The following is a 110842-nucleotide window of genomic DNA, read 5'->3' as shown; positions in this document are numbered from 1 at the left end:
CACTCAGGATTGATGTTTTGCGAGGAATATGCGACTCAATTGCCATTGGGTAATGTAATCTAGGCTTACATATGAATTGGATGACAATGCCACCCCTTGCATCGCTGAAGGCTTTTCATGCCTTTGCAGAAGCAGGAAATGTGGTGCAGGCCGGGGTCCTGTTAAATGTCAGCCACGCTGCCATCAGCCAGCAATTGCGCGCGTTGGAAAAACACCTTGGGGTGACCCTGCTGGACCGCAGCGGTAAGTCCATGACGTTGACGGTTGAGGGTGAAAAGCTGGCCCGCGCCTTACATCTGGGTTTTGGTGCGATCGGGGCAGCCGTAGCGGATCTGACGCATATCGCTGAAGATCGCCCGGTTCATGTATCCTTGACGGCATCTTTTGCCGCGTCCTGGCTGATGCCCCGATTGCCGGAGTTTCAGACCGAGTATCCTGATATACCCCTGGCACTGGACCCTTCGCCTGACCTTGCCAGTCTGCGTCCGGGTGGTGTGGATGTGGCGATCCGATACGGGGATGGATACTGGCAGGGGGTGAATGCAGAGCCTCTGTTGCAAAGTCCGATCGTGATAGTTGCTGCGCCGTCGCTACTGGGAGGCCGGGAAACCATTACGCCGGATGAGCTTAGCCAACTGCCTTGGTTGGAAGAGCTTGGAACTACAGAGGCAACATCGTGGCTGGCCCGCCGCGGGGTTGAACACGGCCCGCGGGCTGGGCGAATCTTGTTGCCCGGCAATCTGGTGCTTGAGGGGCTGCGCGCTGGTCAGGGTGTGACATTCACGGCGCGACATTTTGTCGAAGCTGATATTCAGGCGGGTCGCATCATCGAGTTGTTTCGCGAACCTGGCGCGCGTGGATACCACATTGTGACAGGGGATGGGCCACTGCGCCCGGCTGTCAAAATTTTTGTTAGCTGGCTCAGGCGGCAAGCTGGTATGGTGTGACAAAAGGTGTCTGCGCGATGCGCTTTTGACCCATGTCAAAGTGACTGCTTTTGTGATCTGGAAAAAGACGCCTAAAAGACAGCCACATCTGGAGCCTGCTTGTGAGCGATTCCGACCCTGCCCCCAGCCTTTACGCTGCAAGGGAGCCGATCTTTCCCCGGCGCGTGTCCGGGCCATTTCGAAACCTGAAATGGATCATCCTCGCGGTTACGCTTGGCATCTATTATGTAACGCCCTGGATCAGATGGGACCGCGGCCCCAGCCTGCCGGATCAGGCGGTGCTGCTGGACCTGGCAAACCGGCGTTTTTATTTTTTCTGGATCGAAATCTGGCCGCATGAGTTTTATTTCGTGGCTGGCCTGTTGATCATGGCCGGTCTGGGCCTGTTTCTGTTTACCTCTGCGCTGGGGCGCGTGTGGTGCGGCTATGCCTGCCCGCAGACGGTGTGGACGGACCTGTTCATTCTGGTCGAGCGCTGGATCGAAGGCGATCGCAACGCCCGTTTGCGACTGCACCGGCAGGAAAAGCTGGATTTCCGCAAGGCGCGCCTGCGTATCACGAAATGGACGGCGTGGTTTCTGATCGGTCTGGCAACCGGCGGGGCCTGGGTGTTCTATTTTGCCGATGCCCCTACGCTGATGCGGGATCTGGTCACTGGAAACGCTCATCCGGTTGCCTATACAACGGTCCTGATCTTAACAGGTACGACGTTCTTTTTCGGCGGCTTCGCCCGCGAGCAGATTTGCATTTATGCTTGCCCGTGGCCGCGTATTCAGGCCGCTATGATGGATGAGGACACTCTGGTCGTCGGGTACCGCGAATGGCGGGGCGAACCGCGCGGCAAGGGTAAGCGTACTACCGATTCTGAGCTGGGCGACTGCATCGACTGCATGGCTTGCGTGAATGTTTGCCCGGTTGGGATCGACATTCGCGACGGGCAGCAGATGGAATGCATCACCTGCGCGCTGTGCATCGACGCTTGCGATGACATGATGGCCAAGATCGGCAAGCCGCGTGGCCTGATCGACTATATGGCGCTGAGCGACGAAGCTCATGAACGGGCAGGCGAGCAACCCATCAACGTCTGGAAACACATCCTGCGTCCGCGGACGATCCTGTATACGGCTTTGTGGACCCTGGTTGGCCTTGCGCTGTTGTTTGCACTGTTTATCCGGTCCGATATTGATCTGACCGTGGCGCCCGTGCGCAACCCGACATTTGTCACTTTGTCCGACGGAACAATCCGCAATACCTATGATGTGCGCCTGCGCAACAAGCATGGTGAAGACCGGGCGTTCCAATTGTCCCTCGCGGGTGATCCGGCCTTGCAGATCCAGATCGAGGGCGTCGAAGGTGAGATTGTCAATGTCACGGCAGATACGGCACAATTGACCCGCGTCTACATCGTTTCTGCGGGCGACACCGGGCCGGCGGCTGCGGATGCAACTTCGGTGCGCATCTGGGTCGAGGATCTGGAAAGCGGTGAACGCGCCTATAAAGACACCACTTTCAACGGACGAGGGAACTAGTATGGCCGAGCGTCAATTTACCGGTAAGCACGCTCTGGCCATTTTCGTCGCCGCGTTTGGCGTGATTATCGCCGTAAACCTCGTACTGGCCTATAGCGCGGTCAAAACCTTTCCGGGGCTTGAGGTCAAAAACTCTTATGTCGCCAGTCAGGAGTTCAACGACCGTCTGAAGGAACATCAGGCGCTGGGCTGGACCATTCGTGCCGAAATGTCTGGCGGCTTGTTGATCCTGCATATCACTGACAAAACCGGAGCTCCGGTCGAAGTGTCCGAGTTGCAGGCGGTTGTGGGTCGTGCCACCCATGTCGAAGATGATTTCTCGCCCGAATTTATCTTTGACGGTCAGGCCTATGCAGCGCCGGTATCGTTGGGCAAAGGCAACTGGAACATACGGCTGGTTGCCAAGGATAGCGCGGGTGCAGAGTTTGCCCAGCGTGTGCCGTTGTACGTAAAAGGGTGATGGGATGACGACGCAGTTCACATCCGGCACTGCGGCCTGCCCCGGTTGTATCGCCAGCCCGGCGGAACCGGCACGGCCCATCCCGCAGGATGCTCAGATTGCGTTGTCGCTGCCGGGCATTCATTGCTCGGCCTGTATTTCTACGGTCGAACGGGAACTGAACGCCTATCCGGGGGTCGAGGACGCGCGGGTGAACCTGACACTCAAGCGGGCGATGATCAAAGCGTCGTCTGATCTGCGTGCGGCCGATCTGATTCCGGTGTTGGAACGGGCGGGCTATGAGGCGCACGAGCTGGACCCCGGTTCGTTGTCAGCGACGCAGGCGAATAAGGCCGGTCGCGATCTGCTGATGCGGCTGGCGGTGGCCGGTTTCGCTTCGATGAACGTGATGCTGCTGTCGGTGTCGGTCTGGTCGGGCGCATCGGATGCCACGCGCGATATGTTCCACTGGATTTCCGCGGCCATTGCGTTGCCAGCCATAGCCTTTTCGGCGCAGCCTTTCTTTACCAACGCCTGGAGCGCCCTGCGGGTCAAACGCCTGAACATGGATGTTCCGATTGTTTTGGCCATCCTGTTGGCGTTGATCACATCGCTTTGGGAAACCGCGCTCAGTGGCAAGCACGCTTATTTCGATGCCGCGCTGACGCTGACCTTCTTCCTGCTGGCGGGGCGGTATCTGGATTACCGCACCCGCGATGCCGCCCGATCTGCGGCCGAAGAGCTGACCGCACTTGAAGTCCCGCGTGCCATCCGGCTGGTCGACGGTGCTGAAGAAGAAGTGGCTGTAGCCACCCTTGCAGTTGGCGATCTGATCCTTGTCCGGCCCGGTGGGCGTATGCCGGTGGACGGCGAAATTGTGTCGGGGCAGTCAGAGCTTGATCGGTCCCTGTTGACCGGGGAAACCCTACCTGTTTTTGCGCAAGCGGGCATGGCAGTCAGCGCTGGTGAGGTTAATCTGACTGGCCCCCTGACCATTCGGGCGACAGCGGTGGGTGAGGATACGTCGCTGCACCGTATGGCCGATCTGGTCGCCATCGCTGAATCGGGCCGGTCGCGCTATACCTCATTGGCGGACAAGGCGGCCAAGCTTTATGCGCCGGGTGTACACATCCTAGCGGCGCTCAGCTTTCTGGGTTGGTACATCTATTCCGGCGATATCCGCACCGCGCTGAACATTGCAGCTGCGGTGTTGATCATCACCTGCCCCTGTGCGTTGGGGCTGGCGGTGCCTGCGGTGACAACGGCAGCCTCGGGGCGGTTGTTCCGCAAGGGGATGCTGATCAAACATTCCACCGCCCTGGAACGTCTGGCCGAGGTGGATACGGTGGTGTTCGACAAAACCGGTACGCTGACCTCAGGCACGCCCGAACTGATCAACCTGGGCGATCATGCCCGCGCTGATCTTGAAGTGGCCTTGGCGCTGTCCGAGGCATCCTCGCACCCGCTGTCCGTTGCATTGACCACCGCGGCACGCGATGCGGGGGTCAAACCGGCCTGTCTGAAAGATATCACCGAAGTTCCGGGTTACGGCACCGAAGGCACCTATCGAGATCAGCGCGTGCGTCTGGGCCGGGCAGCGTGGACGGGTGCGCAAGAGGGTGATCAGACCGCAGCATGGTTGTCCGTCGCAGGGCAGGCGCCTGTGTGCTTCCAGTATTCGGACAGTCTGCGCCCCGGCGCGGCCGAGGCGGTTCAAGCCTTCCGCGACGCAGGCAAAGAGGTCATCCTGATTTCGGGTGACACAGAAGGCGCGGTTCAGGCGCTGGCTGAAAAGTTGGGGATCGAACACTGGGTCGCGCAGGCTTTGCCGCAAGAAAAAGCCGCCCGTGTGCAGGAGCTGAGCGATCAGGGCCGACATGTTCTAATGGTCGGCGACGGTCTGAACGATACCGCCGCGCTGGCAGCGGCGCATGTGTCGATCTCGCCCGCATCGGCGCTGGACGCGGCACGGGTGGCCTCGGATATCGTGCTGTTGGGTAATGATCTGGCCCCAATTGCCGATGCCTGTGATACGGCCGTGAAGGCGACCAAACGGATTCGCGAGAACTTTCGTATTGCCACCGTTTACAATATCATCGCGGTGCCGCTGGCGGTGGCCGGTCTGGCCACGCCCTTGATTGCGGCGCTGGCGATGTCGACCTCGTCCATCACCGTGTCCCTGAACGCCCTGCGTCTGAGGTAGCTGCTATGGAAGTTTTGGCCTATCTGATTCCGATTTCCCTGTTTTTGGGCGGGGTTGGACTTGTGGCCTTTGTGTATACCGTCCGCTCGAACCAATATGACGACCCCGAGGGTGACTCTCGGCGCATCCTGAGTGATGAATGGGACGACAAGCCCAAGCCTTGACACATGGCAATCAAGCGCTCTTGAAATTGCCGCAATGCCCGGTTATGTCCGGCTCATCCGCTAGCAGAGAGAACCAAGCCAAATGGCAACTATGAATCCGATCCAGTTCATTCAGCAAGTCCGCGCCGAAGTTGCAAAGGTCGTTTGGCCGACCCGGCGTGAGGTGCTGCTGACCACGGTCATGGTGTTCATCATGGCGGCGCTGACTGCCGTGTTCTTTGCGTTGGTTGATCTGGGCATTCGCGGCGGATTGCAACTGATCCTGGGTGCATTCAGTTAAACCGGTTTGGGCGGGCTGAAACGCCACTGCCCCCTTGCACAGCGCGCAATGTCAGAGTAGTTGACGCGGTACTATTCGGAATGGGCGTGCGGCGATTCGGGCTGCGCGCCGCTTTTTATTCCGGGTGACGTGACAGAATTTCAATGACGGTGCTTGCGGCATTGCCAGCGCACCGAAGGCAAACAAGGACGACAGGTTCATGGCGAAACGGTGGTACTCGGTCAGCGTTCTTTCGAATTTCGAAAAGAAGATCGCAGAGCAGATCCGCACGTCGGTGGCCGAGCAGGGCCTTGAGGACGATATCGACGAAGTTCTGGTGCCCACCGAAGAGGTGATCGAAGTGCGCCGGGGCAAGAAGGTCACGACCGAACGCCGCTTTATGCCCGGTTATGTGCTGGTGCACATGGAAATGTCCGATCAGGGCTATCACCTTGTGAACTCGATCAACCGCGTCACCGGCTTTCTGGGCCCGCAAGGCCGCCCGATGCCGATGCGCGATGCCGAAGTGAACCAGATCCTCAACCGCGTTCAGGAAGGTGAAGAAGCGCCCAAGCTGATGATCACCTTCGAAGTGGGCGAGAAGGTCAAGGTCAACGACGGCCCGTTCGAGGATTTCGACGGTATGGTCGAAGGTGTCGACGACGAAGCTCAGAAGCTGAAGGTTTCTGTCTCGATCTTCGGTCGGGAAACCCCGGTCGAGCTGGACTTCACGCAGGTTACAAAGCAGAGCTGATAGCTATTTCAGCAAGATTTTAGCGCCGCGATGCCACGAGCACTGCGGCGTTTTGTTTTGGCGAACCAGTTGTCAGTTCAGAAGTCCAAGGTGGTTTTCTCAACGACAAGGATCACCTTGCAGTTACGGCGGGCCGGGGATCAGTTCTTGCCGTTGAAGGACCGTCAGAATATCGAGAATGGTCGAAGGGCTGACATCCACCGATCCTTCAAGGAAGACACCAAGCCCACCTTCTCCGATCTCTTTGGGTCCGCCATTGTCATAAACCGGGTCAAGTGACGCGAGTTCTGCCGGTAACTTCGGACACAAAGGGGTATCGTTCAATACAAGATCTACAGCGGCCAGCATCAGTTCCTTTACAGAGTCCAGCGTATCATCATCCAGAAGTTGCTCTCGCTGTTCTTCGGGGGCCGTCAGTGTAAGATCAATGAGTTTGAAATAGGCACAATTGTCACGCAGTTCGACTGTCGCTTCGGTGGACATGTTCGCCAGGATAGCCTTTTTTTGCTCACCCCGTTGAAAATTGCGCTCACTGGTTCGGCTGCATTCAAAGATCGTGATGGTTACATCCCCATCCAGATCAATTGCATCGCCTTGGGCCCCAAAACTCAAGTCATCCAGCCGGACTTGCAGGCCGCAATTGTCGACTATTGCGTTGTCAGCCAGTCGCTCAGGCACAGTCTTCTGTATTTCACGCAGATCAAGAAGCGCGCCCACCCCGATCCGTGTCGGCGCAACAGCGGCGAGGTTCAGATCAAGCGTATAGGGCAGCTCTGTATCACGAACTGGCAATGTCGCGTCGACGACAAAGTCCACTTGTTGCGCGCTTGGTGCCCGGGCGTCCAGAACGGCTGCCATTAAGACCGGGAAAATCAACCAGTGTCTCATTCAGCAAACTCCAATACGCCAAGTTCCTTCAGCCCAACCAGGACTTTGACGATTGTCCCGGCGCTGACATCGGCAGATCCGACAACAGCCGCCCCCATCCCGCCCGGAGCGATTTCGCGGGTGCCTCCTGATTCGTAGACCGGTTCGAGAACAGAGAATTCGTCGGGCAGTGGCGGGCAAACCGGATGGGCTGCCAGAAACTCACCACCCTTTTCCAGAACTGCGTCGTTGATGCGGTTGGTCAAACCAAAGAGGTTGGAAACAGCGCCGATGAACCCGCGCGGGCTGAGGTCGGCGCTTTCAATGCTGAATGTTAGGCATTGGCCTTTCACCTCAGCCTTGGCGACAGCGACCGCGTCCACGGTTGCTCCAAAATAACGAAAGCCCGGTTCTTCACGCCGGTTGCACCTTGTAAACTGCGCGCGGGCGGAACCTTCGACCTTTACGGTGTCACCTATGGCGGTAACGTCTCGGATCTCAAGGTAAATCTGACGTTTGCAGGTTTCTTCCAAAGGGCCAGTCAGGATTTGAGGGGCCTTTTCCTGTAGCCCACGCAGATCCATGAAGGCCTTCAACCGCAATCGGGTTGGGCTGGATTCTTCTAGACCGCCGTAAACGGTAAAGGGAACCGGAATGTCGCGCAGGGGTACTTCTTTTGTTAGCTTGATTTGAAAGCGACCGGCATAGGTGGCTGGATCAATCCCTGTCGTTACGGACGAATTGGATTTTGTGACCGCGTTGGTTTCGGCATCCAGAGCTTTTTGGTCTTCGGCCTTGCTGCCACAACCCGGCAGCATAGCGACCAGTACACAGATCAGCAGTCCTTTGTTAAGTCGAGATGACCCCATCCCTGACCACCTCATTTGTGTCCAAGTTGCACCAAGATACCCGCCTTCGTTTCTTAAGCAACTCAAGTATTAGGATTAATTGATTTGTTCCGCAAATCTCGACCTTCGCTGAGGCGTTATTGGGCCTCAATCAGGTAATTGGGAACATAGGGGCAATCGTTTGTCTTCTCTGGACCTCCGTCAATGATGGCCCTTTCGTGGGTTTCGACGAGGTGGTGCCAGTGATGCTCTTATTTTCCGAAGGCTAGCCAATTGCTGCATTCCGGCCCGAGCTCCGCCAAGGCTCTAGCCTCATAGCGGGCTTTGTCCTCTTCAGGGAGAATCTCACGCCAACGACCGTTCACGCCGCGGTGGATGAATGTCTCTGCTCCGCCATCCCAAAAAATACCGCCTCCAGGGACGGATTTACTTGCATGTGCTTTCATGTAGTCAAAGGAACAGTGCGTGAGGATCGCATCCCAACGAGTTTCGTCAATCTCGATGTCCAGGAAATTTGCGATGCGGCGAATTTCCCCGGGCATGTCGCGTTTGAGCGCTTCGAAATGGATAAGTTGCACGTTGGGCTGATCGCGAATCTCCCACCAGGTTCGAATATTTTCCCAGAAAGGCCACATCGGGTAACCATCATTCTCCAGCCATTCCCTGAAGTATTGAACGGTATCTCGTGTTGGTCGTTCGATCGGTGGGCCTACCCGGCCGGGCGTATCATTCAGAGTTTCATACCAAGTGTCATTCGCGTTCGAATGATGGTTGTGGAAGCTCCATACTACGTCACGCCCATCGCGCCCAATGTATATGTATTTGGCTTGTTCTGAGAAAACGAGCGCATCCACCGGTAAATGCGTTTTCAAGAAGCGTCGGTGCGTTTGCGACGCGACTGCTGGTAACTTGACCTCTTTGGGCGGGACCCGAAGGTCAAGCCACGGCGACATCTCGGCGACGTCGAGGTCTTCAGCGCCGTTGAATATCAGCTGGGCGACGATTTGCTGCACCCATGTCGTTCCAGACTTTGCATAGGTAGCGATGATGATATCGTCATTACGAAATTCGAAATCGTTCCACATGGAGGAGTCAAAGTGGTGGTTGTGAAACTCCCGTGTTTTCTTCGGCGACCCAAACCCGTTCATTTTCCGATCCCTCCTGCGCCTTGAAAGTGCCAGTCTGCCACAGAACGCCAGTCCGAGGAAGAATTTGTGGCGCTAATAAGCCTTGCAGTTGAGGAGACAGGCAGAGACGAGTACGCGTGTTTCGGGCCCAAAGCGGTGATGCCAAACTGTAACGCCAACCTCTTGCCAACCCCACCATTCCCCTATACATGCCGCCTCTATCGTCTTCGGGCGAGATTCTCTCGTGGGAGGTTGCTGGGATCGCGATCCCGGGTCGGACCACGCAACATAAACCGGGTGGGACGCGTCCTGCCTACGTTGAAAGGAAAACCAAATGGCCAAGAAGCTTGCTGGTACAATGAAACTGCAGGTTCCTGCAGGTCAGGCGAACCCGTCGCCGCCAGTTGGTCCGGCGCTGGGTCAGCGCGGCATCAACATCATGGAATTCTGCAAGGCGTTCAACGCCAAGACCGCAGATATGGAGCAGGGCGCACCTTGCCCGACCGTGATCACCTATTATCAGGACAAGTCCTTCACCATGGACATCAAGACGCCGCCCGCGTCTTACTACCTGAAAAAAGCAGCTGGCCTGAAGCCGGTCGGCAAGCGTAACCGCCCTCGTGGCGCGGAAAACCCAGGTCGCGAGACCGTGGCAACCGTGACCAGTAAGCAGGTTCGCGAAATCGCCGAAGCCAAAATGAAAGATCTCAACGCCAACGACGTCGAAGGCGCAATGCAGATCATCCTGGGCTCGGCCCGCTCTATGGGCATCGAGGTGAAGTAAGATGGCAAAACTTGGTAAACGTACCCGCGCTGCGCGCGAAGCTGTCGCTGGCAAGGAAAACCTGTCGGTCGAAGAAGCTGTTTCCCTGGTCAAAGGCAACGCCACTTCGAAGTTCGACGAGACCATCGAAATCGCTCTGAACCTGGGCGTTGACACCCGTCACGCGGACCAAATGGTTCGTGGCGTTGTCGGCCTGCCGAACGGCACCGGCAAAGCGATGCGCGTTGCTGTATTCGCACGTGGCCCCAAGGCTGACGAAGCGAAAGAAGCAGGCGCGGACATCATCGGCGCAGAGGACCTGATGGAAACCATTCAGGGCGGCACCATCGAATTCGATCGCTGCATTGCCACCCCGGACATGATGCCGATCGTTGGCCGTCTGGGTAAAGTTCTGGGCCCCCGCAACCTGATGCCGAACCCCAAGGTCGGCACTGTTACCATGGACGTGAAAGCGGCCGTTGAAGCAGCCAAGGGTGGTGAAGTTCAGTTCAAGGCGGAAAAAGGCGGCGTTGTACACGCCGGCGTTGGCAAAGCGTCGTTCGACGAAGCCAAGCTGGTCGAAAACGTCCGTGCCTTCATCTCGGCCGTGGCCAAGGCCAAGCCGTCGGGCGCCAAAGGCACCTACATGAAGAAAATCGCGCTGAGCTCGACCATGGGCCCCGGCGTGACTCTGGATGTGGCGGCTGCGGCCGGCGAATAAGCCCCAGCCAAGCGCTTAGAAAAAGAACCCGGGTTGCATATGCGACCCGGGTTTTTCATTTTTGCGGTCCGCGTGATCAGAGGTATGTGCGCAATACGCGGGCTTCATGCGCCCCGATTGTCTTGACGGCCGTGTGCTGGAACGCATTTCCGATCTCTTCAACCGATGGGAAAAGCGCGAGGATTTCCGCCCTTTGCGGGGATGATAGGGAATATTTGGCAGTATCGCCGTAATAGTAGCTTTCCGTCAGCGCGCCGTTTGATCGCACAATGTGGTGCCGGTCGAACATGAAATGCGTATAGGTGATGCGGTCCGTCTCACGGATCGAAACGCCGGGAAGGCCGCACAGGTGCTTGGCGGCCACGAACACTTCGGACGAGCCAAACAGCATGTCGGTTGCGGGTGACTGTATCAGGACCCTGTGCTGTTGCGAGACCACAAGCTCATGCGTGTTTCCGATGGCGCCAGCTTCGATCACGACCGGAGCGAACGCGCCGTGGCCATGAACCTCGGTCGTTCCGATCCACAGGATCGGTTGCAGCCCGCCATCCCGGGTCCAGACGCGCTGACCCTTTTTCAGGGTCTGCACTTCGACGTCACCATCTTCGGTTTCGATCAAGGTTCCTAGGCCAAAGCAGGTAATGAAATCCGTATAGAGCGACGACCCCGCGTTTGAGCCGCTGATTTTGACATAAGAGGTTCCCGGCACCAAGGGGGCCGACGTGCTATAGCCCCAAACGTCCTGCGTGACCCCGTTCTGGGAAAACACGTAGATGTCAATCGCGGGTCCGGTTGGGTTTCCGTTAATGTCCAGAGCCCGCACGGTGATCACGGACTCAGATTCAACCTGTGTGCCATTTGTGACGATGCCACCGCCATCGGTAATTACATGGCCCGTTTCCTGATCGTCGTCGAATACATCCGGGCTGCCGCTGGTGTCGTCCAGCGTGACAGTAGTGCCAAATCCACCCGAATAGGCAAAAATGGTGCCGTCAGGTGTGTCTGAGTTGTTGATAATAGATCCACCGACGACAATGTCATTGGCATCGCCTCCGGCCGGAACAAATGTGGCGATGAGACTGGCACTGTCCTGAGCGAAAAAACTGCGGAGAACCATCTGCGCGATTATTCCTCTTTTGTACTTGTTATGTTGGGCCAAAGGCGACGAAGGCCACGCGAAATTATGCTGAAAGATAAGAAATTGGTTGGGTGGGTGCGTCAACCGGGTTCTTCAAAATACCGCACAAATAATTGTCAACTGGGACGGTTACCGCAACAGTCTCATTATCCTTGAAACACAACTTTCAAACGATTGCCCAACCGCTGTCGTTTGTCTTCCTCAAACGGGCTACAGTCGTGGTTGGGTTGCCACAACGCCAGCCAGTCCTTCAACAACCGGCCCCGGATGCAGTAATCCAGAATTTCCATGTTGATGGGATGTCGATAACGGCGAAAGAACATATCCTTGTTTTTTCTGAGAATACCGCTGCGATCCACATCGGGTCCGGCCCCGTCGCGAAAAATATCTGCCTTTAGAAAGTCGACGATATCGTACACGGCCAGCTTTTCGCGGGATTCAGTAAAATCCAGGCCAATCGTTTTTCCCTGCCCGACAATCAGGTTCTGCCCGTGAAAATCTCCATGCGAAAAGACCCGGATATCCTGAATGCCCTTCAGGCGAGCAGCTTCGGCCAGCATGACGTTTACCATTTTCCGACTTGTGCCCGCGATATCATAGGGCACCGTGGTTGAAAGGTCGCGAATGCTGTCTGTCATCCATTTTGGCCGAAATGCATAGCTCGCCGGGGGGTGGCGGTCGTGAAGATCATTCAGCCACGACCCGGCACGACGAAAGACCTGAGCAACCTGATCTTCGTTCTTGCTGTTATAGATCAGGTCGACCGCGGTTGGCCGGTTGATAAATTCGGTGACAAAGAAGGTTTCAGATGGCGACAGGTAAATCGGGCGGATAACCTGCGATGACGGGTTGTTTTCAAAATGCTGGTAAAGATCAGATAGCAGGCTGAACTCATCCCGCAGCCTTCCGGTGGTGGGAGAGTTGCTGTCGATTTTCAGTGCAAAGCTTTCAATTCCGGTTGTGATTTTCAAGACCAGACGCGAATCCGGAAACGCGTGCGAGCGATAGACGCATTCGACTTTCTTCACAGGCCCGACAGGATTGCGCCGTGAAAACTCGGCCACACACTCTGAAGCGAATGTCTGTTCAGTATCGGAAAGATCCAGCATTCAAATGCGTCGTTCTATGTGGCTTTTCACTGTGCGGATCGAATGGACCTCAGGGCTGGTGTCATGTCAATGCTGTGATGGCTGGCTTTGGGTTTTGCACGACGGATCTGGGCGGTGAAGCAATCCGGTTGGAACGGTCAATTTACCCCTTGGAAACCCCTGCCATCTGGCCTAAATAGAGCTGCGGAATAAAGCGTGCGATTCGTCGTGCGCTTTATTTTGTTTCGTCCAAGACGGTGGGTGGGTCCATTCGGCCCCTTAATTCCCTGCCTGAGACGGGTAAGACCAAAGAATTCTGAGGGTCACGATCCTCGGGCGAGTTTTGGCCAATCCCGTAACAACGGACCTGAACGCCGGGGTTAACCCTTCGGCAAATATGAGCCGGGGTGAGGTATCACCCCTAACTTGGAGAGAACTGTGGATAGAGCCCAGAAAGAGAAAGTGGTCGAGGAACTCGGCCAAATCTTCGAAAGCTCTGGCGTCGTAGTGGTTTCGCACTACGCCGGTCTGACAGTTGCCGAGATGCAGGACCTTCGCGCACGTGCTCGTGACGCGGGTGGTGCCGTGCGTGTTGCCAAGAACAGGCTCGCCAAAATCGCCCTTGAGGGTAAGCCGTGTGCAAGCATGGCCGACCTGCTGACAGGGATGACCGTTCTGACCTATTCCGAGGACCCCGTGGCAGCAGCCAAGGTGGCCGAGGACTTCGCCAAGGATAACAAGAATTTTGAGATTCTTGGTGGTGCAATGGGTGAGAACGCTCTGGACCGCAAAGGCGTCGAAACAGTTTCGAAAATGCCGTCTCGCGAGGAGCTCATTGCTTCGATCGTGGGCTGCATTGGCGCACCTGCTTCGAACATCGCCGGCGCGATTGGCGCACCTGCAAGCAACATCGCAAGCATCCTTTCCACCATCGAAGAGAAGGCGGAAGCTGCGTAAGCGGTTGGCACTGAATGATCTGCGTAGGGTTAACACCCTGACGTTGGAACACACACTGTAAACGGAAAGAGCTGATAAAATGGCTGATCTGAAAGCACTCGCAGAAAGCATCGTGGGTCTGACCCTGCTGGAAGCACAAGAACTGAAAACCATCCTCAAAGACGAATACGGCATCGAGCCCGCAGCTGGCGGTGCCGTAATGGTCGCAGCTGGTGGCGACGCCGGTGGCGCAGCTGAGGAAGAAAAAACCGAATTTGACGTCGTTCTGAAGAACGCCGGCGCTTCGAAAATCAACGTGATCAAAGAAGTTCGCGGCATCACCGGTCTGGGCCTGAAAGAAGCCAAAGAGCTGGTCGAAGCTGGCGGCAAGATCAAAGAAGCTGTGTCGAAAGACGAAGCCGAAGAGATCAAAGGCAAGCTGGAAGCAGCTGGCGCCGAGGTCGAACTGGCCTAAGCCCGTTGTCTGGCGCATCGCTGATGCGCCGCAATATTTGGCTGGGCCCGGAGAAATCCGGGTCCAGCCGAACCTGTCTTAGAAAGGGCCTCATGAACGGGGGCGTTTTCTAAGACGCGGTTTTCGGATCGGGAGGCTGCCTTCGGGACGGTGGCCACGAATTGATCCGGACGTGTCGTCTCGAATGTGCAAGGCGCCGGGGCCCGACGGTGTCTTTGCCCGCTGAGAACATCGAAAGGTGACATCTGACATGGCTCAAACGTTCCTTGGCCAGAAACGTCTTCGGAAATATTACGGCAAAATCCGCGAAGTGCTGGAGATGCCGAACCTCATTGAGGTCCAGAAATCTTCTTATGATCTTTTCCTGCGCTCCGGCGATGCAGAGCAGCCCACTGACGGCGAAGGCATCAAAGGTGTGTTCCAGTCGGTTTTCCCGATCAAGGATTTCAACGAAACCTCCGTTCTGGAGTTCGTGAAATACGATCTGGAAAAACCCAAATACGACGTCGAAGAGTGCATGCAGCGCGACATGACCTACAGCGCGCCGCTGAAGGTCACTCTGCGTCTGATCGTGTTTGATGTCGACGAAGATACCGGCGCCAAGTCGGTAAAAGACATCAAGGAACAGGACGTGTTCATGGGCGATATGCCTCTGATGACGCCGAACGGGACCTTCATCGTGAATGGTACCGAGCGTGTGATCGTGTCCCAGATGCACCGCTCGCCCGGTGTGTTCTTTGATCACGACAAGGGCAAAACCCATTCCTCGGGCAAGCTGCTGTTTGCCTGCCGCATCATCCCGTATCGCGGCAGCTGGCTGGACTTTGAGTTCGACGCCAAGGACATCGTTTTCGCCCGTATCGACCGCCGCCGCAAACTGCCTGTGACAACCCTGCTGTATGCGCTGGGTCTGGATCAAGAAGCGATCATGGACGCGTATTACAACACCGTGTCCTACAAGCTGGACAAGAAAAAGGGCTGGATCGCGCCGTTCTTCCCCGAGCGAGTGCGCGGCACCCGCCCGACCTATGATCTGGTCGACGCCAAATCCGGTGAAGTGATTGCTGAAGCAGGTAAGAAAGTCACTCCGCGCGCGGTCAAGAAGCTGATCGAAGAAGGCGTCGTCACCAACCTGTTGGTTCCTTTTGATCACATCGTCGGCAAGTTCGTCGCCAAGGACATCATCAACGAAGAAAACGGCGCGATCTATGTCGAAGCCGGTGATGAGCTGACCCTGGAATACGACAAGGACGGCGAGCTGATCGGCGGCACAGTTAAAGAGCTGATCGACGCAGGTATCACCGACATCCCGGTTCTGGACATCGACAACGTCAATGTTGGCCCCTACATGCGCAATACCATGGCGCAGGACAAGAACATGGGCCGCGAAAGTGCGCTGATGGACATCTATCGTGTCATGCGCCCGGGCGAGCCGCCCACCGTCGAAGCGGCCTCGACCCTGTTCGACACGCTGTTCTTCGACAGCGAGCGTTATGACCTGTCCGCCGTTGGCCGTGTGAAGATGAACATGCGTTTGGCTCTGGACGCGCCGGACACCCTGCGCACCCTGCGCCGCGAAGACATTGTGGCCTGCATCAAGGCGCTGGTGGAGCTGCGTGACGGTAAAGGCGACATCGACGACATCGACCACCTCGGCAACCGCCGTGTCCGTTCGGTCGGCGAGTTGATGGAAAACCAGTACCGCGTCGGCTTGCTGCGCATGGAGCGCGCAATCAAAGAGCGTATGTCGTCGGTCGAGATCGACACCGTCATGCCGCAGGACCTGATTAACGCTAAGCCGGCTGCTGCTGCTGTCCGCGAATTCTTCGGCTCGTCGCAGCTGTCGCAGTTCATGGACCAGACCAACCCGCTGTCGGAAGTCACCCACAAACGCCGTCTCTCGGCGCTTGGCCCCGGTGGTCTGACGCGCGAACGTGCGGGCTTTGAGGTGCGTGACGTTCACCCGACCCACTATGGTCGGATGTGCCCGATTGAAACGCCGGAAGGTCCGAACATCGGTCTGATCAACTCGCTGGCCACCTTTGCCCGCGTGAACAAGTATGGCTTCATCGAAACACCCTACCGCGTTGTCAAAGACGCCGAGGTGACCGATGAGGTTCACTACATGTCCGCGACCGAGGAAATGCGTCACACCGTGGCGCAGGCGAACGCGACGCTGGATCAGAACGGCAAGTTCATCAACGATCTGGTGTCGACCCGTCAGGCCGGTGACTACACCCTCGCTCCGCGCGAGAATGTGGACCTGATCGACGTGTCGCCGAAACAGTTGGTTTCGGTTGCCGCATCGCTGATCCCGTTCCTTGAAAATGACGACGCCAACCGCGCTCTGATGGGCTCGAACATGCAACGTCAGGCGGTTCCGCTGCTGCGGGCCGAGGCACCGCTGGTCGGTACCGGGATCGAGGAAAAGGTTGCGATCGACTCGGGCGCTGCGATCCAGGCGAAACGCGCCGGCATCATCGACCAGGTCGATGCCCAGCGTATCGTTATCCGTGCCACCGAAGATCTGGAACTGGGCGACGCTGGCGTTGACATCTATCGTCTGCGCAAATTCCAGCGATCGAACCAGAACACCTGCATCAACCAGCGTCCGCTGGTGAAAGTGGGCGACACCGTCATGAAAGGCGAGGTTGTTGCCGATGGTCCGTCCACCGATATCGGTGAACTGGCGCTTGGTAAAAACGTGGTCGTCGCGTTCATGCCGTGGAACGGCTACAACTACGAAGACTCGATCCTGATCAGTGAACGTATCGCGCGTGATGACGTCTTTACCTCGGTTCATATCGAGGAATTCGAAGTCGCCGCCCGTGATACAAAGCTGGGCCCGGAAGAGATCACCCGCGACATTCCGAACGTCGGTGAAGAAGCGCTGCGTAACCTCGACGAGGCTGGCATCGTTTACATCGGTGCGGATGTTGAGCCGGGCGATATTCTGGTCGGCAAGATCACTCCGAAGGGCGAAAGCCCGATGACCCCGGAAGAAAAGCTGCTGCGCGCCATCTTTGGTGAAAAAGCATCTGACGTGCGCGACACCTCGCTGCGCGTGAAGCCGGGCGATTACGGTACAGTGGTCGAAGTTCGCGTCTTCAACCGTCACGGCGTCGAGAAGGACGAGCGTGCGCTGCAGATCGAGCGTGAAGAAGTCGAGCGTCTGGCCCGTGACCGGGACGACGAGCTGGCGATCCTGGACCGCAACATCTATGCGCGTCTGCAAGGCCTGATCCTGGGTAAAACTGCTGTCAAAGGCCCGAAAGGCGTCAAGGCAGGCTCGGCAATCACCGAGGATCTGCTGGAAACCCTGACCCGTGGTCAGTGGTGGCAACTGGCGCTGGAAGACGAGAAGGACGCACAGATCGTCGAAGCGCTGAACGAGCAGTACGAAGTGCTCAAGCGTGCTCTGGACGCCCGTTTCGAAGACAAGGTCGAGAAGGTCCGCCGTGGCGACGACCTGCCGCCGGGTGTGATGAAGATGGTCAAAGTCTTTATCGCCGTGAAGCGTAAGCTGCAGCCGGGCGACAAGATGGCCGGTCGTCACGGGAACAAAGGTGTGATTTCCAAGGTTGTTCCGATGGAAGACATGCCGTTCCTGGCCGATGGTACTCCGGTTGACTTCTGTCTGAACCCGCTGGGCGTGCCTTCGCGTATGAACGTTGGTCAGATCCTTGAAACCCATATGGGTTGGGCCGCGCGCGGTCTGGGTCTGAACATCGACGAAGCTCTGGGTGAATACCGCCGTTCCGGCGACCTGACCCCGGTGCGCGAAGCGATGAAGCTGGCCTATGGCGAGAATGTCTATGAAGAAGGCATTGCCAACATGGACGAGGGTCACCTGATCGAGGCGGCGGGCAACGTGACCCGCGGTGTTCCGATCGCGACCCCGGTCTTTGATGGTGCCAAAGAGGCTGACGTCAACGATGCGCTGGTGCGTGCGGGCTTCTCGGAAAGCGGTCAGTCGATCCTGTTCGACGGTCGCACCGGTGAGCAATTCGCACGTCCGGTGACCGTGGGCATCAAATACCTGCTGAAACTGCACCACCTGGTGGACGACAAGATCCACGCGCGTTCGACCGGGCCGTACAGCCTGGTTACCCAGCAGCCGCTGGGTGGTAAGGCGCAGTTCGGTGGTCAGCGCTTTGGTGAGATGGAGGTCTGGGCTCTGGAAGCTTACGGTGCCGCCTACACCCTGCAGGAGATGCTCACCGTGAAATCGGATGACGTCGCCGGCCGGACCAAGGTCTATGAGTCGATCGTCAAGGGCGAGGATAACTTTGAAGCGGGCGTACCGGAATCGTTCAACGTTCTGGTTAAAGAAGTCCGTGGCCTCGGCCTGAATATGGAACTCCTGGATGCGGAGGTTGAGGAGTAAGGGCCTCGGCTCTTCCTCCCGTCCCCCCTTCCGCAAAATTTGAGGTATCAAAATGAACCAGGAAATCACCAACAACCCGTTCAACCCGCTGACGCCGCCGAAGGTTTTCGACGAGATCAAGGTCTCGCTGGCCAGCCCTGAACGGATCCTGTCTTGGTCCTATGGTGAGATCAAGAAACCCGAAACCATCAACTACCGGACGTTCAAGCCTGAACGTGACGGCCTGTTCTGCGCGCGTATCTTTGGCCCGATCAAAGATTACGAATGTCTGTGCGGCAAATATAAGCGGATGAAGTATCGCGGCGTTGTCTGCGAGAAATGCGGTGTGGAAGTCACCCTGCAGAAAGTCCGCCGCGAGCGTATGGGCCACATCGAACTGGCCGCGCCCGTCGCACATATCTGGTTCCTGAAATCGCTGCCGTCCCGCATCGGTCTGATGCTGGACATGACGCTGCGCGATCTGGAACGCGTTCTGTACTTTGAAAACTATGTCGTCATCGAGCCCGGTCTGACCGACCTGACCTACGGCCAGATGCTGACCGAGGAAGAGTACATGGATGCGCAGGATGCTTATGGCATGGACGCGTTCACCGCGAACATCGGTGCTGAAGCCATTCGAGAGATGCTGGCCCAGATCGACCTGGAAGCCGAAGCCGAGCAGCTGCGCGCTGATCTGGCCGAAGCAACCGGCGAACTGAAGCCCAAGAAGATCATCAAGCGTCTGAAGGTTGTCGAATCCTTCCTCGAGTCGGGCAACCGGCCTGAGTGGATGGTGATGACCGTGATCCCGGTTATTCCGCCGGAACTGCGCCCGCTGGTTCCGCTGGATGGTGGCCGTTTCGCGACGTCGGATCTGAACGATCTGTATCGCCGCGTCATCAACCGGAACAACCGTCTGAAGCGTCTGATTGAGCTGCGCGCGCCTGACATCATCGTCCGCAACGAAAAGCGGATGCTGCAGGAATCCGTTGACGCTCTGTTCGACAACGGCCGTCGTGGCCGCGTGATCACCGGTGCCAACAAGCGTCCGCTGAAATCGCTGTCAGACATGCTGAAAGGTAAGCAGGGCCGCTTCCGTCAGAACCTTCTGGGTAAGCGCGTCGACTTCTCGGGCCGTTCGGTCATTGTGACCGGTCCCGAGCTGAAGCTGCACCAGTGTGGTCTGCCCAAGAAGATGGCGCTGGAACTGTTCAAGCCGTTCATCTATTCGCGCCTTGAAGCCAAGGGTCTGTCTTCGACTGTTAAGCAGGCGAAGAAACTGGTCGAGAAAGAACGTCCCGAAGTGTGGGATATCCTCGACGAGGTGATCCGCGAACACCCTGTCATGCTGAACCGTGCGCCGACGCTGCACCGTCTTGGCATTCAGGCGTTCGAGCCGGTCCTGATCGAAGGTAAAGCCATCCAGCTGCACCCGCTGGTCTGTTCGGCCTTTAACGCCGACTTCGACGGTGACCAGATGGCGGTTCACGTCCCGCTGAGCCTTGAGGCACAGCTGGAAGCGCGTGTTCTGATGATGTCGACGAACAACGTTCTGTCGCCTGCAAACGGTGCGCCGATCATCGTTCCGTCGCAGGATATGATCCTGGGTCTGTACTATGTGACCCTGGAACGCGAAGGCATGCCGGGCGAAGGCAAAGTCTTTGGTTCGATCGAAGAAGTCCAGCACGCGCTGGACGCGGGTGAGGTGCATCTGCACTCCAAAATCACCGCGCGGATCACGCAGATCGACGACGAAGGCAACGAAGTTCAGAAGCGTTACGAGACCACTCCGGGCCGTCTGCGTCTGGGTGCCTTGCTGCCGATGAACAACAAAGCGCCGTTCGAACTGGTAAACCGCCTGCTGCGGAAGAAAGAAGTGCAGCAGGTCATCGACACCGTCTATCGCTACTGCGGTCAGAAAGAGTCGGTTATCTTCTGTGACCAGATCATGTCGATGGGCTTCAAAGAAGCGTTCAAGGCGGGCATCTCGTTCGGCAAGGACGACATGGTTATTCCGGATGACAAATGGGGCATCGTTGATGACACCCGCGGTCAGGTGAAGGACTTTGAACAGCAGTACATGGATGGCCTGATCACTCAGGGCGAAAAGTACAACAAGGTTGTCGATGCCTGGTCGAAGTGTAACGACCGCGTGACCGAAGCGATGATGAGCACGATCTCATCCTCGGATCGGGCAGAGGACGGATCCGAGCAGGAACCGAACTCAGTCTACATGATGGCCCACTCCGGTGCGCGTGGCTCGGTCACTCAGATGAAACAGCTGGGCGGTATGCGCGGCCTGATGGCCAAACCGAACGGTGACATCATCGAGACGCCGATCATCTCGAACTTCAAGGAAGGCCTGACCGTTCTTGAATACTTCAACTCGACCCACGGCGCCCGTAAGGGTCTGTCGGATACCGCTCTGAAGACGGCGAACTCAGGTTATCTGACCCGTCGTCTGGTAGACGTGGCGCAGGATTGCATCGTTCGTGAGATCGACTGTGGCACTGAGCGCGCGATCACCGCCGAAGCTGCGGTGAACGACGGTGAGGTTGTTGCCTCGCTGGCCGAACGTGTGCTGGGCCGAGTCTCTGCCGATGACGTTCTGCGTCCGGGTACGGATGAGGTGATCGTGGCCGCTGGTCAGTTGATCGACGAACGTATGGCCGACACCATTGACGAAGCCGGTGTTGCGTCCATGCGCATCCGCTCGCCTCTGACCTGTGAGTCTGAGGAAGGCGTCTGTGCGACCTGCTACGGTCGTGACCTTGCGCGCGGTACCATGGTGAACACGGGTGAGGCTGTCGGCATCATCGCCGCCCAGTCCATCGGTGAGCCCGGTACACAGCTGACGATGCGGACCTTCCACATTGGAGGTGTTGCGCAAGGTGGTCAGCAGTCGTTCCAAGAAGCCAGCCAGGACGGTGTCGTTTCCTTCGAGAACCCGCAGATTCTGGTCAATGCCGCAGGCGAAAGTCTGGTCATGGGCCGGAACATGAAGTTGGTGATCAAGGACGAACACGGCGAAGAGCGTGCCAGCCACAAGCTGGGCTACGGTTCCAAGCTGTTCGTCAAGGATGGCACCAAAGTGGCCCGTGGCGACAAGTTGTTCGAGTGGGATCCCTACACCCTGCCGATCATCGCCGAGAAAGCCGGTACTGCGAAATACGTTGACCTCGTTTCGGGCATCGCTGTCCGCGATGAGACCGACGACGCAACCGGCATGACTCAGAAGATCGTGATCGACTGGCGTGCGGCCCCCAAAGGCAGCGATCTGAAGCCCGAGATCATTCTGGTCGGTGAAGATGGCGAGCCGGTCCGCAACGATGCGGGCAACCCGGTTCACTATCCGATGTCGGTGGATGCGATCCTGTCGGTCGAAGATGGCCAGCAGATCGAAGCCGGTGACGTTGTCGCGCGTATCCCGCGCGAAGGTGCCAAGACCAAGGACATCACCGGTGGTCTGCCGCGTGTGGCCGAACTGTTCGAAGCCCGACGTCCGAAAGATCACGCGATCATCGCAGAAGCCGATGGTTACGTGCGCTTTGGCCGCGACTACAAAAACAAGCGCCGCATCAGCATCGAACCGGCGGATGAGTCGATGGAAACGATCGAGTATATGGTTCCCAAGGGCAAACATATCCCGGTCGCGGAAGGTGACTTTATCCAAAAGGGTGAATACCTGATGGATGGTAACCCGGCCCCGCATGACATCCTATCCATCATGGGTGTCGAAGCGCTGGCGGATTACATGATCGACGAGGTGCAGGACGTCTATCGTCTGCAGGGCGTGAAGATCAACGACAAGCACATCGAGGTCATCGTGCGCCAGATGCTGCAGAAGTGGGAGATCCTGGATTCAGGCGACACCACCCTGTTGAAAGGCGAACATGTCGACAAGCAGGAGTTTGACGCAGCCAACGAGAAGACCCTCTCGCGCGGTGGCCGTCCGGCTCAGGGCGAACCGATCCTCTTGGGGATCACCAAAGCCTCGCTGCAGACGCGTTCGTTCATCTCGGCGGCGTCGTTCCAGGAAACCACCCGCGTGCTGACCGAAGCGTCAGTACAGGGCAAAAAGGACAAGCTGGTTGGCCTGAAAGAGAACGTCATCGTCGGTCGCCTGATCCCTGCCGGTACAGGTGGTGCAACCCAGGCTGTGCGTCAGGTTGCCCAGTCGCGCGACAACGTCGTGATCGAAGCCCGCCGGGAAGAGGCCGAAGCGGCCGCTGCCTTGGCTGCCCCTATTGTCGAAGACGACATGGTTGGAGACGAGCTGGACGTTCTGGTGGAAACCCCGGAAAGCCGCGAGTAAGCGACTACGATAATCCAAAGATCAGGCCCCGCGATTTCGCGGGGCCTTTTTCTTTGGGTGGCCGCCTGTGCCCTTTGCCTAGATTGAAGCGCTGACAATGGCAAGGGATGGGTCGCAGACTGTGCGGCTCGGTTCGGCGCAAATTAATATGAGCAGTTTTATTCTAGAAAAACCCTTTTCATGGTATGGTTTTTTACGTCTCGCGCACAAATCCACCGGAGATTTGAATTATGAGAGCTGTATTGAAATTGTCTCGTGCATTATCGGTTTTGGGGATTGGCCTGCTGGCGGCATGCAGTGATTACGCCTATGTCGGGATGCCGCAGGGGCAGCCGTCTCGGGAAGTAAAAATTCCCGATGGCACCACGCGGCTTATTCCAGTTTCCGCTTCGATAGTGGGTCTTGCCTATGACCAGCCGCGGCGACGGATTTTCCTGCGCAATCTCCCCGGTACACAGTTGCAGGAACTTGATCGAAATGGCCGCGTTCTACGCACCTTTTCGGCGCAGCGCGTACCGGCCGGTTGCGGAGGGGTTACTCCTGACGACTTCCCGATCAAGGAATGCGGGCTCGCTATTCGGGGTGCAGACGGCCATCTTTTCCTGGATCATCCAAACGGTCTGATGATTTCAGAATTGACGCGCGACGGGCAGTTCGTGCGCCATATCAGGCTTGCGCAACCGCAAGGACCGATAGGCGGGCTGGCCTTCGACAAAAATACCGGCACCCTTTACGTGTTGTTTATTCGGAATCGTCTGATTGCCGAGATTGATCTGAACGGCACCACCAAAAGGGTCATTCGCCCAACCAACCCCTCGGTTGGTGCGGCATTGCAGATTGAGCGCTTTGGCCTCGGGATCAACGCTGAACGCCGTGAGCTTTACGTTGCACTTCAAAACGGCAACCGGCTTGGGGTTTTAAACATGTCCGGAGGGCTGATCGCGACGCATAACCTAAGTGCCGGGGTGACCGTCGAAGGTATCGGCGGCGGGCGCGTCTTTGGATTTTGATGACGATTAGATTGTGTCCGGCAAATTGAGATGTAATTTTCCTGTTCGCCCACTAAGTTGCGTTGACAATAAGTCGATCGATTGAGCCAATGCAGCAATCGACTTTCGACCGGATTCTTTAACCATGACTCCAAACGTGAAAGGCGCGCTGCTGATGATGGGCAGCATGGCCGCCTTTACCATCAATGATGCTCTGATCAAGGCGGCAGGCGCCGAAGTGCCGTTGTTTCAGATGGTAGCAATGCGCGGATTTTTGGCGACGGTTTTGGTGTTTCTGCTGGCGCGTCATCTGGGGGCGATGCATCTGAATTTCCCGCGTCACGACAAATGGCTGGTGGTGATCCGGTGTCTGGCCGAGCTGTCGGCCACGTTCTTTTTTCTGACCGCGTTGCTGCATATGCCGCTGGCCAACGTGACCGCAGTGCTGCAGGCTCTGCCGCTGACGGTCACGCTGGGCGCAGTGCTGTTTTTCCGCGAACAGATCGGGTGGCGACGAGTTCTGGCGATTGTGTTGGGCTTTGCCGGGATGCTGTTGATTGTGCGGCCCGGCCCCGAGGGATTCAGCATATACGCGATCTATGCCTTGATTGCGGTGGCCTCGGTCACGGCGCGGGATTTGATTACGCGGCGGATGTCAGTGCATGTGCCCTCGCTGGCGGTTACCTTGGCGACGTCCCTGACGATTACCGTGTCGGCGGGGATTGCCACGGTGGCAACAGGTTGGGAACCGGTACCGGTCGGTGCTGGTTTGATGGTGGCATCGGCAGCGGTGTTCGTACTTGGGGGCTATCTTTTCAGCGTCATGGTCATGCGCGTAGGCGAGGTCGGGTTCGTCGCGCCCTTCCGATACTCCAGCCTGATCTGGGCTCTGGGGCTGGGGTGGCTCATTTTCGGGGAATGGCCGGACACGATTACCATGTTCGGGGCAACGCTGGTCGTTGGCGCAGGGCTGTTCACATTATTCCGCGAACGTCAGACGCAGCCCGCCGAGTGAACTTGGCGCACAAGGTTCTGATCTATCGCAAAGCGGGCGATGAATTCACCTTCTTGTTCGGGTGTCAGAGGCAACAGCTCAGTCTTAGTGTCACGCGCATTGCGTGAATCGTTAAACTGGTTGAGCGTGCGCACCCACATCGGCGCGTCAGGATAACTGATGACCGGCATGAAATTCCCGATCCGGTGATGGGCGAAATTCATAATTGTCTGCTCGCAATTTCCACGCACATGCATCGCAAAGCCTATCCCCAACAGGGGGCGCATAACCTGGGCAGCCTGAATGCCATCTGTCCCGAATTCGGCCAGAAAGCCCTTGTTATAGTCGATGGCGACCGTTCGGTTGTTCTCCATCAGACCTTTACTCTCGTCGACGGCAAGGCGCAGACGTTCGACAAAATCCACTGACACGGCATCATCGTCGTCATGGCGGAATTGAACGCAAGGGTCGCTGGGGTCGTTGCGGGCGGCATTCAGAATCTCTTTCATCACCTTGCGATGTCGACCCGGAGCGCGGGCGATGATCTGAACCTGTGGCATGCCGGCGGTTAGATCGCGCAATCGATCCAGAGCGGGTTTGGGAAAGCAATCACCGATCACGATGAGAAACTGAAAATCCTCGTTGGTCTGTTCTCGAATGCAGGGCAGTGTAGTGGTTTCGAACAGGCGAAAGCGTTCTTCTAGGCGGGCGGGGTTGTAAAGGTACCGCCGACGTTCTTCGATCGTTTCATGTTCGACCTGAAAGCCGCCATAGGCAGGATAGGAAAAGCGGCACAGGCCGATGATTTGCATATTTGATCCGTGGGGCAGCGTGTTGCACAGACTATGCCTGCCCGAAAAGGGTGTCGCAACGGCTGCGGTGCTGGAAATTCCGGAAGGGGCCTGATATTCCCGCATAAACAGGCCGGTGAGACACCCATACGGGTGCACTGTTGACACTTGCTCCGACTCCCCCTATTACGCGCGCTATCTCGGTACCGGGGGCCGCCCCATAACCGATTTCAGTAATGGACTGGTCAAGGCCTGAACAATTTTGCAGTTCGCGCCCTCTGATAACCAACCGCGACGTTCACCTCGGAATGGGAACGCTCGCGGGTTTTGCGCTTGTGGACGCATAAGTGCAGCAAGTTTAACCGCACGCAACGCGCGTGCATGTCATGTGTGTTGCAAAACGGGGAAGAAACCGGAATGCCAACTATTCAACAGCTGATCCGCAAACCGCGGCAGCCCAAAGTAAAACGCTCGAAGTCCATGCACCTGGAGCAGTGCCCGCAGAAACGCGGCGTCTGCACCCGCGTGTACACCACCACACCTAAAAAGCCGAACTCGGCTATGCGTAAGGTTGCCAAGGTGCGCCTGACCAACGGGTTCGAGGTCATCTCGTACATCCCCGGTGAAAGCCACAACCTGCAGGAACACTCGGTTGTTCTGATCCGTGGCGGCCGTGTAAAAGACCTTCCCGGTGTGCGTTACCACATCCTGCGCGGTGTTCTGGATACTCAGGGCGTCAAAGACCGTAAGCAGCGTCGTTCGAAATACGGCGCGAAGCGTCCCAAGTAAGAAGGAGAGGCTGATATGTCACGTCGTCACGCCGCCGAAAAACGCGAAGTCCTGCCTGACGCCAAATTTGGCGACAAGGTACTGACCAAATTCATGAACAACCTGATGATCGACGGCAAGAAGTCGGTCGCAGAGCGCATCGTCTACAACGCGTTTGATCGCGTTGAAGGCAAGATCAAGCGCGCACCGGTCGAAGTGTTCCACGAAGCGCTCGACAACATCAAACCGTCGGTCGAGGTTCGCTCGCGCCGGGTTGGTGGTGCAACCTACCAGGTTCCGGTTGAAGTGCGCCCCGAGCGCCGCGAAGCCCTGGCCATCCGCTGGCTGATCTCGGCTGCACGCGCCCGCAACGAAAACACCATGGAAGAACGCCTTGCCGGTGAACTGCTGGACGCTGTACAGTCCCGCGGTACTGCCGTGAAAAAGCGTGAAGACACCCACAAGATGGCCGAGGCGAACAAAGCCTTCAGCCATTATCGTTGGTAATCCAAGAGGCTTAGACCAATGGCACGCGAATATCCGCTCGAACTGTACCGTAACTTCGGTATCATGGCGCACATCGACGCAGGTAAGACCACCTGCTCGGAGCGTATCCTGTATTACACTGGTAAATCCCACAACATCGGTGAGGTGCACGATGGTGCAGCCACCATGGACTGGATGGAGCAGGAGCAGGAACGCGGCATCACCATCACTTCGGCTGCGACCACCACTTTCTGGGAACGCACCGAGGACGGTCAGACCGCAGAAACGCCTAAGCACCGCCTGAACATCATCGACACTCCCGGCCACGTTGACTTCACCATCGAAGTTGAACGTTCGCTGGCAGTTCTCGACGGTGCCGTCTGCGTTCTGGACGCAAACGCCGGTGTTGAACCCCAGACCGAAACCGTGTGGCGTCAGGCTGACCGCTACAAGGTTCCGCGTATGGTTTTCGTCAACAAGATGGACAAGATCGGCGCTGACTTCTTCAACTGCGTCAACATGATCGAAGACCGCACCGGCGCACGTGCTGTTCCGGTTGGTATTCCGATCGGCGCCGAGTCCGAGCTGGAAGGCCTGATCGACCTGGTCACCATGGAAGAGTGGCTGTGGCAGGGCGAAGATCTGGGCGCAAGCTGGATCAAAGCTCCGATCCGCGACAGCCTGAAAGACATGGCTGACGAATGGCGCGGCAAGATGATCGAAGCGGCCGTCGAAATGGACGACGACGCGATGATGGAATACCTGGAAGGCAATGAGCCCGACGTTCCGACCCTGCGCGCCCTGCTGCGCAAAGGTACTCTGGAAATCGCGTTCGTTCCGGTTCTGGGTGGTTCGGCGTTCAAGAACAAAGGCGTTCAGCCGCTGCTCAACGCTGTGATCGACTATCTGCCTAGCCCGCTGGACGTTGTTGATTACATGGGCTTCAAGCCCGGCGACGAGGAAGAAGTTCGTGACATCGCCCGTCGTGCAGACGATGACATGGCCTTCTCGGGCCTGGCATTCAAAATCATGAACGACCCCTTCGTTGGCTCGCTGACCTTCACTCGGATCTACTCGGGCACCATGAACAAGGGTGACTCGATCCTGAACTCGACCAAAGGTAAGAAAGAGCGCATCGGTCGTATGATGATGATGCACTCGAACAACCGGGAAGAGATCGAAGAAGCGTTTGCAGGCGACATCATCGCGCTGGCGGGTCTGAAAGACACCACCACCGGTGACACCCTGTGTGACGCGAAGGATCCGGTGGTTCTGGAAACCATGACCTTCCCCGATCCGGTGATCGAGATCGCGGTTGAGCCCAAAACCAAGGGCGACCAAGAGAAGATGTCCCAGGGTCTGGCCCGTCTGGCCGCCGAAGACCCGTCCTTCCGTGTGGAAACCGACCTGGAATCGGGTCAGACCATCATGAAGGGCATGGGCGAACTTCACCTGGACATCCTGGTGGACCGTCTGAAGCGCGAATTCAAGGTCGAGGCGAACATTGGTGCGCCGCAGGTGGCCTACCGTGAGACCATCTCGATGCCGGTCGAACACACCTACACCCACAAGAAACAGTCTGGTGGTTCGGGTCAGTTCGCGGAAGTCAAGCTGGAGATTCAGCCGACCGAGCCGGGCGAAGGTTATTCCTTCGAAAGCCGCATCGTTGGTGGTGCCGTTCCGAAGGAATACATCCCTGGTGTTGAAAAAGGCATCAACTCGGTCATGGATAGCGGCCCGCTGGCTGGCTTCCCCGTGATCGACTTCAAGGTTGCTCTGCTGGACGGTAAGTTCCACGACGTTGACTCGAGCGTACTGGCGTTCGAAATCGCATCGCGGATGTGTATGCGTGAAGGCATGCGCAAAGCTGGCGCGAAGCTGCTGGAACCGATCATGAAAGTCGAAGTGATCACCCCGGAAGAATACACCGGCGGTATCATCGGCGACCTGACTTCGCGTCGGGGCCAGGTGTCTGGACAAGAGCCGCGCGGCAACGCGATCGCCATCGATGCGTTTGTTCCGCTGGCCAACATGTTCGGCTACATCAACACTCTGCGTTCGATGTCGTCGGGTCGTGCCCAGTTCACCATGCAGTTCGACCACTACGATCCGGTTCCGCAGAACATCTCGGACGAGATTCAGGCGAAATACGCATAAGCGAAGATTTGAGGGAGCGCGGCTAACGCGCTCCCTTCATTACCGAAAAAGGAGGCCATCATGGCAAAGGAAAAGTTTGAGCGTACAAAACCGCACGTCAACATCGGCACGATTGGGCACGTTGACCACGGTAAAACCACGCTGACCGCAGCAATCACCAAGTATTTCGGTGACTTCAAAGCGTATGACCAAATCGACGGCGCGCCTGAAGAGAAGGCTCGTGGCATCACCATCTCGACCGCCCACGTGGAATACGAGACCGACAACCGCCACTATGCACACGTCGACTGCCCCGGCCACGCCGACTACGTCAAGAACATGATCACCGGTGCCGCTCAGATGGACGGCGCGATCCTAGTTGTGAACGCTGCTGACGGCCCGATGCCGCAGACCCGCGAGCACATCCTGCTGGGCCGCCAGGTTGGCATCCCGAAGATGGTCGTGTTCATGAACAAAGTTGACCAGGTTGACGACGAAGAGCTGCTGGAACTGGTTGAGATGGAAGTTCGCGAACTGCTGTCCAGCTACGAATACCCTGGCGACGATATTCCGATCATCGCAGGTTCGGCTCTGGCCGCGATGGAAGGCAACAACCCGGAAATCGGCGAAGAGAAGATCAAGGAACTGATGGCGGCTGTTGATGACTACATCGACACCCCTGAGCGTGAAGTTGACAAGCCGTTCCTGATGCCGGTCGAAGACGTGTTCTCGATCTCGGGCCGCGGTACCGTTGTGACCGGTCGTGTTGAGCGTGGCGTGATTAATGTTGGCGACGAGATCGAAATCGTCGGCATCCGCGACACTCAGAAAACCACCTGCACCGGCGTTGAAATGTTCCGCAAGCTGCTGGACCGCGGTGAAGCAGGCGACAACATCGGCGCCCTGCTGCGCGGTATCGACCGTGACGGCGTTGAGCGTGGTCAGGTTCTGTGTAAGCCGGGTTCGGTTACACCGCACACCAAGTTCGAAGCCGAAGCCTATATCCTGACCAAGGAAGAAGGCGGTCGTCACACCCCGTTCTTCGCGAACTACCGTCCGCAGTTCTACTTCCGTACAACGGACGTGACCGGCACCGTGACCCTGGCCGAAGGCACCGAGATGGTCATGCCCGGCGACAACGTCGGCTTCACCGTCGAACTGATCGCCCCGATCGCGATGGAAGACGGCCTGCGTTTCGCCATCCGCGAAGGCGGCCGCACCGTCGGCGCCGGCGTTGTGTCGAAAATCATCGAGTAAGGCGCTTAAGCCAATACTCAAAGAAAGGGCGCCCCTTAGGGCGCCCTTTTTGCTTGGATACCGGTTCCAAGGCACGCAAAATTGTGCTGCTTGTGTAAGATAGCTGCACAAGCAATATTTGAACCTATATGGAAAACTATCTTTTTCTATCTTTCATTCTTCTCGGGACGGGCATTGCTATTGTTCCGGTCGCCGTATGGCTTGGCCTTGGGTCGGTTCTGGGTTTCCTGATTGCCGGAATGCTGCTTGGCCCTGTCTTGTCGGCGCTGAGTGTTGATGTCGGCAGTCTTGAGCGGTTTGCCGAATTTGGCGTTGTCATGATGCTGTTTCTGATTGGTCTGGAACTGGCGCCCAAAAAGCTTTGGGATTTGCGCAAAAGGCTTTTGGGGTTGGGCGGTTTGCAACTGGTTTGTACCTCTCTTGCCGTAATGGGGTTGGCGATGGCGCTTGGGCAGCCGTGGCAGTCGGCCTTGACCATCGGGTTGATATTTTCACTGTCGTCCACGGCTATAGTGTTGCAAACACTGCATGAAAAAGGGCTGCTGATGGGAGCCGGAGGGCAATCCAGCTTTTCGGTTCTGTTGATGCAGGACATTGTGGTGATCCCAATTCTGGCGCTTCTGCCGCTACTGGCTCTGCCAGAGCTTGCCGCGATAGGGGGCGGGTCCGTCAGTCACGGGCCCACGACAAACACCGGACTTTCACTGAATCTTGTGCAAGGCATGCCGGGCTGGCTCAGGGCCCTTGTCACGCTTGGCTCGATCATTCTGGTGATTGTTGGCGGTGCTTATCTGACCGGGCCAGTGTTCCGATATGTTGAGTCTGCTAATCTGCCTGAACTGTTCACGGCCATGGCCCTGACCCTTGTGGTCGGTGTGGCCGTGTTGATGATGGCCGTGGGACTGACACCGGCATTGGGGGCGTTCATCGCCGGGGTGGTTTTGGCCAACAGCGAATATCGCAATGCGCTGGAAAAAGAGATCACTCCGTTCAAAGGGCTGTTTCTGGGGTTGTTTTTTGTCAGCGTCGGAGCCTCGGTGAATTTCCGATTGATGGTCGATAACATGGGGCTGGTTGTCTCGCTGACCCTTGGCGTGATGGCCATCAAGGCCGTGGTGCTTTTTGCGCTTGGCCGATTGTTTGGTGTGACTGGTGCAAGTAATTGGCTATTCGCGTTGGGAATGGCGCAGGCCGGTGAGTTCGGCTTTGTGCTGCTGTCCTTCTCGGTCGCAACCCATGTGCTGAGTGCCGATCTGGCAAATACGCTGATCATTGTCGTTGCGCTTTCGATGGTGCTGACGCCGTTGCTGTTTTTGATTTACGAACGGGTTGTTGCGCCCGGTACGCACAGGCTCAACCGTCGGAGAGTTAGGGACCAATAGCAGGGACGAAGTTTTGGAACTTTATGGCTGTTGAAATTCTCTCAAAGATTGTGGATGGTTCGCGCGCACAATCTTGAGGGTGCATAGACTATGTTTTTGAAGATTCTCACATTTCTCGGCTTTGGATTGGCAAGTGTTTCAGCGCTGCATGCAGAAGAAGAAATTGTCGTTCAGTTGAATACACGCACATTCTATGCAGGTGAGGACTTTTCGGGGCGGGACTCTGACGCGAAATTTCTTCCGATCAATAGGCTTGATTGGTTGAACGAAATGTTGAAGGAAATCCACTTCTGGACAATACTGTCATTCACATTAAGCAATTAAACCCGGGGTCCGATTCGCTTGGTCGCCAACAGGCCCGGTGGAGGTACCCATACCCTGAGCCAGTACCTAATCACCTGAGGTTGCCGGGCTACACTGTGCATTCTAGCGGGCAAGATGGTTTCAGGTTGTTGTATCTGACCCCAAATCTTCGCGAAACAGTACGCAATTGGCTGCACCGCAGAAAGGGATTCCAATACTTACGAGTGGTGTGGGCTACGCGCTCGATATCCACTTGACCCGCTGGTAATGGTACTGACTCGTATCTATAATCCGCCGCCGATGGATCAAATGGACGAGTTTTTCAAGAGGTCGCCGAGATTACCGTTGGTATTGCGCTGTGTTTGGATGTTACGGATCATCTGGAAAACGACGCAAAACGATCGGTGGATGAGTACCTAGCCAAAGGTTCAGAAAGCTTCTGTGCCGATGGGTTATCATCCTGAACTCAAGCGCTTTGCCAATCTTCGCATCAAAGTACTAAGGTTTGGCCAAAGGCGCCGATATTGTTCTGACTCATTTCCCTTGCCAAACCCCATCAACCCCTGTAGATCGCGCGGGTTCTCATCAAGAACATCAAGGCGGGGTGATTCCCGCCTTTTGGGTTCGAAGAGGGTTGGCGATGCGCGTCTGTCCTCCTCTCAACCTCAACGCCTGATAAAAGGCTGTTAATATGCAAAGCCAAAACATCCGTATTCGGCTGAAGGCATTTGACTATCGCGTTCTGGATGCCAGCACGCAAGAGATCGTCAACACTGCCAAGCGGACCGGCGCGAACGTGCGCGGCCCGATCCCGCTGCCGAACAAGATTGAGAAGTTCACGGTTCTCCGTGGCCCTCACGTTGACAAGAAATCCCGCGACCAGTTCGAGATACGTACGCACAAGCGTCTGCTCGACATCGTTGATCCGACCCCCCAGACCGTTGACGCGCTGATGAAGCTCGACCTCGCTGCTGGTGTGGACGTCGAGATCAAGCTGCAGTCGTAAGATCGGAGGGTATAGATTATGCGCTCTGGTATTATCGCAAAAAAAGTTGGCATGACCCGCCTGTTCATGGAAGACGGTAAGCAGATTCCTGTGACCGTTCTTCACCTGGACAACCTGCAGGTCGTTGCACAGCGTACGGCTGACAAAGACGGCTACACCGCCGTTCAGCTGGGCGCCGGTGCTGCCAAAGCAAAACGCACCTCGAAAGCCATGCGCGGCCACTATGCCGCTGCAAAGGTTGAGCCCAAGCGTAAGCTGGCCGAGTTCCGCGTCTCCGAAGATGGCCTGATTGAAGTGGGTGCTGAGATTTCGGCAGAACACTTCCTGGAAGGTCAGAAGGTTGACGTTTCGGGTACCTCGATCGGTAAAGGCTTTGCCGGTGCGATGAAGCGCCACAACTTCGGTGGTCTGCGCGCCTCGCACGGTGTTTCGATCAGCCACCGTTCGCACGGTTCGACCGGTCAGTGTCAGGACCCGGGCAAGGTGTTCAAAGGCAAGAAGATGGCCGGTCACATGGGTGCTGCCCGTGTTACCACCCAGAACCTGGAAGTCGTCAAAACCGACGCCGACCGTGGTCTGGTCTTCATCAAAGGCGCCGTTCCCGGACCGAAATCGGGCTGGGTCACCGTCAAGGACGCCGTCAAGAAGAAAGCACCGGAAGGCCTGCCTTTCCCGGCTGCTGTTAAATCGGCTGCAACCGAAGCACCTGCGGAAGAAGCACCCGCGGAAGGTGGTGAAGCATGAAACTTGATGTAATCAATCTGGACGGCGGCAAAGCCGGCAACATCGAGCTGGATGCAGACCTGTTCGGCCTGGAGCCGCGCGCGGACATCCTGCACCGTGTGGTCCGTTGGCAGCGCAACAACGCGCAGGCCGGCACCCACAAGGTGAAGACCCGCTCGGAAACCAGCTACTCGACCAAGAAGATCTATCGCCAGAAGGGCACCGGTGGCGCTCGTCACGGTGACCGCAACGCGCCGATCTTCCGCAAGGGTGGTATCTACAAGGGCCCGACCCCTCGTTCGCACGGCCACGACCTGCCGAAGAAGTTCCGCAAGCTTGGCCTGCGCCACGCTCTGTCGGCCAAAGCCAAGGCAGGTGAACTGGTTGTGATCGAGAACGCCGAAGCCGAAGGCAAGACCGCCGCTCTGGCCAAACAGGTTGCAAACCTGGGCTGGAAACGCGCTCTGGTCATCGACGGCGCGACCGTGAACGAAGGTTTCCTGAAGGCGTCGCGCAACATCGAAGGTCTGGATATCCTGCCGTCGATGGGTGCAAACGTTTATGACATCCTCAAGCGTGACACCCTGGTGCTCACCAAAGCGGCTGTCGAAGCACTGGAGGCTCGTCTGAAATGAGCGCGAAGGCAGAACACTACGACGTAATCCGCAAGCCGATCATCACCGAAAAGTCGACCATGGCGTCCGAGAACGGCGCGATTGTCTTTGAAGTGGCGATCGACAGCAACAAACCGCAGATCAAAGAAGCGGTTGAATCGCTGTTTGGTGTCAAGGTGAAGGCGGTGAACACCACCATCACCAAAGGCAAGGTCAAGCGGTTCCGTGGCCAGTTGGGCAAGCGGAAAGACGTGAAAAAAGCATATGTAACCCTGGAAGAGGGTAACACCATCGACGTGTCGACCGGTCTCTGATCCGGTTACACCAAACGGTGAGAACATGATCAGGCTTCGCCCCCGAATGGTGGGCGGAGCCTTTTTACGTTTGGGTCAGGAAGCTGCCATGTCCAAGGCAGGAACGGGTGTCTGACGGCAAGCCGTTAGCGTTTTGTTACCGGCGTTCTTTCGCCGCTAACCCGTGACAGGGGAGCGGACTGCGTTATCTTCAGTAGTGAACGGGGCAAAAGGTTGAAGATCATTCTGTTGATTGGGCGGTGACTATGGGGTGGTACGCCCAAGCGTTTTGACTGATGCGCCGAATGCTTCGGAAATTATAGGTACGGTCAAATGAACAAACGTGGAGCAAACAAATCAATCTCTGTGAATTCGGACCGTTTTGCGCGCAAGCAGGGGTTCGTTACCCAGCGCTTACTGCGGCTTTTTATGGGGTCAGTGGACCCTGCCGATGACGCGGTTTCAGGGTCCCAAACCGAAGCCAAACGCAATCAGTTACTGGGGCAGATGCGGGCTTTCAGCGCCGAGCCATACTTTCAGATCGCTGATGAAAATCTCGGGCTTTTGTCCGTATTCGATGATCTGAAATATGACAGGGCGGATGTTGACATGGTTTCTCCGGCGATGCGGAGACATGTTATCGGCAAGCTTGGGCCGCTGGGGTTTTGTCAGATCTCGGGCACGGTACTAGAACATCCGCAGGCTGATATGCGCGTGTACATCCCCAAGTTCCACGCCCTTGGGGCGTCGCCCTTCGATATCATCCGCTATACCGACAAACGGCCGCAGGATTTTTGCCTGCTAACGCCGACCCAGGTGGCCTGTCAGTTTATCGACCATTACGAGTTGGATGACGCAGTGCAGAGGGTCGAAGCGCTGATTGTGAAGCATCCGATCAACCTGCTCAAGCTGGCGGATTATCTTGAGGGGAAACCCAGGCACCGCGCTTTTCGCGAGGTGTTGGGCCATATCAAACTAAAGCAGCGCATTGCGGTTGAATCTGAACCACTGTGTCGCAGGCGGTCATTGGGGTGATCGTCGATCTGGGTCTTTGATGTTTCGTTCAATCCGCCTGACGTCCTGCGGACGCAAGGAACGCCTGCCAACCCTCGGCACCGCCAAGTGCGCGCATCTTTTCATGCAGCAGCGGTCCGTAGATTTTCCACATACGTTTACGCAGCTCTTTGCCCTTGTCTGTAATCTGCAGCATTTTACCGCGCCTGTCTCCGGCATAAGATACGAATTCGATTAGCCCCTCAGAAACCATTCGTCTGCTGAGATGAGACAGGTTCGACTGCTCAAAAATGGTGTCTTGAGCAAGTTCAAAAGGGCGCAGCCTTCCTCCGTGCCGCTCAAGCGACCATAGCAAGTCATACCATTTCAGAGGCGGCAGGCCCGCATCTTTCAAGGCTGCACTGATTTCTGATTGGATAAGCCGGGTTGTCCGGTTCATGGCCACCCAGATGTCTGTTTCCAATGGGGTTGGCAGATCGTTCTTCACAACTTTGTGTTTGCTCCAAATCTTATTGCTGTTGGCTGCAAATTCAACTAGATGAAAATTCATCTAAAAACCAGCCCCATTGCAGATGAAAGGAACATAACGATGACTTTCAAATCTATGATCGCAGCCGTTGCAGTAGCTGTCGCCGTCACCCCGGCCTTTGCGCAGACTTACAAAACCGACCAGGGGCATACCGAGGTGCGCTTTGGCTGGAGCCATGCAGGCGTGTCCAACCAGCATGCCGAGTTCACCAAGGCCGAAGGCGTGCTGGACCTGAACGCGGATGATGTCGAGGCATCGACCCTGAACGTGACAATTGACACAAACAGCCTGTCGTCGGGCTTTGGCCCGCTGGACGACCACCTGAAGTCGGCGGATTTCTTTGAGGTCGAAACCTACCCCGAGATCACCTTTGTCAGCACCGGGATCGCGCGGACCGGAGACACCACAGCGGATGTGACCGGTGACCTGACCATCCACGGCGTGACCAAACCCGTGACCTTGAAGGCGACTCTGACCCATCAGGGCGAGCACCCGCTGGGCAGCGCCATCGAATATTACGCGGGCGATTGGGTGGCCTTCACGGCAGAGGGCGAGATTGACCACATGGAGTTCGGTGTGGGGCCCTTCTCGACCGGGCCGATCAGCATCATAATTGCAACCGAGATGAAGGCGGACGGCTAATATTACGGTCGACCGAGCCGTTGGGCTGGCGTCAAAAACACATATGTACGTGGAACGGATGACGCCATCGGCGATTTCACTTGCCAAGATCTGACCCGACATCGGACAATCGAACAAGGCCCCCGTGACTTCGGAGGCCTTTTTTTGAGCGGCAGCACCATAAATTGAACGCCAAACATCGCGATTGGTCCAGAATCAGGTTGCTATGTCGGTGTGGTCGTCTATCCGGTGTGCTGAAAGAAAAAGATATGGCAGGCACATGACGGAAACCAATCTATCGACCTTGGCAAAGCCGGATGTGACCGCCGCGCGTGACTGGGTGACGACGCTTGCCAAATATCGCGAACCGAACCAGTTGCGCAGTTGGTTCGAGCTTGGCGTCAGCATCATTCCATTCATCGCATTGTGGGCAGTGTCGTGGATGTTCCTGTCCGTCAGCTATTGGCTTGCTTTTGCAGTCTCAGTCCTCAACGCGGCATTCCTGTTGCGCCTGTTTGCCATTCAGCACGATTGCGGGCACGGGGCTTTCTTCACGAACCGAACGGTCAGTGACTGGGTCGGGCGGGTGATCGGAGTGCTGACTCTGACGCCCTATGATGTTTGGCGCCGTACGCATTCCACGCACCACAACTCTTCGGGCAATCTGGACAAGCGGGGGATGGGTGACATCCACACGCTGACGGTGGCCGAATACCGTGCGATGACGTCGATGAACCGTTTTTGGTATCGGGTGTATCGGCACCCAATTACCCTGTTTGGCTTTGGTCCCGGGTATCTGTTCCTGTTTCAGAACCGGCTGCCGCTTGGCCTGACGGGTATTCCGAAATTCTGGGTCAGTGCAATGGTTACAAATCTTGCCATTATGATCGTGCTGGGAGGCATCTACTATTTTGGTGGCGTGATGCCGATGTTGCTGATTTTCCTGCCCTCGACCCTGATTGCCGCGGCGGCCGGCGTCTGGCTGTTCTACGTCCAGCACCAATTCGAAGAGACGCAATGGGATCCCGATAAGGATTGGCAGCTGCACGAGGCTGCCCTGCACGGAAGCTCTCATTACATCCTGCCATCCGTATTGCAGTGGTTCAGCGCCAATATCGGCATCCACCACGTGCACCACCTCTACAGCCGCATTCCGTTCTATCGCCTGACCGAAGTGCTGCGCGATCATGATGAGCTGGCCAACAGCAACCAGATGACCATCCGAGAGAGCCTCGCCAACGCGCGCCTGCACCTGTGGGATGAGAAGAGCCGTCGTTTGCTGTCCTTCGCCGAGGCCCGCGCGCTTTATGGGTGAAGGCATTGCCCATCACTGATCGGACCCACCCGTGCGGAGCGATGAGCAGCTCCAGCGACTGCCCGTGGGATGGCGCAGCTACGCCTGATCAATGTGCTTTATGGTGCCAGATACATCCGAATTCCTAGCGAGACGTAAACGTCCCCAGCGCCAGCCCGCCGGGACGGGCAGTCGCTGGCGCGGCGGGCTCCGGCCTTGTTCCGCGCCTAGAAGAATAAGCGGAAAGACGTCGAGAAAGCATATGTGATCCTGGAAGAGGGGGACACTGTTTACGTTAGCTCCGTCTTTGAGTCTGAAGGCGGACAACAACTCGAATAAGCCCAGCTATTTAGTGGAAGCTACTTTAGGTGGCTGCTTGTTGAGTTCACCTTGCTCTTCTAAATCTAAATTAGCAGGATCGAGGTTGGTATGGCGCGCGTTACTCTTGGAAGGGCCTTAGTCTCTTCAAGTCCTGAAGGTCCAGATCCGGCGGATGTGCTTGAGTGGTATCGCCGCCGACTGGATGAGTATGATCAGGTTCAGCGCGAGAAGGGGGCTGCCGCGCCGTGGTGTGGCGTGTGCAATATCTTAAGAACCCGTATCTTCTTTGTGCTCAGATGAAGAGCTTCGGGAGCGTTGATGTGTATGCGAACACGACAACTCTAACTGAAGAGGGCAAAATTGGTATGGACCCCGAAGAGATAAGGAAGCCGGGGTCCATGACTGAGGCATTCACTCACATGCTTGAAGCATGCAATGCGCGTGGCGGTGTTGAAGGCGACTACATTGCTATGGGAAACGCTGAAATCCAGAAATACTTTGAGCACGGCGAACCGCCGGGCGTTGGGATGTTCAGAGATATGCCGGTGCGGCTGAAAAACTGCATCGTCAAGTTTTCTCGCCGCGAGTTTTGGAGCCAATGCTTCGAAAGGGTCGGTTAGGCTCGCCCCGGCAAGCTACTACGCTCGCGGAGGTCACCTAAAGTCCATACATGACCTTGAAACGCAGAAGACTCTTAGGATTCCGGCTGTCAAAGATGCTCTCTCGGGAAAGACACATATTAACTACCAAGGAGCAAACCTTCCAATTGAAGGTGGTGCCATTTCGATGCCCGTAGTTGTACCGGACTATTTCCTTTCTCAGCGTGCCTTAATCTTGATCGTCGGATGCCCACCGATTTCGAGGCCAATGCAGCGCTCATCATTCGTGACGCCGAGGGCTTTTCGCGTAAGGTAAAAAAGGCCTTCAAAAGGAAGTATGGTCAGTCGGAGGTGTACTGTGGACCAGTAACCTATTTCGATCCCTTCAGATGGCGCCCCAATGGGCGTGTTCACCCGAAATGATGAAGCATTTTGCTTTTTCCTATCAGAAAGAATATCGAATTGTTGCCCGGCCTGTCGGCAAGAGCATCGACGCAGAACCAATTTTCTTGGAGATTGGATCAATGCAAGACTATGCAGAGATTGTTCCGAGGCTATGAGGTTTTGTAAGGCCGTTCCCGGTGTGCACGCGGCAAGGCTTATGCGCGGCAATTTCGATAGCGCGAGCATGCCTAAGAAAATAGGCTCACACCCTATAGACACCCCCCCCCAACACTGCTAAATGCACCCAATCTTACGGCCTCGGATTCGTTCCGGGGCCTCTGATATTTGTAACCGGGGACCTTCGGGGCCCTATACCCTTGGCACCTACGGGGGCCTATCACATAGCGGGGAAAACCCCTGCACTTGCTAAACGGAAGACAGAAAGCATGGCACTCAAGTCGTACAAGCCGACGACGCCGGGCCAGCGCGGGCTGGTGCTGATCGACCGTTCGGAGCTTTGGAAAGGACGTCCGGTCAAGTCTCTCACAGAGGGTTTGACCAAATCGGGCGGCCGGAACAACACCGGACGGATCACTTCACGCCGCCGCGGCGGTGGCGCAAAGCGTCTCTACCGGATCGTTGACTTCAAACGGAATAAATTTGATGTCGCGGCAACCGTCGAACGGATCGAATATGACCCGAACCGGACCGCATTCATCGCACTGGTAAAATACGAAGACGGCGAGCAGGCGTATATCCTGGCTCCGCAGCGTCTGGCTGTTGGTGATAAAGTCGTGGCATCCGCCAAGGCCGACATCAAGCCAGGCAACGCAATGCCGTTCTCGGGCATGCCCATTGGTACCATCGTCCACAACATCGAGATGAAGCCTGGTAAAGGCGGTCAGATCGCACGTGCGGCCGGTACTTACGCTCAGTTCGTTGGCCGCGATGGCGGCTACGCTCAGATCCGTCTGAGCTCGGGCGAGCTGCGCATGGTCCGTCAGGAATGCATGGCCACCGTCGGTGCCGTGTCCAACCCCGACAACAGCAACCAAAACCTCGGTAAAGCCGGTCGTATGCGCCACAAGGGCGTTCGTCCGTCGGTTCGTGGTGTTGCAATGAACCCGATCGATCACCCGCACGGTGGTGGTGAAGGTCGTACCTCGGGTGGCCGTACGCCGGTTACTCCGTGGGGTAAGGACACCAAGGGTAAGCGTACCCGCAACAAGAACAAAGCGTCCCAGAAGCTGATCATCCGCTCGCGGCACGCCAAGAAGAAGGGACGTTAATCTATGTCTCGCTCTGTTTGGAAGGGTCCTTTCGTCGATGCTTACGTGCTGAAAAAAGCCGAAGCAGCGCGCGAGTCGGGCCGCAACGAAGTCATCAAAATCTGGTCGCGTCGTTCCACCATTCTGCCCCAATTCGTGGGTCTGACCTTTGGTGTGTACAACGGCCAGAAGCATATCCCGGTAAACGTCTCGGAAGACATGATCGGTCAGAAGTTCGGTGAATACTCGCCGACTCGCACCTATTACGGTCACGCCGCAGACAAAAAAGCGAAGCGGAAGTAAGTCATGGGCAAGGAAAAGAACCCCCGCCGCGTGGCTGAAAACGAAGCAATGGCGAAAACGCGCATGCTTCGCACCAGCCCGCAGAAACTGAACCTGGTTGCGCAAATGATCCGCGGCAAGAAAGTTGAGAAGGCTCTGACCGACCTGACTTTCTCGAACAAGCGTGTCGCGCAGGACGTCAAGAAGTGCCTGCAGTCCGCAATCGCGAATGCCGAAAACAACCACAACCTGGACGTTGACGAGCTGATCGTCGCCGAAGCTTGGGTTGGCAAGAACCTGGTCATGAAGCGCGGTCGTCCGCGTGCCCGTGGCCGTTTCGGCAAGATCATGAAGCCGTTCTCGGAGATCACCATCAAGGTGCGTCAAGTTGAGGAGCAAGCCTAATGGGTCATAAAGTAAATCCGATCGGCATGCGCCTGCAGGTCAACCGCACCTGGGACAGCCGCTGGTACGCCGACACCAAGGACTACGGTGATCTTCTGCTGGAAGACCTCAAGATCCGTGAGTTCATCAACAAAGAGTGCAAGCAGGCCGGTGTTGCTCGTGTGATCATCGAACGTCCGCACAAGAAGTGCCGCGTTACGATCCACACTGCACGTCCCGGTGTCATCATCGGCAAGAAAGGTGCAGACATCGAAGTTCTGCGCAAAAAGCTTGCTCGTATGACCGACAGCGAACTGCACCTGAACATCGTCGAAGTGCGCAAGCCCGAGCTTGACGCGCAGCTGGTTGCCGAGTCCATCGCTCAGCAGCTGGAGCGCCGCGTCTCGTTCCGCCGCGCGATGAAGCGGTCGGTTCAGAACGCCATGCGCATGGGCGCCCTGGGTATCCGTGTGAACGTCGCTGGCCGTCTGGGCGGTGCCGAAATCGCACGGACCGAGTGGTACCGCGAAGGCCGCGTGCCTCTGCACACCCTGCGTGCCGACATCGATTACGCACATGCCGAAGCGATGACTCCTTACGGGATCATCGGGATCAAGGTCTGGATCTTCAAAGGTGAGATCATGGAGCACGATCCGCAGGCACGTGACCGTAAAGCACAGGAACTCCAGGACGGCCCTGCACCTCGTGGTGCTGGTGGCGGTCGTCGCTAAGGAGGAAAAGATATGCTTCAACCAAAGCGTACTAAATTCCGCAAGATGCACAAAGGCCGGATCAAGGGTCTCGCCAAGGGCGGCTCTGATCTGAACTTTGGCACCTACGGCCTGAAAGCTCTTGAGCCTGAGCGTGTAACTGCACGCCAGATCGAAGCTGCACGTCGTGCCATGACGCGTCACATGAAGCGTCAGGGTCGTGTCTGGATCCGCATCTTCCCTGACACTCCGGTCACTGCAAAGCCGATCGAAGTTCGTATGGGTAAAGGTAAAGGTTCGGTCGACCGCTGGGCATGCAAAGTCAAGCCTGGCCGCGTGATGTTCGAGATTGACGGCGTCAATGACGACATCGCCCGCGAGGCCCTGCGCCTGGCCGCGATGAAGCTGCCGATCAAGACTCGCGTCGTGGTTCGCGAAGACTGGTAAGCGATTGGAGGGCTACCCCGTTCGCTAAAAGATTGACCCCCGTCGGGATACCGGCGGGGGTTTTGCGTTCTCGGTGTCAGACGCAGGTTATGGGACTTAAACTATCAATGGCCACATGCCGGTCTACAGACTCGTGACTGGCAATCGGCAGACAGGCGTGGCTAAAGTCGGACGAACCCTCTCTGCCATCGAGTAGGATACTGATGCCAAGTTTTATCCTCCGCCATTTCGTTCTGTTGTTTCTGATGGCCGTTGGTACCGTGGTCGCCCCCGCAAAAACCTGGGCCGCGTCGCCCGAGGTGAACCTAGGGTATTTCAACAAGCTTGCGATGAACGGATATGACGTCATGACTTATTGGCAAGGCGGTGATCCGCAAAAGGGCGATCCTGAAATCACGGCTCAGCACAATGGCGCCACCTGGGTGTTTCAGAGTGAAGAAAACCGTCAGGCTTTTCTGTCTGACCCGGCGAAGTATGCTCCTCAATATGGCGGATATTGCGCTTATGCGGCCAGCCAGAATGCGGTGGCCGATGTCGACCCGTTCGCATGGCGCATCTGGGACGAAAAACTGTATCTGAATTACAGCCCGCAGGTGCGGCGCATCTGGGCCAGCGATATTGATGCCAATATTGAAAAAGCAAACGAGTTCTGGCCCGAATTGCTGAAGAAATAGGGCGTGTCCTGATCCGCATCTTCCAAGATACTCCGGTCACCGCAAAGCCGGTCATAGTACGTCTGGGTAGAGTTTCAGTCGATCGCTGGGCATGCAAGCTCAAGTCGGATCACTATAAAGCTGCCGATCAAGACCTGTGTTTAGGTTCCCTAAGACTGGTAAGAGACTGGGGACCACTCGTTCGTGACAAGATTGACCCCTGTCAGGACACCGGCAGGGGGTATTGTGTTAGTCTTTTGCGATCCATCCCACTGATGAGTGAAAAAAGTCGACCTTTGTCCATAGCCCCCATAATCTGCCCAGAGTGAGTGGGAGGGTTGTATGTTTCAGCTACGCAAGAAGGTTTTTGTCAAAGAGGTCATAACCACCGACCAGTTTGGGCAACCATGCGCTCCAGTCTGCAGAGTTGCGGCTTTGGCTGTCATACAAAACCCGCTGGCCGGTAAATTCTCGGAAGACTTGTCCGAGCTGTTTGAAATTGGAGGAATGCTTGGGGCAGACCTAGCGTCCGAGGCTGTTTCTCAACTCGACCGAGCGCCGATTTCCTACGGTAAAGCAGCGATTGTGGGTGCGAATGGCGATCTCGAACAAGGTGGCGCATTGATCCATCCGAAACTCGGCGCTCCAATGCGCGCATCAGCAGGTGGAGGTGAAGCCGTCATCCCGTCGAATGCCAAACTTGGGGCACCGGGATGTGCGATTGATCTGCCCCTCGGACACAAGGACAATCCGTGGTCCTTTGACCATTTCGATACCATGACGCTGAGCATTCCCGACGCGCCTAAACCGGATGAGATTGTCATGTGTCTTGCCTACGCGGATGGCGGGCGTCCGATCCCGCGCTGCGGCTCGGGGCCAATCAAAAACTAAGGGTTGGCTGGGGCTGGCCTTGGATCAGAGCTTGGGCTATGCCCAGCCTATGGCCCAGATTGAATCACTCTTCGTTACCCGTCTTTATCGCGCAGCTTTGTCCGAGTTTGGTCCCAAGATCGACCCAGAAGAGCTGGAAAACTCTTGCCTTGTCATTGCCGAGGATGATGAGGCCGGGCAGGAATGGTGTGAGGAGAACGGCTATCCTGGTTACACCAGCTATGCCTCGCTGACCGATCTGCCATGGCGGTTCCCGATCTTTGCCGATTTGGTCAAGGCTCTGGACAGCCACGTCGCGGCTTTTGCCAAGGATCTGGAGTTTGATCTGGGCGAAGGTGAGTTAAAGCTCGAGGATCTGTGGATCAACATCCTGCCCGAGGGTGGAATGCATTCCAGCCATCTGCACCCGCACAGTGTGATCTCGGGTACGACCTATGTGGCGATGCCCGAGGGGGCCAGCGCGTTGAAGCTGGAAGATCCCCGATCGTGCCGCATGATGGCCGCGCCGACACGGCTGAAGGGCGGGCGGCGGGACTTACAGCCGTTCATCTATATGAAGCCGCAGGTGGGCGATGTCCTGCTGTGGGAAAGCTGGCTGCGCCACGAGGTGCCGATGAACATGGCCGAGGAAGAGCGGATTAGTGTTAGCTTTAACTACAAGTGGGAATGAGCCCCGGTTCCCCGTACGGTAATTGGACCAGCAGAGCAATTGCGCGGCGAACAGGCGGTGTTCCTGCCAATCACTTTTCACCTCGCGTTGTCGAAAAACCTTGCAATATGAGCGGCCATGAACCATGTGGGGCACGCTTACGTTTTTCTTTTTCGACCACTGTCTCCTGAATTTTGGCGTTCAGTCTCTCGATCCAGACCGACCACGCCGCGCTGTCGCAATCCCGCGGACAGCAATTTAATAGGAGAATACGGATATGGCCAATGGCACCGTAAAATGGTTCAACGCAACTAAAGGTTTTGGCTTCATCGCACCGGAGACTGGTGGCAAAGACGTGTTTGTGCACATCTCGGCTGTTGAGCGCTCGGGTCTGACTGGCCTGGCCGACGACCAGAAAGTAACTTTCGACATCGAGCCCGGCCGTGACGGTCGTGAGGCAGCTGTGAACATCGCTCTGGCGTAAGTCACTCAGACTTAGACAGTTGCAGACGCGGTCTCGTGTAAACGAGGCCGCGTTTTGTGTTTCCAACCAAAATACAAAAAATTCTGGATAGTGTTACGAAACTTCTCCGGATGAATTCGTCAAACTCAATGTGAGAAAACCTGAAGCCAACTCATATACAATCCTGTATGTTCCATGGATCACAGAGGTATCCAGTATGAAAGAAACTGAACGGGTGGTTCGCCAATTCCATGAAAGTTGGGGGATGCGGGATCCTGATCGCGGGGCCGAGGTGATTGCCGAAGATTGTCAGTTCGAAGATGTTGCTCGTGAGGAAAAGCAACTTGGCAAGCTGGCCTATAAAGAGGATTACGAGCGTTGGCGAAAGGCATTCCCGGATGGAGAATGCATCGTGGATAATGTGATCGTCAGCGAGTGCGGTGAATGGGCGATCGTAGAGTTCCACAATACCGGAACCCACACTGGTGTTCTGCATTCAAGCCTCGGTGATTTCGAACCAACCGGAAAGCGATACGAAGTGCGCTATTGCTCAGTAATGCGGGTAATAGGTGGCATGGTTGTTGAAGGACGAGACTATTATGACAGCGCCACTATCGTACGACATCTAGGCTTGGTGAAGTAAGCAGCGACTAGCCTGTTAGTGTAGGCAGAGGATTCCTAAACTTTCCCTTGCTACCTACCCGCTAACCCCCTATAGAGCGGCATCTTGCGTTCCCCCGGCTGAGTCGGGGGATTCGTATGTCTATCATTCATCCACCAGGTCAAAGGTGACCCTGATACGGGGCCTTCTGGTGTTTTGAGCAAAGGAAAAAGGCGATGAACGCCCAAGAACTGCGTGACAAGACCCCGGACCAGCTCCGCGAGGAACTGGCCAACCTGAAGAAAGAAAGCTTTAACCTGCGCTTTCAACAGGCAACCGGTCAGCTGGAAAACACTGCCGGCATCAAAGCGGCCCGCCGCAATGCTGCCCGCGTCAAAACCATTCTGAACGAAAAGGCCGCTGCCGCGGCATCGGAGGAGTAATCCTATGCCCAAGCGTATCCTGTCCGGCACCGTAACCAGCGACGCCAACGAACAGACCGTAACCGTTTCCGTCGAGCGCCGCTTTACGCATCCGGTTCTGAAGAAAACCATCCGTAAGTCCAAGAAATACCGGGCTCACGATGAAAAGAACGCCTTCAAGGTCGGCGACTCTGTACGCATCATCGAATGCGCGCCGAAATCGAAGACGAAACGTTGGGAAGTTCTGGAGGCGTAAGCTTCCGGGATTTTTCCATTTGTCGAAACCCTGGGGGATCTAACGAGACCAGCCCCCACAGGTCGGGAGAAACCACATGATCCAGATGCAGACCAATCTGGATGTCGCTGACAACTCCGGCGCTCGCCGAGTTCAGTGCATCAAGGTCCTGGGTGGTTCCAAGCGTAAATACGCCTCCGTCGGCGACATCATTGTCGTCTCGGTGAAGGAAGCCATCCCACGCGGCCGCGTAAAGAAAGGTGACGTCCGCAAGGCCGTCGTCGTACGCACCGCTAAAGAAGTCCGTCGCGAAGACGGCACCGCGATCCGTTTCGATCGCAACGCCGCCGTCATCCTGAACAACAACAACGAGCCCGTAGGTACCCGTATCTTTGGCCCCGTTGTTCGCGAACTGCGTGGCAAGAACTTCATGAAAATCATCTCGCTGGCTCCGGAGGTGCTGTAATCATGGCTGCTAAACTCCGCAAAGGCGACAAGGTCGTCGTGCTGGCCGGCAAGGACAAGGGCAAAGAGGGAACGATTACCTCGGTTGACCCGAAAGCCGGTAAAGCTGTTGTCGACGGCATCAACATCGCCATCCGCCACACCCGCCAGACCCAGAACAGCCAAGGCGGCCGTTTGCCCCAGGCAAACCCGATCGAGCTGTCGAACCTGGCACTGCTGGACGCAAACGGCAAAGCCACCCGCGTTGGCTTCCGCATGGAAGGTGACAAGAAGGTTCGCTTCGCCAAGACCACAGGGGACGTGATCGATGCTTGATAACGCAACCTATACTCCGCGTCTGAAGGCTCAGTACGCTGAAACCATCCGCCCCGTTCTGAAAGAAGAGTTCGGTTACAAGAACGACATGCAGCTGCCCAAGCTGGAAAAAATCGTTCTGAACATCGGCTGTGGTGCAGAAGCTGTCAAAGATTCCAAGAAAGCCAAAGCGGCTGTCGAGGATCTGACTGCGATTGCCGGTCAGCAGGCCGTTGCAACCAAGGCGAAAAAGTCGATCGCGGGTTTCCGCGTCCGTGAAGACATGCCGCTGGGTGCGAAAGTGACCCTGCGCGGTGACCGGATGTACGAATTCCTGGATCGTCTGATCACCATCGCGATGCCGCGCGTTCGTGACTTCCGCGGTGTTAAGCCGTCTTTCGATGGTCAGGGCAACTTTGCCATGGGCATGAAAGAGCACATCGTGTTCCCCGAAATCGACTTCGACAAAGTCGACGAAGTCTGGGGCATGGACATCGTAATTGCCACCACAGCGAAAACCGACGCTGAAGCAAAGGCACTGTTGAAAGCATTCAACATGCCCTTCAACGCATAAGCGCCGGGAGGATTAAGACATGGCTAAAAAAGCAATGATCGAACGCGAAAAGAAGCGCGAACGCCTGGTGGCCAAATATGCCGCAAAGCGTGCCGAGCTGAAAGAAATCGCGAATGACGAGAGCAAGCCGATGGAAGAGCGTTTCAAAGCGCGTCTGAAACTGGCGAAACTGCCGCGCAACAGCTCGGCTACTCGTTTGCACAACCGCTGTCAGCTGACCGGTCGTCCTCATGCTTACTACCGTAAGCTGAAGGTCAGCCGTATCGCGCTGCGCGAGCTGGGTTCTGCTGGTCAGATCCCCGGCATGGTGAAATCGAGCTGGTAAGGGAGACATAGATATGAATGATCCTATCGGCGATATGCTCACCCGTATCCGCAACGCGCAAATGCGCGGCAAGTCCACCGTTTCCACCCCGGCTTCCAAGCTGCGCGGTTGGGTTCTGGACGTGCTGGCGGACGAAGGTTATATCCGTGGCTACGAAGCGACGACCGGTGAAAACGGTCATCCGGCCATCGAAATCAGCCTGAAATACTACGAAGGCACCCCTGTTATTCGCGAGCTGAAGCGGGTCTCGAAACCCGGTCGCCGCGTATACATGGGCGTCAATGACATCCCACAGGTCCGTCAGGGTCTGGGCGTGTCGATTGTCAGCACTCCGAAAGGTGTGATGTCGGACGCAAACGCTCGCTCCAACAATGTTGGCGGCGAAGTGCTCTGCACCGTCTTCTAAGGAGGTCTGTCAATGTCTCGTATTGGTAAAAAACCGGTCGAGCTGCCCAGCGGCGTTACCGCCACTGTGTCCGGCCAGACCATCGAAGTGAAAGGTCCGAAAGGCACCCGCAGCTTCACCGCAACCGATGACGTAACGCTGTCGGTCGAAGACAATGTTGTGCAAATCAACCCCCGTGGCATGTCCAAGCGTGCCCGCCAGCAGTGGGGCATGAGCCGCACCATGGTTGCCAACCTGGTAACCGGTGTGACCCAGGGCTTCAAAAAAGAGCTGGAGATCCAGGGTGTTGGTTACCGGGCTCAGATGCAGGGCAACACCCTGAAGCTGAACCTGGGCTACAGCCACGACGTTGATTTCACCGCTCCGGAAGGTGTCACCATCACCGCGCCGAAGCAGACCGAGATCGTTGTGGAAGGTATCGACCAGCAGCAGGTGGGCGAAGTCGCGGCCAAAATCCGCGATTGGCGCCGTCCCGAGCCGTACAAAGGCAAGGGCATCCGCTATAAGGGCGAGTTCATCTTCCGCAAAGAAGGCAAGAAGAAGTAAGGACGCAAACCATGGCAAACAGCAAAAGAACCCTGTTTCTGAAGCGCCGCCTGCGCGTTCGGAACAAACTTCGCAAGGTCAACGCGGGTCGTCCGCGTCTGTCCGTACACCGTTCGAACAAGAACATCTCTGTTCAGCTGATCGACGACGTGCGTGGCGTGACCCTGGCCTCGGCCTCGACCCTGGAAAAAGATCTGGGTGTCGTTGGCAAGAACAACGTCGAAGCGGCCACCAAAGTGGGCGCGGCCATCGCCGAGCGTGCCAAGAAGGCAGGCGTCGAAGAGGCCTATTTCGATCGTGGCGGCTTCCTGTTCCACGGCAAAGTGAAGGCTCTGGCCGACGCTGCGCGTGAAGGCGGCCTGAAGATCTAAGACTTGCGGGCAGCTTTGCGGCTGCCCCGATGATCCGGGGGCCTCGGCAACAGTCGGGGCTCACTTGGATTGAACAAACGGCGCCGATTGCGCCATGTGAGAGAAGGGATGCCAAAATGGCAGAACGTGAAAACCGCCGGGGCCGTGGTCGTGACCGCGACGAAGCACCGGAATTCGCCGATCGTCTGGTTGCGATCAACCGTGTGTCGAAAACCGTAAAAGGTGGTAAGCGCTTTGGCTTCGCCGCTCTGGTGGTTGTCGGCGATCAGAAAGGCCGCGTCGGCTTTGGCAAAGGTAAAGCGAAAGAAGTACCTGAAGCCATCCGTAAGGCGACCGAGCAAGCCAAGCGTCAGATGATCCGCGTGCAACTGCGCGAAGGTCGGACCCTGCACCACGACATCGAAGGCCGTCACGGCGCCGGTAAAGTGGTAATGCGTACCGCACCTGAAGGTACTGGTATCATCGCCGGTGGTCCGATGCGTGCCGTGTTCGAAATGCTGGGCGTCAAGGACGTTGTGTCCAAGTCGCTGGGCTCGCAGAACCCGTACAACATGATCCGCGCCACCATCAACGGCCTGCAGAAAGAGCAGAGCCCGCGTTCGGTTGCACAGCGTCGTGGCAAAAAGGTTGCTGACATCCTGCCCAAGCGGGACGAAGCACCGGCAGCTGCTGAAGCAGAAGCATAAGGAGAGCGACCCATGGCAAAAACCATCGTCGTCAAGCAGATCGGTTCCCCGATCCGCCGCCCCGCTGAACAGCGCGCGACCCTGATCGGTCTGGGCCTGAACAAGATGCACAAGACCCGTGAGCTAGAGGATACTCCTTCGGTCCGCGGCATGGTCAACAAGATCCCGCATCTGGTTGAGATCATCGAAGAACGCGGCTAAGCGCGACATATTCGAAAAGTTAGAAACGCCTCCGATATTTCGGGGGCGTTTTATCATTTAAGGGTTATGACGGTCTCTTAGTTTAATCGATATGGTGTCAGTTCAATCTGAACGCATTTTTTCTATTATACGGCGCATATAGTCCATGAAGCGTGCCTGTTCAGTTTCACTCAACACCTGTAGGGCTTCGGCATTTACGCTTTGAGCAGACTCATAGGCGCTGTTTCGAATTGCTGTGGCCTTCTCAGTTAACCAAATCAGTTGGGCTCTGGCGTCAGCGGGGTTCTTTGTTCTTTTGATCAAGCCGTCGCGTTCCATTCGGTTGAGCGTGTTCGCTAGGGTCGCTTGTTCGACATCTATTTTGCCCAGCAATTCTTTTTGCGTCACGCCGTCTTTGAGCCAAAGCTGCAGTAAAATTGGAAATTGCCCAACAACGATCCCCAAGGGCGCAATGCGCTGCTGCAATTCCTTCGCAAACAACCGCGCCATGTGATTGACCAGGTATCCGGCCGAGTTTTCTTTTTCAAAGTTCATGTTCAAGATTTACACTTGCATAGCAAGCTATGCAATATTATATAGCTTGCTATGGAAAAGAATTGAGAGGAATCGAAATGGCTCGTATTGAAGAGTTGGACAATATCGTCACGCTGGCAGATCAGATGCAGACCGAAGAAGGTCCGGTAGTTCTGATCAACCTGTTCACAGTGGACGCCAAAGACAAAGAGGCGCTGCTGAAGGCCTGGGCGCATGATGCTGATTTCATGAAATCTCAGCCAGGATATATTTCTACACAACTCCATCAGGGCATCGCTGGCAGTTCGACCTTTGTGAACTACGCGATCTGGCAGGACGTCCAAAGTTTTCGCGACGCATTTACCAATCCCGAGTTTCAGCGACGGATCGCGGACTATCCAGATAGTGCTGTGGCGCGGCCACATCTTGTTCGAAAGCTCGCAGTTGAAAACCACTGCGTCGCCTGATGCGATAACCGGAGTAGCAACATGTTAAGAACCATCCACCCCATCGCCGGCGTATTGGGTTTTCTTACAATCCTCGTTTTCTGGATATCCACCTTGTACAGCGAGTTATTTGCAACCCATGCGACCGTCGCCGCGGTAAAATCCATGATCGTCAGCGGACTGTTTATTCTGGTGCCAGCAATGGTGATTGTCGGTGCATCCGGCATGTCTCTTGGGCGTCGCCGCAAAGATGTCCAGGCGCTCGCCAAGAAGAAACGGATGCCGATCATAGCGATGAACGGACTTCTCATCCTTGTTCCCGCCGCCATCTACCTTAGCGCAAAAGCAAACGCAGGATCATTCGACACCAGCTTTTATATTGTGCAAGTCGTTGAACTGATCGCTGGCGCCACCAATCTGACGTTGATGGGGCTTAGTATTCGGGATGGCCGGGCGATGACCGCCCGCAGAAGAAGTGCGCGAAAGCAGAGAAGCCAGTAAAGGTCCCAATTAAGCACAGCGCCCCGCATAGCTATTCAATGCACGCATAGCGGCTAGACCGAAATCTTCGTTGTTAGCGATACCGAACACTCCTATCTGAACCCTGTCCAAACAAGGAACACACAAGAAAACATCGGGGAATACGCCCCGATCAGGAAAGGAATTCAGATATGGCTTATACAGCAACAACCACTCACGGCATCACCGTTTTTGCTCGCATCGCTGACTTTGCAGCAAAGGTAAAAGAGGCTTACGCCCTGCGCGCAGAATTCAATCGCACCTATTCGGAACTACAAAGCCTGACCGACCGCGAACTGAACGATATCGGTGTGCGCCGCTGCGATATCAAAGACATCGCGCATGATCACGTTTACTGCTCGTAAACTCATAGTTTGAACCACTCACCCAGAGGCGCTTTTTGGCGCCTCTTTTGGTTTGGGATGTGCAACGACGGCACATTTCGCGGGAATTCCCCGTGTCCTGGTTGAAAGAGTTGGCGTTATCGGTCAAGGGATGAGTGGCTTGCCACTGATGTTTCAAGAAAGGGCGTATTAGGTGCGGGAATACCAAATCGGGATGCTTTGGATCGACGGCGCGCTGAGCTTTCTCGAACAACTGTGTATCAAATCCTTTCTGGATGTGGGGCAGCACGTACGTTTGTATACATATGGCCCGGTTGCAAATATCCCCGACGGCGTAGAAAGGCGTGATGCGCGTGAAATTCTGCCGGACAATGAAATTATCCTGCATCAGCGAACGGGCAGCCCGGCCTTACATTCGGATAAATTTCGTGTGCGGATGCTGGCGCAGGAGGATGACATTATCTGGGCGGATACCGATGCGTATTGTGTCAAACCGTTCACAACCGATCAGGGGCATCTTCACGGCTGGCTGGCGCCGCATGAAATCAACGGTGGGGTATTGGCATTGCCAAAAGACAGCCCAACCCTCTATGACCTGATCGAGTATACCAACGACCCGTACCGCCTTCCGCATTGGTTGCCGCCGAAACATCGTGCCGTGCTGGTCCAAAGCGCGCTGGCTGGTGACCAAAAGCACGCCAGCGAGATGCCTTGGGGAATCTGGGGGCCGCGTGCTTTGACGTGGCTGTTACAGCAGAACAAGGAAGCCCGGTTTTCCAAACCGCAAGAGGTTTTGTATCCCGTTGGGTATAAAGATCGCCGCACCATGATGCGGGCATCAGGCGGCGCAGAACGTTTCATCACGGATAACACCATGTCAATCCATTTCTATGGGCGGCGTATGCGTGCGTTCATCCGCACCAGATTTGGTGGTATTCCACATCCCAATAGCCTGGTAGGCATACTGGCAGAGAAGCACGGTATCGACCCTCATGCGGCGCCGCTCGTCCCTAGGGTCGTTTCCGAAGAAAATATGCCCCAGGACGACGCATGATCCAAGACCCGGGCGTGGGCTTGCCAAGAGAGGTCAACGGGCCTATACGCCTGCGGTGGCCTTGCGCCATACGAATCAAAACCAAGAAATGCCGTGGTTGGCCCATCACGCTTCGGGGGTCACATCCGGCTAAGGAGAAGCGATATGAAACTGCACGAATTGCGCGACAATCCTGGCGCCACACCGAAACGCACCCGCGTTGGCCGTGGTCCCGGTTCCGGCAAAGGTAAAATGGGTGGCCGTGGTATCAAAGGCCAGAAATCCCGTTCGGGTGTGGCCATCAATGGCTATGAAGGCGGCCAGATGCCGTTGTACCAGCGCCTGCCCAAGCGTGGCTTCAACAAGCCGAACCGCAAGGAATTCGCCGTTATCAACCTGGGTTTGATCCAGAAATTCGTCGACGCCGGCAAGCTGGACGCCAAAGCTGCGATTACCGAAGACGCTCTGGTTGCGTCGGGTCTGGTGCGTCGCAAGCTGGACGGGATCCGCGTTCTGGCCAAAGGCGAAATCAGCGCCAAGCTGAACCTGGAAGTCACCGGTGCTTCGAAAGCTGCCGTTGAGGCAGTCGAAAAAGCGGGCGGTTCACTGACGGTCACAAAAGCTGCTGCGGCAGAGTAAGCGCTTGTGAGCGGGCAAAGACCCGCTTACATAGTCCTCAGAGTTTTCCCAGACGCCGCCCGAGCCGGAAAACGGTTCCGGGCGGTGTTTTCATAAGAGAGACCGATTTATGGTATCAGCAGCAGAACAAATGGCAGCCAACACAAGCTGGTCTGCCCTTGGCAAAGCCACCGATCTGCGCAACCGCATCCTGTTTACGCTGGGTTTGTTGATCGTTTATCGCCTGGGCACCTTTATTCCGGTGCCGGGGATCGACGGGCAGGCCCTGCGCGAGTTCATGGAGCAGGCGGGGCAGGGCATCGGCGGCATGGTTTCGATGTTTACTGGCGGGGCGCTGGGGCGGATGGGTATCTTTGCCCTCGGCATCATGCCCTACATTTCAGCCTCGATCATTGTGCAGCTGCTGACATCTATGGTTCCCGCGCTCGAACAGCTCAAGAAAGAGGGCGAGCAGGGACGCAAGAAAATCAACCAGTATACCCGTTTCGGCACCGTGGCTCTGGCCACCGTTCAGGCCTATGGTCTGGCCGTATCGCTGGAATCGGGTGATCTGGCGACCGATCCGGGCATGTTCTTCCGTATGTCGACCATGATTACGCTGGTTGGCGGCACCATGTTCCTGATGTGGCTGGGTGAGCAGATTACCGCACGTGGCATCGGTAACGGTATCTCTCTGATCATCTTCGTCGGCATCATTGCCGAGGTTCCGGCCGCATTGGCGCAGTTCTTTGCCAGCGGACGCAGCGGTGCGATCAGCCCTGCAGTGATCGTGGGTGTGATCGTGATGGTTATCGCCGTGATCACCTTTGTGGTGTTCATGGAGCGAGCCTTGCGCAAGATCCACATCCAATATCCGCGCCGTCAGGCCGGTATGAAGATCTATGAAGGTGGTTCCAGCCACCTGCCGGTCAAAGTGAACCCGGCGGGCGTTATCCCGGCGATCTTTGCAAGCTCGCTGCTTCTGTTGCCGGTGACGATCTCGACCTTCTCGTCGGGTGCGACCAACGGGCCGGTGATGTCGTGGCTGCTGGCCAACTTTGGCCCCGGACAGCCGTTGTACCTGCTGTTTTTCGCCTCGATGATCGTGTTCTTTGCCTATTTCTATACGTTCAACGTGTCGTTCAAACCGGACGATGTGGCGGACAACCTGAAAAAGCAGAACGGTTTTGTGCCGGGTATCCGTCCGGGCAAGAAAACCGCCGAGTATCTGGAATACGTGGTCAACCGCGTGCTGGTTCTGGGTTCGGCCTATCTGGCGGCGGTCTGTCTGCTACCTGAAATCCTTCGGGGCCAGTTTGCCATCCCGTTCTATTTCGGAGGCACCTCGGTTCTGATTATCGTCTCTGTGACCATGGACACGATCCAACAGGTTCAGAGCCACCTGCTTGCGCACCAATACGAAGGGCTGATTGAAAAGTCCCAACTGCGCGGCAAAGGTAAGAAACGCGGCAGGAAGGGACCCTCTCGTCGATGAACATCATTCTTCTTGGGCCCCCGGGGGCCGGTAAAGGGACGCAGGCGCGCCACCTGGTTGAAACACGCGGCATGGTTCAGTTAAGCACTGGCGACATGCTGCGCGAGGCCAAGACCTCGGGCACCGAGATGGGGCAGAAGGTTGCGGCGATCATGGATGCGGGCAAGCTGGTCACCGATGAGATCGTGATCGGCCTGATCGAAGAGAAGCTGACCACCGAAACAGGCGCCGGTTTCATCTTTGACGGCTTCCCCCGTACGCTGGCGCAGGCCGATGCACTGGCGGCGTTGCTGACCAAGCTGGGTCAGTCGTTGCACACAGTAATCGAAATGCGCGTCGATGATGATGCGTTGGTGGGCCGTATTACGGCGCGTTCGACCTGTGGCGGGTGTGGTGAGGTTTATAACGACATCACCAAACCGATTCCGGCAGACGGCAAGTGCACCAATTGCGGTAAGGAAAATGACTTCCAGCGTCGTGCAGATGACAACGAAGACAGCCTGCGTACGCGTCTGATGGAATATTACAAGAAGACCTCGCCGCTGATCGGCTATTACTACGCCAAGGGCGATCTGCGCCCCGTGAACGGACTGGCGGATATCAAGGAAGTCACCGCGTCGATTGAGGCGATCCTTGGCTGATTTCAATATGGGCTTGACGGCGTTGCCAAAAGCCCATATCGACCCCCATCCCTAAAGGGAATCAAGACCGCATGCGGGATTCGTCCCAATTGCCCCGACCACCTCGAATAATGCTGAACCCTCTGGCCTCACTGCCACGGTAAAGCGTTGTGAAAAAAGGTTCTGGAGTTACGGAACCGCAACGAAAAGGAAAGTGACACGTGGCACGTATTGCCGGCGTAAACATCCCGACTGCAAAGCGGGTACCTATCGCCCTCACATATATCACCGGTATCGGAAACACCTCGGCCAAAGCGATCTGCGAAGCCGTAGGTATCGACGCGACCCGTCGCGTTAACGAACTGTCCGACGCCGAAGTTCTGGCCATCCGCGAGCACATCGACGCCAACTTCACCGTCGAAGGTGACCTGCGTCGTGAAGTTCAGATGAACGTCAAACGCTTGATGGACCTGGGCTGCTATCGCGGTCTGCGTCACCGCCGCAACCTGCCGGTTCGCGGTCAGCGTACCCACACCAATGCTCGTACCCGCAAAGGCCCCGCAAAGGCCATCGCTGGTAAGAAGAAATAAGGGAGGGTCTGACTGATGGCACGTGATAAGACTCGCGTTAAGCGCAAAGAGCGTAAGAACATCGCATCGGGCGTCGCCCATGTGAATTCGACCTTCAACAACACCAAGATCCTGATCTCGGACGTACAGGGCAACGCCATCTCGTGGTCGTCTGCCGGTACTATGGGCTTCAAGGGATCGCGGAAATCGACACCCTACGCCGCTCAGATGGCTGCAGAAGACGCAGGCAAGAAGGCGCAGGAACATGGCGTCAAGACGCTGGAAGTCGAAGTTCAGGGCCCCGGTTCGGGTCGTGAATCGGCTCTGCGCGCGCTGGCTGCTGTGGGCTTCAACATCACGTCGATCCGTGACGTGACTCCGATCGCTCACAACGGCTGCCGTCCGCCGAAGCGTCGTCGCGTCTAAGCGATTTTGAATTGAGCTGGGGCTGTGTTTTTTGCACGGCCCCAGCACGTCATTTTGAACCTCGGGCGTCTGCACCTTGTTGGTCATGGGGCGCGGACAGGAATGGAGGGATTACATGATCCATAAGAATTGGGCTGAATTGATCAAGCCGACCCAGCTGGAAGGCAAGCCGGGCAACGATCCTGCACGTCAGGCAACTCTGGTTGCCGAGCCTCTGGAGCGTGGCTTTGGTCTGACTTTGGGCAACGCGCTGCGCCGCGTTCTGATGAGCTCGCTGCAAGGCGCGGCCATCACCAGCGTCCAGATCGACAACGTCCTGCACGAGTTCTCCTCGGTCGCAGGCGTTCGTGAAGACGTCACCGACATCATCCTGAACCTCAAGCAGGTTGCCCTGCGCATGGAAGTCGAAGGCCCCAAACGCCTGTCGATTAATGCCAAAGGCCCCGCCGTTGTCACCGCTGGTGACATCAGCGAAAGCGCTGGCATCGAGGTTCTGAACCGCGATCACGTCATCTGCCACCTGGACGATGGCGCTGACCTGTTCATGGAACTGACCGTCAACACCGGCAAGGGCTATGTCTCGGCTGAGAAGAACAAGCCAGAAGACGCACCTATCGGCCTGATCCCGATCGATGCGATCTATTCGCCGGTCAAAAAGGTTGCCTATGACGTTCAGCCGACCCGTGAAGGTCAGGTTCTGGACTATGACAAGCTGACCCTGAAGATCGAAACAGATGGCTCGATCACACCGGAAGACGCGCTGGCCTTTGCCGCTCGTATCCTGCAGGACCAGCTGTCGATCTTCGTCAACTTCGACGAGCCGGAATCGGCTGGCCGTCAGGACGAAGACGATGGTCTTGAGTTCAACCCGCTGCTGCTGAAGAAAGTAGACGAGCTGGAACTGTCGGTCCGTTCGGCAAACTGCCTGAAGAACGACAACATCGTTTACATCGGCGACCTGATCCAGAAAACCGAAGCCGAGATGCTGCGCACCCCGAACTTCGGCCGCAAGTCGCTGAACGAGATCAAAGAAGTGCTGTCCGGCATGGGTCTGCACCTCGGCATGGATGTCGAGGACTGGCCGCCCGACAACATCGAAGATCTGGCGAAGAAATTCGAAGACGCGTTCTAAGCGCGTCTTCCCAAATGCCCGGGACTGCCGGGGACGAAACGGGCACTTCCGCCCCAAGGAGAGCCGGTGACACGCATCGCCGGCCAGACAAAGCAAAACGCGAAAGAAGGAACTAGAAAATGCGTCACGCACGTGGTTACCGCCGCCTAAACCGTACACATGAGCACCGTAAGGCGCTGTTTGCGAACATGGCTGGCTCGCTCATCGAGCATGAGCAGATCAAAACGACTCTGCCGAAGGCAAAAGAACTGCGCCCGATCGTTGAAAAACTGATCACCCTGGGCAAGCGCGGAGACCTGCACGCCCGCCGCCAGGCCGCATCGCAGCTGAAAGAAGACCAATACGTCGCAAAGCTGTTCGAAGTTCTGGGCCCCCGCTATGCCGAGCGTCAGGGCGGTTACGTCCGCATTCTGAAAGCTGGCTTCCGCTATGGCGACATGGCCCCGATGGCGATCATCGAATTCGTAGATCGCGACGTCGACGCCAAAGGCGCGGCCGACAAAGCCCGCGTTGCCGCCGAAGAGGCAGCAGACGAAGAATAAGAAGGCCCTGCTTTCTGAATTCTAACCCCCGTGTCTCCGGACGCGGGGTTTTGATTCCGCGGACCAAGCGGCCAACTGGTCCTCCTGTTGCCAGAATCGCAATCTTGGGTGATCCTTTAAGAAATTAAAGGATCGCAATATGTTTAGGTATCTGATTTTTGTGCTCGGTATTGGCGCATCAACCGCGCTTTATGCTCAGGAAACATCCAATGATCCCGCGGCCGAAGAAACGTCAACTGATCAATCCGATCTGTTGACAGATGCCGAGCTGCAAACATTGGTTGCACCGGTCGCTCTTTATCCAGACACGTTGCTTATCCAGATATTTGTCGCCGCTACCCAGCCGTTGGAAATTGTGAAGGCCGAGCGTTTTTTGCTGGACAACGCCGACCGTGACCCCGCTGAGTTGGAGCCGGAAATCGATGCCATGGGCTGGGATCCTTCGGTCAGTGTTCTTGCTACGGCGTTTCCCGAAGTTGTCGGGCAGATGGCCACCCATATTGACTGGACCGAAACCATGGGCACCGCGATGCTGGCCCAGTCCGACGATGTGATGGACGCTGTTCAGGTGATGCGGGACCAGGCGATCGACAGTGGCGCATTAGTTTCAGGCCCTGAACAAACAGTTGAAGTGGCCGAAGACGAAACGGTAGTCATCACGCCCACAAACACCGAGACGGTATATGTGCCGCAATACAACCCCGAAACAGTTTATACCGGTCCATCGACAGGGGATGTGGTTGGTGCGGCGTTACTGACCTTTGGAACGGTCGCACTAATTGACGAAATTTTTGACGACGATGATGATTGGTACGACTATTGGGGCTGTCGGAATTGTGGCGGATGGAATGGTCAACCCATCATCAGGAACCCCGATATCGACATTGATGTCGACCGCAACGTCAATATCGACAGGGACATTGATCTTGGGGACCGGACGGACATCGGATGGCAACCCGATCCTGACCGCAAAAAACAGGCACAGGATAAAATCTCGAACCACAAAAGGCCCGAAAGTGGCCGTGGCGATCTGCCAGTGAACCGTCCCGAAGGACGCACAGATGAGTTGCGCGCGAAACTGAGCCGCGAATCTGGTGCTGCCGATATCAGTCGGGATGGCGCCTCGCGCGAGCGGGCAGCAGCGGTTGCCGCCGGAGCGGGCGCAGGAGCCGTCGCTGGCGGTGCGCTTGCCAACCGGGACGGTGGAAAGAAAGACCTGCCACAGGTGAACCGGGGCAATGTCGACCGAGATAAGGCCGCAGCCAAGCAGCAAGCCGTCGAGCGTACCAAGCAAAGACCGGAGACTGCGAAAAAGCCTGTCCAACAAAGACCCCAAGCTGCCAAGAAGCCTCAGGCCAAGAAAGCGGCTCAGCGCAAGCCACAGGCCTCCAAGGGGCAGGCGATGAAGAAAAAGGCGTCAGGGAAAAGAACCCACAGCGCGTCCAATCGCGGCCATGCCGCCAAAGGCAAGCGGAGACGGTAAGATGCGTAATTCGGTGTTTTCCATTTTTTTTCTAGCCGCAACTGCGGGTGCGGCACTTTCAGATGGGGCTCGGTTCGACACGCCGCAAACTGCCCTTGATGCCTTTGTTGATGCCCTGAGGGCGGATGACCAAGGCAAGTTGCTGGAGATTTTTGGGCCCGAGGCGGAAGACCTGATCGGGACAGGTGATCCTGTCGAGGATCAGGAAAGGCGGCAGGAAGTACTTGCCATGTACGCCGAGGGTTACCTATTTCAACCCGACGAGGACGGCGTCGTTCTTTTGTTGGGCGAAGACAGCTGGCCATTCCCGATCCCCATTTCACGAGGCGAAGACGGCTGGCAATTCGATCTCGAAGCCGGCGTCGAGGAACTCTCTGCCCGCGAGATTGGCTTGAACGAACTGGACGTGATCGAACTGCTTGAGGCTTACGTCGATCTTCAGGCTGCGTTCAGGCTGGTCGATCACAATGGTGATGGCGTTATGGAATTTGCTCAGACGATTATTGCGGATCCAGGTGTCAGAAACGGGTTGTTCTGGCCCGAAGAAGACAGCTTTGTCGGTGCAGCACTGGCCCGCGCTGCCGCTTCGGGTTGGAGTGATGGCGAGGTTGATTACGAGGCCGAGCCCTTCCTGGGGTATTACTATACTATCCTACAAGAGCAGGGTCCAAATGCACCGGGTGGCGCTTATTCCTATTTTGTCGGTGATAGGTTTGTCGCCGGGCACGCCCTGTTGGCAGTTCCAGCCGAATATGGTGAAACCGGTATCCATTCATTCCTTGTGGGCGAAAACGGAATTGTTTTCGAGGCGGATTTTGGCCCCGAAACACTGGAAACAACTGCGGATTTTACGTCCTACGATCCCGGTCAGGATTGGTCGCCGATTGAATGATGCGTGCGCCACCTGTTTGCAGGCGGACAGTACAGGTCTATCGTCTAACTAACGTCATTTCCGGCGATTTACGGCAATGAAAAACCATCTGTCCCGCGTTATCCTGAAAAATATGTGTGGAGTACAGATGATGACGGAAATATCCGAGATCCCCAGTGAATTCACAGGACCTTCCGCTTGGACCGGACAACAGATGAGCGCTCGCGAGCATGAATGGATTGTCGACCTGTCGCCCAAGGACATCGCCGATCTTGAACAAGCTGCCCGTCACTATCTGAGCTTGGGGCGCGACATCGGGGAAATTTCAAAAGCGGATTTTCCGTTACAACGGTTTGACGGCCATCTGCAACATCTGCGCGACAAATTGATCAATGGGATCGGATTTGAGGTAATCCGGGGCCTTCCGGTGCAATCGTACACGCAAGAGATGGCAGCGGCTATTTTCTGCGGGGCGGGGGCACATCTGGGGTCTGCCCGCTCACAGAACGCTCAGGGCCACATTCTAGGGCATGTACGTGACATTGGCGCGGATGCCAATGACCCGAACACGCGGATTTACCAGACCCACGAGCGGCAGACCTTTCACACGGACAGCGCCGATATCGTCGGGCTGCTATGTTTGCGTGAGGCCAAAGAGGGCGGGGATTCACTGTTGGTCAGTGCCGAAACCATCTATAATCGAATGCGTGCCGAGTGCCCCGACCTGCTGCAGCGTTTGTTCGACCCCATCGCGACCGATCGCCGTGGCGAAGTGCCGGAAGGCATGCAACCATTCATGACGATCCCTCCATTTTGCTGGCACGACGGCAAGCTCACCGTGTTCTACCAGCGCCAGTATATCGATAGCGCGCAAAGGTTTCCTAATGCCATGCGCCTGACACCGGACCACGTCGCGGCTTTGGACAGGTTTGATGCGTTAGCAAATGATCCAGAAATGTACCTGACCATGCGGCTGCAACCCGGAGACATGCAGTTCGTTTATAATCATTCCCAGCTGCATGACCGGACAGGGTTCACCGACTGGCCGAACCCGGACGAGCGGCGTCATCTGTTCCGACTTTGGTTATCCCCCGAGGGAGACCGCGAATTGCCTGAGGTGTTCAAGCAGCGCTACGGAACCATTGATGTTGGCAATCGCGGCGGGATCATTACCAAGGGTACGCGGTTGAACGCTCCTCTTAACTGACTGTCACCGGAAGCTTGCATTACGTTTCGCGCGGGCGCATATCCAACGCAACTCTGCAAGTTGAGGTCTATATGTTCCGCGCGACACTTATCGCTCTTTCCTTCGCATGCGCCTCGGTAGCCACTGCGGACACCCGCGTGCCGCAATCACAAGCCGAGATATCGTTGGGTTTCGCCCCGGTGGTCAAAGAGGCCTCACCTGCGGTCGTCAACATCTATGCTAAGATCGTGCGGCAGGGGCGGGCCAACCCGTTTTTCTCGGACCCGTTCTTTCGGGATTTCTTTGGCGGCGGCTCGGCCGAGCCGCGCCCGCGAGTGCAGAACTCGCTGGGGTCCGGCGTAATCCTTTCGCAGGATGGTTACGTCGTTTCGAACTACCATGTGGTTGGTACTGCCACGGAAATTCGCGTGGTGACGACGGATCGGCGAGAGTATTCGGCCCAGGTGGTACTGGGTGACAAGGAAAGCGATATCGCCATTTTGCGCCTGCAAGAGGCTGACGATCTGCCGTTCCTGGAACTGCGCGATTCCGATCAAGTCGCGGTGGGGGAACTGGCGCTGGCCATCGGCAACCCGTTCGGGGTGGGACAGACCGTGTCGTCGGGCATCATCTCAGGGCTGGCCCGGACCGGGGCTGCGACCGGCAACGCGCGCGGTTATTTCATCCAGACGGATGCGGCGATCAATCCGGGAAACTCGGGTGGGGCGCTGATTGACGTGAACGGGGATCTGATCGGGATAAATACGGCCATTCTGACCCGCTCGGGCGGATCAAACGGCATTGGATTTGCGATCCCGGCCAATTTGGTGGCCGAGTTCCTGCGGCAAGCGCAGGAGGGTAATGACCATTTCGTCAGCCCTTGGGCGGGAATGGCAGGTCAGCATATGAGCGCTGATATCGCCGAGTCGCTGGGTCTGGTGATCCCGTTGGGCGTGGTAATCTCAGACCTGCACCCCCTTAGCCCGCTTGCCGATGCAGGTCTGCGTGTCGGTGACGTGGTAACCCACGTAGACGGGGATGAAGTGAACTCTCCGGCCGAGATGAAGTTCCGCATGTCGGTGGCGGGTGTCGGCGGCACATCGGTTTTGACCCGGTTGCGCGGCGAGGAAAGCTCGGATCTGGAAGTAGCCCTTGTCCGGGCACCTGAGACCCCGTCAGCCGACGAGACCACGCTGGATGACCAGACGGTCATGCCTGGATTGACGGTCTCACGCGTTAATCCGGCGGTCATCACGCGGCTGGGGCTGGTGCTGTCGCAAACCGGCGTTGTTGTGGTGGACGCAGACCGATACGGAGGGCGGTCTGGGCTGCGTGTGGGTGATGTGGTTAATGGCATCAACGGCGCGCAGATCGACCACCCGCAAGACATAGTCGATGCGCTGACCGATCCGGGGCGCAGGTTGAATTTTGACATCCTGCGCGGTGGCCGTTCGGTTTCCCTGCGGTTCCGGTTGTAAAGTATGAGCGATCTGTTCGGCACCGGGGCCGCCGCGCCAGCACCGCCCGCACATCGACCGCTGGCGGATCGGTTGCGCCCGCAAACACTTGCTGAGGTGATTGGGCAGGAACAGGTTCTGGGCCCAGATGCGCCGCTAGGGGTCATGCTAGCCTCGGGCAGCTTATCCAGTCTGGTGTTCTGGGGGCCGCCGGGGGTGGGAAAAACAACCATCGCGCGGCTGCTGGCGCAGGAAACCGATCTGCATTTCGTTCAGATCAGCGCAATTTTCACTGGCGTGCCGGACCTCAAGAAAGTGTTCGAAGCCGCCAAGATCCGCCGCCAGAACGGGCAGGGCACGCTGCTGTTCGTGGATGAGATTCACCGCTTCAACAAAGCCCAGCAGGACGGGTTCCTGCCCCATATGGAGGACGGGACGATCCTGCTGGTCGGGGCCACGACCGAAAATCCGTCCTTTGAGCTGAACGCCGCTGTGCTCAGCCGGGCGCAAGTGCTGGTGCTGGAACGGCTCAGCCTGACTGATCTGGAACGGTTGACCCAAAGGGCGGAAAAAGAGCTGGACCGCGCATTGCCTCTGACCGGCCCCGCCCGTGAGGCGCTGCAGGAAATGGCCGACGGCGACGGGCGAGCGCTGTTGAACCTGATCGAGCAGATCGCGGCGTGGAAGGTCGATGCGCCGCTGGACCCGGATGCGCTGTCGACCCGGTTGATGCGGCGTGCAGCAAAATACGACAAATCGGGGGATGAGCATTACAACCTGATCTCAGCCTTGCACAAATCGGTCCGCGGGTCTGATCCGGACGCTGCCCTTTATTGGTTCGCGCGGATGCTGACGGGGGGCGAAGACCCGCGATATTTGGCGCGGCGGATCACCCGGATGGCGGTTGAGGATATCGGTCTGGCCGACCCGCAGGCACAGGCGATCTGCGTGCAGTCATGGCAGACCTATGAACGGCTGGGCAGCCCCGAGGGGGAACTGGCCTTGGCACAGGCGCTGGTCTACCTGGCCCTGGCCCCCAAATCGAACGGCGCTTACGTCGGTTACAAGGCGGCGATGCGGCTGGCCAAGCAATCGGGCAGCGAACCACCTCCCAAGCATATCCTGAATGCGCCGACCTCGTTGATGAAGGACCAGGGATATGGCGCGGGCTATGCCTATGACCACGATGCCGAGGATGGGTTTTCAGGTCAGAACTATTTCCCTGACGGTATGGACCGGCCTGAACTGTATCAGCCGGTCGAACGTGGGTTCGAACGCGAGTTGAAAAAGCGGCTGGATTATTTTGCCAAGCTGCGGGCCCAGCGCAACGGGTAAGGTCGGCTTGACTCTTGCGGTGCAGCAGGCCACAGACGCGCATGTTTTCTAGGACACGTACAGACAGGCTTAGCGCGCGGACACGTCGCGCGACGCAGGGGATATCGGCATGAGCGGCGTACAGATGATCACCGTGGCAGAAGGTGATGGCGACCAGCGGTTGGACCGGTGGCTGCGCCGCCTGTTTCCCCATGTCAGCCAGGGGCGCATCGAAAAGATGTGCCGCAAGGGCGAGCTGCGGGTTGAAGGCGGGCGGGTGAAAGCCTCGACCCGGCTTGAGGCCGGTCAGGTCGTTCGTGTACCGCCTTTGCCCGATGCCGATCACAAACCTGCCGAGGTCAAACATCGTATTTCGGATGCCGACGCCAAGATGATTCAGTCCTGCGTCATCTATCGCGATGATCACGTTCTGGCGCTGAACAAACCCCAAGGCCTGCCGGTGCAGGGCGGCAGTGGCCAGTCGCGCCACGTTGACAGCCTGTCCGAGGCGCTGCGGTTTGGATATGACGAGAGTCCCCGCCTTGTGCATCGGCTGGACAAAGACACCTCGGGCGTATTGCTGATGGCGCGCACGCGCGAGGCGGCCAAAGGGCTGACTACCGCCTTCCGTCACCGCGATACGCGCAAGATTTATTGGGCGCTGGTCGCCGGGGTGCCGACGCCCTATCTGGGTGAGATCAAGACCGGGCTGGTTAAAGCCGCGGGCCACGGCAAGCACGGTGAGGGTGAAAAGATGATCCCCGTGCATCTGAACGAAATCAACGACACGCCGGGCGCGAAACGGGCGCACACGCTCTATGCCACGCTTTACCGGGTGGCTGGACGCGCTGCATGGGTGGCGATGGAGCCGATCACGGGCCGCACACATCAGCTGCGCGCGCATATGGCCGCAATTGGGCATCCCATCATCGGCGATGGCAAATACGGCGGCTCGGGTCAGGAAAACCTTGGTGACGGGTGGGGCGCGCAACTGGGCGGTATCATCAGCAAGAAATTGCATCTGCACGCACGGCAGGCCTCGTTCCAGCATCCCACCACGCGCAAGACCATCACCATTACTGCGCCATTGCCGGATCACATGAAACACAGCTGGGACACCTTTGGCTGGACAGAGGATCTGGCCGCCGATGATCCCTTCGAGGAACTGCAATGAGCGCACCGCTGCGTTTGGTGCTGTTCGATGTGGATGGCACCCTTGTCGATAGCCAGGGCAGCATCGTCGCGGCGATGACCGCCAGTTTTCGGGCGCTGTCCCTGCCGGTGCCTGACCGCAACGCAATTCTGTCCATTGTTGGTCTGTCCCTGCCCAACGCGATGGCACAACTGGCGCCAGAACATTCGGACAGCGATCAGCAGTGCCTGGTCGAGGGGTATAAACAAGCCTATCACGCGCACCGTCTTAAAAAGGGCGCTGCAAGCTCTCCTCTCTATCCTGGTGCGCGGGATGCCATTGAGGCGCTGCACGCAGTGCCTGAAGTATTGTTGGGCGTGGCCACCGGTAAGTCCCAGCGCGGGCTGGACGCACTGATCGAGGCGCATGGGCTGGAGCGGTATTTCGTGACCCGGCAGGTTGCGGATCACCACCCGTCGAAACCGCACCCTTCGATGATCGACACCGCGCGCAGTGAAACCGGGGTGGACGCGGCCAACACGGTCATGATTGGCGACACAAGATTCGACATGGACATGGCCCGCGCCGCCGGGGTGACGGGCATCGGTGTCAGTTGGGGCTATCACGACCGGTCCGCTCTGGACGGTGCGACCTGTGTAATTGAAACCTTTGACCAGCTGCCGCAAGCGCTGGACGATATCTGGACCTGACAACATGAGCGATTGGAAACCCAAGCGATTTTGGACCGAAAGTGCCGTGGTCGATGCCGAAGGGGGATTCACTGTCGAATTGGACGGACGCCGGGTGAAAACTCCGGCTAAGGCAACCTTGATCCTGCCCACACATGCTATGGCCGAACAGGTTGCCGCTGAATGGGACGCGCAAGAAAAAGAGATCGACCCGCGAGTCATGCCATTCACACGGTCGGCCAACGCCGCCATCGACAAGGTCCACCATCAACACGCCGAGGTTGCGGACATGTTGGCCGATTATGGGGATTCGGATTTGCTGTGCTACCGCGCGGCACACCCGCAAGAGTTGCAAAAACGTCAGGCCGAGCGATGGGACCCGGCCCTGGACTGGGCGGCCGAGGTGCTATCTGCGCGGCTGTTGCCCGTGGCTGGTGTGTTGCATCAGCCGCAATCGGAAACGGCTTTGAACACCCTAAAGCTGCGTGTTCATCAGCTTAACGATTTTCAACTGGCCGCATTCCATGATCTTGTCAGCTTGTCAGGCTCGCTTGTCCTTGGTTTTGCGACTGCTCTGAACTGGCGCAATGTTGAAGAAATCTGGCAAATGTCCAGGCTGGATGAAATTTGGCAGATTGAGCAATGGGGCCACGACGATGAGGCATTTGACGTAGCGGAAACCAAAAAGGCGGCCTTTTTGCACGCAAAAAGATTTTTTGACCTCTCGATTTGATCCCTTACAGCCTGATTTTCCAACGTGGAACGAGTCATCTTTGAATTGACTCATCGTTTTCCCTGATCCGGGCCTTGACGTTTGTTTATGAATACGCCCAAACTCGTGCCCACTAAAGGGGAGACACCTTTGGGGAAACCTTTCTGGTGCCAAAGGTGCCGGACAGAGCCGTCTCTGGATAGGGACGGGAAATCAGGAAGAGGTAAAAATGAAAAAATCCGTAATCTTGGGCGTGGCAACCATCGCCGGCCTGGCTGCTGGTGCGGCTGCGGCGGGGACTGCTGATGATGTCAAGGCGCGCGGCAAACTGAACTGTGGCGTGGCGACCGGTGTTCCCGGCTTTGCCAGCCCGGACGCCAATGGCGAATGGCAGGGCTTTGACGTGGCCGTGTGCCGCGCCGTTGCAGCCGCCGTTCTGGACGATCCGACCGCTGTAGAATTCATTCCGACCACCGGTAAGACACGCTTTACCGCGCTGGCTTCGGGCGAGATCGACATGCTGGCCCGTAACACCACTTGGACCTTCAGCCGCGACGTCGACCTGAAGTTCGAATTCGTCGGTATCAACTACTACGATGGTCAGGGTTTCATGGTTCCCAAGGCTCTGGGCGTCAGCTCGGCCAAGGAACTGGACGGCGCGACGGTCTGCATCCAGACCGGCACCACGACAGAGCTCAACCTGGCGGATTTCTTCCGCATCAACAACATGAGCTATGAGCCGGTTCCGATCGAAACCAACGCCGAAGCGCAGCAGCAGTATCTGGCTGGTGCCTGTGACGTCTACACCACCGACGCATCCGGCCTGGCGGCAACTCGTGCCACCTTTGAAAATGCTGGTGATCACGTGATCCTGCCCGAAATCATCTCGAAAGAGCCGCTGGGCCCGCTGGTTCGTCATGGCGATCACGAATGGGGCGATGTGGTCCGCTGGACCCTCAACGCACTGATCGCGGCGGAAGAGCTGGGTGTAACCTCGGCCAACATCGACGAGATGTCCAGTGGTGCCACCGACAACCCAGAGGTAAACCGCCTGTTGGGTACCGAAGGTACGCTGGGTGAGATGCTGGGTCTGGACGCGAACTGGGCACAGCGCGCGATCAAAGTTGGCGGCAACTATGGTGAAGTGTTTGCCAAGAACATCGGTGAGGAAACCCCGATCGGTCTGGCACGCGGCCTGAACGCACAGTGGACCGATGGCGGCCTGCTGTACGCACCGCCGTTCCGCTAAAAGCCACGGAAAAGGGCGCAGGGCAACCTGCGCCCTTTTTCCTTCCATAAGAAACACGCCCGGAAAGTTAGGAGCAGAGAAAAACTCTGCCGGCTAAACCGGGATTGACGGGGAAATACATAGGTCATGACGACACTCACTGACCCGCCGAAGGAGCACTTCCGGCTGTCCATGCTCCTTTATGATACGCGGTACCGATCTGCGACCATTCAGGTCATAGCGATGATCGGTTTCATGCTTCTGGCAGCCTGGATTATTAACAACACTATTCAGAACCTCGAAACGCTTGGCAGAACGGTCGGGTTCGACTTTTTTGCCGAACCGGCCAGCTATGACATCAACCAACGCCTGCTGGAATACGACTCGCGCGATACCCATCTACGTGCGGCGTTTATAGGCCTGCTAAACACGCTGGTTGTTGCAGTTCTGGGCTGTATCACGGCAACGATCATCGGCGTTATGGTCGGTGTTTTGCGTCTGTCGAATAACTGGCTGATCGCGCGGATCATGACGGTTTATGTCGAAATGTTCCGCAACGTGCCAGTGCTGCTTTGGATCGTGTTCGCCATGGCGATCCTGATCGAAAGCCTGCCGGCACCGCGCGCCTTCCGGGGTGAAAACCCAGAAGCCACTATGGATCTGTTCGGCACAGTCGCTGTGACCAATCGCGGGGTCTATATCCCCGAATTCCTGTTTTCGCGTGGTTTGGGTGACATCCACCTGTTCGGCACGTCGAGCCTGCGGTTCGATGTTTCGCTGGACCTCATCGCCTTCCTGATCGTGCTTGGCGGCAGCATCTTCGCAATGCGCAAAGTGTCGGCCTGGGCCAATGCGACGCAGGAAAAGACGGGTGACCGTCCGACCATCTGGCACATCCAGCTGGGTTTGCTGTTCGTTCCGTCGATCATTCTGCTGACAGTGCTAGGCTTTCATCTAGGCTACCCTGAGTTGAAAGGTTTTAACTTCACCGGTGGCACCCATATGCGGAACTCGTTGATCGCGTTGTGGCTTGCCCTGTCGCTGTACACTGCGGCTTTCATCGCCGAGATCGTTCGCGCCGGTATTCTGGCAATCTCGAAGGGTCAGACCGAGGCCGCATCCGCACTGGGTCTGCGTCCTGGCCGGACCATGCGTCTTGTGATCCTGCCGCAGGCGTTGCGGGTGATCATCCCGCCGATGATCTCGAACTATCTGAACCTGACCAAGAACTCGTCGCTGGCGATCGCGGTCGGATATATGGACATCACGGGTACTTTGGGTGGCATCACCATGAACCAGACCGGCCGCGAGCTGGAATGCGTTCTGCTGCTGATGCTGGTCTATCTGTCCATCTCGCTGAGCATTTCGGCGGTGATGAACTGGTACAACAACCGTGTCAAACTGGTGGAGCGGTAATATGAGTGATGTTTCATTTGTCCGCACGGAAATGTTGCCGGAGCAGGCACCACCCGCATCCGAGGTCGGTGTGCTGGGATGGATCAGGCATAACCTGTTCTCAAGCTGGCTCAACGCCATCCTGACCATCATCTCACTGTTCTTCATCTACTATGTGCTGTCCAACATCCTGTCATGGACGTTCGAATCCGTATGGAATGCCAATTCTCTGTCGGAATGTCGCGAGATCATGATGGCGACATGGGGTGATACTCATGGCCATGCCTGCTGGGGTGTTATCAAGGACCGGTGGCTGCAATTGCTGTACGGCTTCTATCCGCCTTATCCGGCGCATCCGGACGCGACGTGGTCTAACCCACCTGAATCGGGCGGCTGGCCGGCCTATTTCCGGCCGAACCTGACCTTCATCCTGTTGCTGGTTGCTATTGCGCCGGTGTTGTTCACCAAAGTGCCGCGTAAGCTGTTGTTCGTAACGGCGGCCTATCCGTTCCTGCTGCCTTGGCTGATGTGGGGTGGAAGCATTTGGGGGCCGCTGATGGTCGCTGCTGGGTTCGCCATTGGGTACTTTGTATACAAGCTGGCGCTACCCGCCGCAGGTTCCTTGATGGCGCTGATTCTGGCGATTGGATTGCCGATACTCTGGTGGTTGTTTGCCTCTGGACCGGTTGCTGTTGCGATCGATTCAGTGATTCCCGTTGGTATCGCGCCGGTCGAAAGCCGCGACTTTGGTGGCTTTATGCTGGCAATCTTGTTGGGTGTTGTGGCCATTGGTGTCTCGCTGCCAATTGGCATCGTTCTGGCGCTGGGTCGGCAGTCCGATCTGATGATCGTCAAATACCTGTGCGTGGGCTTTATCGAGTTCATTCGTGGCGTGCCGCTGATCACCTTGCTGTTCGTGGCCTCGCTGCTGTTGAACCTGTTCCTGCCGCCGGGAACCAATTTTGACATCATCCTGCGAGTGATGATCATGATGACACTATTCTCGGCCGCCTATATGGCCGAGGTGATCCGGGGTGGTCTGGCAGCCTTGCCGCGTGGTCAGTACGAAGGGGCCGACAGTCTGGGCCTTAACTACTGGCAGGCCCAACGGCTGATCATCATGCCGCAAGCGCTGAAAATCTCGATCCCGGGCATCGTGAGCACCTTTATCGGCATTTTCAAGGATACCACGCTGGTCTCGATCATCGGTCTTTTCGACGTGATTGGCCTGACCAACGGCATCCGCGCCGATACCGCCTGGAACGGCGTCTACTGGGAGCTGTTCGCCTTTATCGGCGTGCTGTTCTTCGTCGTCTGCTTCTCCATGTCCCGTTATTCCATGTATCTGGAGCGCAAGCTTCAGACTGGCCACCGCTAAGGAGTTCAACACATGTCTGAACTTGCAATTGAACGCGAAATCGACCGCTCGAAGATGCAGGTGAGCGACGAGGTCGCCATCGAAATCACCAACATGAACAAGTGGTACGGGGCCTTCCACGTGCTGCGCGACATCAATCTGACCGTCAATCAAGGCGAGCGGATCGTGATCGCGGGGCCATCGGGGTCGGGCAAGTCCACCCTGATCCGCTGCCTGAACGCGCTGGAGGAACACCAGCAGGGCAGGATCGTTGTGGACGGGACCGAGCTGTCGAATGACCTTAAAAACATCGACAAGATCCGGTCCGAGGTTGGTATGGTGTTCCAGCACTTCAACCTGTTCCCGCATCTGACCATTCTGGAAAACTGCACGCTGGCCCCGATCTGGGTGCGCAAAACGCCGAAGAAAGAGGCCGAAGAGCGCGCGATGCATTTCCTGGAAAAGGTGAAGATCCCCGAGCAGGCCGACAAATACCCCGGTCAGCTTTCGGGCGGTCAGCAGCAGCGTGTGGCGATTGCCCGCTCGCTCTGCATGATGCCGCGGATCATGTTGTTCGATGAACCGACATCGGCGCTGGACCCTGAGATGATCAAAGAGGTGCTCGACACCATGATCGAGCTGGCCGAGGAAGGCATGACCATGCTGTGCGTGACGCACGAGATGGGCTTTGCCCGTCAGGTCGCCAACCGTGTGATCTTTATGGATGCCGGTCAGATTGTGGAACAGAACGAACCGGAAGAGTTCTTCAACAACCCACAAAGCGAACGGACCAAGCTGTTCCTCAGCCAGATTCTGGGCCACTGATCCCAGCGAAACGGACGAAAAGGCGGGGTTTTGCCCCGCCTTTTTTCATTCCAGCAGCTCCCGTGGAATGACAAACCCCTGCACGGTGCCGCTGTGCCATCGGACATGCGCCCAGTCGTCGATATCAAACCGTATCACGGTGGTGGCGCAGGTCGGGTAGTCGTGGAACCGGGCGTGGTCCGGTGCCTCCCGGACAATGCGGCTGGCAAAGATGCCGATCCCGGGGTTGTGGCCCAGCATCAGCACTGTGGGTTCTGTCGCCCCTGACAATTCGGTCAGAATGTCTTCGGACTCCGCGTGATAAAGCGCGCGGTGAAACGTGATCTTGTCCGCCTGCAGCCCCATACGGTCCCAGGTTTCACGGGTGCGGGTCGATGTTGAACTTAGCACCTCATCTGGCAGCCAGCCGTTTGCGCGCAGCCAACCGGCTATCGCCGGGGCGGATTTGCGTCCGCGTTTGTTCAAAGGGCGATCATGATCCGAAAGATTCAAGTCATTCCAACTGGATTTCGCGTGGCGAGTCAGGATCAGGGTGCGGCTCATGACGGGTGAAAGGCTTTCATGTGATGGGCAGATTGCTCAGCTTCGCGCCCTGCACCCTCGCTGAGGGGGCAGGACAGCCGCGCCAGACACCCACCTGTCATGCAGGTCTGCCCTGCCGCGGTGGACAGATGAGCGTGACAGGCCCCGACATCATAGAAATTCTGACTGTTCAGCGCGCCGACGGGGCAGGTTTGGGTACAGGGGGCCGGGCAGTTGATGCAAGGAGAGGAGCCGGGACCCTCGGGGATTGCGAACTCTCTGGCAAAATGCAGCGCCCCACGGAACGAAATCATCATGCCCACTGTATCATGCACCAGCGCACCGACCGGGCTGCTGAAGGTGCGTCCGGATTTCAGGGCCCAGTCGATGAAGGGTGCGTAGGGCGGGCCGCCAAACGGAAAATGTGCCTGCGCGCCCAAATTCTGCGCCATCTGCCCAATGACGCGGCTGGACCAGCGGTCCACCGGGTCGGGCCCTGACCACTCCGGAGAGGCCTTCAGGACGGGCCAGAAGGCCGAACCCGCGCCCAAAAGAACCAAAGTTCCCCCGTCCAACCCCTTGGCACCACTTCGTCGCGGATGTGTCACACCCATGACGATCAAGCCCGCTTGATGCGCCGCGCGCATGACCCAGCCATAGCTGATTGCTGCCGCGTAAGAGGATGGTGGGGGATGTCCGGTCATCTCTCCTCCGCGAGTTGCGTCAATCTGGGCGGATCAGCGAGCCTGCGCCGTGTTCAGTGAACAACTCCAACAGCACCGCATTGGGCGCGCGGCCGTCCAGAATGACCACCGCGCGCACGCCGCTGTGCAGGGCGTCCAGTGCCGTTTCGGTCTTTGGGATCATCCCACCCGCAATGGTGCCGTCCATGGTCATTTCGCGGATCTGACCGGCTTTCAACTCGGTCACAACCTCGCCGCCCGCGTTCTTAACGCCTGAAACATCCGTCAGCAGCAGCAGCCGGTCCGCCTTGAGCGCCGATGCAATGGCCCCAGCAGCGGTGTCGCCATTGATGTTGAAGGTCTCACCGTTCTTACCTGCGCCCAGAGGCGCGATCACGGGGATCACGTCATGCGCGAACAGGTTATGCAAAATCGCCGGATCCATCTGCGACGGAGAGCCGACAAACCCAAGTGACGGATCGGCCTGATCGCAGATCATCAGGTTAGCATCCTTGCCCGACAGGCCCACCGCCTTGCCGCCCTGACCATTGATTGCCTGCACGATGCGTTTATTCACCAGGCCGGACAGCACCATCTCGACCACTTCGACGGTGGCTTTGTCGGTCACACGTTTGCCGTTCACAAACTCGGACTGGATGTTCAGCTGATCCAGCATTGCGTTGATCATCGGCCCGCCGCCATGCACGACCACCGGGTTGACCCCGACCTGTCGCATCAGAACGACGTCGCGGGCAAAGCTTTCCATCGCTTCGTCGCTGCCCATGGCGTGGCCGCCCAGCTTGATGACGACGATTGCACCGTCATAGCGTTGCAGATACGGCAATGCGCTGTTCAAAGTGGCGGCGGTGGCGATCCAGTCCCGGTTCATGTCTCGTGTCTTCATATCTTGGTCCTCTTCCTCACGTGTTAGGCGTTTTGGCGGCATAAGCCAAGATCGCTGTTGTGAGTGCAGTCGCCACTGTTAGTGTGCCTGCATGCCCTGAAACAGGAGACACATCCAATGGAGCAAAAAACTCTTATTCTGACGGGTGCTAGCCGGGGCATTGGGTTCGCAACGGTTCGTCGGTTCCATGCCGAAGGTTGGCGGGTTATCACGTGCTCGCGCTCTCCTGTGCCGGATGATTGTCCGTGGGAAAGAAAAGAAAATCATTTGCAGCTGGATCTGAGCGATCCTGCCGAAACGATCAATTCAGTTGGTGTCCTGCAAGAAATGGTCGGAGGCAAGCTACACGCCCTCGTCAACAACGCGGGGGTGTCGCCGAAGGGCCCAGAAGGAGAGCGATTGAATACGCTGGACACCGACCTCATGACTTGGGGGCAGGTGTTCCACGTCAATTTCTTTGCTTCCGTTGTTCTGGCGCGCGGCTTGAAAGAGGAATTGGCCGCAGCCCGTGGATCAGTCGTTAACGTCACATCCATTGCAGGGTCGCGCGTACATCCGTTTGCAGGCGCGGCCTACGCTACATCCAAGGCGGCGCTGGCAGCGCTGACGCGGGAAATGGCACATGACTTCGGCCCAATGGGCGTGCGGGTGAACGCAATCGCACCTGGTGAGGTTGAAACCGGAATCCTCAGCCCCGGCACCAATAAAATAGTGGAAAAGTTGCCACTTGGACGGTTAGGGCAGCCCGAAGAAGTCGCAGCAGCTATCTATTTCCTGTGTTCTCAGGAAAGCTCATACATCTCGGGGGCGGAAATCGAGGTGAATGGGGCACAGCACGTATAGGACATTCGCGGACGCTGCCAAACCCAGACAGCGGAAACATCGGGATCGATCGGGCCGCACCGATGCGATGCGGCCCGGATTTGTCAGCTCAGGGCTTTTTTCATCACCGGGATATTGCTGATCAGCAGCAAGTCAAAGACTAGCACCGCCAGCAATGTCAGACCCACCAGCGGGAAGGCCATCGCGGTGAGCAGACCGATCACAACAGCCCCTTTCCACAGCGGCATTTCCGCAGGCATTGGCGGCGCGGCCAGTCGCCCCGCACTCTGTGGCCGCCGTTTCAGCCACATCACCACGCCCGAGACGCAAGCAAAGATGACCGACAGGCAGAACACGACGTTCAGGATAAAGTTCCACGTCCCCATCAGCCCCATGTGAAACGGAATGCCAACAGCCATGGACTTCCCCATCAGCGAATAATCCTGATACCGCACATCGGCCAAGATCTTGCCGGTATACTGATCCACATGAACGGTGCGGTCGTTTGCCGGATCGGTCGAGTCGCTGCTCATGCTGTCGCGGTTCAGGGTCCAGACGCCCTCCTCGCCGTTGGGATACGCGACGCGGAAGCGTCCTGACATGTCCAGCGCCACTCCCAACGCCACCAAGGCATCGATATCCACCGGCGCGCCTTGCGGTACGCCATCAATCCCGGCCTCAGAACCCGAGGCGGGCATCGGCGTTTGCTCTAGTGCCCAGGGAACGTCGTTTTGGTGCCCGTGGTTCATGCTGGCGTGGATATCGTCCGAGAGGGGCACGTTGTCCCATTTCTCGGCGGGGAAGCTGCTCCAGGGTTGTACGATCATTCCACCCCAGACACCGGCCCAGGAGAGGCCCGAGATCAGAAAGACAACCAGCAGCCCGGACATCCAGAAACTGATCACGGCATGTAGGGATTTCCACAAAGCACGGCCTCGCGTGCGCAGGTTGGGGACAAATGCAGCCATGGCGTTGCCGCGTGGCCACCACATGTAAAGACCGGTGAAGACCATCAGCAGGCTCAGACCGGCGGCGATTTCAATGATGCGATCCCCGGTTGTCCCGATCAGCAGGGTCGAGTGAATATTGTCCGCCAGATCGTACCAGCCCGCGCGACGATCCCAGATTTGCAGGACCTCTCCGGCATAGGGGTCGACGGCTACAAGGCGTTGGCCTGCCTCGGTTTTGATACGAAACACGGTGGCCAGATTGGCGGCTTTCGGGCCAATCCATTCGACGACTGTGCCGGGGAGTTCGGTTAGCGCGACCTCGGCCTGTTGCGATATTGGCAGGGCGGTTCCCTGAACTTCGGCCGCAATTTTTTCGCCATCGCGACCGTCATATTGGGTGATGAGCATCATCATCAACCCGGTGACGGCCAGAATGATCAGGAAGGGGATAACGAAAATCCCCGCATAGAAATGCCACCGCCAGGCGGCGAAGTAGAACTTTTGCGCAGCAATGTTTTGCGCCGGGGTGTCCCCCAGGGTTTGGCTATCAAATGCCATAGTGTTCTCCGGATTCGAAAATTGCCCCGCGCAGCGTATGCGCGGGCTCTCAGATGTTGAGGTGAATCAGGAGAAGACGGGAGGCGCCCGCGCGTCATAACGGGCATAGAACCCGGCGCTGCGATGGGTAAAGTCGTGGTGGACCCAGCGCGGCTGGATCGTTGCCTCGAAAGGCATGGTGTCCCCGACGGTGGTCAGGGTGACATCAGCGGTCAGCCCCGCGAAGGGGCACATCGCGCGCTCGTCAGTGTCGTCGTGTATGGGATCGTCCGGGTTCAGATCGACCCATTGCTCGACCGTGCCTTCGCCGGTGCAGAGAACCAGCAACACCTTGCCGTCATTGCCCATTGTGGGCATCCAGCCCTGCGGAATCACACCGGTCAGCAACAGCGCCAGTGTGGTCAACAGGGCAAAGAGACGAAGCGGCAGAGTCATTCCAGATGCGCGATGATCGAGCGCAAGGTCGGAATGCCATCGCCTTTTTCGGACGAGGTCAGCACGATTTCAGGAAAGGCCGCAGGATGTTTCGACAATGCGCCGCGTACTTGTTCCAGCACCTTTTCGCGTTCTTTGGCTTTGACTTTGTCTGCCTTGGTCAGAACGCATTGAAAAGTCACAGCGCTGGTGTCCAGCAGCTTCATGATCTCGGCATCCACCGGCTTTACCCCATGGCGCGCGTCGATCAGGACAAAGGCCCGGCGCAAGGTCTGACGTCCGCTCAGGTACTGTTTCAGCAACCGCTGCCACTTTTCCACCACCTTCACCGGCGCATTGGCGTAGCCATAACCGGGCAGGTCGACCAGATATAGTTCGGGGCCTTGAGTGAAGAAGTTGATCTCTTGCGTGCGGCCCGGAGTGTTCGAAGCGCGCGCCAGTCCCTTGGTACCCGTTAGCGCGTTGATCAGGCTGGATTTGCCCACATTGGAACGGCCGGCAAAGCAAACCTCAAGCCGATCCGGCGCAGGTAGGCCATCCATGGCGACCACGCCCTTGACGAATTCAGACTCGCCCGCAAACAATTTGCGTCCGCGCTCCAACGCGAATTCATCGGGGTTTTCGGCTAAAGGAAAGGGGAGGGGGCTCATAACAATTCTACCTTATCGCCAACCGAGATTGCGCCGCCTTCAAGAACTTCGGCATAGACGCCGAAATCCTGGTGACCCCAGGTTTCAAGTGCGCCCAATGTATCGGTATCGCGTACACCTGTGTCAGGGTTGGCTGTGGTTGCCAAACATCGGGTGATACGCTCGCGTACACGAAGCACGGCCTCGCCGATCTGAACCTCACGACCCAGCCAGTCGAATTCTTCCCACAAGGGCAGGCCGTCGAACCAGATGTTGCCTCGCCAGCGGCGCACCGACAAATCTTGGCCCAGCTTTTGTCCGACCGCACGATGCGATGCCAGGTTGCACAGGCTAATCGAAGGGAAATCACTGTCGGTCATCCCACGCCCTGGAACCCGAATGATCCGTGCCGAGGCCGCGCGGTTTGCGGGCATTAGGGGCCGGACCCAATCCAGAAACGCCTGTTGTTCACTGTCTGGGGCAAAGGTCAGGTCCGGGCGATCCGGGTGGGACAACGTCAGTGTGTCGCCGTTTGATTGCGTTGAAATCGCCATCAACTGTGGTGCTTTTGCGCCGCGACTGAAGTTGGCGCAAGGGACCCATTTTGAACTATCCGCTTTGGATGCCTCATGCGCAACCGCCCAAACGCGATCCCCGGGCATGGTCTGCCCGGGGGTCACATTTACGGTTTCGACGGCTTCGCGACCATGGCTTTTGATCGGATGCCGCCAAAGCTGGGTCACTTTAGCTGTCATTTATCATCCGTTTTCGGCGTACGCTTGAAGCTGGACTTAATGTTGCCGAACACGTCCGGCTTAAAGCCTTGGCTGCGCATGATCAGGTACTGCTGGGTGAACGTGATCGTGTTGTTCGCGATCCAGTAGACAACCAGACCACTCGCAAAACTGCCCAGCATGAACATGAAGACCCACGGCATCCAGGCAAAGATCATCGCCTGCGTCGGATCGGTTGGCGCCGGGTTCAGCTTTTGCTGCAGCCACATCGAGATACCCAGCAACAGCGGCAGGATACCAATAAAGATCAGCGCCATGATCGTGTCGGGCTGCGGACCGGCAAACGGCAGCAGTCCAAACAGGTTCATGATCGAGGTCGGGTCCGGCGCGCTGAGATCCCGGAACGGGCCAAACCACGGCGCTTGACGCAGTTCAATGGTGACGAAGATCACTTTGTACAGCGAGAAGAAGATCGGGATTTGCATCAGGATCGGCAGACAGCCTGCGGCGGGGTTCACCTTTTCCTTCTTGTACAGCTCCATCATGCCTTGCTGCATCTTCTGACGATCATCGCCTGCTGCCTCTTTCAGGGCTTCCATCTGCGGCTGAAGCTCTTTCATCTTTGCCATCGAGACATAGGACTTATACGCCAACGGGAACAGGATCGCCTTGATGATCAGGGTCAGGCCGATGATCGACCACCCCATATTGCCGATCAACGCGTTGATATTGTGCAGCAGCCAGAAGATCGGTTTGGTCAGGAAAAAGAACCAACCCCAGTCGATGCTGTCGATGAATTTCTGTACGCCTTCCGACTGATATTCGCGGATGGTTTCCCATTCCTTAGCACCTGCGAACAGCTGTGTGGTGACCTCTTCGGTAGCGCCGGGGGCGACCGTCAGGGTCGGCAGCACTGTTTCGGTTTGGTATATCTTGCGGCGTTCGTCGTATTTTGCTGCGGCCTTGAACGGTGTTCCCGGTTCCGGGATCAGTGTGGTCATCCAATAGTGATCGGTAAATCCGATCCAACCGTCTTCTTTGACCTGATAGACTTCGGCTTGCGCGCGTTCGTTCGGGTCGATATCAAAATCGCGGACATCGCCATAGTCAATCTCGGCCAACGTGCCGTCGGCCATGCCGATCACGCCTTCATGCAGGATGAAAAAGTTCTTCAGACCGGGCAGATCGCCATCCTCGCCAATGCCGTGGCGGGCCAGGATGCCATAGGGGGCCATGCCAACCTCGGCCTGGGTATTGTTTTCGACCGACTGGGTGACCGTAAACATATAGTTTTCGTCCACCGAGATCATGCGGCGGAAAGTCAGACCTTTGTCGTTTTCCCATTTCAGTGTGACCGGAGCGTCGACGTCCAGCGTTTCGCCGCTTTCGACCGTCCACAACGTGTTCGGGCCGGGCACATCCGCGCCCGCCACACCGGTTCCCGGCGCCCAGCCATACAGGGCATAGTAAGCCGAGTCCGAGCCAACCGGAGACAGCAATTCGACAATTGGCGCCCCTTCTTCAATCGAGACCTTGTAGTCCTTCAGGAACAGCTCATCGATCCGTCCGCCCGACAGCGACAGACTGCCCTTCAGTCGGGGGGTGTCGATTTCAACCCGTGGGGCTTGCTCCTCGGGCAGGGTTTCTTCTGCGGCCGCCGTCGCCTCACCCACAGTACCTGCGGCGCTGGGCGTCTGAACCTCATTACCCTCGGCGGTGGCAATCTCAACCTCGTCTGGTGTGAGTGTCTGCTCCGGCGGGGGAAACAGCACGAACCAAACAAGGATCACGATAAAGCTGAGCACGGTTGCAAGGATGAGATTCTTGTTCTGATCGTCCATCGGGGACAGCCACCTTAAGCAGTGAAACACACCCGGTGGGTTCAACAGAGTGCAAGCCCAAAGGTCAAGCGGATTCGCCCGTCATTTCCTTTTGGATCGCGTTTCTGTGGCGTAAATCAGCGATTACGGTCCTGTCTTGCGCCCGATCTTCGGCATTCCGTTGACCTTGTTCTGATGTGCCGCGATCCAATTCAGCGTCTTTTCAAAGGGCATTGGCTTGCCAATTCCGAACCCTTGAACATGATCGCACCCCAATTGCGCCATCAAGGCATGTTCGCCTTGGGTCTCAACCCCTTCGGCCAGCGTTTCGACATTCAGCCGCTCGGCCATCGTCAGTATTGCGCTGACCAGTTGTTGCTGGCTGGCGTCACGATCTGCCTTGGCGACGAAAGAGCGGTCAATTTTGATCCGCGAAACATCAAAGCGCTTGATCGAAGCAATAGATGCGTGGCCGGTGCCGAAATCGTCTAGATCGATGCAGCACCCCAACTTGGCCATGCTGGTCACGTTGCGGGTTATCACATCGTCGGGGCGGCGCGAGAACACGGTTTCCAGAACTTCCACCGCCAACCTGTCCGGTGTCAAATCATTCTGGTCCAACTCCCATTTCAGGCGGTCGATCAACGCTGGATCGCGCAGTTCATCAGAAGAGAAATTCACGCCGATCCGAGGAACCACGACCGAGGCTCGATCCCAATCGCGCATCGCGGCGAAAGCATGGTGCCGCATCGCCTGACCGAATTTCTCCATCAACTCGGCCCGCTCAGCGAACGGCAAGAATACCTGTGGACTTAGTACACCCTTTTGCGGGTGTTCCCAGCGGGCCAGAGCCTCGAAACCCGTAACGCGACCTGTGTCGGTTGAGATTTGTGGCTGGAACCAAGGGCGTATCTCACCATTGTCGAGCGCGTCTTCAAACTCTTTGCGAAGATTGGCGCGAATGCGTGAGCGACGCTGTGTTTCGCTGGAAAACGCGCGAATGGTCGACGGCCCGTTCCGCCGCGCCTCGTCCAAGGCGGCTTTGGCGGCGTCGACCCAATCCTCGTACTGATCCTTAGGGACGCTGCTCAGCAGACTGAATCCGATTGAACAGGAAACGTAGACACCAGCACCATTGAGTGTAAAGGGTTCTTCAACGACGGCCTGAATGCGCCCCGCCATCTGAATGCAGGCCTCCAGATCCAATTGGTGGGATGGATGCAGGCCGATTGCGATTTTGTTAGGTTCCAGGCGGGTCGCGATATCCTGTGTCCGGATAACAGAAAGAATGCGGCTGCCAAATTGATTAGTCAGATGACTTGCCGCCGAATTGCCGTGAAGATCGAGAAAGTCGGAATAATCATCCAGGGTGATTAGAAGGCAAGCCGAATCCGCACCATCGGTTACTGCCTTTTTGAACATGCCTTCCAGCTCGTTGTAAAAGCTATCTATTGCCATCATGCCACCAGGCGGGTTGCGCCGCTGAAGCTGCTTGTTGGCGCGGGCGTCAAAGGTGGCCGCGCCTGCGAATATCAAGGGTAAAACGAGGGCGGCAACCACCAACGCCCGTTCCCCGCCGATCCAAAATGCCGCCAAACTGATGGCGGGCACAAAGGCCAGCGCGGCAGGGCCACTCAGAACAGAAGCGAGAGCATCAAGAACGCGTTCGAATTTGATATGTTTCCACATCGGTTTTCTGAGCCTCTACGTTTGGCAAAGCACGTATTGGGCAACCGTAGAAAACCAATCTGAGTCAGACGTTAACGCAGCTGAGGAATTTCGTCCGAATTTTCGTCTTTTTTGCCGGGGTTTAGCGCAAGGTTGGCGAAATCGAACAGTTTTGGGTCCAACAGATGCGACGGTCGCGCATTGGTCAGTGCCCGGAACATCACCTGTCGACGACCGGGGCTGTTTCTTTCCCACTGATCCAGAATCTGTTTCACCTGCTGACGCTGCAAGCCGTCCTGGCTGCCGCATAAATCGCAGGGGATGATCGGATAGTTCATCGAGGTGGCGAATTTCTCGCAATCGGTCTCGGCCACGTGGGCCAGCGGGCGGAAAACGAACAGATCGCCTTCTTCGTTTACCAACTTCGGAGGCATCGTGGCCAGGCGCCCGCCATGGAAGAGGTTCATGAAGAACGTTTCCAGAATGTCGTCCCGGTGATGGCCCAGAACCACGGCAGAGCAACCTTCTTCGCGGGCGATCCGGTACAGGTTGCCTCGGCGCAGGCGTGAGCACAGGGCGCAAAACGTACGGCCCTGAGGAACCTTGTCCACAACGATGGAATAGGTGTCTTGGTATTCAATGCGGTGAGGCACGCCCATGCGTTCCAGAAACTCGGGCAGGACCGTGGCGGGAAAACCAGGCTGACCCTGATCCAGATTACAGGCCAACAGATCGACCGGTAGCAACCCGCGCCACTTTAGTTCATAGAGAACCGCAAGCAGGGTATAGCTGTCCTTGCCGCCCGACAGGCAGACCAGCCAACGGGGCGGTTTGCCGTCCTTGTCATGGGCGGACGGGTCCACCATTCCGTAATGCTCAATGGCTTCACGGGTCTGGCGCACGATGCGTTTGCGCAGCTTCTTGAACTCGGTGGTCGAGGGCGCGCCAGCAAAGAGCGGGTGGATATCGTCAGTTTCGTCAAACATGCGCCGTGGTTACAGTCGATATGGCAAGCGGGCAAGCGCGATAAGCCGGATTGTAGATTTTGGGGCATTGTTGACCTGTGATAAAAGGGCGTCATTTATCGAGGAGATTATTATGGACTATGCCTTTGTTGCCCGCGGCAAAAGCGGAAACGGCTTTTCTAACGAGCCTGCAGCCAGCCATTTTCTGGAAATTCCGGAAAGCGCGGATGATATGATGCTGTCGCACAAGATCACAAAGCGAGAATGGCGCGACAAGGTCATATTGGCCGCTCAGGGCGGTACGACGAACCCTTATACCGAGGGTGACATCGTGTTCTACGTGCATGGGTTCAATAACTCTCAGGCGGAAGTTCTTGTGCGGCACCGCAAAATCAAAGCAGGGTTAAAAGAACACGGCTTCAAAGGCGTTGTTGTCAGCTTTGACTGGCCCAGTGCGGATTCGGCCTTGAATTACCTGGAGGACCGGATGGATGCCAAGCAATCGGCTTTCCGGCTGGTGAGGGACGGCGTCGCGATGTTTTCGGAGATGCAGCGACCAGAGTGTCGGATCGACTTGCACGTACTGGCACATTCGATGGGCAGCTATGTGGTGCGCGAAGCATTTGATGATGCCGATGACCGAGCCCGAATTGCCAGCAAAAGCTGGTCAGTCAGCCAGGTCATGTTGGTGGCTGGAGATCTGTCTGTCAAATCGCTTGATCCGGAGAGCTCCAAGTCTTCATCGCTTTATCGTCACTGCGTACGACTGACGAATTACTACAATACAATGGATGACGTACTGTCGATATCTGCGGTCAAACGGATCGGGGTTGCACCAAGGGTTGGGCGGAATGGTATGAACAGGCCGCTGCATAGCAAGGCCGCCAATGTGTATTGCGCGGCGCGCTTCAAGCAAGGCGGTTTTGACGGCGGTATCAATTCCGGACACACGTTTTATTTTGATGACCCGGTATTTCTTGAAGACGTGTTCCACACCATTTCTGGCAAGTTGGACCGCGAGGAAATCCCGACCCGTACACACACGACGCAGGGCAACCTTGCTTTAAGGCCGAGTTAAGACCGCTATTCTTTGAAACACGTCTGCTCTAGTCTTTTGGTTTTTGCTCTGGAACCGGGTCATACCCGTCACCACCCCAAGGATGGCAGCGCCCGATCCGCCGGGCGGTCAGCCACGCGCCTTTGATGGCGCCGTGCTTTTCCAATGCTTCCAGCGCATAGGCCGAGCAAGTGGGCCGATAGCGGCAATTGAAACCAACCCAGGGACTGAACACCAGCCGATAAGCCCGAATGGGCAGGGCAAGGATATGAGACAGCAGAGTCATTTCCGCGCGCTGTGAATTTTGCGCAGGGCATAGCGCAGATCATCCAGCAGAGCCTCGAACGGGCGCGCGGCAGTGACCTCGGCGCGGCCGATCAGCACGTAGTCCCAACCATTCTGACCCTGTGCGGGCAGAACCGCGCGGGCAGCTTCGCGCAGGCGCCGCTTGGCGCGGTTACGCGCCACCGCATTCCCAACCTTCTTGGAACAAGTGAATCCGACGCGAATCCCCGTAGCTTCATCCGCAGCACGTTTGCGCGCCTGCACCATCATGGACGAGGTGCCCTGCCTGCGCGCGCGGGCGGCTTTCAGGAAATCGGATCGTTTCTTGAGAACAGTCAATGTTTCAGGCACGCAAACGGACGCCGCCGGGGGCTTGACCCTCGGCTGGTTCTTACCATCCTCAGGGGCCTCCGGCGGCGTCATGTTCATAACCTGATCGGTGAGCGGTTTATGCGCTCAGCGATTTGCGGCCGCGTGCGCGACGTGCGTTCAGGATCTTGCGGCCGGCCTTGGTGGCCATGCGCGCGCGGAAACCGTGGCGGCGTTTGCGAACCAGGTTCGAAGGCTGATAGGTGCGTTTCATCGCTCCGTCTCCAATCTATGCGGTGGGGTGCGGCGCGGATTCGCCTGGCCCTAGTGTTCGAAGCCCGTCCTCTACTGGGTAGCGGTGGGTAAGTCAAACCCCTAGGTGGGGGTTTTGACGCCTTTTGCAACAATTCTGGTACGGCGTCACGCAAAAGGTTTCAAAATAGCGGTTTTATGGCCTCAAACCCTCACATTACCCGTCATTTGCATCAACGCCGCGTGAGGTCCCTGTTGCATGGGTCCCGCGCGGCGCATGTTGGGGGCAGAATGAAACGCACCAAACCGGACAGCTTGATGAGCGAAACCACCCAAACCCCGCGCAGAGGGCTTGCGCGACACGTACCTTTGCTGGTGATTCTCGCCGTGGCTGCGGTGGGGTTCTTTACGTTGGGCGATTATCTGACGTTCGAGACGTTGCGTGACAACCGCGAAGCCCTTTTGGCGTGGCGGGATGCGAATTATTGGTCCATGGCGGGTGCTTTTGTGGCGATCTACATCGTCATCGTCGCCTTTTCGCTGCCCGGCGCGGCTGTGGCGTCCATGACCGGAGGGTTTCTGTTCGGCCTTTTTGCCGGAACCGTTTTTAACGTCTTTGCAGCTACCATCGGTGCATCGGCGATCTTTCTGGCCGCGCGTTGGGGGCTGGGTGAATCCCTGACCGCACGGCTGGAGGCTTCGGAAGGCACCGTGAAAAAGCTCAAGGACGGCCTGCGCGAGAACGAAATCTCGGTGCTGTTCCTGCTGCGTCTTGTGCCGGTTGTGCCGTTTTTTGTCGCCAATCTGGTGCCGGCACTGGTGGGGGTGAAATTCCGCAACTTCTTGATCACCACAGCGCTGGGCATCATTCCGGGCGGCATCGTGTACACTTGGATCGGTGTTGGTTTGGGTGGCGTGTTCGACCGCGGTGAGACGCCGGATGTCTCGTTGCTGTGGGAACCCTTCGTAATCGGCCCCATCCTGGGCTTGTGTGTGCTGGCCGCGTTGCCGATAGTTATCAAAGCCCTGCGCGGCAAAAAGGACACCTGAACTCATGCAAGAACTGAAGACGGATATCCTGGTGATCGGGGCCGGGTCGGGTGGCTTGTCCGTTGCCGCCGGGGCTAGTCAGATGGGGGCCGACGTCATCTTGCTGGAAGGTCACAAGATGGGTGGTGACTGCCTGAATTTTGGCTGTGTACCTTCCAAGGCGCTGATCGCCAGCGGCAAGACAGCTTATGGGCAGGCCCATGCCGCAGCCATGGGTGTGGCAGACGTGATGCCGCAAGTGGATTATGCGGCTGCTAAGGATCACGTCCGTGACGTGATATCCCAGATCGAACCGATGGACAGCCAGGAACGCTTTGAAGGCTTCGGAGTCAAAGTGATACGCGAATTCGGCAGCTTTGTTTCCCCCACGCAGGTGCAGGCGGGCGATCACTTGATCACTGCGCGACGGGTGGTGATTGCCACCGGCTCGTCGCCTTTGGTGCCGCCGATCCCGGGTTTGGATCAGGTGCCATATTACACCAACGAAACCATATTCGAGCTGCGTGAAAAACCCGAGCATCTGCTGATCATTGGTGGTGGCCCTATCGGGCTTGAGATGGCACAGGCCCATATCCGTCTTGGTTGCGAGGTGACCGTGATCGAAGGCATGCAGGCGCTGGGCAAGGATGACCCTGACGCGGCGGCTGTTGTGTTGGACACTTTGCGCGCCGAAGGTGTAGCCCTGCATGAACAGGCGATGGTTGCCCAAATCAGGGACAATAACGGGCTGGTCGATGTCGTGACCGAGAATGGCGATATCTACACCGGCTCGCATCTGCTGATCGCCGCCGGGCGCAAAGCCAATACCGACCGCCTTAATCTGGAAGCCGCCGGGATCGAACCAACCCGTACTGGGATTAAGGTGGACGCCTCGCTGCGCACCACGAACCGCAAGGTCTATGCCATCGGCGACGTGGCGGGCGGGCTGCAATTCACCCATGTGGCCGGGTATCATGCCGGGATCATCATCCGCTCGGCCTTGTTTGGCCTGCCATCCAAGGCAAAATCGACACATATCCCCTGGGCCACCTATACGGACCCGGAGCTGGCGCAGGTCGGCCTGACCGAGGCGCAAGCCCGCGACCAGCATGGCGACAGGGTCGAGATCGCGCGCTTTGACTATCACCATAACGATCGCGCCATAACCGAACGCAAGACGAAAGGCTTCATTAAGGTCATGGTCGTAAAAGGCCGTCCCGTGGGCGCCACAATCGTGGGTCATCAGGCGGGCGAATTGATCAACTTGTGGTCGCTGGCGCTCGCCAATAATCTGAAGATGGGGCAGATCGCTGCGATGATTTCGCCCTATCCGACGATCGGAGAGCTTAACAAACGCGTGGCAGGTGCCTATTTCACGCCAAGGCTGTTTGAGAATCAAATGGTTAAACGAGTGGTCGGGTTCGTCCAACGCTGGATACCCTAACCGGAAAAGGAGCGTATAGTGAACTCGCTGTCGGGCCGATTTCTGATCCTGACGACGGTCTTCGTAATGTTGGCCGAGATTTTGATTTTTGTCCCCTCGATTGCGCGGTTTCGCGAAGACTTCCTGTTGAACCGGTTAGAGCGTGCGCAGATCGCTTCGCTGGCCTTGTTGGCTGATGACATGCTGGCCGAGGATCTTGAGGCCGAATTGTTGGTCAACGCGGGCGTGTATAATGTGGTGCTGCGGCGCGATGAAATTCGACAGCTGATGCTGTCCTCGCCTATTCCCGAACAGATCGCCAATACCTATGATCTGCGCGATGCCGGACCGTGGATTTTAATCCGGGACGCCATGTCGCGCCTGTTCACACCTGAAAACGAAGTCATTCGCGTGATTGGTGAGCCGGTCAAAGATGCAGGTCTTCTGATCGAGGTCACGACAGACAGCAAGCCTCTGCGGATGGCGATGACCGATTATGGCCTGCGTATTCTGGGTCTTTCCTTTGTCATTTCAATTATCACCGCGTTTTTCCTGTTCCTTGCCGTGCGCGTTGTTCTGGTGAAGCCGATCAAGGGCGTCGTGGGGTACATGCAGCGCTATGCAAGCGCCCCCGAAGATGCCCGCGGGATCATCTCGCCCAATTCCAAAGTGACCGAGTTGCGCGAAGCTGAAGAGGCGCTGCAGCAGTTACAGACCGAACTGACGCAAGCTTTGAAGCAGCGCGAACGACTGGCGCAGCTGGGTGGTGCTGTGGCCAAGGTCAGTCATGACCTGCGCAACATCCTGACGTCGGCGCAGCTGTTCACTGATCGGATCGAGGCCAGCGATGATCCGCTGGTGCGGCGCATGGCGCCGAAGCTGGTCAACTCGATCACGCGGGCTGTGTCATTGTGTGAAAACACGCTGGCGTTTGGTCGGGCGGAAGAGCCGGCACCGACATTGACAATGGTGCCTTTGCGCGACGTGGCCGAGGATGTTGTGGCAAGTGAAAAGCTCGCCATTGCTGATGCCTGTGTCGAGATTGTGAACGAGGTTCCGAAAGACCTCGTGGCGCGCGCAGATCCCGAACAGATTTTCCGCGTGATGATGAACCTGGTGCGCAACGCGCGTCAGGCGTTGGTGGCGTCCGGAAAGCCGGGCCGAATCACGATTGCCGGCTGCGTACACGACAATGACTGGTGCGTAGAGATCAGGGATAACGGCCCTGGTTTACCCCCGCGAGCGCGCGAAAACCTGTTCACTCCGTTTCAAGGCGGGGTGCGCAAAGGAGGCTCGGGCCTTGGGCTTGCCATCTCGCAAGAATTGGTGCGAGGACATGGTGGCGACTTGGTTCTAACCCAGACCGGACCGGAGGGAACCACCTTTGAAATCAGGCTGCCGCAGGGCGACGTGACTTTTTAAAAGTTTTTTGAAGAATCGGCTTGCACGTCCTCTGACGTGGGTCTACATACCGCCTCACCAACGCGGACCGATAGCTCAGCTGGATAGAGTACTTGACTACGAATCAAGGGGTCGGGGGTTCGAATCCTCCTCGGTCCGCCACTTGGTGATTTATCCAAATTTCGACGAGATACACTAGGTTGCTTAAACCTCTGTGTTTTATGGCTGTAGCCGCGCTGAAGGGTTTTGTTGGATTTTATCCGATCATACCGTTATACTTTCATTAAGTGGTATATTTTGTGGTATTTTCATGGCTGCGCTCAGCGGGAAGCTGACAAAGAAGCTGGTAGAGAATCTTGGCCCGGGTCGGCATGGCGACGGTTCTGGCCTGTACCTTGTTGTCGATCCCTCGGGCGCACGGCGTTGGATCGTGCGCGTAACGGTCAAAGGACAGAAGAACCGAAAGGGTGCACCGCTGCGAACGGACTTCGGTTTGGGCGGCGCTGATGTTGTCTCTTTGAACCAGGCCCGAGAAAGAGCGCTCGAATACAGGCGAATGGCGAAAGCTGGTTTGAACCCGCGTTTCAATGCCCAGCGTGAAATCCCGACCTTCGAAGAACTCTGTCGTCAGGTTCACATCGACCGCTTGCCGACATGGAAGAATGCCAAACATGGCCAGCAATGGCTCAACACTCTGCGCGACTACGCGTTTCCTAAGATCGGACGGATGCCTGTGGACAGCGTTGATCAGCCTGAAGTGCTGATGTGTCTCTCCCCCATCTGGACCGAGAAACACGAAACCGCAAAGCGACTGTCGCAAAGGATCAAGACGGTACTCGATGTGGCGAAGTCCAAGGGTTTCCGCTCGGGCGAGAACCCGGTGACCGCGATCCGCGAAGGCAAGGTGCTGCCTACCGTCAAAGCCAAGGTGCAGCACCACGACGCGATGCCGTGGCAGGAGGTGCCCGCGTTCTACGCCGAATTGCAAACCCGCTCTGCCATGGCTGCCAAGGCGCTGCAGTTTACCATTCTGACCGCCTGCCGAACCTCTGAGGTGCTGGAGATGAAATGGCCCGAGGTGGATGTCGATACGCGTCTTTGGACCATACCTGCGGAGCGCATGAAAGGCGGGCAAGTCCATCGTGTCCCTCTCACTGACGAAATGCTGGCCATTCTGGAGCCGCTGCGTGCGCTGGCCTCTGACTATGTGTTCGAGGGGCAAAGGCGGCATCAGCCCTTGTCGAACATGTCCATGCTGATGTTGCTGCGCAGGATGCGGCAGGATGGTGTAACCGTGCATGGCTTCCGCAGTTCGTTTCGGGACTGGGCGGCGGAGGCGGCAAACGCACCACGCGAACTGGCGGAGGCTGCTTTGGCCCATCAGGTTGGGTCCGATGTGGAGCGGGCCTATGCGCGGTCGGATTTGTTGGAAAGGCGGCGAGAGCTGGTGCAATCATGGTGTGCTTTTGTGGCCCAGAAAGAGCTCTCTTGATTCAATAAAGAAAACTACGGATAAAGAAGAAGTGTCCAATCCCATAACGAGTTTGAAAGACCGTATTGAAGTCGCAAAGAAAATGGCGTCGAACGGTCTTTCACGCGAGATCGCAATGTATGTTCTCGAAGACACTGAGTATCTTAGGTTCGGAGAACTGCACCTTATTGACGGCCAAGAAGTACTAGCAAAGTGTCGGAGCGAAATGGTGCTTCAGGCGTGCGAAGGTGAAGGCTTCTACGTTGAATTAGCTCTTGGAAGAGTTCCGGGACAACTTCGCGATGAGGTGTTCAACTCGCCTCAAGAATACCTAGAAAACATTTTACATCGCTCTTTGTGTGAAACAGAACTCTTTGATGGAGTTTTGTTGGCTTGTACGAAATTACTTCGGCAGGGGGAGAGATCACTTGGCCCGGTTCTTGGAGCATGGTTGGCAGACTATCTGAATGACGAGTTCCAAAGGCCTAAAGCTAAAGGACCGAATCAAATAAAAACATTTTCAGAAACAATACAATATGCCTTGCTGTCGGGTGTCTGGAAGAAGTTGGATTTTTCCTACACGCAATCAAGTCAGCGAAAAAACTTCAGCCTGTGACTACGTTTCTGAAGCATTGCGAGAAGTTGGGAGAATTGCCCTTTCTTATGATGCAGTAGCGAAAATATACTTTGCTGGCATCGAGTCCGACTGAACCTTATTGTTCGTTTCGTTCAAGACCAAGTGTCTGAAAAGCTAATCCACTTTGTTTCATACGACATGGCACACATCGCAAAGTAATTGGGAGCCATCGCAACTGATCCAAGAGGGTTTCAACGATGGCAAACGTCTTCAGTGACGACCGGGTCTATTTCCCAGAAGACCCTGAAATGCAATTGCTGGGAAACCGTGAAAAGCTGGCTCAATGGCGCCACCGCATGTGTGGTCCGGCCTTTATCCGCATCGGTCGACGGATCGCCTATCATGGCGCCGATCTGAACGCCTGGCTGGCAACTCGGCGCACCGATCCCAACAACGAGGCTGCATAATGAAAAACCCCAACTCCAAGCGCGGAGATGGGGCTTTTCCAGTGACATCAACTGCCACCCTAGCAAGTCCAGTTGATGCCACAGGATGCCCCGCGCCGACAAGGCAAAACGAGCGCCGGTTTTACTGGTCGCGTCAGAGCCACTCGGTCGAACGAGTGATCATTCGGAAAGGACGGATCGAGCATGGCTGAAACGTCCTTTCCAAACCGCGCAACCAGAGCTACGCAAGCGGGCCAGACACTGGCCCTCTTCCCGAACCGATCATTGGGAAACCGCTGAGAACTACAAGGGCGAACTCTTTCGCTATAGTATCTACCGCGTCTCTGTCTGCCGGGACGATATCCAATGGCTGTTTCAGCGCCAGAGACCCCAATTTCCGGCCGGGGGAGCGGCCTGGGATACGCTCGGGTATTGTGTGTCCAAATCCGGCCTGACCCGGCTCGTCCGGACGCATATCGGCTGTGACCTACCCGAACTGGATGCATTGCCCGCGCATTTCCAGCGGAGGTGTCGCGATGAGTAGACGCCGATCCCCCAAAGGCAAGCGGTCGGACGAGGGCCAATATGTTCCGCTGCCCTATGCCATGATCAAATCTCCGGCATGGCGGGCGTTGTCAGGACCTGCAGTGAAGCTCTGGCTGGAGCTGCACACCCGCTTCAACGGTAGCAACAATGGTAAGGTGTTTCTGTCGATGAACGAGGCGGCAGATATCCTGGGATTGGGCAAGGCCACAGTTCAGCGCGCTTTCGAGGATCTGCAGGACAAAGGCTTCCTTGTGCTGGAGCAGGAAGGCAATTGGTATCACCGTCGAGCCCACGAATGGCGGTTCACGACCAAGGCGACGCAGACCCGTTCCGGCAAGAAAGCAGCCACCAATGATTGGCGGTTCTGGCAGCCCGAAAAAACAAAACGCGGTTCTGAGACGGACCCGTCAGCATCCTCTGTGGTTCCGTTTGAGAACCCAAAATCCAATGGTTCCAAATCAGAACCCGTCAGGCCGATTTCTCGCAGGTCCATCGGTTCTGAAACGGAACACTAATATAACCACTCCCTGTTACCCGAGGCGGACATGAGCAAGACACAGAAAGACAAAGGCAACGATCAGCAGACAAAGGGCTCCGAGCTTACCGAAGAGGAGACCAATGTGGTTGCCGATCTGAGGGAACGGAAGAGATCACGCGTCCGGGCCCCGGATATCAAGTTGGACTTCGATGAAGACACGCAGGCTCACGGTTGGGCACAAGGGAAAAGACCCAAAAGCGGCTTGTGCTTTGGCGATGCATGAGCTCGGCACCGTTGACTATCGGTTCCTCGAAGGCGTCATGGATCAAGTAGCCATACTCGGACAACAGGACAGTTCGATCTCTGAGACCGCGTCGAACTTCGTGATGTCGGTTGTTGCCGGGGTAAGGCCACAAGACGAGATCGAAGCCATGCTTGCGATCCAAATGGGCGCGATCCATCAGGCCACGATGATGATGGCACGTCGCCTGAACCACGTAAAACTCTCCCGCAACAAGATTCAGCAGAACGGGCGCTCAACAAACTTGCGCGGACCTTCACCAGCCAGGTTGAAACCCTGAAGAGGTACCGCTCCAAGGCAGATCAAACCGTCCGTGTTGAACGCGTTGAAGTCAAAGAAGGTGGTCAGGCGATTGTCGGAAACGTTCAAAACGGGGGGGCGGGGCGATGACAAAAAGTGACGGCAACCTCATGGACCCTACGAAAAGGCTCAGAGATGCGCCCAGATGCCGCGCAAGAGCGAAGTCCACAGGCAAGCGATGTCGAGCGCCCGCCGTTAGAGGTTGGACCGTGTGCCGGGGTCATGGTGCGCGCGGCGGACACGCTGCAGGGCCAAACCATCCGTCATGGAAGCACGGAGGCAGATCGCAAAAGGCCGAAAAAATGCGCAAGACCATCAACGACATAATCCGTACCGATAAGGAGCTACAGAAATTGATCCATTGATTGGGCACTGACTGGTCCCAACACAAAGCAGTCATTCGACCGAACTCGTAGGATGACCGCACCGAGCTCAATGCAGACATATTCTGTCTACGTCGTATTTTATGAGGAGGGCTGCTGTGCGCGTTTAACGGCGTCGATAGACAACGTGGCTGACGCTGCGTTAGAATTCACAATGTTTATTGAATTGCTATTGCGAACAGGCAAACGCGAAATCCGCTGTTGGCTGAGCCAAAGGTTCAGATACTTCTGAAGGCAGGTCTAGACACCATTGAAGAACCGAAGACAGATCATTTCCGGTATAAGTGTTTATTGCGGCGCTAGTCTTGTTGCGCCTGCTCTGTTGTCCTCCAAGGCGAATGCGTCGCAGAAAGTGCTACGTATCATGCGTTGGAAAAATTTTGTCCCAGCATACGAAGCATGGTTCAACGACGAGTTTGTCAAAAAGTGGTCGCGCGAAAACAACACGGAAGTCATGGTATCGAATGTGGGCCTTGGCGAAATTGACCGGCTTGCAGCGGAAGAAGTGAAAGTTGGTGAGGGGCACGATCTGGTGCTCTTTCTGTCACCACGGCCATCGCTGGAAGATTACACGATCGATCACAAAGACATTCACATCGAATGTGAAAAGCGATTTGGCGAAGCTCTTGAATTTGTGCGCCAGAGCATCGTCAATCCGCGCACGGGACGCTACCATGGCTTTGCGGAAAGCTATGCGCCGGCGCTTGTCACATACCGAAGTGACGTCTGGAGCGCGGTGGGAACTATCCCGGACAATTGGGACAGCATCAGAAGGCGGGGCGCGCAGCGAAACTGCTCCACGAAGCTCCTGTGGGACTCAGTTTAGCGCCTGAACATAATGCAGACCACAGCCTTCGGGCACTGATGGCGGCTTTCGGATCGTTTGTTCAGAATGAGGACGGGCGCCCTTCACTGGTCTCCCCAAATACCCTTGAGGTTCTGAAGTTTGGCAAAGCTCTTTATGAAGAAACGATGTCACCGGAAGTCCTCAACTGGACATCGGCATCCAATAACCAAGCGATGTTGTCTGGTGCCGCGAGTTTAACCATTGATACGATGTCTGTGGTGCGAGCAGCAGAGGCAAAACGCTTGCCTGTAGAGCCTTATCTAACGTTGGCAAAATTGCCTGGTGGACCATCCGGGAGGGGTGGCCCCGCGTTTGCCACAAATACGTTTATTATCTGGCGCTTCGCTCGCAACGTCGAAGGCGCCCAAAAATTTCTCCTGGACTACATCGGTTCATTCCCGGATGGCCTTACCAAAAGTGGTTTCCAGAACATGCCAACTTTTCCGGGTGCCGTTCCCGATCTTGGTGACCTGATCCATACCGCTTCCAAAGCAAGCGGACGGTACGACGTTCTCTCAGATGCCCGACACCCTTACAAACCTTGGATTTCCCGGGCACTCCAATGCCGCAACCGACGAGGTGATAAACGTCGTATTATTCCTGAAATGTTTGCGCGCGTGGCGAAGGAATGACGACACCTCAAGAGGCAATGGATCTGGCTGGCGCCGCCATTTCGCCAATATTCGACAAGTGGCGCGAAGCAGGTAAAATTTAACCGGATCACAAAGGTTAGGCTCATGCGCATTCGGAACAAGCTACTTCTTGCTATAACAGTTCCGGTTGCGCTTCTTATTTTGCAAATCCTGCTCGTTAATGTCTTCATTCGCGAATTGCAGCACGCGGTGAATTTCATTTCATCTGCGCATGAGACGATTGAAAACAGCTTCTCCGCAGTTGATCTGGTTACCGATCTGCGCGCCGAATCAAAACAATTGCCTGTCTCCTTTATGACTGATGGCGTTGTACAGAGCGATGATGTCCAACCATTCCGAGTCGGATTCGATCTGCTGAGTGAGCGAGTAAGGGCTATCGGCACGGGCGTTGCGGATCAAAGTGCCAGTGATTCAGAGGCGGCAGTTCTGGCAGCTTTTGACCGCGTCCGTAGCGAGTTGGAAGCAACAACAGCGGCACTGTCGGCGGATGCGGCAGATATGGATACTTTGCTGGAAAGAGCGATATTTCTGGATGCAGCTCTCGCTTCTTTGTCAGGTGCGCTGGAGGAACTCACTGTTGATTTGCGGGCGGATTTACAAATCGCTGTAGACCGCGAGCGGAAATCCACAATCGACCGATCATAGCCGGCATCGCCATTGGCGTTCTTACCGTTGTTATGCTGCTGTTCTTCCTGGCTAGTCGTTGATCGCCATTTTGTTGCACGCTTGAGTAGTTTGAGCCGCTCTATGTTATCCATCGCGAGCGGTGATCTGCGTGCGTATGTGCCCGAATCCAAGGCAAGCGACGAAATCTCCGAAATGGCAAAGGCACTCAAAGTATTCAGGGATACGGCAGTGGAAGTTGAGGAAAAAATCTGCGCCAAGTGGCTGAAGCACGGCAGCGGCTCATCGATGCCATCGAGACCATCGCAGAAGGTTTTCTCTTTATGACAGTGAGGATCGCCTCATCCTGTCCAACCGGCGCTATCAAGATCTTGTACAGCCAAACACTAATGAAGCTCTCAAATCAGGCGCCTTCTTCAAAGATGTCGTTGAGGCGGCAGCGCGATCGGGTCAGATCATTGATGCCGTAGATAGAGAGGAAGGCTGGATCGATGATCGGCTCCACCGTCACAAGGACCCGTCAGGTCCTTTTATTCAACGACACAAGCCGGATCGATGGATAGAGGTGACGGAACACAAAACAAGTGATGGCGGGACCGTCGCAATTTACGCTGACATCACAGAGCAAAAGAATCTGAATTGGCCTTGCTTGAAGCGAAACAGCGCGCCGAGGAGGCTACTGAGCTGGTGTCCCGGAAAACGCGACGCTAGAAGGGTTATCGGCGCAGTTGTCCAAGTACCTTTCACCGCAGATTTACTCTTCTATTTTCAGCGGCCAGCAAACAGTGGAAATAGCGAGTAAGCGAAAGAAACTGTCTGTGTTGTTCGCCGACATTGTTGGCTTCACTGAAACCGCCGACACTCGAGTCCGAAGAGCTCACCAATCTGCTGAACAACTACCTGACGGAAATGTCGCAGATCGCACTCCGCAACGGGGCCACGATCGATAAGTACATCGGTGATGAGATAATGATGTTTTCGGAGATCCCGAAACGCTTGGTGTTCGCAAAGACGCAGCTGCGTGCGTGCGGACCGCGGTCGAAATGCAATTACGAGGAAAGAACTTGAGCGCCATTGGAGGAACTTGGGATCGAAGCCTTTTAGGATGCGGATCGGCGTCAACACAGGTTACTGCACGGTGGGAAACTTCGGCAGCGAAGACCGAATGGACTACACGATCATCGGCAATGAAGTGAACCTTGCCGCTCGGCTTCAAACACTGGCTGAACCAGGGAGAATTGCGATCGCGCATGAGACATTTTCTCTGGTTCGTGACCAGTTCAACGCAACAGAGTCGGAACCTAGGATCGTGAAGGGCTTTGATAAACCGGTTAGAAACTATCTTGTCGATCTGCCTGCTAGCGACGAGGCGGGCGTAGAGCCAATGCACACGATCTCCCGCGACGGTCTAAGTGTAACATTAGAGGTGAAAAAGATTTCACCTGATGACCGCGCTCAAGCGATAAAAGAAATCGAACATCTTCTTATACTGCTGAACCGGAACAACTGACCAAACCAAGAAGGCTTTCGCCAAGCAGAAAACGTTCGCAGAAGAAACCGGAAACCCATTGGCTCCTTATTGTTAACCTCTGAATGTCCGCAGTGAGCCCAAAGCGGTCAAATGTTCAGCAAAGCCCTTGCCGCCGCAGCGAACACGGCATTCGCCTGACAGTAGTAATGACAGTATCGGCATTTTTGACATGAAAATATCAGGTGGTCTGAATGCACAACCAAATATTTGTTGTCAAATTTCAAGCATAAACTCTATGCGTCCATACAGATCAGTCTTTCTAAATCGGATGGCCCTACTCAGGCACTATGTTGTGATTGATCCTGAACAGATTTTTGGATCATAGCTGCCCTTTATTTTCGAAAGCTTCCCGCTGTTTAGGCCGTACGCACCAGCCATATGTTCCGCTTCGTCTTCGGGCATAAAGTTTACATACGCTACCGGTCGCATGAGGCCGCATCTGATCATAAAGTCCTTGCGCCCCGCAATACACTCACCATCCTTGTTTGGGTCTTCCCAACGTGTGTGAACATTCATTATGAAGTGTGCTGATCGTTGCGGATAAGCTGTTGAGTGGGGTTCAATGCGTTCCATTGCGCCACCTACATGCGCTATAAATACTTCGCAAGCAGGGTCGGGCAGGCTGAAACCGCCTCGAAGTCCTGTGATTGCTTCCGAGGAAAGCGCGTCGAAATCATGGCTTTTCCAATAGTTCCGAGCGCCCGGTGTAAGCAAAGGTCGAATGCTGCTTGCCAGTCTACAAACTTGAGGTGAGATAACGTCGGCTATTGGTTCTCAAGCGCGCGCAAAGCCGACATTGCTATTTCACCTCGTTCATAGGGCCGCTGTAGCAAGCCGCGAAGATTAGCACCTCTCTCCCATGCCACTCTTCTGGTAGGAACGGAGAGGAGGAGCTTTTCGCATCACGCACCAGACGGTCAGCTCATCGGGTGAATCATCTGCAATGGCTGCGAATTCTGCAAGCAACTCTGGCGCCTTTTCGATTGGGTGAACGATCAGGCCGGACAGAACATCGGGCCCAAGATCATGCAACTGAAACTCGAATGAGGTCACGACGCCGAAATTGCCGCCTCCACCTCGGATGGCCCAGAAGAGCTCCGGGTGGCTTGTGGGCGAGGCGCTGACTATCGCCCCATCTGCCGTGACAACTTCTGCCGACAGAAGATTGTCGATCGTCATTCCGAACTTCCGCGTCGTCCACCCAAAGCCACCACCAAGAGTCAGACCAGCGATACCAGTTGTCGAATTGATGCCGACAGGGACAGCAAGCCCATGAGCCTGGGTTTCGCGATCTACATCGCCAAGCAATGCACCCGGAGCAACCCGAGCAGTCTTGTTGACAGGGTCCACGTGTACCGATTGCATCTGGGACAGATCGAGCAATACTGCCTCGTCAGCAACGGCGTGCCCTGCAATTTGATGCCCACCTGATCGGACTGACATTATGAGGTTGGCGTCTCTAACAAAGTTTACAGCTTTCTGTACGTCGCTCGCCCCCATCGCGCGGATCACGAACCCAGGGTGACGTTCGAACATGCTGTTCCATGTTGTTCTTGCGCCTTCATATTCCGGAGTGCCCTGTAAGTAGACGCCTCCGCGAAGCGAGGAGTTAAGCGCATCCAAAGCGTCTTGACCCACAGTTGCCGTGTTTCCGTCGAGTGTTTTTATGTCGTACATGCATAAGCCTCCCTGTTTTCAGGTCAGGCTTCTTGCGCGGCTGCCTCATGTAGTTGTGACTTCCGACGCGTTGCCCCGCAGAGGAATCGCCTCGGTTTAGGTGTTTGAACTGCGAATATTCAGGCGAATATTCCGGGATCTATCTGATCCACGGGTGTTATGACATCGGCTGGGATGTTAAGGCGCTCGGCCGCCTTTCTGAGACTTTCCTCGTCGGGGCCTCATACAGGCAGTATGTTTTGCGCTTGTCTGCGCTGAGGAACGAGAAAATCCACTCGACCCCGACTTCGTCATTGATCTCTTTGATGTGAATTTTGTCGTCGTCGCTGACGTTCAGCTGCTCGGCAAAATTTCTCTCAATTATGTACCTTGGCATAATGCTCCCCCAAGCATGTAAATGACTTTAAACAGCTACTCCCTCGAGCTTTGACCTAAGGAAAACCATACTCAATTGCTGTGAAATTGCCAACGCTTCCTTCTAGTTGAAACGCTAGTTTCAAATCATTCGTGCGGCCCCGTTGCCTTAGCGCGGATGCATACGCTGCCTTGCTGTGCGCAATCCACGGAGGACACTTCATACGCGTGTCTATTTCGATCGCCTTATGGAACATCCTCTCAGCGGCGTCCCAGTTTTTCAGCACCGCTGCCAGATTGCCCAGACGTCTTGCAGCCGCCCCGGCGCAAACTGTTGTGGCCCCAGCGGTGATCGTTAGCTCTTCGTATGGGGTCAGCATTTCATAGAGGGTCTCAGCATGTCCCAGATGCTCGACTGCGACACAAATGTCAGCAAGATAAGACAAAGTAGTTGAAAACATAGCATCAAGGGGAAGATCGAAGCCAGTCTCTGCCATTTCATTCAGTATGCGTTCAGCTGGTTCCTTGTATCCCAACTCGGCGGCAATAAGGCCAAATCCCGGTTTCCAAGAAATGTCTTCCGGGCTATCCGTCATCAGCTTCTTGATCACCGGTGCAACTTCGTGCAGCCGGTTTTGCTCGCGGCGAATGGTAAACATCTGAACACCGAAGACGCCCTCAACATGTTCTCCATGTGTCTTTCGACCGATTTTCACCGCTTCGTTGGCATGCATCTCCGCCTGCTCAAAATCGCCATCCATAATTGCAACCATGGCGCGTGCGTGTTTCTGAACCCAGTAGAGTTGCAGATGGTTGTCCTTTTCCGAAATCTCCGTCAGCAGATCGAGTGAATGATCCATCAAGTCGCGGTCGGCCATTTCGGCCCCGACAAAAAGACTAAGTGTCCGGTCCCGACCCTGATCAATACTCCCTAGGTTTTCGGCCGCTCGATGCATTGCATCAAGATTTTCACGCCAATGACGTGCCTCTCTGCCTTTGCGCGCGACGAATGGCGCCCCAAAATGCATCATCATCACTGAGAATTGGGATTTATAGTCCCCCAGTTTCGCGGCCAGTTCCATTGATTGCTGACCAAAGCGTGCGCCTTCAGAAAACTGGCCGACAAACATATGTGCCCGTGCAAGTTGGCTCATCAATCTGCACTGCCGTACTTCGTCATCGTCGGGAAGGTCGTTCAGAGCTCTAACACAAAGCTCAATGGCTTCGCCGTGTCTCTTACTCGACATCATACACGAGTCCGCAAAATGGTTCGCAGCATCAGCAGCGAGCGCCACATCGTGTATTCCGCGGGCGGCGTCCGAGGCCTCTTTCAAAGCCGCTATCCCCTCTGGCAACTGACCCAGGCTGTCATGGCTGCGACCAATCAGGATTTTGGCTTTGATCGTTTCGACACCGTTGTCAGATCTAAGATTTTCGGCCGCTTTGAGTGTTTCCCTAGCGTTGACCATCGCCTCTTGGCTGGCGGATCTCGCCAATGCCATTTCAGTTGCCGTCTGCCATTTGTCGAACGCAGCACGCCATTCTTCGGCCTCTGAAAGATGGCGGGCAACCAACTCAGGCCGACGTTCAATCTCTGCTGACCGCAACTGCATCAATGCACGGGCCACGTTTGCGTGTTGTTGTCTGCGGGTTGAGCCCAGCATGGATTGATAGGCGGTATCCCGAATAAGGGCATGACGGAAAACGAAATACCCTCGATTGTGCCCGCTTTCAAAGATCAAACCCGTTCGAGACAGCTCTTCTATACGAGATTGAATTTCCGCACTCGCAAGACCTATTGCAGAAGCCAGCAAGCTAGGCTCGAACTCCCGTCCAATGACGGCTCCTGTTAACGCGACTTGTTTAGCCTCTGGTGAGACCGCGTCAAGACGTGCCATCAGTGTGCCTTTCAAAGACGCGGGTATGTGGACTTGCCCGTGTTCACCCGCCTCAACAATCGCCCGGGCCAGTTCTTCGACGAACAAAGGCACGCCGTCCGTCTTCTCAATGATTGTGGCAATCAGAGCATCGTCGGGTGCTTTTCCGGTAACATTGCGAACTAGGTTCGAGACATGGGTCGTATCAAACCGACGCAGTTGGAGCGTATGTACGTGCGCTTCCCGTCATCATGGGCAAGTTCCCAGCCAGGCCTGTGGGTAATCAAAATCATTAAAGGTAGATCTCCGCAAATTGCTTTGAAGCGATCCAAGAGCTTGGGTGGAAGGATCAATCCAATGCGCGTCCTCAACACAAAGAATAACAGGACGCGTGCTTGCGCGGACCTGAACCGTGTGGATTAACGTCTGAATCGTGAGGTCACGTTGCTCCTGCGGAGACATATCGAGAACGCTTCGGGCAAGAGCACTGTGAGGCGCAACCAGTGCGGCAAAGACGGGCAGAACCTTTTCCCATTCCAAGCCCTCTCGGCTTTCCAACATTTTTTTAACAAGGTCGAGAATTTGGTCGTCATCAAAATCTGTCCCCACACCAGCATCCTGAAATCCTCTGGGCGACAGGGTGGAACGGGCTACTGGTAAGGTAAGGAGAGCAGTTCAGCCTGATAATATCAGCTTCGCTAGTCGCTACAGCATTAGCGAGAAACTCTTCCGCCAATCGCGATTTACCGATCCCAGCTTCACCGGCAAGCAGAACAACCTCTCCCTGACTGTTCTGCGCACGCAGCCATGATTGTAAAGGATACCTTTTTCGTAGTCGCGACCAATCATGACGCTGCCACTTTCGTCCCTGTATGAAGCTCGAAACCGGCTTTCCGCGCTGTGTTCAGATACGACAGTCAAAAGGGTCCGTGGTTCTTTGAAACCTTTCAGTTCGGTTTGTCAAGAGACGTAAACTCAAATAGCCGATGTAAAGTTTCTTCGGTCTCCTCAGCAGATAAAACAACTGAGTTAGGTTCTGCGTGTTCCTGAAGCCGCGCTGCCAGATTGACAATTGGCCCCGTCATGGCTCCTTCTTCGTAGGTGTTTTCACCGATCGTATCGCCAACTACCACTTCCCCACTCGCGATACCTAACCTGGCTGACAAACGCTCACCGTCGGGTGTTTCAAGCTCGCTGACCCGCCGAACGGCCTCAAGACCAGCCTTTACAGCGCGAACTGCATGATCTTCATAGGCTGTCGGCCAGCCAAAAACACCAGGAGGCCGTCGCCCAAATACTTCGAGACGTAGCCGCCATACTTGCTAACTGCACCTGCAACGGCATCCTGATAGCTCTGCAGCAGTTCGCGCATGTCTTCGGGGTCAAACCGGTTAGTCATCTCAGTTGAGGAGACGAGATCAGCAAACAAAACTGTTAAGTGACGCCTCTCTGCGATCGCTAATGAAGCAGGCTTCTTTGCGGATAAGATCACGCCTTGCGATCCATCCGAAATGGGAACCCGGCCGACTTCGTCTGCATACGTGTCTACGGCTTGTGGCGATTGAGACGAGTGCTTTTGGCCAGTCAATTCCTGAACCGCTGCCAAGATGATTTTTCGATGGCCCAGACTAACCCCAAGCTCTTTAAGGTCGTCGTTTGACAGCAATGGCAGTACACGCGCGTCGATATCATGCTGTGCAAAAGCGCCTGAGTATTGACCCAGTTCGAGATCGTTCAGCCATTTGTCGATTTCAACCGTCATAACGGGATCATGCTGAGATACGGGACGCTAATCAAGAAAACGCAGTAAATACGGGCTGATTTTTGGCGGCCAAACGTCTGCATTGCCTTTGACAGAAATGACACCTGCTGATCCAACTCTTTTCAGAATGCAGTGGTTTATTGCAGGTAGATCTCCCTTAGCGTGCATTTGCTGCGCTGCCGCGAAAGGCAACTTTGTCCGCTTAGCGGTCATTGACCTACCGCGCAGCGAATGGCTGCTTCGAGCCCAATTCGGACGTTTAGATGCAGCACAAAACCATATACTGTTGAGCGCAATACATTGAATGTGACTTCAACTGGAAACACGAATAACGCCATGTTTTTAAGATCATCACATTATCCCGCTAGCCTAATAATTAGACGTTCCTTCCCAAGGCAGCATCCAACCAAGCCTGAATGCCTTGAAAATTCTGATTTATGCGTGAAACTTAAAGCATGAGTGAGTATTTTGATGAAATGTTCAACGGCGATGGATCACACAGAGGTCCATACGAAGAGATCGGCCGCTGGTTCAATGCTGAAGACGCATCACGACTGAGGGCGAAACAGCGCGAAGCCGAAGAAGTCTTTAGACTGACAGGCATCACTTTTAATGTATACGGCAAGGCCGAGGCCGAGGAACGTCTGATACCGTTTGATATCGTACCACGAGTTATTTCAGCGCGGGAATGGCAGCGGCTGGAGCGCGGTATCGAACAGCGGGTGCGGGCAATCAACGCATTCCTACATGACATTTACCACCGTCAAGAAATTGTCCGGGCTGGTCGTGTGCCGGCAGAGATGATTGCCGGAAACGAGGCCTTCCTGCCGCAGATGCTTGGTGTCTCACCGCCCGGTCAGGTCTATACGCACATTGTCGGCGTCGATCTGGTGCGAACCGGACCAGACGAGTTTTTCGTTCTGGAAGACAATGCTCGTACGCCATCCGGGGTCAGCTATATGTTGGAGAACCGGGAAACGATGCTAAAGATGTTCCCGAACTTTTAGCGCAACCAATGTTCGGAATGTTTCAGACTACCCCCGTAATCTGAGACGGTCTCTTGCTGCCTGCGCACCAGCTTGCGCGGACGGAGAACCCACTGTCGCGGTATTGACCCCAGGCATCTACAACTCGGCTTATTACGAGCACGCGTTTCTAGCTGATCAGATGGCTGTGGAATTGGTCGAAGGCCACGACCTACGGGTTGTGGACGGGCGTGTCTGCATGCGCACCACCAGAGGCTATAAACCCATCGACGTTCTCTATCGCAGAGTGGATGACGACTTCTTGGATCCGCTGAATTTTAACCCCGACAGCGCATTGGGCGTGCCGGGTATTCTGGACGTCTATCGCGCTGGCGGCATCACGATCGCAAACGCGCCGGGAACGGGTATTGCTGATGATAAGGCGATCTATTCCTACATGCCTGAAATCGTTGAGTTCTACACTGGTGAAAAGCCCCTGCTTCAAAATGTTCCCACTTGGCGTTGCAGCGATCCCCAGTCTCTGTCCTACGTTCTCGACAATCTTTCCGACCTTGTTGTGAAAGAAGTGCACGGGTCTGGCGGTTACGGGATGTTGATCGGCCCGACTGCCAGCAAGAAAGAGATTTCAGCTTTCCGCGACAAGCTCAAATCGCGGCCAGCTAACTATATTGCTCAGCCGACACTGTCGCTTTCAACGGTTCCGATCTTTGCGCGCTCGGGACTTGCGCCCAGACATGTTGACTTAAGGCCGTTCGTTTTGGTGTCACCCGAAGGGATCAAGATCACGCCCGGCGGTTTGACCCGCGTGGCGCTTAAGAAGGGATCTCTCGTCGTGAACTCAAGCCAGGGTGGCGGGACAAAAGACACCTGGGTTCTGGAGGACTGACCATGCTGGGAAAAACTGCAGGTGGGTTGTTTTGGATGTCCCGGTACCTTGAGAGGGCGGAAAACACGGCCAGGCTGCTTGAAACAGGTCAGCGGATGGCGTTGACCCGTACTAAGAACTCCGCCGAGGAATGGGGCTCTGTTCTGAAAACGGCCGGTGTTCTGGATGCGTACTACGCCAAATACGATGATGTTTCAAAAGACAACGCAGTGGATTGGGTGCTGCGCGATGCAGACAATCCATCCTCGATCAAGTCAGTCATCAAACAGGCACGAGACAACGCACGCCTTGTTCGAACCGCGCTGACCCATGACGTCTGGAGTGCAGTAAACTCCACTTGGATGCAGATCGATGAGATCATGAAGCGCCGTGTGAATGAGCGTGAATTGCCTGCGACGCTGGAACTCATTCGCCAACAGGCGGCTTTGGTTCGTGGTGCCACATTGGGAACCATGCTGCGCAATGACATTTTCGACTTCACCCGTATTGGTACGTTTGTCGAGCGGGCCGACAATACCGGGCGCATTCTGGACGTTAAGTACTATGTTCTTTTGCCCACGGCCTTTTCAGTGGGCTCATCACTGGACAATATACAATGGGAGAGCATCCTCCGCTCTGTTGGTGCGGGTGGCGGGTATCGAATGACCCATGGAGAGAAAACACGGCCGTCTGATATTGCCCAGTTTCTGATCTTGATCAGCGCATGCCTCGCAGCCTGCACTTTGCTGCAGAAAAATTCAGGAGAACCTGTCATACCTGCAGAAAGACTATGGCTTTGCTGGGCCTTCGTGCGAGGCGTCTAAAGTTCTCTACGAGAAATACCGGATCAGAAAATCTCCGATATTTTCGAGTTCGGACTGCATGAGTACATTCAGGATTTTCTGACAGATCTCGGCAACTTAAGCCGTCAGATAGAAATCGACTATCGGTTTTACGAGTAGCCAATGAAATTGCACATTCGACATGAGACACGATACAACTACGACGCGCCAGTTCCCTTCGGGTTGCAGCAGCTGAGGAAGACACCAAAGTCATTCCGCAATCAGAACATTGTAAGTTGGAGCACCCAAATCACCGGTGGGCGCAAAGAACTGACTTTTGAAGACTATCACCGCAACACCGTGGAATTGATCAGTTTTGAAGCAAATACCGGGAATCTCGTTGATTTCTGAAGGCGTAGTTAAGGTGGAAGACACATGGCGTCTTGGGCCATCACGAAGGGTCGACGCCGTTGTGGTTATTCAAAGGAGCACATCTCAAACAACGCCGGGGAAGGGGTTGCCGATGTGGTAGAGGCGTTACCCAAAGGCGAGCCGCTGGAAAAGATGCATGCCCTATCCGAAAGAATTCGCACTCTGGTCGCGTACGAGGTTGGAAGTTCGCACCCGGGGTGGAGCGCAGAAGACGCTCTCAGCGCCGGGTGTGGCGTGTGTCAGGACCACGCTCATATCTTCATTACCTGCGCACGGAAAATCGGAATGCCAGCACGCTATGTATCGGGTTACCTGATGATGAACGAAACAGAACTGCAGGACGCGACCCATGCCTGGGCCGAAGTGCATTTGGACGGGCTCGGGTGGGTCGGTTTCGACGTTTCAAACGGGATTTCACCCGACGATCGATACGTACGCGTCGCGACCGGTCTGGACTATTCCCAAGCTGCACCAGTAATAGGGAACAGAACTGGGGCAGCGGGTGAGCAATTGACAGTGCAGTTGCAGGTCGCACAGCAGTAACGGAGAATTTGATGACCTATGCTGTGGGTATGCGGCTGAATCGTGGGCTGGTGTTTATGTCCGACACGCGCACGAATGCAGGCGTCGATAATATTTCGACGTTCAACAAAATGTTTAATTGGACAGTCGAAGGTGATCGTTCGATCACGATCCTAGCGGCAGGAAATCTGGCAACTACTCAGGCCACAATCAGCCTTTTGGAAGAGCGTACGAAAGCGCCCGCAGATCGTTCGCCATCGATTTTAGAAGCGCCGACCATGTTTCAAGTAGCGCAACTGGTCGCGGCTACACTGAATGACGTCATCGAGGAACATGCCCGTTCCGGTCAGCAAGCAGACAGCGCCTTTCATGCGACACTCATTCTTGAGGCCAGATCAAAGGTGGCCCGTCTCGCTTGTTTCTGATCTACCCCGAAGGTAACTTTATCGAAGCCGGAGACGACACCCCGTTCTTTCAGATCGGTGAGACAAAATATGGTCGCCCAATTCTGGTGCGAGCCTTCGATCCGGATATGAGTTTTCCGGAAACCGTAAAACTCTTGCTTGTAAGTTTTGACTCCACGATTAAGGCCAATCTGTCTGTCGGGGCTCCGCTTGACCTGCTTCTCTACGATGAAGACAGCCTTGACGGCGGTACTCGGTCAAGATTCGAAGCTGACGACCAGTACTTTCGCAGTGTCTCCGATGGATGGGGTGACGCGTTGAAATCGGCCTTGGCCAAACTTCCAGAATACAGATCGGGGCGAAAATCAAACGATTGAGTGTCCGCTTTCCCGCAAAGCAGACATCCGCTCCGATTTGGCGAACGAACGCTAAGCAGTCATTGGAAGTCTTAGATACCCGATACATGCAGCTGCAATCTGGGTCCCAATTTCGTCTATTTTACAGCCTGTGCTACCCTGTTGCATTTATCGTATGCAATTGGGGGCTGAATATATGTGGAACATGGAACAGTTTGTAGCGGACTGCCGGACCGCAGTAGATCAGGACGCGTCTCACAAATCGGTGGCTGAGGTGGTGGACCGGGCGATGCGCGATCCCGCTGGCGTGACGCAAGCCTTGGGAGAGCCGACCGAAAGCGGTATCTTTCCCATTTACAAGTCAGGTGATCTGACAATCGTCAACGTCGTATGGAAGCCGGGAATGACCATAATGCCCCACAATCACGAAATGTGGGCCGTGATCGGTATTTATGGTGGCCGAGAAGATAACATCTTTTGGCGGCGCGTAGCAGATGACCCTAACGGACGCATCGAAGCGGCGGGGGCTCGAGCGTTGTCGACGGGTGAATATGCTCCGCTTGGTAAGGACCTCATTCACTCGGTTACAAACCCTATCCCCAAGTTGACCGGAGCAATCCACGTATACGGCGGGGACTTTTTGAAGCTGAGCGAAGCGAATGGGATCCTGAAAACCTGACGGAACATGCCTATGACATGTCGAAGGTTCGCGCGTTATTCGAGGACTAGTTTGCAGTTTGACAATCTACGCTGGCAATGCCTGAGGCATGTTCCGTCTATACGGCAGGCTTCGCTGATTGCCGATTACTATCTCGTTGAATTGACACGGGGTGATGATCTCGGATTATGGACAGATGAGCAAATTACAACGCCCCCGAAGCCTCGGCCACGCCCATTTCTTCCTAATCGGACCGCTACGAGCAAATGGTCTATCGCCGTTGTGGGCAGTCTGGCATAAAGCTACCCGCGATAAGCCTTGGGCTATGGCACAACTTTGGTGGAGATACCCCGCACCAGACAAAGCGCGATCTCTGCCGCACTGCTTTTGACTTGGGTATAACGCACTTTGATTTAGCAAATAACTATGGCCCGCCGCCGGGATCGGCGGAAGAAGCATTCGGTGAAATTTTAAAAACTGATTTCGCAGGCTATCGGGACGAACTCATCATATCTACCAAGGCAGGGTATGATATGTGGCCGGGGCCCTATGGGGAGTGGGGATCACGAAAGTATCTTGTGGCCTCTTGTGATCAGTCGCTCAAGCGGATGGGGTTAGAATACGCAGATATCTTTTATTCCCACCGTTACGATCCAGATACCCCTCTGGAAGAAACTATGGGGCCTTAGACTATATAGTGCGCTCTGGGCGCGCACTTTATGTCGGAATTTCAAGCTACAACTCGCGACGAACGCGCGAAGCGCTGGCCATCTTGAAAGACCTTGGCACGCCGTGCCTGATTCATCAGCCGTCGTATAACCTACTCAACCGTTGGGTTGAGCGGGACGGGCTGTTGGATACGCTTGACGAATTGAACGTGGGATCGATTGCGTTCACGCCACTTGCCCAGGGAATTTTGACATCGAAGTATCTGAACGGCATTCCCGAAGACAGTCGTGCGACCCAAGGCAAGTCTCTATTGGATGGCATGATCAACGAACGTTCATTGACGAGTGTCAGGGCTCTAAACGATATAGCGGCGTCACGCGGTCAATCATTAGCTCAGATGGCGCTTGCTTGGGTGCTGAGAGGTGACCGGATTACGACAGCCGTTATTGGCGCTTCGCGTCCTGAGCAGATCGTGGATTGCGTAGGTGCGGTCCAGAATTTGGAATTTACCGAAGCGGAACTCGCTAAGATTGACGAGGTAAGCTCGGAAGGAAATCAATCTCTGGGCACGATCCTCGGAAATTGAGTAAGATTGTTGACCACTGATTTTTGGTGCTAGCAGGTTCTTCTGCTTAATCGCATGGCGTTTCTGCTTTGGGCTCGAAGCGGACCTTGGCCCGATTTCGTCGAAAGGCTGCTCTGCGTTTCCAAGCGGACGTATTTAGCGGTATGAACCCTCAACTTGGCTTAGTTAGTTTCACCGGCCCTCAGGCGGGGTGTGGTATTATATGTGGTATAATTTTTCATGATAATATTTATTGATTTATTAACAGGTAATTATCCACAATATATTGTTCCTCCTCGGTCCGCCATTGGTTTTCTGTTGAACGTCACACGAACCTGACCCAACCGTCACAGTTGGACCAGAAAAGCAGTGAACGTTCGACATCAGAAGGCGCCCCCAACGTTGGACATCAGTTGAATTTGATCTTTGAGTCATCAACTAACACGCCGCCCCCATTTTATACTCCCGCAGACAGTTTGGTTTGATCTGACTTCCCTTTCGGAAAATCAGAGCTGATTTGTAGGTCAGACAGCGAAGCTGCCTGTTCCTGCTAATCTGCCACGTGGCGAACGCGGGAGGGGGCGAGGCAATGCTATTCGACAGGGGTGGTGCGGCCCGCAGGCACAGCCGAGGACACGGCCCTGTCTAATAGGGTTGCCCGAGGGGGAGGGCCGCGCCCTCACCCTGACGGCCAGGGGCGTTTGGCTTGTCCAAATCCCGTTGTCTCACAAAACAAAAGCAAGAGCGCAGTTCGCTATGCCGCCGTTGGGAACGTTTACCTCAACACTCAATGGTCGGCAAAGGTTTGATATAACTGTTCTTAGTTCAGAGCGTCGTTAGAGGCTTTGAGCCCTTACCAGGCCTTCTCCCATTCCAATAACTTTGCTCATGCAGCAAGCCACGAACCGCAATATGCGGATAGTCTGAGTGGCTTAGTTAGAGGCAGAGAAGCGGGACGGAGCGGGCCTTCGTCAAATTTGCGCCAAGGTCTGCTTGTGGTGCTTCTAAACTACCGAAGGACTGCTTTCTGTCCCCGGCAAGCTGTTGGTTTTGGAGCTCCAAAAGACACCAAACAAATGAAAGAAAAGAAATCGATTTGATATTTTTGGACCTTACTTTACAAAATCAGCCATGGCGAAATCAATTGATCAAACGTTAGGCATCGTTGTTTTGGTGAGCCCGCATTTCAACGTTTCGGCAACGACATCTTTCATCGATCCTTTTAGAACTGCGAATTACCTGTCAGGATTGGTGCGGTTTTCCTGGACCTATGTTTCGGAGGTTGGTGGTCACATCGAATCCAGCAGCGGCCTGGTGGTTGATACTGCTCCTTTGGCAAACGTGGTCAGGGGCAAGCCTTGGCTCGTTCTCGTAAGTACAAGCTGGACGCCTGAACGCCACGGGACACGCCAGTTCAAGGCGGCTCTTCAAAAATGGGATGCAGGCGGTGCAATAGTTGGTGGGTTGGATACGGGTGCAATTGTGCTCGCGCAGGCTGGATTGCTAAAGGGCAAAACTGCGACGGTCCATTATGAGCACATCGATGCCTTCGCCGAAATTGCACCGGACACGACGGTATCTGAGAACATGTTTGTAACAGATGGCAAGATCTTCACATGTTGTGGAGGATCAGCGGCAACCGACCTTGGCTTGAGATTTGTCCATTCCGTCGCTGGCGAAAGCATCGCAAACGCCTCAGCGCGGTATCTGTTTCACCATGATGTGCGTGGGGAAGGTCAGTCACAAAACCCCAAGGATGTGGAGCCGCTTGGGTATGTCACATCTGGCGTTGTCCGAGATGCGATCGACCTTATGGAAGCGCATTTGGAGACCACGTTGTCAATTCCCGCTATATCTCAACAGTTAGGCGTTTCACAGCGGCAACTGGGCCGATTGTTCCGGCAGTATGTTCAAAAGTCACCCGTCGAATACTACCGAGATATCCGCCTTGATCGAGCGCGTGGCCTCGTCACGCAAACCGAGCTAAAATTCAGCGAGATTGCAGAGGCGTCGGGGTTCAACGGTCAAGTGCATTTCAGCCGCGCTTACCGCAACCGGTTCGGCCTGACGCCCACTGCTGATCGCATTGAAGGTCGTGTGCCGTTCGA

122 protein-coding genes, 1 tRNA gene and 4 pseudogenes (1 of these 127 cut by a window edge) are annotated in these 110842 nt (G+C 56.2%); 98 read left to right on the top strand and 29 right to left on the bottom strand.

What is annotated here, in order from left to right; genetic code table 11:
- Positions 1 to 71 precede the first annotated feature (71 nt).
- From ACR3EP_RS12205 to nusG, 7 genes are all read left to right on the top strand, one after another.
- The gene (locus tag ACR3EP_RS12205; RefSeq protein WP_480638029.1) at positions 72 to 947 is read left to right on the top strand and encodes a LysR family transcriptional regulator; all 876 of its coding nucleotides are present in this window, start codon (positions 72 to 74) and stop codon (positions 945 to 947) included.
- Positions 948 to 1048: 101 nt separating this feature from the next.
- Positions 1049 to 2476: a cytochrome c oxidase accessory protein CcoG gene (gene ccoG, locus ACR3EP_RS12200; RefSeq protein WP_480638027.1), complete on the top strand. Its 1428-nt coding sequence runs from the start codon at positions 1049 to 1051 to the stop codon at positions 2474 to 2476.
- 1 nt (position 2477) lies between these two features.
- On the top strand, positions 2478 to 2936 hold the full coding sequence (locus ACR3EP_RS12195; RefSeq protein WP_480638025.1) for a FixH family protein: 459 nt from the start codon (positions 2478 to 2480) through the stop codon (positions 2934 to 2936).
- A gap of 4 nt (positions 2937 to 2940) precedes the next feature.
- Complete coding sequence (locus ACR3EP_RS12190; protein ID WP_480638023.1) at positions 2941 to 5118, top strand: cation-translocating P-type ATPase; 2178 nt, start codon at positions 2941 to 2943, stop codon at positions 5116 to 5118.
- A 5-nt stretch (positions 5119 to 5123) separates the two neighbouring features.
- Positions 5124 to 5282 (top strand): cbb3-type cytochrome oxidase assembly protein CcoS, encoded by a 159-nt coding sequence (ccoS, locus tag ACR3EP_RS12185; protein ID WP_170350970.1) that lies wholly within the window; start codon positions 5124 to 5126, stop codon positions 5280 to 5282.
- A gap of 82 nt (positions 5283 to 5364) precedes the next feature.
- Positions 5365 to 5562, top strand: coding sequence for a preprotein translocase subunit SecE (gene secE, locus ACR3EP_RS12180; RefSeq protein ID WP_170350969.1), 198 nt, complete (start codon positions 5365 to 5367; stop codon positions 5560 to 5562).
- Positions 5563 to 5761: 199 nt separating this feature from the next.
- Positions 5762 to 6295 (top strand): transcription termination/antitermination protein NusG, encoded by a 534-nt coding sequence (gene nusG / locus ACR3EP_RS12175; protein ID WP_010440977.1) that lies wholly within the window; start codon positions 5762 to 5764, stop codon positions 6293 to 6295.
- A 123-nt stretch (positions 6296 to 6418) separates the two neighbouring features.
- Here nusG and ACR3EP_RS12170 read toward each other — a convergent pair whose 3' ends face one another.
- The 3 genes from ACR3EP_RS12170 to ACR3EP_RS12160 all read right to left on the bottom strand — a co-directional run bounded on the left by ACR3EP_RS12170 (position 6419) and on the right by ACR3EP_RS12160 (position 9158).
- A complete protein-coding gene (locus ACR3EP_RS12170; RefSeq protein ID WP_170350968.1) occupies positions 6419 to 7183 on the bottom strand; it encodes a hypothetical protein in 765 nt (254 codons plus the stop codon).
- Positions 7180 to 8031, bottom strand: a complete 852-nt coding sequence (locus tag ACR3EP_RS12165) for a hypothetical protein (RefSeq protein WP_480638021.1) — start codon at positions 8029 to 8031, stop codon at positions 7180 to 7182. Before ACR3EP_RS12165 ends, ACR3EP_RS12170 begins: the two co-directional genes overlap by 4 nt.
- Before the next feature lie 230 nt (positions 8032 to 8261).
- Positions 8262 to 9158 (bottom strand): sulfotransferase domain-containing protein, encoded by an 897-nt coding sequence (locus ACR3EP_RS12160; RefSeq protein ID WP_480638019.1) that lies wholly within the window; start codon positions 9156 to 9158, stop codon positions 8262 to 8264.
- A 313-nt stretch (positions 9159 to 9471) separates the two neighbouring features.
- Here ACR3EP_RS12160 and rplK point away from each other — a divergent pair, with 313 nt between their 5' ends.
- Entirely contained in the window at positions 9472 to 9921 is a 450-nt protein-coding gene (rplK, locus tag ACR3EP_RS12155; protein WP_037314971.1) for a 50S ribosomal protein L11, read from the top strand.
- Position 9922: 1 nt separating this feature from the next.
- Positions 9923 to 10621, top strand: coding sequence for a 50S ribosomal protein L1 (gene rplA / locus ACR3EP_RS12150; RefSeq protein WP_170350965.1), 699 nt, complete (start codon positions 9923 to 9925; stop codon positions 10619 to 10621).
- Positions 10622 to 10697: 76 nt separating this feature from the next.
- On the opposite strand, the gene ACR3EP_RS12145 is transcribed toward rplA, so the two are convergent.
- Together ACR3EP_RS12145 and ACR3EP_RS12140 are read right to left on the bottom strand one after the other, a co-directional pair.
- Positions 10698 to 11738 (bottom strand): Hint domain-containing protein, encoded by a 1041-nt coding sequence (locus tag ACR3EP_RS12145; RefSeq protein WP_170350964.1) that lies wholly within the window; start codon positions 11736 to 11738, stop codon positions 10698 to 10700.
- 167 nt (positions 11739 to 11905) lie between these two features.
- Positions 11906 to 12868, bottom strand: coding sequence for a phosphotransferase (locus tag ACR3EP_RS12140; RefSeq protein ID WP_480638016.1), 963 nt, complete (start codon positions 12866 to 12868; stop codon positions 11906 to 11908).
- A 417-nt stretch (positions 12869 to 13285) separates the two neighbouring features.
- Here ACR3EP_RS12140 and rplJ point away from each other — a divergent pair, with 417 nt between their 5' ends.
- The 6 genes from rplJ to ACR3EP_RS12110 all read left to right on the top strand — a co-directional run bounded on the left by rplJ (position 13286) and on the right by ACR3EP_RS12110 (position 24943).
- A complete protein-coding gene (gene rplJ, locus ACR3EP_RS12135) occupies positions 13286 to 13804 on the top strand; it encodes a 50S ribosomal protein L10 (RefSeq protein ID WP_058283024.1) in 519 nt (172 codons plus the stop codon).
- Positions 13805 to 13883: 79 nt separating this feature from the next.
- A complete protein-coding gene (gene rplL, locus ACR3EP_RS12130) occupies positions 13884 to 14258 on the top strand; it encodes a 50S ribosomal protein L7/L12 (protein ID WP_170350962.1) in 375 nt (124 codons plus the stop codon).
- Between the two features lie 250 nt (positions 14259 to 14508).
- A complete protein-coding gene (gene rpoB, locus ACR3EP_RS12125) occupies positions 14509 to 18645 on the top strand; it encodes a DNA-directed RNA polymerase subunit beta (protein WP_480638015.1) in 4137 nt (1378 codons plus the stop codon).
- A 52-nt stretch (positions 18646 to 18697) separates the two neighbouring features.
- On the top strand, positions 18698 to 22939 hold the full coding sequence (rpoC, locus tag ACR3EP_RS12120; protein ID WP_170350960.1) for a DNA-directed RNA polymerase subunit beta': 4242 nt from the start codon (positions 18698 to 18700) through the stop codon (positions 22937 to 22939).
- Between the two features lie 230 nt (positions 22940 to 23169).
- Positions 23170 to 23949: a hypothetical protein gene (locus ACR3EP_RS12115; RefSeq protein WP_170350959.1), complete on the top strand. Its 780-nt coding sequence runs from the start codon at positions 23170 to 23172 to the stop codon at positions 23947 to 23949.
- Positions 23950 to 24073: 124 nt separating this feature from the next.
- Positions 24074 to 24943: a DMT family transporter gene (locus tag ACR3EP_RS12110; protein WP_170398412.1), complete on the top strand. Its 870-nt coding sequence runs from the start codon at positions 24074 to 24076 to the stop codon at positions 24941 to 24943.
- Here the strand turns inward: ACR3EP_RS12110 and ACR3EP_RS12105 are convergent.
- Positions 24922 to 25734 (bottom strand): putative rhamnosyl transferase, encoded by an 813-nt coding sequence (locus ACR3EP_RS12105; protein ID WP_170506634.1) that lies wholly within the window; start codon positions 25732 to 25734, stop codon positions 24922 to 24924. The genes ACR3EP_RS12110 and ACR3EP_RS12105 overlap by 22 nt on opposite strands.
- 396 nt (positions 25735 to 26130) lie before the next feature.
- On the opposite strand from ACR3EP_RS12105, the gene rpsL reads away from it, so the two are divergent.
- The 10 genes from rpsL (at position 26131) to ACR3EP_RS12055 (ending at position 35716) form a co-directional block, all read left to right on the top strand.
- Complete coding sequence (gene rpsL / locus ACR3EP_RS12100; RefSeq protein WP_005621086.1) at positions 26131 to 26502, top strand: 30S ribosomal protein S12; 372 nt, start codon at positions 26131 to 26133, stop codon at positions 26500 to 26502.
- A 15-nt stretch (positions 26503 to 26517) separates the two neighbouring features.
- Entirely contained in the window at positions 26518 to 26988 is a 471-nt protein-coding gene (gene rpsG / locus ACR3EP_RS12095; protein WP_058283017.1) for a 30S ribosomal protein S7, read from the top strand.
- Between the two features lie 18 nt (positions 26989 to 27006).
- Positions 27007 to 29124 carry an elongation factor G gene (gene fusA / locus ACR3EP_RS12090; RefSeq protein ID WP_170350956.1) on the top strand — a complete coding sequence of 706 codons (2118 nt, stop codon included), beginning with the start codon at positions 27007 to 27009 and terminating at the stop codon, positions 29122 to 29124.
- Positions 29125 to 29184: 60 nt separating this feature from the next.
- Entirely contained in the window at positions 29185 to 30360 is a 1176-nt protein-coding gene (gene tuf, locus ACR3EP_RS12085) for an elongation factor Tu (RefSeq protein ID WP_170415189.1), read from the top strand.
- A 128-nt stretch (positions 30361 to 30488) separates the two neighbouring features.
- On the top strand, positions 30489 to 31742 hold the full coding sequence (locus tag ACR3EP_RS12080) for a cation:proton antiporter domain-containing protein (RefSeq protein WP_480638012.1): 1254 nt from the start codon (positions 30489 to 30491) through the stop codon (positions 31740 to 31742).
- A gap of 994 nt (positions 31743 to 32736) precedes the next feature.
- Positions 32737 to 33051: a 30S ribosomal protein S10 gene (rpsJ, locus tag ACR3EP_RS12075; RefSeq protein WP_008756422.1), complete on the top strand. Its 315-nt coding sequence runs from the start codon at positions 32737 to 32739 to the stop codon at positions 33049 to 33051.
- Positions 33052 to 33069: 18 nt separating this feature from the next.
- Positions 33070 to 33795 (top strand): 50S ribosomal protein L3, encoded by a 726-nt coding sequence (gene rplC, locus ACR3EP_RS12070; protein ID WP_170351686.1) that lies wholly within the window; start codon positions 33070 to 33072, stop codon positions 33793 to 33795.
- A complete protein-coding gene (gene rplD, locus ACR3EP_RS12065) occupies positions 33792 to 34409 on the top strand; it encodes a 50S ribosomal protein L4 (RefSeq protein ID WP_170362268.1) in 618 nt (205 codons plus the stop codon). The genes rplC and rplD overlap by 4 nt, the downstream gene beginning before the upstream one ends.
- Positions 34406 to 34702, top strand: a complete 297-nt coding sequence (locus ACR3EP_RS12060; protein ID WP_058272362.1) for a 50S ribosomal protein L23 — start codon at positions 34406 to 34408, stop codon at positions 34700 to 34702. Before rplD ends, ACR3EP_RS12060 begins: the two co-directional genes overlap by 4 nt.
- 312 nt (positions 34703 to 35014) lie before the next feature.
- A complete protein-coding gene (locus ACR3EP_RS12055; RefSeq protein ID WP_480638009.1) occupies positions 35015 to 35716 on the top strand; it encodes a hypothetical protein in 702 nt (233 codons plus the stop codon).
- A 28-nt stretch (positions 35717 to 35744) separates the two neighbouring features.
- Here the strand turns inward: ACR3EP_RS12055 and ACR3EP_RS12050 are convergent, their stop codons facing one another.
- Entirely contained in the window at positions 35745 to 36182 is a 438-nt protein-coding gene (locus tag ACR3EP_RS12050) for a MarR family winged helix-turn-helix transcriptional regulator (RefSeq protein WP_367648496.1), read from the bottom strand.
- A gap of 102 nt (positions 36183 to 36284) precedes the next feature.
- Here ACR3EP_RS12050 and ACR3EP_RS12045 point away from each other — a divergent pair, with 102 nt between their 5' ends.
- The 24 genes from ACR3EP_RS12045 (at position 36285) to rpmD (ending at position 50316) form a co-directional block, all read left to right on the top strand.
- Positions 36285 to 36866: a YceI family protein gene (locus tag ACR3EP_RS12045; RefSeq protein ID WP_170351684.1), complete on the top strand. Its 582-nt coding sequence runs from the start codon at positions 36285 to 36287 to the stop codon at positions 36864 to 36866.
- Between the two features lie 259 nt (positions 36867 to 37125).
- Entirely contained in the window at positions 37126 to 38160 is a 1035-nt protein-coding gene (locus ACR3EP_RS12040) for a fatty acid desaturase (RefSeq protein ID WP_480638006.1), read from the top strand.
- Between the two features lie 698 nt (positions 38161 to 38858).
- The gene (locus ACR3EP_RS12035) at positions 38859 to 39080 is read left to right on the top strand and encodes a hypothetical protein (protein ID WP_480638005.1); all 222 of its coding nucleotides are present in this window, start codon (positions 38859 to 38861) and stop codon (positions 39078 to 39080) included.
- Between the two features lie 809 nt (positions 39081 to 39889).
- A complete protein-coding gene (gene rplB / locus ACR3EP_RS12030) occupies positions 39890 to 40732 on the top strand; it encodes a 50S ribosomal protein L2 (protein WP_008757664.1) in 843 nt (280 codons plus the stop codon).
- A gap of 3 nt (positions 40733 to 40735) precedes the next feature.
- Entirely contained in the window at positions 40736 to 41014 is a 279-nt protein-coding gene (rpsS, locus tag ACR3EP_RS12025) for a 30S ribosomal protein S19 (protein WP_005980699.1), read from the top strand.
- Between the two features lie 3 nt (positions 41015 to 41017).
- Positions 41018 to 41398: a 50S ribosomal protein L22 gene (gene rplV / locus ACR3EP_RS12020; RefSeq protein WP_039538267.1), complete on the top strand. Its 381-nt coding sequence runs from the start codon at positions 41018 to 41020 to the stop codon at positions 41396 to 41398.
- Complete coding sequence (gene rpsC / locus ACR3EP_RS12015; RefSeq protein ID WP_008758042.1) at positions 41398 to 42108, top strand: 30S ribosomal protein S3; 711 nt, start codon at positions 41398 to 41400, stop codon at positions 42106 to 42108. The genes rplV and rpsC overlap by 1 nt, the downstream gene beginning before the upstream one ends.
- A 12-nt stretch (positions 42109 to 42120) precedes the next feature.
- On the top strand, positions 42121 to 42534 hold the full coding sequence (gene rplP / locus ACR3EP_RS12010; protein ID WP_058283513.1) for a 50S ribosomal protein L16: 414 nt from the start codon (positions 42121 to 42123) through the stop codon (positions 42532 to 42534).
- Between the two features lie 203 nt (positions 42535 to 42737).
- Positions 42738 to 43208: a YHS domain-containing (seleno)protein gene (locus tag ACR3EP_RS12005; RefSeq protein ID WP_480638003.1), complete on the top strand. Its 471-nt coding sequence runs from the start codon at positions 42738 to 42740 to the stop codon at positions 43206 to 43208.
- A 321-nt stretch (positions 43209 to 43529) separates the two neighbouring features.
- Positions 43530 to 44078, top strand: coding sequence for an amino acid synthesis family protein (locus tag ACR3EP_RS12000; protein ID WP_170378411.1), 549 nt, complete (start codon positions 43530 to 43532; stop codon positions 44076 to 44078).
- A 49-nt stretch (positions 44079 to 44127) separates the two neighbouring features.
- Complete coding sequence (locus ACR3EP_RS11995) at positions 44128 to 44748, top strand: 2OG-Fe(II) oxygenase family protein (protein ID WP_480639024.1); 621 nt, start codon at positions 44128 to 44130, stop codon at positions 44746 to 44748.
- Between the two features lie 256 nt (positions 44749 to 45004).
- Positions 45005 to 45211 carry a cold-shock protein gene (locus ACR3EP_RS11990; protein ID WP_170351679.1) on the top strand — a complete coding sequence of 69 codons (207 nt, stop codon included), beginning with the start codon at positions 45005 to 45007 and terminating at the stop codon, positions 45209 to 45211.
- A 196-nt stretch (positions 45212 to 45407) separates the two neighbouring features.
- Positions 45408 to 45833 carry an ester cyclase gene (locus tag ACR3EP_RS11985; RefSeq protein ID WP_058283509.1) on the top strand — a complete coding sequence of 142 codons (426 nt, stop codon included), beginning with the start codon at positions 45408 to 45410 and terminating at the stop codon, positions 45831 to 45833.
- 194 nt (positions 45834 to 46027) lie between these two features.
- The gene (rpmC, locus tag ACR3EP_RS11980; protein WP_010437082.1) at positions 46028 to 46234 is read left to right on the top strand and encodes a 50S ribosomal protein L29; all 207 of its coding nucleotides are present in this window, start codon (positions 46028 to 46030) and stop codon (positions 46232 to 46234) included.
- 4 nt (positions 46235 to 46238) lie between these two features.
- Positions 46239 to 46469, top strand: coding sequence for a 30S ribosomal protein S17 (gene rpsQ / locus ACR3EP_RS11975; protein ID WP_170351678.1), 231 nt, complete (start codon positions 46239 to 46241; stop codon positions 46467 to 46469).
- A 76-nt stretch (positions 46470 to 46545) separates the two neighbouring features.
- The gene (rplN, locus tag ACR3EP_RS11970) at positions 46546 to 46914 is read left to right on the top strand and encodes a 50S ribosomal protein L14 (protein WP_008757934.1); all 369 of its coding nucleotides are present in this window, start codon (positions 46546 to 46548) and stop codon (positions 46912 to 46914) included.
- A 2-nt stretch (positions 46915 to 46916) separates the two neighbouring features.
- Entirely contained in the window at positions 46917 to 47228 is a 312-nt protein-coding gene (rplX, locus tag ACR3EP_RS11965) for a 50S ribosomal protein L24 (RefSeq protein WP_008755589.1), read from the top strand.
- Positions 47221 to 47781: a 50S ribosomal protein L5 gene (rplE, locus tag ACR3EP_RS11960; protein WP_480638000.1), complete on the top strand. Its 561-nt coding sequence runs from the start codon at positions 47221 to 47223 to the stop codon at positions 47779 to 47781. The genes rplX and rplE overlap by 8 nt, the downstream gene beginning before the upstream one ends.
- A gap of 19 nt (positions 47782 to 47800) precedes the next feature.
- Positions 47801 to 48106: a 30S ribosomal protein S14 gene (gene rpsN / locus ACR3EP_RS11955; RefSeq protein WP_010437098.1), complete on the top strand. Its 306-nt coding sequence runs from the start codon at positions 47801 to 47803 to the stop codon at positions 48104 to 48106.
- 13 nt (positions 48107 to 48119) lie between these two features.
- Positions 48120 to 48512 (top strand): 30S ribosomal protein S8, encoded by a 393-nt coding sequence (gene rpsH, locus ACR3EP_RS11950; RefSeq protein ID WP_010437099.1) that lies wholly within the window; start codon positions 48120 to 48122, stop codon positions 48510 to 48512.
- 12 nt (positions 48513 to 48524) lie between these two features.
- Positions 48525 to 49058 (top strand): 50S ribosomal protein L6, encoded by a 534-nt coding sequence (gene rplF, locus ACR3EP_RS11945; protein ID WP_480637998.1) that lies wholly within the window; start codon positions 48525 to 48527, stop codon positions 49056 to 49058.
- 11 nt (positions 49059 to 49069) lie between these two features.
- Positions 49070 to 49429 carry a 50S ribosomal protein L18 gene (gene rplR, locus ACR3EP_RS11940; RefSeq protein ID WP_058283506.1) on the top strand — a complete coding sequence of 120 codons (360 nt, stop codon included), beginning with the start codon at positions 49070 to 49072 and terminating at the stop codon, positions 49427 to 49429.
- Between the two features lie 116 nt (positions 49430 to 49545).
- Positions 49546 to 50115, top strand: a complete 570-nt coding sequence (rpsE, locus tag ACR3EP_RS11935) for a 30S ribosomal protein S5 (protein WP_058283505.1) — start codon at positions 49546 to 49548, stop codon at positions 50113 to 50115.
- A 12-nt stretch (positions 50116 to 50127) separates the two neighbouring features.
- A complete protein-coding gene (gene rpmD, locus ACR3EP_RS11930; RefSeq protein ID WP_008757946.1) occupies positions 50128 to 50316 on the top strand; it encodes a 50S ribosomal protein L30 in 189 nt (62 codons plus the stop codon).
- A 102-nt stretch (positions 50317 to 50418) separates the two neighbouring features.
- Here rpmD and ACR3EP_RS11925 read toward each other — a convergent pair whose 3' ends face one another.
- Positions 50419 to 50850, bottom strand: a complete 432-nt coding sequence (locus ACR3EP_RS11925; RefSeq protein ID WP_170414653.1) for a MarR family winged helix-turn-helix transcriptional regulator — start codon at positions 50848 to 50850, stop codon at positions 50419 to 50421.
- Positions 50851 to 50927: 77 nt separating this feature from the next.
- Between ACR3EP_RS11925 and ACR3EP_RS11920 the strand changes: the two genes are divergently transcribed.
- From ACR3EP_RS11920 to ACR3EP_RS11810, 23 genes are all read left to right on the top strand, one after another.
- Positions 50928 to 51296, top strand: a complete 369-nt coding sequence (locus ACR3EP_RS11920; RefSeq protein ID WP_170351674.1) for an antibiotic biosynthesis monooxygenase family protein — start codon at positions 50928 to 50930, stop codon at positions 51294 to 51296.
- A 21-nt stretch (positions 51297 to 51317) separates the two neighbouring features.
- Complete coding sequence (locus tag ACR3EP_RS11915; protein WP_480637995.1) at positions 51318 to 51776, top strand: hypothetical protein; 459 nt, start codon at positions 51318 to 51320, stop codon at positions 51774 to 51776.
- 170 nt (positions 51777 to 51946) lie between these two features.
- A complete protein-coding gene (locus ACR3EP_RS11910) occupies positions 51947 to 52159 on the top strand; it encodes a DUF1127 domain-containing protein (protein ID WP_170351672.1) in 213 nt (70 codons plus the stop codon).
- A gap of 172 nt (positions 52160 to 52331) precedes the next feature.
- Positions 52332 to 53192, top strand: a complete 861-nt coding sequence (locus ACR3EP_RS11905) for a hypothetical protein (RefSeq protein ID WP_480637993.1) — start codon at positions 52332 to 52334, stop codon at positions 53190 to 53192.
- Between the two features lie 144 nt (positions 53193 to 53336).
- On the top strand, positions 53337 to 53810 hold the full coding sequence (rplO, locus tag ACR3EP_RS11900; RefSeq protein ID WP_170351671.1) for a 50S ribosomal protein L15: 474 nt from the start codon (positions 53337 to 53339) through the stop codon (positions 53808 to 53810).
- A gap of 109 nt (positions 53811 to 53919) precedes the next feature.
- Positions 53920 to 55284 carry a preprotein translocase subunit SecY gene (gene secY / locus ACR3EP_RS11895; protein WP_058283501.1) on the top strand — a complete coding sequence of 455 codons (1365 nt, stop codon included), beginning with the start codon at positions 53920 to 53922 and terminating at the stop codon, positions 55282 to 55284.
- Positions 55281 to 55925, top strand: coding sequence for an adenylate kinase (locus ACR3EP_RS11890; RefSeq protein ID WP_170351670.1), 645 nt, complete (start codon positions 55281 to 55283; stop codon positions 55923 to 55925). The genes secY and ACR3EP_RS11890 overlap by 4 nt, the downstream gene beginning before the upstream one ends.
- Positions 55926 to 56125: 200 nt before the next feature.
- On the top strand, positions 56126 to 56494 hold the full coding sequence (rpsM, locus tag ACR3EP_RS11885) for a 30S ribosomal protein S13 (RefSeq protein WP_058272383.1): 369 nt from the start codon (positions 56126 to 56128) through the stop codon (positions 56492 to 56494).
- Positions 56495 to 56509: 15 nt separating this feature from the next.
- Positions 56510 to 56899 carry a 30S ribosomal protein S11 gene (rpsK, locus tag ACR3EP_RS11880; RefSeq protein ID WP_008757289.1) on the top strand — a complete coding sequence of 130 codons (390 nt, stop codon included), beginning with the start codon at positions 56510 to 56512 and terminating at the stop codon, positions 56897 to 56899.
- Positions 56900 to 57014: 115 nt separating this feature from the next.
- Positions 57015 to 58031: a DNA-directed RNA polymerase subunit alpha gene (locus ACR3EP_RS11875; protein ID WP_058276312.1), complete on the top strand. Its 1017-nt coding sequence runs from the start codon at positions 57015 to 57017 to the stop codon at positions 58029 to 58031.
- A gap of 119 nt (positions 58032 to 58150) precedes the next feature.
- Positions 58151 to 58573: a 50S ribosomal protein L17 gene (gene rplQ / locus ACR3EP_RS11870; RefSeq protein ID WP_170351669.1), complete on the top strand. Its 423-nt coding sequence runs from the start codon at positions 58151 to 58153 to the stop codon at positions 58571 to 58573.
- A gap of 139 nt (positions 58574 to 58712) precedes the next feature.
- On the top strand, positions 58713 to 60056 hold the full coding sequence (locus ACR3EP_RS11865; RefSeq protein WP_170553321.1) for a DUF3300 domain-containing protein: 1344 nt from the start codon (positions 58713 to 58715) through the stop codon (positions 60054 to 60056).
- 1 nt (position 60057) lies between these two features.
- On the top strand, positions 60058 to 60948 hold the full coding sequence (locus tag ACR3EP_RS11860) for a DUF2950 family protein (protein ID WP_480637989.1): 891 nt from the start codon (positions 60058 to 60060) through the stop codon (positions 60946 to 60948).
- 193 nt (positions 60949 to 61141) lie between these two features.
- Positions 61142 to 62134: a TauD/TfdA family dioxygenase gene (locus ACR3EP_RS11855; RefSeq protein WP_480637987.1), complete on the top strand. Its 993-nt coding sequence runs from the start codon at positions 61142 to 61144 to the stop codon at positions 62132 to 62134.
- A 71-nt stretch (positions 62135 to 62205) separates the two neighbouring features.
- Positions 62206 to 63591, top strand: coding sequence for a trypsin-like peptidase domain-containing protein (locus ACR3EP_RS11850; protein ID WP_480637985.1), 1386 nt, complete (start codon positions 62206 to 62208; stop codon positions 63589 to 63591).
- A gap of 3 nt (positions 63592 to 63594) precedes the next feature.
- The gene (locus ACR3EP_RS11845) at positions 63595 to 64905 is read left to right on the top strand and encodes a replication-associated recombination protein A (RefSeq protein WP_480637983.1); all 1311 of its coding nucleotides are present in this window, start codon (positions 63595 to 63597) and stop codon (positions 64903 to 64905) included.
- A gap of 109 nt (positions 64906 to 65014) precedes the next feature.
- Complete coding sequence (locus ACR3EP_RS11840; RefSeq protein WP_480637982.1) at positions 65015 to 66058, top strand: RluA family pseudouridine synthase; 1044 nt, start codon at positions 65015 to 65017, stop codon at positions 66056 to 66058.
- Positions 66055 to 66726, top strand: coding sequence for an HAD-IA family hydrolase (locus ACR3EP_RS11835; RefSeq protein WP_480637980.1), 672 nt, complete (start codon positions 66055 to 66057; stop codon positions 66724 to 66726). Before ACR3EP_RS11840 ends, ACR3EP_RS11835 begins: the two co-directional genes overlap by 4 nt.
- A gap of 4 nt (positions 66727 to 66730) precedes the next feature.
- Complete coding sequence (locus ACR3EP_RS11830; protein ID WP_480637979.1) at positions 66731 to 67438, top strand: ATP12 family chaperone protein; 708 nt, start codon at positions 66731 to 66733, stop codon at positions 67436 to 67438.
- 208 nt (positions 67439 to 67646) lie between these two features.
- Positions 67647 to 68666 (top strand): amino acid ABC transporter substrate-binding protein, encoded by a 1020-nt coding sequence (locus ACR3EP_RS11825; protein ID WP_170351661.1) that lies wholly within the window; start codon positions 67647 to 67649, stop codon positions 68664 to 68666.
- A gap of 126 nt (positions 68667 to 68792) precedes the next feature.
- Positions 68793 to 70061 carry an amino acid ABC transporter permease gene (locus tag ACR3EP_RS11820; RefSeq protein WP_170351660.1) on the top strand — a complete coding sequence of 423 codons (1269 nt, stop codon included), beginning with the start codon at positions 68793 to 68795 and terminating at the stop codon, positions 70059 to 70061.
- Between the two features lies 1 nt (position 70062).
- Positions 70063 to 71418, top strand: a complete 1356-nt coding sequence (locus ACR3EP_RS11815; RefSeq protein WP_480637976.1) for an amino acid ABC transporter permease — start codon at positions 70063 to 70065, stop codon at positions 71416 to 71418.
- A 12-nt stretch (positions 71419 to 71430) separates the two neighbouring features.
- Positions 71431 to 72222: an amino acid ABC transporter ATP-binding protein gene (locus ACR3EP_RS11810; protein ID WP_058283489.1), complete on the top strand. Its 792-nt coding sequence runs from the start codon at positions 71431 to 71433 to the stop codon at positions 72220 to 72222.
- A 45-nt stretch (positions 72223 to 72267) separates the two neighbouring features.
- Here the strand turns inward: ACR3EP_RS11810 and ACR3EP_RS11805 are convergent, their stop codons facing one another.
- The 3 genes from ACR3EP_RS11805 to argB are packed head-to-tail and all read right to left on the bottom strand — an operon-like array spanning position 72268 to position 74331.
- Positions 72268 to 72765: a SixA phosphatase family protein gene (locus ACR3EP_RS11805; RefSeq protein ID WP_425081874.1), complete on the bottom strand. Its 498-nt coding sequence runs from the start codon at positions 72763 to 72765 to the stop codon at positions 72268 to 72270.
- The gene (locus ACR3EP_RS11800; RefSeq protein ID WP_480637974.1) at positions 72762 to 73448 is read right to left on the bottom strand and encodes a ferredoxin; all 687 of its coding nucleotides are present in this window, start codon (positions 73446 to 73448) and stop codon (positions 72762 to 72764) included. Before ACR3EP_RS11800 ends, ACR3EP_RS11805 begins: the two co-directional genes overlap by 4 nt.
- A gap of 19 nt (positions 73449 to 73467) precedes the next feature.
- Complete coding sequence (gene argB / locus ACR3EP_RS11795) at positions 73468 to 74331, bottom strand: acetylglutamate kinase (protein WP_170362244.1); 864 nt, start codon at positions 74329 to 74331, stop codon at positions 73468 to 73470.
- 117 nt (positions 74332 to 74448) lie between these two features.
- Here argB and ACR3EP_RS11790 point away from each other — a divergent pair, with 117 nt between their 5' ends.
- Positions 74449 to 75174, top strand: a complete 726-nt coding sequence (locus ACR3EP_RS11790) for an SDR family NAD(P)-dependent oxidoreductase (RefSeq protein ID WP_480637973.1) — start codon at positions 74449 to 74451, stop codon at positions 75172 to 75174.
- 83 nt (positions 75175 to 75257) lie between these two features.
- Here the strand turns inward: ACR3EP_RS11790 and ACR3EP_RS11785 are convergent, their stop codons facing one another.
- The 7 genes from ACR3EP_RS11785 to ttcA all read right to left on the bottom strand — a co-directional run bounded on the left by ACR3EP_RS11785 (position 75258) and on the right by ttcA (position 82933).
- A complete protein-coding gene (locus tag ACR3EP_RS11785) occupies positions 75258 to 76661 on the bottom strand; it encodes a PepSY-associated TM helix domain-containing protein (RefSeq protein WP_480637971.1) in 1404 nt (467 codons plus the stop codon).
- A 66-nt stretch (positions 76662 to 76727) separates the two neighbouring features.
- Positions 76728 to 77096: a DUF2946 domain-containing protein gene (locus tag ACR3EP_RS11780; RefSeq protein ID WP_480637969.1), complete on the bottom strand. Its 369-nt coding sequence runs from the start codon at positions 77094 to 77096 to the stop codon at positions 76728 to 76730.
- The gene (yihA, locus tag ACR3EP_RS11775; protein ID WP_170351652.1) at positions 77093 to 77746 is read right to left on the bottom strand and encodes a ribosome biogenesis GTP-binding protein YihA/YsxC; all 654 of its coding nucleotides are present in this window, start codon (positions 77744 to 77746) and stop codon (positions 77093 to 77095) included. Before yihA ends, ACR3EP_RS11780 begins: the two co-directional genes overlap by 4 nt.
- On the bottom strand, positions 77743 to 78480 hold the full coding sequence (locus ACR3EP_RS11770) for an MOSC domain-containing protein (RefSeq protein ID WP_170378438.1): 738 nt from the start codon (positions 78478 to 78480) through the stop codon (positions 77743 to 77745). The genes yihA and ACR3EP_RS11770 overlap by 4 nt, the downstream gene beginning before the upstream one ends.
- On the bottom strand, positions 78477 to 80300 hold the full coding sequence (gene yidC, locus ACR3EP_RS11765) for a membrane protein insertase YidC (RefSeq protein ID WP_170351650.1): 1824 nt from the start codon (positions 80298 to 80300) through the stop codon (positions 78477 to 78479). Before yidC ends, ACR3EP_RS11770 begins: the two co-directional genes overlap by 4 nt.
- 123 nt (positions 80301 to 80423) lie before the next feature.
- Positions 80424 to 81968: a putative bifunctional diguanylate cyclase/phosphodiesterase gene (locus tag ACR3EP_RS11760; protein ID WP_480637967.1), complete on the bottom strand. Its 1545-nt coding sequence runs from the start codon at positions 81966 to 81968 to the stop codon at positions 80424 to 80426.
- Between the two features lie 71 nt (positions 81969 to 82039).
- Positions 82040 to 82933 carry a tRNA 2-thiocytidine(32) synthetase TtcA gene (gene ttcA / locus ACR3EP_RS11755; protein ID WP_170397646.1) on the bottom strand — a complete coding sequence of 298 codons (894 nt, stop codon included), beginning with the start codon at positions 82931 to 82933 and terminating at the stop codon, positions 82040 to 82042.
- 112 nt (positions 82934 to 83045) lie between these two features.
- On the opposite strand from ttcA, the gene ACR3EP_RS11750 reads away from it, so the two are divergent.
- Positions 83046 to 83990 carry an alpha/beta hydrolase gene (locus tag ACR3EP_RS11750; RefSeq protein WP_170351647.1) on the top strand — a complete coding sequence of 315 codons (945 nt, stop codon included), beginning with the start codon at positions 83046 to 83048 and terminating at the stop codon, positions 83988 to 83990.
- A 28-nt stretch (positions 83991 to 84018) separates the two neighbouring features.
- On the opposite strand, the gene yidD is transcribed toward ACR3EP_RS11750, so the two are convergent.
- The 3 genes from yidD to rpmH are packed head-to-tail and all read right to left on the bottom strand — an operon-like array spanning position 84019 to position 84837.
- Entirely contained in the window at positions 84019 to 84255 is a 237-nt protein-coding gene (gene yidD / locus ACR3EP_RS11745; protein ID WP_480637964.1) for a membrane protein insertion efficiency factor YidD, read from the bottom strand.
- Positions 84252 to 84677, bottom strand: a complete 426-nt coding sequence (gene rnpA, locus ACR3EP_RS11740; protein WP_170397643.1) for a ribonuclease P protein component — start codon at positions 84675 to 84677, stop codon at positions 84252 to 84254. Before rnpA ends, yidD begins: the two co-directional genes overlap by 4 nt.
- Before the next feature lie 25 nt (positions 84678 to 84702).
- Entirely contained in the window at positions 84703 to 84837 is a 135-nt protein-coding gene (gene rpmH, locus ACR3EP_RS11735; protein WP_005980833.1) for a 50S ribosomal protein L34, read from the bottom strand.
- Between the two features lie 296 nt (positions 84838 to 85133).
- On the opposite strand from rpmH, the gene ACR3EP_RS11730 reads away from it, so the two are divergent.
- The 16 genes from ACR3EP_RS11730 (at position 85134) to ACR3EP_RS11655 (ending at position 96804) form a co-directional block, all read left to right on the top strand.
- A complete protein-coding gene (locus ACR3EP_RS11730) occupies positions 85134 to 85865 on the top strand; it encodes a TVP38/TMEM64 family protein (RefSeq protein WP_170378610.1) in 732 nt (243 codons plus the stop codon).
- A 4-nt stretch (positions 85866 to 85869) separates the two neighbouring features.
- Positions 85870 to 87288: a dihydrolipoyl dehydrogenase family protein gene (locus ACR3EP_RS11725; protein ID WP_170397640.1), complete on the top strand. Its 1419-nt coding sequence runs from the start codon at positions 85870 to 85872 to the stop codon at positions 87286 to 87288.
- A gap of 15 nt (positions 87289 to 87303) precedes the next feature.
- Positions 87304 to 88689 carry a sensor histidine kinase gene (locus tag ACR3EP_RS11720; protein WP_170378612.1) on the top strand — a complete coding sequence of 462 codons (1386 nt, stop codon included), beginning with the start codon at positions 87304 to 87306 and terminating at the stop codon, positions 88687 to 88689.
- Between the two features lie 64 nt (positions 88690 to 88753).
- A tRNA-Arg gene (locus ACR3EP_RS11715) sits at positions 88754 to 88830 on the top strand.
- 148 nt (positions 88831 to 88978) lie between these two features.
- Positions 88979 to 90160 carry a tyrosine-type recombinase/integrase gene (locus ACR3EP_RS11710; protein WP_480637962.1) on the top strand — a complete coding sequence of 394 codons (1182 nt, stop codon included), beginning with the start codon at positions 88979 to 88981 and terminating at the stop codon, positions 90158 to 90160.
- On the top strand, positions 90078 to 90755 hold the full coding sequence (locus tag ACR3EP_RS11705) for a hypothetical protein (protein ID WP_480639047.1): 678 nt from the start codon (positions 90078 to 90080) through the stop codon (positions 90753 to 90755). The genes ACR3EP_RS11710 and ACR3EP_RS11705 overlap by 83 nt, the downstream gene beginning before the upstream one ends.
- A 218-nt stretch (positions 90756 to 90973) precedes the next feature.
- Positions 90974 to 91183, top strand: a complete 210-nt coding sequence (locus tag ACR3EP_RS11700) for a MerR family transcriptional regulator (RefSeq protein WP_480637960.1) — start codon at positions 90974 to 90976, stop codon at positions 91181 to 91183.
- 515 nt (positions 91184 to 91698) lie between these two features.
- Positions 91699 to 92223: a MarR family transcriptional regulator gene (locus ACR3EP_RS11695; RefSeq protein ID WP_480637958.1), complete on the top strand. Its 525-nt coding sequence runs from the start codon at positions 91699 to 91701 to the stop codon at positions 92221 to 92223.
- 30 nt (positions 92224 to 92253) lie between these two features.
- Positions 92254 to 92469, top strand: a complete 216-nt coding sequence (locus tag ACR3EP_RS11690; RefSeq protein ID WP_480637956.1) for a hypothetical protein — start codon at positions 92254 to 92256, stop codon at positions 92467 to 92469.
- A gap of 37 nt (positions 92470 to 92506) precedes the next feature.
- Positions 92507 to 92767, top strand: coding sequence for a hypothetical protein (locus ACR3EP_RS11685; protein ID WP_480637954.1), 261 nt, complete (start codon positions 92507 to 92509; stop codon positions 92765 to 92767).
- 767 nt (positions 92768 to 93534) lie between these two features.
- The gene (locus tag ACR3EP_RS11680; RefSeq protein WP_480637953.1) at positions 93535 to 93996 is read left to right on the top strand and encodes a hypothetical protein; all 462 of its coding nucleotides are present in this window, start codon (positions 93535 to 93537) and stop codon (positions 93994 to 93996) included.
- Positions 93981 to 94649 carry a hypothetical protein gene (locus ACR3EP_RS11675; protein ID WP_480637951.1) on the top strand — a complete coding sequence of 223 codons (669 nt, stop codon included), beginning with the start codon at positions 93981 to 93983 and terminating at the stop codon, positions 94647 to 94649. Before ACR3EP_RS11680 ends, ACR3EP_RS11675 begins: the two co-directional genes overlap by 16 nt.
- A 105-nt stretch (positions 94650 to 94754) precedes the next feature.
- Positions 94755 to 95315, top strand: coding sequence for a hypothetical protein (locus ACR3EP_RS11670; protein ID WP_480637949.1), 561 nt, complete (start codon positions 94755 to 94757; stop codon positions 95313 to 95315).
- Positions 95316 to 95327: 12 nt separating this feature from the next.
- Positions 95328 to 95621 carry a HAMP domain-containing protein gene (locus tag ACR3EP_RS11665; protein WP_480637947.1) on the top strand — a complete coding sequence of 98 codons (294 nt, stop codon included), beginning with the start codon at positions 95328 to 95330 and terminating at the stop codon, positions 95619 to 95621.
- Positions 95622 to 95637: 16 nt separating this feature from the next.
- Positions 95638 to 96096, top strand: coding sequence for a PAS-domain containing protein (locus tag ACR3EP_RS11660; RefSeq protein WP_480639023.1), 459 nt, complete (start codon positions 95638 to 95640; stop codon positions 96094 to 96096).
- Between the two features lie 303 nt (positions 96097 to 96399).
- Positions 96400 to 96804: an adenylate/guanylate cyclase domain-containing protein gene (locus tag ACR3EP_RS11655; protein ID WP_480637945.1), complete on the top strand. Its 405-nt coding sequence runs from the start codon at positions 96400 to 96402 to the stop codon at positions 96802 to 96804.
- Positions 96805 to 97110: 306 nt separating this feature from the next.
- On the opposite strand, the gene ACR3EP_RS11650 is transcribed toward ACR3EP_RS11655, so the two are convergent.
- The 8 genes and pseudogenes from ACR3EP_RS11650 to ACR3EP_RS11615 all read right to left on the bottom strand — a co-directional run bounded on the left by ACR3EP_RS11650 (position 97111) and on the right by ACR3EP_RS11615 (position 102495).
- Positions 97111 to 97203: a hypothetical protein gene (locus ACR3EP_RS11650; protein WP_480639022.1), complete on the bottom strand. Its 93-nt coding sequence runs from the start codon at positions 97201 to 97203 to the stop codon at positions 97111 to 97113.
- Between the two features lie 465 nt (positions 97204 to 97668).
- Entirely contained in the window at positions 97669 to 98502 is an 834-nt protein-coding gene (locus ACR3EP_RS11645) for an FAD-binding oxidoreductase (RefSeq protein WP_480637943.1), read from the bottom strand.
- A gap of 157 nt (positions 98503 to 98659) precedes the next feature.
- Positions 98660 to 98878 (bottom strand): nickel-binding protein, encoded by a 219-nt coding sequence (locus ACR3EP_RS11640; RefSeq protein WP_480637942.1) that lies wholly within the window; start codon positions 98876 to 98878, stop codon positions 98660 to 98662.
- A gap of 55 nt (positions 98879 to 98933) precedes the next feature.
- The gene (locus tag ACR3EP_RS11635) at positions 98934 to 100841 is read right to left on the bottom strand and encodes an ATP-binding protein (protein ID WP_480637940.1); all 1908 of its coding nucleotides are present in this window, start codon (positions 100839 to 100841) and stop codon (positions 98934 to 98936) included.
- Between the two features lie 141 nt (positions 100842 to 100982).
- Positions 100983 to 101342, bottom strand: coding sequence for a hypothetical protein (locus ACR3EP_RS11630; protein ID WP_480637938.1), 360 nt, complete (start codon positions 101340 to 101342; stop codon positions 100983 to 100985).
- Positions 101326 to 101538, bottom strand: a complete 213-nt coding sequence (locus ACR3EP_RS11625; protein ID WP_480639021.1) for an AAA family ATPase — start codon at positions 101536 to 101538, stop codon at positions 101326 to 101328. The genes ACR3EP_RS11630 and ACR3EP_RS11625 overlap by 17 nt, the downstream gene beginning before the upstream one ends.
- 142 nt (positions 101539 to 101680) lie before the next feature.
- Positions 101681 to 101947: pseudogene (locus ACR3EP_RS11620) on the bottom strand (adenylate/guanylate cyclase domain-containing protein); the annotation flags it as partial.
- Between the two features lie 11 nt (positions 101948 to 101958).
- Positions 101959 to 102495, bottom strand: a complete 537-nt coding sequence (locus ACR3EP_RS11615; protein ID WP_480637937.1) for a hypothetical protein — start codon at positions 102493 to 102495, stop codon at positions 101959 to 101961.
- A 455-nt stretch (positions 102496 to 102950) separates the two neighbouring features.
- Between ACR3EP_RS11615 and ACR3EP_RS11610 the strand changes: the two are divergent.
- The 8 genes and pseudogenes from ACR3EP_RS11610 to ACR3EP_RS11575 form a co-directional block, all read left to right on the top strand.
- Positions 102951 to 104367, top strand: a pseudogene (locus tag ACR3EP_RS11610) (circularly permuted type 2 ATP-grasp protein).
- A 2-nt stretch (positions 104368 to 104369) separates the two neighbouring features.
- Positions 104370 to 105170 carry an alpha-E domain-containing protein gene (locus ACR3EP_RS11605; RefSeq protein WP_480637935.1) on the top strand — a complete coding sequence of 267 codons (801 nt, stop codon included), beginning with the start codon at positions 104370 to 104372 and terminating at the stop codon, positions 105168 to 105170.
- A 141-nt stretch (positions 105171 to 105311) separates the two neighbouring features.
- Complete coding sequence (locus ACR3EP_RS11600; RefSeq protein WP_480637933.1) at positions 105312 to 105539, top strand: transglutaminase N-terminal domain-containing protein; 228 nt, start codon at positions 105312 to 105314, stop codon at positions 105537 to 105539.
- A 24-nt stretch (positions 105540 to 105563) separates the two neighbouring features.
- The gene (locus tag ACR3EP_RS11595) at positions 105564 to 106103 is read left to right on the top strand and encodes a transglutaminase-like domain-containing protein (RefSeq protein WP_480637931.1); all 540 of its coding nucleotides are present in this window, start codon (positions 105564 to 105566) and stop codon (positions 106101 to 106103) included.
- A gap of 11 nt (positions 106104 to 106114) precedes the next feature.
- Positions 106115 to 106863, top strand: a pseudogene (locus tag ACR3EP_RS11590) (proteasome-type protease).
- 184 nt (positions 106864 to 107047) lie between these two features.
- Positions 107048 to 107521 (top strand): cysteine dioxygenase family protein, encoded by a 474-nt coding sequence (locus ACR3EP_RS11585; RefSeq protein WP_480637929.1) that lies wholly within the window; start codon positions 107048 to 107050, stop codon positions 107519 to 107521.
- Positions 107522 to 107766: 245 nt separating this feature from the next.
- Positions 107767 to 108759: pseudogene (gene mgrA / locus ACR3EP_RS11580) on the top strand (L-glyceraldehyde 3-phosphate reductase).
- Positions 108760 to 109865: 1106 nt separating this feature from the next.
- Positions 109866 to 110842, top strand: partial view of a GlxA family transcriptional regulator gene (locus ACR3EP_RS11575; protein ID WP_170352067.1) — the 5' portion only. 55 nt of this gene lie beyond the right edge of the window; 977 of the gene's 1032 nt are visible here — the first part of the coding sequence; its start codon is at positions 109866 to 109868; its stop codon lies beyond the right edge, outside the window.

The organism is Ruegeria sp. BB10 (assembly GCF_056535725.1).
Note: the sequence above shows the minus strand (reverse complement) of the source record. Positions and strands in the feature narration are given on the sequence as shown.

Excerpts from the sequence above, each read along its gene's own strand:
- ACR3EP_RS12205 (WP_480638029.1), top strand. The coding sequence starts at position 72 with ATGAATTGGATGACAATGCCACCCCTTGCATCGCTGAAGGCTTTTCAT.
- ACR3EP_RS12195 (WP_480638025.1), top strand. The coding sequence starts at position 2,478 with ATGGCCGAGCGTCAATTTACCGGTAAGCACGCTCTGGCCATTTTCGTC.
- ACR3EP_RS12190 (WP_480638023.1), top strand. The coding sequence starts at position 2,941 with ATGACGACGCAGTTCACATCCGGCACTGCGGCCTGCCCCGGTTGTATC.
- ccoS (WP_170350970.1), top strand. The coding sequence starts at position 5,124 with ATGGAAGTTTTGGCCTATCTGATTCCGATTTCCCTGTTTTTGGGCGGG.
- secE (WP_170350969.1), top strand. The coding sequence starts at position 5,365 with ATGGCAACTATGAATCCGATCCAGTTCATTCAGCAAGTCCGCGCCGAA.
- nusG (WP_010440977.1), top strand. The coding sequence starts at position 5,762 with ATGGCGAAACGGTGGTACTCGGTCAGCGTTCTTTCGAATTTCGAAAAG.
- ACR3EP_RS12170 (WP_170350968.1), bottom strand. The coding sequence starts at position 7,183 with ATGAGACACTGGTTGATTTTCCCGGTCTTAATGGCAGCCGTTCTGGAC.
- ACR3EP_RS12165 (WP_480638021.1), bottom strand. The coding sequence starts at position 8,031 with ATGGGGTCATCTCGACTTAACAAAGGACTGCTGATCTGTGTACTGGTC.
- ACR3EP_RS12160 (WP_480638019.1), bottom strand. The coding sequence starts at position 9,158 with ATGAACGGGTTTGGGTCGCCGAAGAAAACACGGGAGTTTCACAACCAC.
- rplK (WP_037314971.1), top strand. The coding sequence starts at position 9,472 with ATGGCCAAGAAGCTTGCTGGTACAATGAAACTGCAGGTTCCTGCAGGT.
- rplA (WP_170350965.1), top strand. The coding sequence starts at position 9,923 with ATGGCAAAACTTGGTAAACGTACCCGCGCTGCGCGCGAAGCTGTCGCT.
- ACR3EP_RS12145 (WP_170350964.1), bottom strand. The coding sequence starts at position 11,738 with ATGGTTCTCCGCAGTTTTTTCGCTCAGGACAGTGCCAGTCTCATCGCC.
- ACR3EP_RS12140 (WP_480638016.1), bottom strand. The coding sequence starts at position 12,868 with ATGCTGGATCTTTCCGATACTGAACAGACATTCGCTTCAGAGTGTGTG.
- rplL (WP_170350962.1), top strand. The coding sequence starts at position 13,884 with ATGGCTGATCTGAAAGCACTCGCAGAAAGCATCGTGGGTCTGACCCTG.
- rpoB (WP_480638015.1), top strand. The coding sequence starts at position 14,509 with ATGGCTCAAACGTTCCTTGGCCAGAAACGTCTTCGGAAATATTACGGC.
- rpoC (WP_170350960.1), top strand. The coding sequence starts at position 18,698 with ATGAACCAGGAAATCACCAACAACCCGTTCAACCCGCTGACGCCGCCG.
- ACR3EP_RS12115 (WP_170350959.1), top strand. The coding sequence starts at position 23,170 with ATGAGAGCTGTATTGAAATTGTCTCGTGCATTATCGGTTTTGGGGATT.
- ACR3EP_RS12110 (WP_170398412.1), top strand. The coding sequence starts at position 24,074 with ATGACTCCAAACGTGAAAGGCGCGCTGCTGATGATGGGCAGCATGGCC.
- ACR3EP_RS12105 (WP_170506634.1), bottom strand. The coding sequence starts at position 25,734 with ATGCAAATCATCGGCCTGTGCCGCTTTTCCTATCCTGCCTATGGCGGC.
- rpsL (WP_005621086.1), top strand. The coding sequence starts at position 26,131 with ATGCCAACTATTCAACAGCTGATCCGCAAACCGCGGCAGCCCAAAGTA.
- rpsG (WP_058283017.1), top strand. The coding sequence starts at position 26,518 with ATGTCACGTCGTCACGCCGCCGAAAAACGCGAAGTCCTGCCTGACGCC.
- fusA (WP_170350956.1), top strand. The coding sequence starts at position 27,007 with ATGGCACGCGAATATCCGCTCGAACTGTACCGTAACTTCGGTATCATG.
- tuf (WP_170415189.1), top strand. The coding sequence starts at position 29,185 with ATGGCAAAGGAAAAGTTTGAGCGTACAAAACCGCACGTCAACATCGGC.
- ACR3EP_RS12080 (WP_480638012.1), top strand. The coding sequence starts at position 30,489 with ATGGAAAACTATCTTTTTCTATCTTTCATTCTTCTCGGGACGGGCATT.
- rpsJ (WP_008756422.1), top strand. The coding sequence starts at position 32,737 with ATGCAAAGCCAAAACATCCGTATTCGGCTGAAGGCATTTGACTATCGC.
- rplC (WP_170351686.1), top strand. The coding sequence starts at position 33,070 with ATGCGCTCTGGTATTATCGCAAAAAAAGTTGGCATGACCCGCCTGTTC.
- rplD (WP_170362268.1), top strand. The coding sequence starts at position 33,792 with ATGAAACTTGATGTAATCAATCTGGACGGCGGCAAAGCCGGCAACATC.
- ACR3EP_RS12060 (WP_058272362.1), top strand. The coding sequence starts at position 34,406 with ATGAGCGCGAAGGCAGAACACTACGACGTAATCCGCAAGCCGATCATC.
- ACR3EP_RS12055 (WP_480638009.1), top strand. The coding sequence starts at position 35,015 with ATGAACAAACGTGGAGCAAACAAATCAATCTCTGTGAATTCGGACCGT.
- ACR3EP_RS12045 (WP_170351684.1), top strand. The coding sequence starts at position 36,285 with ATGACTTTCAAATCTATGATCGCAGCCGTTGCAGTAGCTGTCGCCGTC.
- ACR3EP_RS12040 (WP_480638006.1), top strand. The coding sequence starts at position 37,126 with ATGACGGAAACCAATCTATCGACCTTGGCAAAGCCGGATGTGACCGCC.
- ACR3EP_RS12035 (WP_480638005.1), top strand. The coding sequence starts at position 38,859 with ATGACTGAGGCATTCACTCACATGCTTGAAGCATGCAATGCGCGTGGC.
- rplB (WP_008757664.1), top strand. The coding sequence starts at position 39,890 with ATGGCACTCAAGTCGTACAAGCCGACGACGCCGGGCCAGCGCGGGCTG.
- rpsS (WP_005980699.1), top strand. The coding sequence starts at position 40,736 with ATGTCTCGCTCTGTTTGGAAGGGTCCTTTCGTCGATGCTTACGTGCTG.
- rplV (WP_039538267.1), top strand. The coding sequence starts at position 41,018 with ATGGGCAAGGAAAAGAACCCCCGCCGCGTGGCTGAAAACGAAGCAATG.
- rpsC (WP_008758042.1), top strand. The coding sequence starts at position 41,398 with ATGGGTCATAAAGTAAATCCGATCGGCATGCGCCTGCAGGTCAACCGC.
- rplP (WP_058283513.1), top strand. The coding sequence starts at position 42,121 with ATGCTTCAACCAAAGCGTACTAAATTCCGCAAGATGCACAAAGGCCGG.
- ACR3EP_RS12005 (WP_480638003.1), top strand. The coding sequence starts at position 42,738 with ATGCCAAGTTTTATCCTCCGCCATTTCGTTCTGTTGTTTCTGATGGCC.
- ACR3EP_RS12000 (WP_170378411.1), top strand. The coding sequence starts at position 43,530 with ATGTTTCAGCTACGCAAGAAGGTTTTTGTCAAAGAGGTCATAACCACC.
- ACR3EP_RS11995 (WP_480639024.1), top strand. The coding sequence starts at position 44,128 with ATGGCCCAGATTGAATCACTCTTCGTTACCCGTCTTTATCGCGCAGCT.
- ACR3EP_RS11990 (WP_170351679.1), top strand. The coding sequence starts at position 45,005 with ATGGCCAATGGCACCGTAAAATGGTTCAACGCAACTAAAGGTTTTGGC.
- ACR3EP_RS11985 (WP_058283509.1), top strand. The coding sequence starts at position 45,408 with ATGAAAGAAACTGAACGGGTGGTTCGCCAATTCCATGAAAGTTGGGGG.
- rpmC (WP_010437082.1), top strand. The coding sequence starts at position 46,028 with ATGAACGCCCAAGAACTGCGTGACAAGACCCCGGACCAGCTCCGCGAG.
- rpsQ (WP_170351678.1), top strand. The coding sequence starts at position 46,239 with ATGCCCAAGCGTATCCTGTCCGGCACCGTAACCAGCGACGCCAACGAA.
- rplN (WP_008757934.1), top strand. The coding sequence starts at position 46,546 with ATGATCCAGATGCAGACCAATCTGGATGTCGCTGACAACTCCGGCGCT.
- rplX (WP_008755589.1), top strand. The coding sequence starts at position 46,917 with ATGGCTGCTAAACTCCGCAAAGGCGACAAGGTCGTCGTGCTGGCCGGC.
- rplE (WP_480638000.1), top strand. The coding sequence starts at position 47,221 with ATGCTTGATAACGCAACCTATACTCCGCGTCTGAAGGCTCAGTACGCT.
- rpsN (WP_010437098.1), top strand. The coding sequence starts at position 47,801 with ATGGCTAAAAAAGCAATGATCGAACGCGAAAAGAAGCGCGAACGCCTG.
- rpsH (WP_010437099.1), top strand. The coding sequence starts at position 48,120 with ATGAATGATCCTATCGGCGATATGCTCACCCGTATCCGCAACGCGCAA.
- rplF (WP_480637998.1), top strand. The coding sequence starts at position 48,525 with ATGTCTCGTATTGGTAAAAAACCGGTCGAGCTGCCCAGCGGCGTTACC.
- rplR (WP_058283506.1), top strand. The coding sequence starts at position 49,070 with ATGGCAAACAGCAAAAGAACCCTGTTTCTGAAGCGCCGCCTGCGCGTT.
- rpsE (WP_058283505.1), top strand. The coding sequence starts at position 49,546 with ATGGCAGAACGTGAAAACCGCCGGGGCCGTGGTCGTGACCGCGACGAA.
- rpmD (WP_008757946.1), top strand. The coding sequence starts at position 50,128 with ATGGCAAAAACCATCGTCGTCAAGCAGATCGGTTCCCCGATCCGCCGC.
- ACR3EP_RS11925 (WP_170414653.1), bottom strand. The coding sequence starts at position 50,850 with ATGAACTTTGAAAAAGAAAACTCGGCCGGATACCTGGTCAATCACATG.
- ACR3EP_RS11920 (WP_170351674.1), top strand. The coding sequence starts at position 50,928 with ATGGCTCGTATTGAAGAGTTGGACAATATCGTCACGCTGGCAGATCAG.
- ACR3EP_RS11915 (WP_480637995.1), top strand. The coding sequence starts at position 51,318 with ATGTTAAGAACCATCCACCCCATCGCCGGCGTATTGGGTTTTCTTACA.
- ACR3EP_RS11910 (WP_170351672.1), top strand. The coding sequence starts at position 51,947 with ATGGCTTATACAGCAACAACCACTCACGGCATCACCGTTTTTGCTCGC.
- rplO (WP_170351671.1), top strand. The coding sequence starts at position 53,337 with ATGAAACTGCACGAATTGCGCGACAATCCTGGCGCCACACCGAAACGC.
- secY (WP_058283501.1), top strand. The coding sequence starts at position 53,920 with ATGGTATCAGCAGCAGAACAAATGGCAGCCAACACAAGCTGGTCTGCC.
- ACR3EP_RS11890 (WP_170351670.1), top strand. The coding sequence starts at position 55,281 with ATGAACATCATTCTTCTTGGGCCCCCGGGGGCCGGTAAAGGGACGCAG.
- rpsK (WP_008757289.1), top strand. The coding sequence starts at position 56,510 with ATGGCACGTGATAAGACTCGCGTTAAGCGCAAAGAGCGTAAGAACATC.
- ACR3EP_RS11875 (WP_058276312.1), top strand. The coding sequence starts at position 57,015 with ATGATCCATAAGAATTGGGCTGAATTGATCAAGCCGACCCAGCTGGAA.
- rplQ (WP_170351669.1), top strand. The coding sequence starts at position 58,151 with ATGCGTCACGCACGTGGTTACCGCCGCCTAAACCGTACACATGAGCAC.
- ACR3EP_RS11865 (WP_170553321.1), top strand. The coding sequence starts at position 58,713 with ATGTTTAGGTATCTGATTTTTGTGCTCGGTATTGGCGCATCAACCGCG.
- ACR3EP_RS11860 (WP_480637989.1), top strand. The coding sequence starts at position 60,058 with ATGCGTAATTCGGTGTTTTCCATTTTTTTTCTAGCCGCAACTGCGGGT.
- ACR3EP_RS11855 (WP_480637987.1), top strand. The coding sequence starts at position 61,142 with ATGAGCGCTCGCGAGCATGAATGGATTGTCGACCTGTCGCCCAAGGAC.
- ACR3EP_RS11850 (WP_480637985.1), top strand. The coding sequence starts at position 62,206 with ATGTTCCGCGCGACACTTATCGCTCTTTCCTTCGCATGCGCCTCGGTA.
- ACR3EP_RS11845 (WP_480637983.1), top strand. The coding sequence starts at position 63,595 with ATGAGCGATCTGTTCGGCACCGGGGCCGCCGCGCCAGCACCGCCCGCA.
- ACR3EP_RS11840 (WP_480637982.1), top strand. The coding sequence starts at position 65,015 with ATGAGCGGCGTACAGATGATCACCGTGGCAGAAGGTGATGGCGACCAG.
- ACR3EP_RS11835 (WP_480637980.1), top strand. The coding sequence starts at position 66,055 with ATGAGCGCACCGCTGCGTTTGGTGCTGTTCGATGTGGATGGCACCCTT.
- ACR3EP_RS11830 (WP_480637979.1), top strand. The coding sequence starts at position 66,731 with ATGAGCGATTGGAAACCCAAGCGATTTTGGACCGAAAGTGCCGTGGTC.
- ACR3EP_RS11825 (WP_170351661.1), top strand. The coding sequence starts at position 67,647 with ATGAAAAAATCCGTAATCTTGGGCGTGGCAACCATCGCCGGCCTGGCT.
- ACR3EP_RS11820 (WP_170351660.1), top strand. The coding sequence starts at position 68,793 with ATGACGACACTCACTGACCCGCCGAAGGAGCACTTCCGGCTGTCCATG.
- ACR3EP_RS11815 (WP_480637976.1), top strand. The coding sequence starts at position 70,063 with ATGAGTGATGTTTCATTTGTCCGCACGGAAATGTTGCCGGAGCAGGCA.
- ACR3EP_RS11810 (WP_058283489.1), top strand. The coding sequence starts at position 71,431 with ATGTCTGAACTTGCAATTGAACGCGAAATCGACCGCTCGAAGATGCAG.
- ACR3EP_RS11805 (WP_425081874.1), bottom strand. The coding sequence starts at position 72,765 with ATGAGCCGCACCCTGATCCTGACTCGCCACGCGAAATCCAGTTGGAAT.
- ACR3EP_RS11800 (WP_480637974.1), bottom strand. The coding sequence starts at position 73,448 with ATGACCGGACATCCCCCACCATCCTCTTACGCGGCAGCAATCAGCTAT.
- argB (WP_170362244.1), bottom strand. The coding sequence starts at position 74,331 with ATGAAGACACGAGACATGAACCGGGACTGGATCGCCACCGCCGCCACT.
- ACR3EP_RS11790 (WP_480637973.1), top strand. The coding sequence starts at position 74,449 with ATGGAGCAAAAAACTCTTATTCTGACGGGTGCTAGCCGGGGCATTGGG.
- ACR3EP_RS11785 (WP_480637971.1), bottom strand. The coding sequence starts at position 76,661 with ATGGCATTTGATAGCCAAACCCTGGGGGACACCCCGGCGCAAAACATT.
- ACR3EP_RS11780 (WP_480637969.1), bottom strand. The coding sequence starts at position 77,096 with ATGACTCTGCCGCTTCGTCTCTTTGCCCTGTTGACCACACTGGCGCTG.
- yihA (WP_170351652.1), bottom strand. The coding sequence starts at position 77,746 with ATGAGCCCCCTCCCCTTTCCTTTAGCCGAAAACCCCGATGAATTCGCG.
- ACR3EP_RS11770 (WP_170378438.1), bottom strand. The coding sequence starts at position 78,480 with ATGACAGCTAAAGTGACCCAGCTTTGGCGGCATCCGATCAAAAGCCAT.
- yidC (WP_170351650.1), bottom strand. The coding sequence starts at position 80,300 with ATGGACGATCAGAACAAGAATCTCATCCTTGCAACCGTGCTCAGCTTT.
- ACR3EP_RS11760 (WP_480637967.1), bottom strand. The coding sequence starts at position 81,968 with ATGTGGAAACATATCAAATTCGAACGCGTTCTTGATGCTCTCGCTTCT.
- ttcA (WP_170397646.1), bottom strand. The coding sequence starts at position 82,933 with ATGTTTGACGAAACTGACGATATCCACCCGCTCTTTGCTGGCGCGCCC.
- ACR3EP_RS11750 (WP_170351647.1), top strand. The coding sequence starts at position 83,046 with ATGGACTATGCCTTTGTTGCCCGCGGCAAAAGCGGAAACGGCTTTTCT.
- yidD (WP_480637964.1), bottom strand. The coding sequence starts at position 84,255 with ATGACTCTGCTGTCTCATATCCTTGCCCTGCCCATTCGGGCTTATCGG.
- rnpA (WP_170397643.1), bottom strand. The coding sequence starts at position 84,677 with ATGACGCCGCCGGAGGCCCCTGAGGATGGTAAGAACCAGCCGAGGGTC.
- rpmH (WP_005980833.1), bottom strand. The coding sequence starts at position 84,837 with ATGAAACGCACCTATCAGCCTTCGAACCTGGTTCGCAAACGCCGCCAC.
- ACR3EP_RS11730 (WP_170378610.1), top strand. The coding sequence starts at position 85,134 with ATGAGCGAAACCACCCAAACCCCGCGCAGAGGGCTTGCGCGACACGTA.
- ACR3EP_RS11725 (WP_170397640.1), top strand. The coding sequence starts at position 85,870 with ATGCAAGAACTGAAGACGGATATCCTGGTGATCGGGGCCGGGTCGGGT.
- ACR3EP_RS11710 (WP_480637962.1), top strand. The coding sequence starts at position 88,979 with ATGGCTGCGCTCAGCGGGAAGCTGACAAAGAAGCTGGTAGAGAATCTT.
- ACR3EP_RS11705 (WP_480639047.1), top strand. The coding sequence starts at position 90,078 with ATGCGCGGTCGGATTTGTTGGAAAGGCGGCGAGAGCTGGTGCAATCAT.
- ACR3EP_RS11700 (WP_480637960.1), top strand. The coding sequence starts at position 90,974 with ATGGCAAACGTCTTCAGTGACGACCGGGTCTATTTCCCAGAAGACCCT.
- ACR3EP_RS11695 (WP_480637958.1), top strand. The coding sequence starts at position 91,699 with ATGAGTAGACGCCGATCCCCCAAAGGCAAGCGGTCGGACGAGGGCCAA.
- ACR3EP_RS11690 (WP_480637956.1), top strand. The coding sequence starts at position 92,254 with ATGAGCAAGACACAGAAAGACAAAGGCAACGATCAGCAGACAAAGGGC.
- ACR3EP_RS11685 (WP_480637954.1), top strand. The coding sequence starts at position 92,507 with ATGGATCAAGTAGCCATACTCGGACAACAGGACAGTTCGATCTCTGAG.
- ACR3EP_RS11680 (WP_480637953.1), top strand. The coding sequence starts at position 93,535 with ATGCGTTGGAAAAATTTTGTCCCAGCATACGAAGCATGGTTCAACGAC.
- ACR3EP_RS11670 (WP_480637949.1), top strand. The coding sequence starts at position 94,755 with ATGCGCATTCGGAACAAGCTACTTCTTGCTATAACAGTTCCGGTTGCG.
- ACR3EP_RS11655 (WP_480637945.1), top strand. The coding sequence starts at position 96,400 with ATGCGGATCGGCGTCAACACAGGTTACTGCACGGTGGGAAACTTCGGC.
- ACR3EP_RS11650 (WP_480639022.1), bottom strand. The coding sequence starts at position 97,203 with ATGGCTGGTGCGTACGGCCTAAACAGCGGGAAGCTTTCGAAAATAAAG.
- ACR3EP_RS11645 (WP_480637943.1), bottom strand. The coding sequence starts at position 98,502 with ATGTACGACATAAAAACACTCGACGGAAACACGGCAACTGTGGGTCAA.
- ACR3EP_RS11640 (WP_480637942.1), bottom strand. The coding sequence starts at position 98,878 with ATGCCAAGGTACATAATTGAGAGAAATTTTGCCGAGCAGCTGAACGTC.
- ACR3EP_RS11615 (WP_480637937.1), bottom strand. The coding sequence starts at position 102,495 with ATGACGGTTGAAATCGACAAATGGCTGAACGATCTCGAACTGGGTCAA.
- ACR3EP_RS11605 (WP_480637935.1), top strand. The coding sequence starts at position 104,370 with ATGCTGGGAAAAACTGCAGGTGGGTTGTTTTGGATGTCCCGGTACCTT.
- ACR3EP_RS11600 (WP_480637933.1), top strand. The coding sequence starts at position 105,312 with ATGAAATTGCACATTCGACATGAGACACGATACAACTACGACGCGCCA.
- ACR3EP_RS11595 (WP_480637931.1), top strand. The coding sequence starts at position 105,564 with ATGGCGTCTTGGGCCATCACGAAGGGTCGACGCCGTTGTGGTTATTCA.
- ACR3EP_RS11585 (WP_480637929.1), top strand. The coding sequence starts at position 107,048 with ATGGAACAGTTTGTAGCGGACTGCCGGACCGCAGTAGATCAGGACGCG.